Below are 113972 nucleotides of genomic sequence, written 5' to 3'. Positions count from 1 at the left end.
GATACTCGAGAAGTAACCGAACATTTCCGACAATGAGCCCTTCGGATCGAGATCTACAACGAGAACGCGGAACCCTTGAAGTGCAAGGCCCTGAACCAGATAGAACGCTGTAGTGGTTCTTGCGGGGCCGGCGGCTACTGAGATGATCTGTAGTTTCTCACCCTCGCGCCTCCGCGGGCAAAACTTCAAAGCCTCTTTCGGACGGGCCGAAGCGAGATAAGCACGAAGTTCGTTGATCTGTCGAAGCGTATAGGAGCGTCGCCCTGCGGTCCCTAGCTCCGGTGTTGGCCCCAGACCATCAATTGACAGCTGGCGCAGATAGCTGTCCGACACACTGAGAATCTTAGCGACCTCTCCCAACGAGAAAGAGCGCAAGGTCATATGGTCTGGAAAAGGATAATTGATACCTGCGCCGCGCGCGCGTACGCTCTCCCAGAGTTCTTTGCCATGACGCGGAATGCGCTCCGACGTTATCTCCTTAGGATTCACAGGTTGTGGCATAACGGGCATCGCGACGGTTTTTCTCCTGAATGTCGAGTTTATTCCGCCACGGTTTAAACTCACTTCAGTCAACGGTCAACAAGATTGCCGCCGGCGGCGCTGTCACATTGTTTGAAGCGTGGACGCGCGGAAGCCCACAGCTGTTTTCAGGCAATCTGCAACGCCGCGGCCTTCCATTCTGCCATGGCATTGAGGCGGTGAGTTCGGATCTGCGTGGCGGACCTGTTTGAGCGGGAGGGGACAAAGAGATCGCGTATGGCGGAGAAGACGGAGACGAAATGCTGAAGGGAGCCAATGCTGCGGAAGCCTTGCCGAATTCGCTCCCGCTTTCGAAACGGCAGGTGAGAGTTCTCCGCCCGGCACCGTAAACTTAACGCTGTGAAAACAAGATCTGGGAGTGAGGCTTTGGTTCATTCGGCGTGAAGGCGGGCGATTTGGCGCCATGCTTGCATGGCAGTTGCTCGCAGTTCTCGATGGTGGGTGGATGGAATATCGTGGCGGGGAACGTTAAAGAGGTTGGCGATCGGGTCGTGGACGGAAACGAAACGCTGAAGATGTCGCGCTGACTTGAAGCGCTTCATGATCCTCTCCCGCCGTCGGACGGGTTGATGAGAGTTCTCCGCCCGATTGTTCAGGCCCTTGTGCGAGCGATGCTCGACGCCTGGCATGATCTCCCGCTTCGCCGCACCGTAGGATCGAAGCTTGTCGGTGATCACTACACGCGGCGAACGGCCTTGCCCTTTCAGAAGCTTTCGCATCAAGCGCTTTGCCGCCTTGGCATTGCGACGGCTTTGCACCAACACGTCGAGAACAAACCCGTCCTGATCAACGGCGCGCCAAAGCCAGTGTTTCTTTCCACCGATGGTGATGACAACCTCATCGAGATGCCATTTGTCGCCGAGCTTGCCGGCCGATCGCTTCCGGATATCATTGGCAAAGTCTGCCAAATTTCTCAGCCCAAAGTCGCACGGTCTGGTGAGAGACGATGACGCCACGAGCTGCCAGCATATCCTCGACCATCCGCAGGCTGAGCGGAAACCGGAAATAGAGCCAAACGGCATGGGCAATCACCTGCGCCGGAAATCGGTGGCGACGATAAAGAGGATCACGGGAAAATCTGGTCATGCCGCCAGATCCCACATTTTGATCGATGCCCGGTTAACGTTACGGTGCCGGAAAAGGTGCTTCGAGAAATCGATGCTGACAAAGCCGAAGTGCAGGCAACCAAGGGCCAGAGGATAATTTGACGATCGTGCCGCATATCGAAAGGTCACGCCGTAAGCGGGGATGGCTGTGCCTTGGCGACCAGCCGTCGCGCTCAACCTATATTTATGCGCCAAGATCGGACTGGGCGCGCACTGCGGGTGATGTATCCCGCGGACAATTCAGTGACACGGCCCTGGTCAGACCGCCCAGTTGGCTTCAGCAGATTGCCAGAGTTGATTTCAGCGGCCGGCCTATAGGCCACCACCGGCAACCTTGCGCGGCCGGCCTCCCTTGCGGCCGTTCTCCCGAGCCGCCGCCGCCTTGGCGCGCGAACGGGCTTGGCCGCCGGCCGTACCGAGCTGCGCGGCCATCCAGCGCTTTGAGCCAAACACACCTTGCAGCAGCGCCGGCACATACACATCAGCATCGAGCTTCGGCCAGTGCAGGCCAAGGCCGGCCGGGCTGATCTCGACCTCGGCAAGGTCGGCCGGCGAGGCATCAGCCAAACCTTCTGCTAGGCGCGGCGGGAAAGCGATCTGCACGCCGGTATTCAGGTTGACGACGATGCGGGCCGAGCGGCGATCGTAGCGCGCGGACACGGCAAAGCCGTTCTCCCGCAGCGCGGCCATCCGCTTTTCGGCTTGGTGAAACTCTTGCTCAGTAACGGCCATGAATTGTTCTCCATTCCGCACATAAGGTTGCCAGTGCGCCGGCCAGGTCATCCGCGATCCGGCTTAGCGCGGCCTGGTTGAATCCGAAGCTCTCCCGCAGCGCCGGCGGTCCATCGGGGCAATGCAGGATGAACACCGCTTCGCCGGCCGCTCCCTTGATGTGGACGTGCGCGGGTCGATGATCGTTCGGGTAGATGACCACGCGCAAGCCATCGAGGCGTAAAACGGTTGGCATGGGTGATCTATACCAAAACCCAAGCGCTTAGGAAAGTCGAAATTGTCGCAAAAATCAGTCGCGGAAGTTTGAATTTGCGACCGACTTTTGTGACAGAAATTCCCCTGAAAAATCAGGGCCGGTGATTTTGTCGCGACAGCTTTTGGCTTTTGGCCCAAAAAGCTAACCCGCCGACGCAGACCACAATAGCCACACCACATGCCATGTAGAGGCTTGCCTCTGAGGCTCCCGGCGCGATTGTCGGCAGGAGATATATCGCAAGCCCGAATCCGCTTGTGAGCAGGGTCGTAAATGCCTGCACACGGCCAATCATGCTCTAATCCACAGCGGTCAAAAGGTGGGGCGTTGGCCGCCGCTCGCGATACGCGCCGCTATCCCTGGTCCTGCCTTTTGCCGCGATCGCCAAGGCGATAGCCGCGATATGAACGCAGCAGTAAATCGTCTGCCATGCATGTCACAGCGCTCGCTTCGGTCAAGAAGCCCATGGCAGTGTTGGCACCAATGTGGGTGAGCTGCGCAGTGGCGACGGCCGTTGACACCGGCGGGCCTCGCCGACGATAAGGAAATTTAGTCATCCCCAAACTGCTCCTGCAAGGTGGCGAGCGCCGATAAAGCTTCTTCGAGCTTCGGCGATATGGACGCGGTGCGAGCAGATGCCGCCATTACATCGAAGTCGTCTCGTTGGGTACGCTCGGTAGCGGCCAGCAGGTCACGAATATTGCAGGTCTCGTCTTGCGGGGCGTTGGGCTCATCGCCGAGCGCCAAAACCTTTCGGGATTGCTTAACAGGGATCTTTTTCGCGACGATCGGTGGCGCCGGACGGAAAGCAGGCTCGGCCGGAGACTTAACGCTGCCGCGAGCGTATTCCTTCTCCGGTGCAGGTTCAGGCCGTGGTGCCGTCTTTCTGCCGTTGCGTTGGAGCTGCGGAGGCTGAGCCTCGTCTTCGGCCGCCTCCAGGCTCGGCGCCGGGCTAAGGAAATGGTGCTGGAGCGCGGCATCGTGGTCTCCTACGAGACGATCCGTCGTTGGGGCAGGTAGTTCGGCCCAGACTATGCCCGCCGGCTTCGCCGTAAGAGATCCTCTCGCCATGACGTCTGGCACCTGGACGAAGTCGTAATCTCCATCGCCGGCAAGAAGCACTGGCTATAGCGCGCTGTCGATCAGAACGGCTATGTCCTCGACGAGATTGTCCAGAACCGCCGCGCAACACCAAGGCGGCCAAGCGATTGTTGACGCGCTTGTTGAAGAAGAAGCAGGGCCGCGCGCCGAAGCGCATGATCACCATGGGCCGCAAGGCGGCAGGTGATGCCGGAAGTCGAGCACTGGTCGCACAAAGGATTGAACAACCCCGCTGAGAATTCCCATGTGCCGTTGCGAAAACGGGAGCGAACGATGCAGGGCTTCCGATCACCGGAAACCCTTCAGCGCTTCGTCTCGATCTTCTCCGCCTGCGCTACCTCTTCGTTCCACCTCGCTCAAGACATTCCGCGTTTCAGATCCATCTTCACCGTCTGAACGCAATGGCGGAGTGGAAGGCCGTGACTGCGCTCTGCTAACAGCAGCGCACACCGCTTCAGCGCGTTCATACGCAGACAACGTGACAGCGTCAGCCGGTGTCCGGCTACTCCCCCCGATTATCCCCGATTTAAATCAAATCCGTCTGTGGATATTGACGATTGCGCGACCCTCACCTCGTAGACGGCTAATGCGGGCGGCTACTGAGAGGGACATATGACAAGCGATTTTTCCGCCGCCCGAGTTCATTTAGATCGAGCGTATCACTACCTTCGTGGCGATGACCCGATGAGCCGAAGGGGGCGCGAAGCCTTGGACCTGTTAATTGAGGCGGTTGCCGTCGAAGAGTTCAAGCAGCCACGCCAAAACGCGGAGGTGCTAATGTTTCCGATTGGGCGCCGCTTCTGAGGCGATCTCCATGGCCGCCACTCTGAACCATGGTGAGCAAATCCTCCCAGAACGCAAAGAAGCCCGCCCCCGGCATGAGCCGAGACGGGCAATAGAAATGGGAGTCCCAAAGCGCGCGTCCACGAAAGCGCCGGCAGGTGCAATTCTGCAGAATGTCCATCTTGGCGCAACGTCATGTTCGCCGAACTGAGAAATTGACCGATGCCGTGAAAAAACTCGATTGCGATCCCTGTCTCCTTGTGATCCCTGTCTCCTTGTCTGGAGGCGCAACGGCTTGTCTGGAGGCGCAACGGCTTGTCTGGAGGCGCAACGGCGGTCGTTGGTGCTGGCACCGTTGGCGTGGTCAGCCGCACCAGGCGTCGCAGGCGTGATGGCGGCCATAAGGAACTCGTCACAAGCTCCGCTCAGGCCGCGTAATCTCCTGCGTTCGAAGCGGAGCGCGGTCTTCAGGTGTACGAAGAGCATCTCGACTTTTTTTTGCGTTCGTTGCGCGACCGTACGAACTCGGGCGTATCCGCTTTGACGGGCGTCTCGCGTGCCTCTTCGTCGACGCAGCGCAGCACATCGCGCACCGGCGTCTTTGGATAGCAGCGGCGCTTGAGTTCACAACTCTGGCAGTCTCGTTTGCTGGCCGGTATTTCCGGGTTTCCACCGCTGACATTGCCTGTGCGCGGGACCGCGAAGTTGCGACGATACTGCCTTGCCGGCGGGATGAACTTGTTCTGGACCGCATCGAAGATGAAGTCCGCGCGGCTGTAAGGTTTCACGCTGGCTCTTGTCCCACACCGGAATGTGCGGCGCGATGTTCTGATCGACGAGCCATCCGAGGAACTTGCCGGTGCCGTATCCGCGCGGCGCTCTTCCCCGAAAAAGCACACTGGGCGAACTGCCGTTCTGGCCCTTCCCCGCCGGCCACACCAGGCAGGCGCCGCGGGCCGAGATTGTTTGAGCCGGTGGGGACGAGCGATTGGCAACAAATGCAGAATGAGCGTTCTCCTCACGTAAAGGGGGCCGCGCTTCCGCGCCGATTCCAAGGTCTTTTTGCTCTTCGCCCGTCCCCTCTTCCGTCTTGACTAGTGCCAGCCGACGGCCTATTTCACTGTCCGCTAGCACTCGTCACTGGTGAGTGCTAACAACCGCGCTCCGGCAACGGAGAACCGTTCAACATCCGAACCAGGGACATCCAAAAAATGGCAAAGTCGAATTTCCGGCCGCTGCATGACCGCGTGGTCGTTCGCCGGGTCGAATCCGAAGCGAAGACCGCCGGCGGGATCATCATCCCGGATACGGCGAAGGAAAAGCCGCAGGAAGGCGAGATCATCGCCGTTGGCTCCGGCGCCCGCGACGAAGCCGGCAAGCTCGTCCCGCTGGACGTCAAGGCGGGCGACCGCATCCTGTTCGGCAAGTGGTCGGGCACCGAAGTCAAGCTCGATGGCGAAGACCTTCTGATCATGAAGGAATCCGACATCATGGGCATAATCAGCTGACACGCCGCCGCCTTTCATCCGCACCATCCAATCTGAATTCGGGCGAAATGAAACCCAGGAGTAAAAAATGGCCAAAGACGTAAAATTCTCCCGTGATGCCCGCGAGCGCATGCTTCACGGCATCAACATCCTGGCCGACGCGGTGAAGGTCACGCTCGGTCCCAAGGGCCGTAACGTCGTTATCGACAAGTCGTTCGGCGCCCCGCGCATCACCAAGGACGGCGTCACCGTCGCCAAGGAAATTGAACTTTCCGACAAGTTCGAGAACATGGGCGCGCAGATGATCCGCGAAGTCGCGTCCAAGACCAACGACATCGCCGGCGACGGCACCACGACCGCGACCGTTCTGGCGCAGTCGATCGTCCACGAAGGCCACAAGGCGGTTGCCGCTGGCATGAACCCGATGGACCTGAAGCGCGGCATCGATCTGGCCGTGACCGAAGTCGTCGCTCACCTCGTCAAGAACGCCAAGAAGATCAAGACCTCGGAAGAAGTCGCCCAGGTCGGCACGATCGCCGGCAATGGCGATGCTTCGGTCGGCAAGATGATCGCGGAAGCGATGCAGAAGGTCGGCAACGAAGGCGTCATCACGGTTGAAGAAGCCAAGACCGCCGAGACCGAACTCGAAGTCGTCGAAGGCATGCAGTTCGACCGCGGGTACCAGTCGCCCTACTTCGTCACCAACGCCGACAAGATGGTTGCCGAGCTCGAGGACGTCTACATCCTCCTGCACGAGAAGAAGCTCTCCAACCTCCAGGCCATGCTGCCGGTTCTCGAAGCCGTCGTGCAGACCTCGAAACCGCTGCTCATCATCTCGGAAGACGTCGAAGGCGAAGCGCTGGCGACTTTGGTCGTCAACAAGCTGCGTGGCGGCCTGAAGATCGCCGCCGTCAAGGCGCCGGGCTTCGGTGATCGCCGCAAGGCCATGCTGGAAGACATCGCCATCCTCACCGGTGGCCAGGTCATTTCGGAAGACCTCGGCATCAAGCTCGAGAACGTCGGCCTCAACATGCTCGGCCGCGCCAAGAAGGTGTCGATCTCCAAGGAGAACACCACCATCGTCGACGGCGCCGGCAAGAAGGCCGAGATCCAGGGCCGCGTTGCCCAGATCAAGCAGCAGATCGAGGAGACCACCTCGGACTACGACAAGGAGAAGCTGCAGGAACGTCTGGCGAAGCTCGCCGGCGGCGTTGCGGTGATCCGCGTCGGCGGTGCGACCGAGATCGAAGTCAAGGAAAAGAAGGACCGCGTCGATGACGCCCTCAACGCGACCCGCGCGGCCGTGGAAGAAGGCATCGTTGCTGGCGGCGGCGTCGCCCTGCTGCGCGCTTCGCTGGCCATCACCGTCACCGGCGCCAATGCCGATCAGACGGCCGGCATCGCCATCGTCCGTCGCGCCCTGCAGGCTCCGGCCCGCCAGATCGCTGCCAACGCCGGTGCCGAAGCTTCGATCGTCGCCGGCAAGATCCTCGACAACAAGGATGCAACCTTCGGCTACAACGCCCAGACCGGCGAATATGGCGACATGATCACCATGGGCATCGTCGACCCAATGAAGGTTGTGCGCACCGCTCTCCAGGACGCGGCCTCGGTCGCCGGCCTGCTCGTCACCACCGAAGCCATGATTGCCGAAGCTCCGAAGAAGGAGTCGGCTGGCGGCGGCATGCCGGGTGGTATGCCCGGCGGTGGCATGGGCGGCATGGGCGGTATGGATTTCTAATCCAGCCATTGCCTCGCATTCACGGAAAGGGCGGCAGCAGTGCCGCCCTTTTTCTTTCGGCGAACCTTTTTGCCCACAGGGGGCCGGCGTCCTCTAGAATGCGGAGGGGCAGGCCCGATCACGGGCATCATACGGCGGCACTTTCATGGCGGACACCAATGACTGAATTCATTCTGTTCGCCATAGGCGGCTTTCTTGCCCAAGCGGTGGACGGCGCGCTCGGCATGGCCTACGGCGCGGTCTCGTCGACGGTGCTGCTTTCGTTCGGCGTTCCGCCACCACGCTATCACGCCTGATCTGCGAGCATGGCGATCAGCCACAACTACAAGCCCATGCTCGACGAGACGGGATCACTTCTCCCCGATATCTCGTACTCAATGCGCTCGGGGCGGCGGACGGCATGTCGGTCGGCATCATCGCGTGCATGCTGGCGCTGGAATCGAGCGCGGTGATACCTCTGGTCGGATGGAACAGGCTGGCCTGGTCATCCGCCAGCTCGGCTCCGCGACGAACGCCAGGTGCAGTCCGCCTTTCCGTCGCCGGCCGGGCGCTGCTTGGCCCAGTGCAACTCGGCTTGGCGACACGCTGATCGAGCTCTCGCGAATGAGCCTTGCTGAGATCAAAGCCTCACCCGGCAGATCCTGGTGTTGCGCGACGCGTGCCGGTCGCAACTCCTTTGCGTGCTCTTTTACTGCCAAATCGATCGCCTGGTTCAGAGGCACCGCCTTGGAGAACAGGAAGCCCTGAGCAGTTCTGCAGCCAAGCTTGAGCAGAGTTTGCCGATCTGCCTCTGTTTCGACGCCCTCGGCCATGACGTCGATCCCGAGCGTCCTGCCAAGATCGATGACCGTTTTGACAAGCAGCCGGTCCTCTCGGGACTTGGCCAAGCCGCGAATGAAGCCTTGGTCTATTTTCACCTTGCGTATCCGGCTGTCCTTGAGCGATGCCAAGGTGGAAAAGCCGGTGCCGAAGTCATCGAGCGCGATGGAAATGCCGGCATGTGAAAGCCGTCCGAGCTTTTCATCCACTCTGTCCGGGTCCACCGGGGATTCTTCAGTAATCTCGATTTCGAACATCGTTGCAGGGAGACGCTGGACGCCGAGGCGCGGGCGGAGGCGTTGCGCCGGCTCGCCCTCGTGATCGCGCGCATGCTGACAGTGAGGGAGGCCGGTCATGACTGAACACAGCAAAATCGCCGCCGGTCACCAGGCCCGGCTGGCTGTCGTCTACCTGCGCCAGTCGAGCGTGCCGCTCGGTCGATTCACGGTTGTTCTCCACCTGTGAGGCTCGCGCGCCCGACCGGAGAGCGCGTATTAGCTGGGTTGGCCGGACGAGCGTGTCTTGGTCATCGACGAGGACCTTGGCCTGTCCGGCTCCGGCAGCGTCATGCGCGCCGGCTTTGCGCGGCTGACCAGCGAGGTGGCGCTGGCCCGGGTCGGCATCGTGCTTGGCCTGGAGGTTTCGCGGCTGGCGCGCAACAATGCCGACTGGCACCGGCTGATCGAGTTGGCCGGGCTGACCGATACGCTGATTGGCGATGCCGACGGGATCTACCACCCGGCTCTGTTCAACGATAGGCTTTTGCTCGGGTTGAAAGGCGCCATGAGCGAGGCCGAATTGCACGTCCTGCGCGCCCGCCTCAATGGCGGCATCCGCAACAAGGCAGCGCGCGGTGAATTGCGCCGCGGCCTACCGATCGGCTTCGTCTGGGGCGAGGCGGACGGCGAGATCCTGATCCATCCCGACGAGGCCGTCGCCCATGCCATCCGCACCGTCTTTGCCCGCTTTGCCGAGCTCGGCTCGGCGCGCCGCGTGTGGCTGTGGTTCCGCGAGCAAGCGATGAAGTTCCCGCTGTGGCTTAATGCACGCACCGAGCTGCGCTGGGGCGAGGCCAGCTACCACGCGATTCACAGCGTGCTTGCCAATCCAGTCTATGCCGGCGCCTATGTCTATGGCAAGTATCGCCGAGAGACGGTGCTCGACGAAACCGGCGCGCGGTGCAAGCGGATACGCAAGCTGCCGATGGAAGACTGGCAAGTGCTGATCAAGGACCACCACCAGGGCTATATCGATTGGCCCACCTTCGAGGCCAATCGAGAGCGCATGGCGGCCAACACCCAACCCCGGACGCACGCCAAGGCGCAGGAACAGGCCGGTGGCGCCGCCAGAGAGGGTGGCGCCCTGCTGCAGGGCATTGCCCGCTGCGGCCACTGCGGGCGACGGCTGCACACCCATTATCGCGGCCGCACCGTGACGCCGGGCTACCATTGTCCCGGCAAGGTGGTCGTCGAGGGCAGAGGCGTCCATTGCCTCAATGTTGGCGGCGGGCAGATCGATGAAGCCGTGGTGGCGGCCTTCCTGGAGGCGCTGGAGCCGGTGCGCCTGACCGCCACGCTCGAAGCGGCCGAGCGGCTGGAGAACGATCGCGACGCAGCACTCAAGCAATGGCGGCTCGACGTGGAGCGCGCCGCCTTCGCCGTCAACCGCGCCGAGCGCCGCTATTGCGCCGTCGATCCCGACAATCGCCTGGTCGCCCGCAGGCTCGAGCAGGAGTGGGAGGAGGCGTTGCGCGCACTGGAGGCGGCAAAGGCGGAACTGGCGCGGCGCGAGGAGCAGCGTCCGCGCGTCCTGTCGGCCACGGAGCGGGAAAAGCTGCTTGCCCTCGGGGCCGATCTGGCGAGCGTTTGGTACGCGCCCACCACCACGCCGCGTGACCGCAAGGAATTGCTGCGCACGCTCCTCGATGAGGTCACCCTCCATGTCGATCGCGACGAGGCAGCGGCGCTTCTCGTCCTGCGCTGGAAGGGCGACGCTACGAGTCGCCTCACCGTCGCCTTGCCGCGCTCGCGGCCGGCGACGGTTCGTACCGACGAGGACACGCTGGCGCTGCTGCGGCGGCTGGCACCGCATTATCCCGACGCGGTCATTGCCGGCGTCCTCAACCGCCAGGGCCGCCGAACGGCGTACGGCCACCGGTTTGACGCCAACCGCGTCGGCTATCTGCGTAAGCACTGGAAGATTCCCGCCTGCAAGGCCAAGCCACCAGCCGCCGACGGCGACATCGTCACCGTCCGTCAGGCCGCTGCCGCGCTCGGCGTGGCGCCATCGACGCTTCACCGCCATGTCAACGACGGCCTCATCCCGGGCGAACAGGTGACACCCGGTGCGCCATGGCGCATTCGCCTGACCGCCGAACTCAAGGCCCGCTTCCTGGCCACGCCTGGCGAAGGCTTTGAGCCCATCCGCGACGCCATGGAGAACCTCGGCCTGTCGCGCCAGGTCGTGTTGCAGCGAGTAAAACGCGGCGAACTCGAAGCCGTCCATGTCGTGCGTGGACAGAGAAAAGGCCTATGGATCAAGACGATAGACCAAAATCCCAGCCTCTTCGAACAGATACCGTGAACCAGGGGGTATTATGACAATGGATCCAAAGTGTCGTCAATGTCGAGCACGATCCGCTTCGGCACCTGCCGGAACGAGGCGCAATAGAGATCGACCATCGCCCGCCCCATCGCAACCAGCTCCCGCACGCCGGGCAGGTTCTCCAGCCGGCACAGCGTCGATTGCGACGCCAGATCCCGACCCGACGGCAGCGCATCCTGGGCCATCTTGAAGACCGGATCGCGGCGCAGCCGGTTGGCGTCGTTGCCGTCCTCGTAGCCGGCGGCGATCATCTTCATGCGAAAGCCGATCATGTCCGCCAGGCTGTGGACGACCTGGTCCGGGCAGCGCGGATCGTCGATGCAACGCGCCAGACGCTCGGCCACCCGCAACCGCTTTTCCACCTCGGCCAAAGCCAGTCTCCGGGAAATGGTTCGGATCGGCTTAAGAAACCAAATCCTAAGTCATTTCAACGGCTTGCGCCACATCCGCCAACCCGCCGCGAATTTTTCAGGCTAGCTTGCTCCCAGGCTTCTTCGCAGCGCAAGCCTATGCAAGCCCACTGAAGGACGGGTTAACTAATAAGCGTGGTAACTTGTGCGGCGCTCGTATGCCTCCTCTTAGCATTGCCGGCTGATCATTGAGGTCTTGCCCGCGCCGCGCGTGATCCGCATCATTCCGAGCATTCGCAACGACACATGGACGCAGCATTGCTAACGGCAGGAGTCGAGACTGTCTGTGATTTCATCGCCTAAGCATGGCCGAAATGCCATGGCGGACAAAGGGAAGATATTGGGCAAAGCGAAGCCCCGCATGTCTTGCAAGCCGTGCCGCCGGGTGCTCGCCTGAGTAGAGTCCGACGAGGATGTTCGTAGCATGATAGAGCGGTGCCGCCGACCGGCGCAGGCAGCTTTCGTATCTGTGGAGCATGTCGGGATCGGCAATGTCGCGCCGGTCGCGACATACTGTCAGGATTCTATGGGCGAGTTGCTTCTGGCCACTGAGGGCGATGTTAAAGCCATGCGCGGTCACCGGGTGCATGCCAATGGCGGCGTCGCCGATGAGTGCGGCGCTCGGTGCCCAGAACTTGTGCGCCCACGTCGTGACCAGCGGATAGCTATGGCGGGTGCTTGCCAAGGTCATTTCTCCGAGGCGCCCTCGACACCGGTTCGTCAATTCCGTCAGGAACAAATCGTCGTCTAGAGCAAGCAGTCTATCGGCCTCGTTTAACGGCAAAGTGAGTAGCAGCGACGACACGCCTTCCATGAGCGGCAACATCGCTATCGTCTGATGGTGATCGAACCATTCGACTGCGATCTGCTGATGGACGCGCTCGTGCCTTACCCGGCAAATCAGCATGGCCTTGCCGAGCCGATTGATATCGGCGCCGATGCCGAGCAGGTCGCGCGTGGCGGAAAAACGCGAGTCCGCTGCAACGAGAAGCCGAGCGGTCAATTGCCTGCCATCGGAGAGCATTATGACTGCTCCTTTGTGGCTGTTTCTTGCACCGACGACCGAGTGGCCGCATATCAGCCGGGCATGATCCTGCAACCGGATGATCTTGAACAGGGCATCGCGGATGCGACAATTTGGGACCAGAAACCCGAGTGGTTCCCCAGATCCCCTGGGAGGATCGAAACACAGCGCGAAAGGGCTCGATCCGTTGAGCACGCGCGCGCCTTGCAGTGGTGATTTGTGCGAAGCGGGGATGGCATCCCAGGCGCCGAGCTCGCGAAGGATTCTAATCGAGGCGTAGGTCAGCGCGATCTCGCGACCGTCGAAAGCTGGACTCGCCAGCCGTTCCAAGGACTGCTGTTCAACAACTGCCACCTTCAGATCGCTCTGCCCCAGCGACGCGGCGAAGGAAAGACCGACCGGCCCGCCTCCGACGATAACGATGTCGAAACTCTCGTCGGAGCCGGCCATCAGGGTGCCGCCATCGCGTCGGCTATCTGCGTGAGATGCCGGTGGAGTTGAGCCGCAAACTGTGGACGGATTGCGCGGGGTTCCAGTGCCCGCCGCGTCGCCTCAAGCCACTGTGCATGAACGTCCGCATAAATCGGCAACGAAGGATGCAGTCTTATCAAACACGGACGCAGCTGATCGCACCAGTCTTTGGGGCCGCCCAGCCAGCGCCATGCCCCCCTGTTGGCAGGGCCGGTCTCAATCCGGTCGTGGCACTCGAAAACCAGGGCACGGATCGCTGGGCCGCGCCCGAGATGAGGGAAAATGCTATCCGAGACGTTTCTTGGCTGCATCTTGTCGGCATTCTTGAGTTGATAAGAGGGCTATCCATGCGGCGACAGCGCCGAATTCAGCTTTCCAGCAGCCACACTTGCATCGAGCCTTTCGCCCGATTGTTCCAAAGAAAGTATGGCAGGGCGATTAGCCTGCAGTCGGAAACGACGGGCGGCGCATTCCTGTACAGGCTGTCTCCCCAGCCTTGGTCTACGACGCGCTTCGCGGGGGCGGTGAGCGTGACCACGCCATCGAAGAGGTCGGCCCGTTCCTCCGTTTCGATCCAGGCGTCTCGCGGCAATTTGAGCTGCTGCACTCGCCCCCCGGGGTTGTCTACGTGTTCGACGCAATAGACCAACGGTCCGCGCTTGAGCGCCACCCGGCCTATGTCCTGACTGACCTTGGGATGAGCATAGATGCGCTCGGGAGGCATCGGCAGCTCGAGGGTGATCGTGTCTCCGGCATTCCATAGCCGCGAGATCGAAAGATAGCCGTTGCTGGTGCATGCCTCCACGTCAATGGGATGTCCCTCGACCGAGGCTTCGGCTTCGTGCGCCCATCCAGGAATGCGAAGCTTCACGGCGAACTCGGCCGGAGCGTCAGGGCTGACCTCGATCCTGATCGAGCCGAACCATGGATAGGCGCTGGTTTCCCGCAGGAACACATTTCCCGTAGCAAGCCGGATGTTCGTCGAAATGCCGCCATAGAGATGGAAGGCGATTGCGTCTTCGCTGGCCGACACGAAATAGCCTCCGACCGAAGCGATGAGACGCGACGAATTCATCGCGCAGCATGGGCATGTGTGCCAGGCCCATCGGCTGTGTCGCCCATCGCTGTCCAGCGGATTGGAGTAAAAATAGTGCTCGCCATCGCGCGACAGGCCGGTCAGCGCGCCGTTGAACAACGCCTGTTCCATTACGTCGGCATAGCGGCCGTCGAGATCGAGATGCAGCATCCGATGCGCCCAGAAGATCAGCGCTACCGAGGCGCAGGTCTCCGCATAGGCCGTATCGTTCGGCAGGTCGTGGTCTTCAGTAAAGCCTTCATTCGCGGCAGCGGAACCCAAGCCGGAGGTGATGTAGATCTTCGAGGTCATGACGTCGGCCCAGAGCTCCTCGCATGCTTTCTTGAGGCCGTCGTCGTTCAGTTCCGCCGCGAGGTCGGCCATTGCGGAAAACATGTACATCGCCCGAACGGCATGGCCGACCACCTTGGTCTGCTCGCGCACTGGCCTGTGCGATTGGTTGTACTCATACCTCTTCGCCCAGAACTCACTAGGGTTCTCCCCGCGCGCGACCGCTTCCTGATCGAAGTAGTGTGGCTGGCGGCCGCGCTCGTTGATGAAATAGGCCGCGAGTTCGAGATGCTTTCTCGCTCCCGTCAAGCGATAGAGCTTAACGAGGGCAAGCTCGATCTCCTGATGGCCGCAATAGCCGTGCTTCTGGCCGGGGTTCGGGCCGAACGTCTTGCGCACATGGTCGACATAGCGCTCAAGGATGTCAAGGAGCCGGCACCGGCCCGTCGCGAGGAAGTAGGCGATGCCGCCCTCGAGCAGATGTCCCAGATTGTAGAGTTCGTGATAGTCGCGCAGGTTGGTCCAGCGCTTGTCCGGCTCGCGCAGCAGGTGCCAGCAGTTCAGATAACCGTCGCCAGCCTGTGCATTTTCGAGATCGTCGACGATCTTTTCGATCCTGGCCTCGATGTCGGCGTCGGGCCTGTGTGACAGCGCATAGGATGCCGCCTCGATCCACTTGCCGGCGTCGGAATCCCATAACACCTGCACGAAATTGTGCTGGTTGGGCGCGGAGCTCAGCGGCGGCGGGTTCGGCAGTGTCAGGGACTGCAGGATACCGTGCTTGCCAAGCTGGACGTGCTGGGTGGGGATGGTCCGCGTCAGCACAGTCTCAAGCCGCTCGCGCCAGAATTGCCCCTCCAGCGCGACATCGACGAACTGAACCGGCTCGAACTCGTTCATTGGAACGCATCCGTTCCTGCAATGAAGTGCATTGGCGTGCTCACGGCTTCGACGATGCCCGCACGGCCAGTGAACACGGCCGACGCCTGACGCAAGCGCTCGGCGATCATCTCCAGCACGCTGTCACCAGCGTCGCGTCCGACCGCGTTCAGGTTCTCATCGAGGCTGGCCAACCGCGGCCGCGTCGCAAGCACCATCACGTCCCAGTTGTTAAATCCGACGATGGCCACGTCGACAGGTGCTGCCAGGCCAATCTCGCGCAGCGTGTCGCACGCGCCGCCGGCGATCTGATCGTTGCCGCAGAAGATCGCGTTCGGCGTTTGCGGTCCCGAGAACAATCTGGCCGCCGTGTCGCGCCCCAACGCCTCGGCTGACTTTTGGCTTTGGCCGTTCTTCGTGTCGGTCTTGATCCAGACCGGTCGCCGAGGTGTTGGGCGGCGCGATCCATTGAAGCAGTCGACCACTATCATGAAAAGACCCAAAAACCGCCAAAACGCTGATGGTGACGACTAAACTGTCCGTTAGACATGCGTTCTCCCTTGAAAGGCTAGCCGACGAAACCACGCCGATGAGGAGATAACCTTGATCTGGATCAGCCAGACACGACAAATCCGGGCGACGCAGTCCTTCGAGCGACAGGGCTTTTCACAAATCTACGTCAAGCGCGGCTTAGCTAAGCTAGCTGTGGAGCCTCAGCATTTTGTTCCCGAACAAGCCGTCTCGGCTGACGACCGGCATCCGCACAGTCGTCGGCACAGCGATCTGGGTCAGCGTTCCGGCTTGTCGTCCCGGTCGATGAGGATGCGCTCGGCGGCCCCGTGAAGATCCTCATATTGACCACTCCTCAAGGCCCACAGAAAGCCGGACAGCCCCAGCGCGCCAAGGAACAGAGCTGCTGGTATGAGGTAGACGAGCGTCGTCATGACGGCTGCACCGACGCGCGAATGCCCGAACGCGTTGCCGAGGGAGCCCCCGTCACCTCGGCGAGCACAAAACCCTGCAGGCGCAATGCATTTCCGATGACAAGCAGCGACGAAGCAGACATCGCGATTGCCGCGATCAGCGGCGTGACGTGCCCCAGAATGGCGATCGGCACAGCAATGGTGTTGTAGACGATCGCGATGGCGATGTTCTGACGGATCAGCCGGCCGGCCTTCCGTGAGACGTCCAGGGCAAGGGGTACGGCCAAAAGGCTTTCGCGCAGGAACACGAAGTCCGCGGCGTTGCGGCCAATATCTGCAGCGGTGGCCGGCGCGATCGAGACATGTGCTGCCCCCAGCGCAGGCGTGTCGTTCAGGCCGTCGCCAACCATTAGAACCTTGCGGCCAGCTCTCGCCAGGGTCTCGATGCGTTCGACCTTGCCGGATGGCAGCAGGCACGGAACGAAGTCGCCGACACCCAGCATTTTTGCAACTTCACCGCAGGCGCCTGCGGTATCGCCCGACAGCATCTCCATGGACACCCGGGCATCGTTCAACTGCACAATGGCTGCCCTTGCGTCGGCACGCAGTGCGTCCTCGAAAACGAAGGACGCGACAATGATCCCGTCTTTCGTCAGGACCGTTCCGCCATAGCCATGCTTTCCTTCGCCACCGGTCCGGGCCTTCCATCCAGCCCATCCGCGTCGGCCCAGCCGCCAGATGCTCCCATCGACAGTGGCTTCGATCCCGAATCCTGGATGCTCGCTGACAGCATCGAATTTGTCCTGCCCGCCGGAAGCGGCAAAGCCGGCTATGGCCTTTGAAAATGGGTGACGCGAGTGCGCGGCCATGTCTGCCGCCATTGCCAGCATGGCCGGATCGATCGAGGCCGCATTGACGAGACGGGGCTGACCGAGCGTAAGTGTTCCGGTCTTGTCGAATACAGCCGTGTCGATGGTTGCCAGGCGCTCCATGGCCGAGCCGTCCTTGACCATGATGCCGTTCTCGAACAGGCGCCGCGCGGCGACCACCTGCACGATCGGCACGGCGAGGCCGAGCGCACACGGGCATGTGATGATGAGGACGGCGATGGCGATCGTCATCGCCCTGTGCCAGTCGCCAGTCGCCGCCATCCAGCCCGCGAACGTTACGAAGGCGGCAAGGTGAACCACTGGCGCATAAAGCGCTGAAACGCGGTCGGCAATCCGGCGATAATGCGCGCGACCGCCCTCGGCGGCTTCCATCAGCCGAACCATTTCTTCCAGGAAGGAATCTTTTGCGGCGGCTGTCGCGTGGACGGTCAGCGGGCCGGTGAGATTGAGAATGCCGGCCTGTACCGCCTCCCCTGACGCCACGGTTCTGGGAGTGCTCTCACCGGAAACCAGCGAACAGTCGAGATCCGAAGATCCCCGAATGATCTTGCCGTCGACGGGAATCCTTTCGCCGGCAGCGATCAGCAGCTGCATGCCAGGTTCGATCTCGCCAACCGGCAGATAGTCGCGCGCGCCATCGCCGCGCAGCACCATGGCGCCACGCGCCGCCAGCTGCGACAGGCCCTTCACGGCGCTTCGGGCTCGTTCGCGCATCACATGATCCAGCGTGCGGCCGATCAACAGGAAGAACAGCAAGGATACCGACGCGTCGAAATAGGCGTGGTCGCCATGGTTGATGGTCTCGTAAAGGCTCATGGCATAGGCGAGCGACACCCCGACCGCGATGGGCACATCCATGTTCATGCGGCCGTGGCGTAGCGCATTCCACCCCGAACGGAAGAAGATGCCGCCGGCGAAGGCAAGTGCGGGAATGGCGATTAGTGCCGAGACCCAGTGGAACAGATCGCGGGTCGCGCCTTCGGCGCCCGACCAGACCGACACCGAAAGCAGCATGATGTTGCCGGCCGCAAAGCCGGCAACCGCGACGGCGCGGATCAGCTCCGACAGCGTCTTGTCCTTGCCGTAAGCCTCGGGTTCGAACAGGTGTGCGTCATAGCCCAGCCGTCCAAGTGTGGCGACGAATGGCGGAACCTCGTCGCCGCGCCACCGGACCGAAACCCGTTTCGTCGACAGGTTGACGCGGGCGCCCTCGACCCGGTCCAGCTTTCCAAGCGCCGTTTCGATCGCCCGGATGCAGGCTGCACAATGAACCGCCGGTATTGAAAGATCGGTCTGATACAGGTCGCCGCCCAGCGAACGGCTCGCCAGTTTGACTTCTTGGCTCGACGGCAAAACGGATGCGGCGCCAGCGACATCCAGCGCCATTTTGGCGCCCGGTGCACAGCAGCTCATTGCAACGCACCTTGGGAAATGATGATACGGTGAACTTCCCGATAGGGCTCCGCGAGACCGGCGTCGGCATCGACTTCGACGATCCAGACGCCGTCCCTGGGCGTGTGGTGCGCGGCAAATTCCTGATCCGTTGCGAGAGTTAAAATGATGGACTTGTCCTCGGCCTCATAGGCAGGATGACGGAACAGGACGCTGACGCCGTCCAATGGGACCAGCTTGCCGGCGGCGTCGCTGAGGCTGTAACGGACTTCGCCCGACGCGATCGTCAGTTTGCCAGTCCAGCCGAGCGCGGCCTGCGCGCGCCCTTCCTCGGCCCTCCTGTTGAATTGCTGGCTGGCCACATAGGTGTTTTCGACGACGAGGCCGGTCCAACTCGTGTTGGCGAGTGTCGCCATGGTCAGATTGACGCCGATGACCACAGCGAAAAAGGCGAGAATGGTGACCAACATATGCCCGCCGGTGAATTCGCGGGATTTCTGCGGATTGGCGCTCATCTGACGATCTCCGGTGCGTTGAAAGTGGCCGTGTATTCGTCCGACTCGAAGCTCGCCTTGTCTTCGACCCGGAATTTGAATGTTTGCGCTTGGCCCTTGATCTGTTCCGCCGGCTGGCGAACGAAAACCTTCAGCATCTTCAGCCGGTCGGGTTCGACCGGAATGGCAAAGGAGCGATCCGCAGGCAGGTCGTCGATCCCGACGACGCTCATCTCGGCCTCCGGCAGGCCCTGCATGGTGACGACGATCGTCCTGGGCTCGGGGATCATGTTGAGCAGCTTGACGGTGTAGCCATTGCGGATCGAACCGTCGGACAACACGACGAACTGCGGATTGCGGTCGTGCAGAACGTTGACCTCGAGCCGGTCGCGCGTCAGAAGCGAATAGAACAGGGTGAGACCGACCGCCGACCACGCACCCATGTAGACGAACGTGCGCGGCCTGAAGATCTTGCGAATGTGGAAATGGGCCAACCTGTCGGCGAAAGCGCCGTCGGCAGTGCGCACCAGCGAAGGCTTCACCGCGCTGGAGCCGCCCCCGGTCGCCACCGCCATGTTGGCGTTGTAGTCGGACAGCGTCGCATAGGAGATCAGCCCGCGCTCCTTGCCGAGCTTGTCCATGACGCTGTCGCAGGCGTCGATACAGAGCGCGCAAGTGATGCATTCGAGTTGCTGGCCGTCGCGAATGTCGATCCCCATCGGGCAGACCGCGACACAGGTGTGGCAATCGACGCAGTCTCCGACCAGCTGCCCAGTGGCCTGAACCTTCTTGGCGTGACGCGAACGAGGTTCGCCGCGCCAATCATTGTAGGTCACCGTGAGAGAATTCTCGTCGAGCATGGCCGCCTGAATGCGCGGCCACGGGCACATATAGGTGCAGACCTGCTCGCGCATCAGTCCACCGAATGTGTAGGTAGTCGCCGTCAGCACGGCGATGGTGATGTAGCCGACGGGTGCGGCGGTGCCGGTGAAGACTTCGCCCATCAGCTTTGGCGCGTCGGCGAAATAGAAGATCCAGGCGCCCCCTGTCGCCGCCCCTATGACCAGCCATGTGGCGTGTTTCGATACGCGCAGCATACGCTTGCGCGCTGTCCAGGGTCCGGCGTCGAGTTTCATGCGCGCGTTGCGATCTCCTTCGATCGCGCGCTCGACGACCAGAAACAGGTCGACCCATACGGTCTGCGGGCAGGTATAGCCGCACCAGGCCCGACCAACTGTGGAGGTGACCAGGAAAAGGCCAATGCCGGCCATGACCAGCAGGCCAGCCACGTAGTAGAATTCCTGCGGCCATATTTCGATGAAGAAGAAGTAGAAGCGGCGGTTGGCAAGATCGACCAGCACGGCCTGATCAGGCGCGAACGGCCCTCGATCCCATCGCAGCCAGGGCGTCAAGTAGTAAATGCCCAGCGTGATTGCCATCACCAGCCACTTGAAGCGGCGAAAGCTGCCTGAAGCGCGCTTCGGGAATACCTTCTTGTGCGGGGCATAAAGCGGCTGACGGGCCTTGGCGGAGTTGACCGATTCGGCTTCGAGCCGTTCAATTTGCATGTTTTCAAGCACGAGAAGCTCCAGTCCAGGCGACGATTTCGCGGCGGAAGCCCGACCGATCGGTTCTGGCTGATGGCCACGTTGAGCACGCTTTGCCGCATGGCGAATTGCACCGCGTTGATGCAAGTCATTCGCCGGATGCCGGAATGGTGTCGAGGCCCGGCGCAAGCCGAGCCCCGTCGCTTGGCGGGGAGGGCCGAGAATAGGCTTCCGTTCCTATTCTCCGCCGCCAAGCGAATGGACATAGACTGCGAGTTCTTTGACCTTGGTCTCGCCGAGACGCCCGATCCAGGCCGGCATGACGCCGTGCTTCGGCGCGCGGACCTGCGCAGCAATAGCCGTCTCGCCCGGTCCATAGAGCCAGATGGCGTCGGTCAGGTCGGGCGCGCCAAGTTCCCTGTTGCCCTTTGCTGTGTCGCCATGACAGGCGACGCAATTTTCCGCGAAAACCTTGGCGCCGGGCTCGATCAGACTTGCGTCCCGGACCAAGTCGGACAGGCTGGCAACGTAGGCGCTGACCTGTGCGATCTGGTCCGCCGTGATGATGTCGCCAAAAGCCGGCATTTCCGACAGTCGCGTATCCGGGTCTGACGCGAAGCGGATGCCGTGGGTGACCGTCTGCTGGATCTGCTCAGCGCTGCCGCCCCACAGCCAATCGTCGTCGTTGAGGTTTGGAAAACCTTTGGAGCCTTGCGCGCCGGAGCCATGGCACTGCACGCAATTGACCCTGAATGCCGCACCGCCGGCAGCCACGGCGAACTCGCGCAATGCGTCGTCGGCAGCAATCTCCGAGGCGGTTTTCGATTCCACCGCTGCGACATATTTGGCCTTGGCGGCTTCGGCGGCCGCCAGTTCATTCTTGACGTGGTTGCGGCTCGAATAGCCGAGCACACCTCTGGTCGCGGAAGTAAGCATTGGCCATGCGGGATAGGCGATGGTGTAGCCGATCGCCCAGACAATGGTGATGTAAAATGTCGTGACCCACCAGCGCGGAAGTGGGTTGTTGAGCTCCCGGATGCCATCCCACTCATGGCCGGTCGTTGAGATGCCCGAGACCTCGTCGATGTGCTCGCTGCTCATGATCAATCGTCCTTGAGAGGAATTCGAGCGGCTTCGTCAGCTTGCCTGCGGCCGCCAGGGCGAAGCGCGAAGGCAACGCATCCGACGAAGAAGAGCGCCATGGCAAGGAGGCCCCAGCTGTCGGCGATTTCCCGCATCAAATTGTAGTCCACGATCACACTCCTCAGCGGTAGCCGGCGGCTTCGTCGTAGGTCTTGAAATCGACCAATGTGCCAAGCATCTGGAGGTAAGCGACCAAGGCATCCATTTCGGTGACCTGATGCGGATTGCCGTCGAAGTCGCCGACCTTGGCTTTTGGATAGCGCGCCTCGAGGCCCGAACTATCGGCGTTCGGGTCGGCCTGTGCCATCAGATCGGCGTTGGCGTGCGCGATCATGTCGTCGGTGTAGGGGACGCCGACGCGCGCGTTGGCAACCAGATGGGTCGAGAAGTCCTTCACGTCGATCGGCGCGTCTTTGAGGAACGCGTAGTTCGGCATGATCGATTCCGGCACCACCGAGCGCGGATCGGCAAGATGCTGTACGTGCCATTCGTTGGAGTAGCGGTCGCCAACCCGGGCGAGGTCCGGTCCGGTGCGCTTCGATCCCCACTGGAAAGGGTGATCGTAGATCGACTCGGCCGCCAGGCTGTAGTGCCCATAGCGCTCGACCTCGTCGCGGAACGGTCTGATCATCTGGCTGTGGCAGAGGTAGCAGCCCTCGCGCACATAGATATTTCGTCCAGCAAGTTCGAGCGGCGAATAGGGCCGCATGCCTTCGACCTTCTCGATCGTATTGTCGAGATAGAAGAGCGGCGCGATCTCGACGATGCCGCCGACCGTCACCACCAGAAGGGAGCCAACGAGAAGAAGCGTGGCGTTCTTCTCGATGATGGCGTGTTTGTCCATCAAGCCCATTTTCTGGCTCCTGATCGCGCACGCTGGAGGGCGGGGATGGAGCCCGACATCGGATCCTCCTCGCGTTGGTAGCCAAAGATGGTCATGGCGATGTTCCAGGCCATGATAAGGGCGCCGGACAGATACATCGCGCCGCCGATGGCACGCATGATGTAGTAGGGATGCATGGCAGCGACGGTTTCGGCGAAGGAGTAGATCAGGAAGCCCTGCTCGTCGTATTCGCGCCACATCAGGCCTTGCATGACGCCGGAGACCCACATCACCGCCGCGTAAAGGACGATTCCGAGCGTCGCCAGCCAGAAGTGCCAGTTGACCAGCCGCAGTGAATAGAGCCGCTCGCGGTTCCACAGCTTCGGCACCATGAAATAGATCGCGCCGAACGAGATCATGCCAACCCAGCCAAGCGCGCCGGAGTGGACGTGCCCGATCGTCCAGTCGGTATAGTGCGACAGCGAGTTGACCGTCTTGATCGCCATCATCGGGCCTTCGAAGGTCGACATGCCATAGAAGGCGATGGCCATCACCATCATGCGGATGATCGGATCCGTACGCAGCTTGTCCCAGGCGCCGGACAGCGTCATCAGGCCGTTGATCATGCCGCCCCAGGAGGGCATCCAGAGCATGATCGAAAACACCATGCCAAGCGTCTGCGCCCAGTCGGGCAGAGCGGTGTAGTGCAGGTGATGCGGACCAGCCCAGATATAGAGGAAGATCAGCGCCCAGAAGTGGATGATCGACAGGCGGTAGGAATAAACTGGGCGGTTCGCCTGCTTGGGCACGAAATAATACATCATGCCGAGAAAGCCGGCGGTCAGAAAGAAGCCGACGGCATTGTGGCCGTACCACCACTGCGTCAGGGCGTCCTGTACGCCGGAGAAGGCGGAATAGCTTTTTGAGCCAACGAACGAGACGGGCATCGACAGATTGTTGATCACATGCAGCATCGCGATGGTCACGATGAACGACAGATAGAACCAGTTGGCGACGTAGATATGCGGTTCCTTGCGCTTCAGGATCGTGCCGAGGAACAGGATGAGATAGGCGACCCAGACGATGGTCAGCCACAGGTCCACATACCATTCGGGTTCGGCATACTCGCGGCCCTCGGTGATTCCGAGCAGGTAGCCTGTCGCAGCCATGACGATGAAAAGCTGGTAACCCCAGAACACGAACCAGGCGAGATCGCCGCCAAACAGCCGGGCGCGGCAGGTGCGCTGCACGACATACAGGGATGTGCAAAGCAGTGCATTGCCCCCGAAAGCAAAAACGACGCCCGACGTATGCAGCGGCCGCAAGCGACCGAAATTGAACCAGGGTTCGATGTTGAGATCCGGATAGGCGAGCTGCAGCGCGATGACCACACCGACCAGCATGCCAACGACCCCCCAGATCACCGTTGCGACAGCCCCGTAGCGTATCGGCCCATCCATGTAATCGGCGGGGTGGATCGGAACTGCTGGCTTGAACTCCGTGTTGCGCAACAGGATCGCAGTGAAGCCAGCCACGGCGAAGAATAAAACCCACATATGCTGGCGAAAAGGTTCGTCTACGCCGAAGCCGGCAGCCACCAGGGCCGCAAAAGCAAACAGGCTTAGAAGGACGATCTCAGTGCCGAATTTCATCGCAAGTACCGATCTCCAATTCCGGCGGACCCAACTCCGCAGTGCATTGATTGCGCAGCCGCCGCCTGCTCGCCCTGATCCATGTCAGATCGTAGGATTTTGCTTCGGGCAGCATCGAGTTCGGTGCGATCAGAAGGTGGCGATTGAACGAGGAAACGCAGCACGGGCCGCCCCGCTCATGGACAAGTCCGGCGTCTGCGGGCCGGCCGGCGTGGAGGCGATTCCGTGTGATGTGATGAAGCGCGCGCAGGGAAAACTGCAGCTCTGCAATGCTTAGGAAAATATCGCTGATGCGCTGCCCAGCGTCGATCGCCTGAAGTGCCTCGGCACGGCCCACGCAATCCTCCCATTTTTGCGCAAGCGTTCATCAATATGAAGAAACGATCGTCTTTCCCGCCTACGAGGCCGCTGTCGTTGGCGGCGATGCCAGCCTCGCTTCTACCCGGCGGTTGCGCGCCGAACACGTCGAAGACGAGTGCTTTGCTGGTGAGGTGACTGAATTCTGCTAGCGATCGGCCATGGCGAGACGGTGGAGAATGCGGAAGCCGTCGGTTTCATTCTGCGCGGCTTTCTTCGAAGGCTTGCGGCGACACACATCCCTTTCGAACGCGAACAAATCCTGCTGCGGGTCGGAGTAGGCGACGGCCCCGCGCGCTTAGGTCTCATCTAAAGGGCGCTTGCGCCTCGGCCGCCGCAGCGCTGCTCCAGCCGGCTGACGCTGTCCACCGTGACATGGCGATTGTTCTCGATCCGGATCACGCCGTCCATTCTCAGTCTGGTCAGCTGGCGGCTCACAGTCTCGTTTGTAAGTCCAAGGAAATCAGAGATCTCGGCACGCGTCAGCGGCAGATCGAAGCACGCCGACCTGGCCGCCGGGCCAACACTGGAATCGATATTCCGGGCGATCATGAGGAGAAAGCTCGCCACCTTCTCCGGTGCGGTCTTGCGCCCCAGAGTCACCATCCATTCGCGTGCCTCGTCGAGTTCGTTCAGCGTCTGCTTGAGCAGGCGATGCTCAAGTTCCGGTGATTCCTTCATCATCCGTTCGATGGCCGCCCTCGGAAACGAGCACAGCGAGACAGCGGTTGCCGCTTCCGCATTGATCGCGCTTTTCACCTTGAAGGGCCGTCCCAGAAAATCTGGTGCGAACTGGAGGCCGACGATTTGCTGGCGGCCGTCCGAAAGGCTCTTCGTCAGCTTCACCACGCCTGAAAGCACGTTTGAATAGCTGTCGACGGCCTCGGCGTCGCCGATCAGTTCGGCCCCCGGCTCGATCTTGTGCCGCGACGAAGTCTTGGCGAGCCGCGCCAAATCGTCTGGATCGAGCGCACCGCAGACGCCGCGGTGCCGTACCTCGCAGGGTAGGCAAAGAACGGGAATGCCGGAACTATGAATATCTTGCCGTACTGTCATTCCATCGCTCTACCGATCCCAAGTGCGAGCAGGATAGCAATCGACGGTAGAAAAATCGTTGCGGCAGTTTGTCCGTGCTGGAGGTTGACCGAAATCAGGGCTTTGGCTGTTCGACGCGTCCAGAGTTCCGGCGACTCAAACACGGTGGACCAAGACATGCGACCGGAATTAACTGCCAGACTTGGCGAGAACGTCCCCCGCTACACCAGTTACCCGACCGCGCCGCATTTCCATCCAGGCGTCGATGCGGCGGTCCAGAAAGGCTGGTTGGAGGCCCTCGAAGGCGGTGACGAGATATCACTTTACCTGCATATTCCCTATTGTGACAGGCTCTGCTGGTTCTGTGCGTGCCATACCAAGCAGACGCGCCACTATGAGCCGGTGACCGCTTATCTGCGCTCGCTACGCGCGGAGATCGCGACGGTTGCCGCCCTTATCAGCGGGAAGGTCTTCGTCCGCGCAATCCACTTCGGCGGCGGCTCGCCGACAATGCTGAAGCCTGAGGATATGGTGGCTCTAGGCGCGTTCATGCGGGACAGCTTCGATTTTGTTCCGAATACGAAAATCAGCATCGAGATCGATCCGAACGATATGGACGAGGCACGCCTTGATGCACTTGCCGAAATTGGCATGACGCGGGCGAGCCTCGGCGTGCAGGATTTCGATCCGAAAGTGCAAAAGGCGATCAACCGCGAACAAAGCTTTTTGCAGACCAAGGCAGTCGTCGACGGAGTTCGTTCCCGTGGCGTCGAGTCCGTCAATCTGGATCTGCTCTACGGCCTGCCGCATCAAACCAGGGAGAGCCTGTGTTCTACCGTCGCGCAGGCGCTCACCCTGGAACCGGACAGGATGGCGCTGTTCGGCTACGCTCACGTGCCCTGGTTCAAGAAACATCAGACGATGATCGACGAGGCATGGCTCCCCGGTCCCACGGAGCGGTTCGCGCAATCGCAACTCGCCGCGCGGGCGATTTTGGACAAGGGATATGAAGCAATAGGCCTCGACCATTTCGCCAAGCCGGGCGATGCGCTGGCGGTGGCGGCCTGCACAGGGGCCCTGCATCGCAACTTCCAAGGCTACACAGAGGATCGCTGCGAGACGCTGATCGGTGTCGGTCCCTCGTCCATCAGCCGGTTTCGCCAGGGCTACCTGCAGAACAATCCTTCGACCGCTGAGTACGGACGTATGGTCGCCAATGGCGGGCTGGCCGCCGTCCGCGGCATCGCCTTTTCCGACGACGATCGCGTCCGTGGCTGGATCATCGAGCGGCTGATGTGCGATTTCGCCTTCTCGGCGATCGACCTGGTGGAGAGCTTCGGGGAAGCCGGCCAAAAGCTCCTTTTTCAGGCAAGCTCAATCGCTCTTCAGGATCCTGCTCGACTGCTTGAACTGCAAGGCGAAAGTTTCGTCGTGCTGGCGGAAAGCCGTCCCTTCGTGAGGAGCGTTGCGGCGAAGTTCGACAAATATTTTGAAAGTGGAACGGCCAGGCACTCGGTGGCAGTCTGAGCACCGCAGAGGACCGGTCACGGTTTTCAGTCGATCGTGAACCGATGCGCTACGCTTTGACCATTCATCGGCTACAGTCGCATTGCGGACCAGATACGAAGGTCTTGGGCCATAGGCGTCAGGTCGTGCCATCCGGCGCCGTCCACCCCTCGGCCCGTGCGAGGAGCCGGATCGGGGCATTCTCGGCGCTTCGGTGGATTCCGACGGCTCGCGCTATGGGCTGATCCAGATTCCCGCCGGAGGAAGCAACACACCATTCCACGGCAATCTTGACCTCTACCAAACCCGCATGACGATCGCCGACGGCCGCGAAGTGTTCGCCAAGGCCGTGGAGATGATGACTGCCTGCTCGCAGGACGCGCTCGCCGCGGCCGGGATGCGGTCGCGGGATATCGATCGGTTCGTTCCGCACCAGGCTAACGCCCGAATTTTCGATGCCGTCGGGAGGAACCTCGGCATTGCCGATCACGCGATCGTCAAGACGATCGCCGAATACGGCAACTCTTCCGCCGCGACGATCCCTCTCTCGCTGTCGCTGGCCCACCAGACGGAGCCGTTTCGGCAGGGCGAGAAAATTCTTCTGGCGGCAGCAGGCGCGGGTCTGAGCGGCGGTGCGCTCGTCGTTGGAATCTAGCGGCGGCAACCGGCTGCGTAGAGTTGACCTTGTATGATGGGAAGGGCGCAGGCATTCGAGCGTAGACAGCGAGAATCGCTAAGCTTAGAGAACCCCAGGGTCGGGTGGCTCGAGACATAAGATATGGGAGGCGTCAATGGTCAGCCTAAGCCGGGCTCAGCTCTATGATTTGGTCTGGGCCAAGCCGATGACACAGATCGCCCGTGAACTCGGAGTTCGCGATCAGCATATCGCGCGGGCTTGCGATGTCTACAACATTGCACGGCCGCGAAACGGTCACTGGCAAAAGATCGAGCACGGCAAAGCAGTCCAAACGAAAGGGCTTAGCACCGACAGGTTCGGGGCAGATGAGATTGTCGTCATCGGCCAAGCTCCCGGTGAACACCTGCCGGAGTCAAAGCTGCTGGGGGTACCCCACGCAGATCAACTTGGCGGATCGACAGACGCACGCTCAAGCTGATGTGCCAACTTAAGGCTCAGCTCCAGCCTCTTCGCCGTCAATTGAGGGCAGGCTTATGATGACAGGTAACAAGCGACTGATGAAGGCGAGCGATATCCCCGCCTTCGTTGTGACGCTGATCAAGGCTGGCTGCGATATCTGTGCTGTCGGCGATACTCGCTATGTGCTTGGCGACGTCGAAGAAACGCTGGCGGCGTACGATGAGCTGGAGTGCATAGGCGAAGCGTTTGAAGACCGCGATTCTTTGATACGAAAGAGCGTTGCCTAGCTGCGTTCCATCGGTCGGTACCTTGATCCCGGTTCGCCGCCGACGCATTGGTCCGAAAACGAAAAATGGCACAGTAGGGAACACGGGGTTGGGTTCATCCTCGGGACAAAACCGCGCCTGCCCCGCCAACGCGCGGACCGATCGACAACAGCGGTGACGGCGCTTTCCAGCTTGTCCCATCATGGCGAATTGGACATGCAGCCAGTGAGCCGGCCGTGTTAACTTCGCCGTGTTGCCGGGATCGAGTCAGAGATGCCGGAATGCGGCCGATTACCGGGCAAGTTCCGCATGCGTCTCACGGCGGCGCGGCCCACCGAACGGTTCCCGGGGTCATGTAGACACCGCGCCACGCGCCGCGCCGCTGGCGCGCAGGTATAGTCCTCGGGCTGGCCGCATGGAGGCGCATATCCGCCCCGGTCGGGTCGATGTAGCTTCTCCAGTCGACGACCACCTCAGCCGCGTCGTCCGCAAGCAAAAATGTCAGGTTCATCACGACCGGCCATCTGGGCACGTGGAGGTTTTTCCAAGCAATCAGGCGCTTACTGTGCGCTGAGCGCGCTGGCACGGCTTTTGCACTCTTGATGGTGACTGCACGCAATGGGGCAAGACGAGCAATGCTTTCTCCCCTGAACCCGTGTGCCGTCTCTCTGAGCGGGAACAAGCTCGCGCAGAAAGCAAGCTTTGGAGAGCAACATTGGTGGCATTACAGATCGAGTCCCCGGCTCCTTCGATTAAAGTCGAGAACTGGCTGCGTGGCGAGCCCCTCACGAGCTTTCAGCCCGGCAAAGTGTACATCGTCGAATTTTGGGCAACGTGGTGCGGACCATGTGTGGACGGGATGCCCCATCTGATGCAGCTGCAGGAGAAATACAGGGAGAGCGGAGTTGAGATCGTCGGAGTCGCGGCTTCTGAAGACGCTCCAACGGCCGATGAGGCCCGAAGCAAGTTGGACGCTTGGTTGACTGAAAAGTTCTCGAATCTGAACTATCGGATCGCGTTCGACTCCACGGGCGAAATGGACAAGCTTTGGATGGAGCCCAGCTTTTCTGTCGCGATTCCGACCATGTTCGTGGTCGACCGAGACGGCCACATCGCCTTTATCGGTCATCCGATGGAACTCGATGAGGTCTTGCCGAAGGTGCTTAACGGCAGCTGGCGCGCCAGCGATCAAGCAAAATCGGCCGATACGGACCGGATCGCGGAAGGCGAAACCATAGCGCGCGAACAAGCGCTGAAGAAGCCGATCAATGATAGATTTTGGGCGGCGGTGGAGAAACAGGAGTGGAAGACGGCGCTCTCGGCGATCGAAGAGGGCATCGCCTTGTTGCCGGACAAGCTCGGTTTCCGCCGGTCTCATGTGAATCTGTTGCTTCACAAAATGCGCGACATTCAGGCCGGCTTGCCCGTCATGCGCCAATTCGTTCGCGACGCGATTAACAGAAACTCCGAGAATTGGATGATTGCGGCGCTAGACGAACTCTTCTTTCCGAACTTTGACTATTCGCACTTTCCGTCTGCTGAACGCTTGGCGATGGGAAAACAGCTGTCCGAACACATTCTGGCACTGAATCCCCCAGAAAGCGACCAATGTAAGCTCCTGCCTTATCCGGTGGCAGCTCTGTACTATCACGAGAGCGGCAACAAAGATCGGGCGATCGAGCTGATCGAGCTGGCACTGAATTCGCTGGGCAGTCCGGAGCTTATCGGGGACGGAGATAAACAGCGCGAAATATCGCATTTGCTGCAGTTCCTGGCCAACTTCAAGGGTGAGAAGGTTTGTTACGGCGCTCTATGTGCGGCTCCAAACAATGGCCGATTCGACCGCTGGTATACCGTTTGCGGCTGACCGTCAGGTTTATGTGAGGGACAGAATTGGCCGGGCGGACAGCTTTTTGATGCGAACGGTGCAAACCCGCGCCCGGCTTGCGAGATCGCCTGGCCCGATCTTTTGGGCCTATGTCAGAGGGACGGCGGCCCGCTACGGTACGCGCCTTCGGCTAGGCAGGCTATGAGCTGAGCTACGTGTTTGTCCGCTTCGAACCGATCGCCAGTCTGGAGCAGGTGCCTCTCGACACCTCCACCACACTGAGGCTTCATGCCGGTAGCGAATGCGATCTTGGCGGCATGGCCATCAACGCACAAGGGATGGCTTGGCTGGCGGCATGCCTTTGGCGATGTGGTGCCGCGCCCACGCATGCCTTCGCCGGCGGTCCAACGGGGAAGGCCTGTCGCACAATCGATACAGGACTTCGATGCCCGAACACCGGCGCCATCCTCAACAACTCCATAGATGAGGTGTCGGGCTCACAGCTTGGCAGCTTGGTCCAGGCAATTCCGGCCGCCGTCATCCCAATGAGGTGACCTCGACCAGAGCCTCGGCCTTGAATGGCATGATGGAGGTGTATGGGATGGCGGCAACGTCATTTTTGTCAATCCGAACGGGCTTCTTGCGACCGCTGCGGCTTTATCAACACGCCAAGGGCCACGCTGTCGACAGGCGGCGCGAGCTTGGCGCCGACGGCGTCCACGTCAACCGATCCTTCTGACAATGGGGACTTATACGATCACCCAGGGGGCGAAAGCCCATGACGATCATCGTCGCGCCGGCCGCGATCTGAAGCACACGTCCGGCGCGCTTCGTGCCTATCCCTTTGGCGAGGCTTTCGGTGAAAGACGCCGATGGCGGGACGGGAAGACCAAGGCCGGCTGAATAGATCCCGAGATGTGCGATCGTGTTCGGCCAGGTTGAGGAAAGCGCGCTAAATGCGGGACTGCCACGCTACCGATAGAACGGCGTGGTCCGCCGACTACCGCGTTGCCGGCCACGTAACAGATTTGGCCCGGCGCGAGAGGCAGCACGCATGGCCAGAGAACGCGCATTGCACCGGCCGCCACCACTTTCAAAATGCCGAAGTTGGTGATCCGGCAGGGTTATAACGCTTCGTTTTTTCCCGCTCTTTGGCGATTAAGCGTTTCAGCGTGGGAATCTCGGGCACCTTTGCAATCACTTCGTCGCCGAGCACCAACGCCGGCGTGCCGGTGATGTACAGCTTGGTGGCGAGCGCGCGATTGCGCTCGAGGGCGTTTGGGATGGCCGGATCATCCATGTCCCGCTTGAGCTGCTCAACATCGAGGCCCACCTGTTGTGCGATAGTCAGGATGGAGAATTCGCTGAGCCGGCCGGGAGCAGCCATAAGGGCGTGATGGAACGGCTCATATTTTCCCTGTTTGCGGGAGGCGAGCGCCGCCACTGCGGCGACTTTTGAGCCCGGTCCCTTGCCCGGATACTCTTTGTAGACAACCTTCAGATTGGGATCGTCCTTGAGGGCTTGCTGGATGATAAGGTCTGCCGTCCGGCAGTGCGGGCAGTTGTAGTCCAAAAACACCACCAGAGGGACGTCGCCATTCGGGTTGCCAGCAGTTGGCGCAGCGGGGTCGTTGAGGAGTGCGTCGCGCTGCTCCGGAATGAGCTTCCGCCAATCCGCGGCAAGCCGACGATGGTCTTCGAGCTGGCGCAGGTAGTCTGTGGCAACTGGATGATATCGCGCCGCCAGCCCAGAAAGAAGCAGGGCTAGGACTAAAAGAGCGACAAGGCTGGCTCTTTGTTCAGGCATGGCTCAGGCTCCAATCAACAGTGAACGGCGGGGCAGCAACGGCTGGCTTTGACGTGAAGGGGCCATCGCTTTAGTGTCTTGCCCCGCTGTTCCCGGACTACGGGAGGTTAAGGGTGCTCGTGCTATCCGAAGGGGTGCAAGCTGGCGGTTGCGGTATGACGGCTGCGCCCAATCAGCCGAACCATCCGTGAGCGGCGCGGTGTGCGCGCGAACCGCCCAGCCGTATCGCCGTTCGCCGAGCGGCTTCAGGCGGCCGAGTGCGATGGCTGAGCGTGACTGCAGCACAAACCTGCACGTAAAGCTGCGGATAAGAGGGCTTGCGAGGCGCGGGACTCGCGCTGCGGTTTGCGGGATCACAATATTCAACATACTACTTGTCTCCTGACCGGATCGAGGTGGGTTCCTCCCTCCCGGGCATCTCCCGTCGCTGCGCTCCGGTCGAACGTTGCACCACCAGGGTCGTCGCAAGCTCCGTGCCAATTGCGACAGCGCCGAGAAACGAGCAGGTTTCCGGAATTGATAAGGGCCTCTCGAGCCGTGCTTGTGCGGATTCCAGCACGCGCTGCTGGCGAATCCGTGCACACGCAACTTAACCTACGTCGGAAGCAGCCGCGTTGCAGGAACGGGGGCGGAATCCCCGCCGCCCTGCCCAGTCCGCTCATTCAGCGGTTGGCGGCGCAAACTGCGACTGGACCTTGGCCCACTGATCGGCCGTGCGGAAGCCGCCGTGATTGGAGTAGCATTCGACCGGGAATTTCATCCAGCGCGGCAGCCAGGTCTCGAGTTTCTGGCGACCGTTCTCGCCCGACAGGAAGTCGCGGACGATTCTGCGTCTAGTGTCGCGTCGCGGTGATTATGACTCTTTGAGAGATGGCGTGGGATAGGATTTTGCCATCTTCGCTCGGGCCTGCTGTGTGGAGAACATCCAGCGGATGCGGGCGCCACTTTCGGTGCGGCGGCGTTCCCAGGTCCGGATCTCTGTTTCAAGGAGGTCGCGGCTAGCGATGCGGCGATCAAGACATTGGCGGCGCATAACGCCGATTTCGATCTCGACGATGTTGAGCCAACTGGCGTGCCTGGGTGTGTAGTGGAACTCCAGGCGTCGCAAGATCCGACGCGCCTCGACTGCTGGAAAGGTCTGATAGACAGCGGAGGCCGTGTGGGTTGATAGGTTATCCATCACGACGCGGACCTTGTCGGCGCCGGGATAGTCCACGTCGACCAGGTCGCGCATGCAGACGGCGAAGTCCTCGTTTGCGCGCCGGTCGGTGACCTTGACCCTGCGCCACGACCGGTTGGCGTCGACCATGACAAAGAGGTTGGCCGTGCCGTTACGCTTGTACTCGGAGTCGTAGCGGTATCGCTTTCCGGGTTTCGGCACGATGGGCACGCGCACCTCGCCGATGAGCTGGATCGGACTTTCATCGAAGCAGACCACCGGTCGCTTGGGATCATGCGGCTCGGCATAGAGATCGAGGAGATCCTCCATGCGGGCGATGTACTCCCCATCGATATTGGCGATGCACCACATCTTCTGTTGCCAGGGCTTCAGATCGTTGTCGTTCAACCGCCGGCGGACGGTGTCGCGTGAGACGCTCGGGTGTTCCATCACTTCGACCAGGGCGTTGGCCAGAAGCTTCAAAGTCCACCGGGCGCATCCCTGCGGCGGATCAGAACAGGCCAGCGCCACCAGTTGCACCTCCTGCTTGCCGCTTAGTTTGCGAGCCGCCCCCGGACGCGGCCCTTCACTGAGGGCGGCCTCCAGGCTGATCTCCACAAAGCGCTTCTTGGTGCGGTAGATGGTCGAGTCGCTGGTCTGCACCGAGATGGCGATGGCCTCGTCGGCGACCCCGGCGTCGGCGGCCAGCAGGATCTGCATCCGCTTGAGCCGCCGCACCGGCAGTTTACCCCCGCTCACCAAAGCACGCAGCTCGTCTCGTTCGGATTGGCTGAGTTCGACCCGATATCGTATGTTCATTCCCAAAGCCCTTCTTGGTGGAAGAGCCGTAGGTGAATCTACAATGAATCTGGAGGGTTCTGTGTGGTCGCGGGCGCGATTGGGCGGGCACGCATGGGTCGCGACTACATTGAAGCCTGATTGAACTGAACCGCGGGATGGCGGGCGGGGCTATGGGGATTTAGGGGTCGACAGTGTGTCCGAGGCGCCGGAGCGGGCTCGCCGATCGCTCTGGGGCAGTCGCCCGTCGTCGCGATGCAGGACCATCTGCGACGCGAGAGACGGCGCCATTGGGTCGTTGACGCTGAGGTGCAGCGTTGCTGGCGATAGCCAGGCTGCGACTTTGACTAGCGGCGCGCAAAGGCCCGGCGGCGACTGTAGCAGACGCCGGGATGGACGGTGCGAGCGTGTCGGTGCGCGGCGTGTCATGAGGTGTCTGGCCAGGTCTGGGCCTTGCGCGGGATCGGGCCGAGCGAGGCCATGGCGCCGCCGCAGCCCGGACAGATGTCCAGGGAGCGCCCTGTGAGACAGCGGTAACGCTGGCGATAGTCGGCGGTCGGGTCCGGCGTCGGCGGCGTGGGCGCCGCCAGAAGAAGACGGCACTGGGCGAGCTTGGCGACGCGGTGGCCGTTGGCGAAGAGGCCGTAGTGGCGGATGCGATGGAATCCGTCTGGAAGAGCGTGCAGCAGGAAGCGCCGGATGAACTCGTCGGCGCTTAAGGTCATGAGCTTGTGCTTGGACTTGTCGTGGTGGCGATAGTCCTTCCAGCGGAAGCTGACCTTTCCCTGGTCCAGGCTCACGAGGCGGCTGTTGGCGATGGCGACGCGATGGGTGTAGCGGCCCAGATAGGCGAGGACCTGTTCGGGACCGCCGAACGGGGGCTTGGCGTAGACGACCCATTCGATCCGCTTCAGTCCAGCCAGTTGGGCGCAGAAAGTGGCAGGGTCGGCCAGGCTGGCGAGATCGCTGAAGAAGCGAAGCTGGCCGGCGTCGAAGGCGTCCTGCAGGTGCTCCAGGAATAGCCGCCTGAACAGGCGCGACAGAACCCGCACGGGCAGGAAAAATCCCGGCCGGCAGGCGATCCATCGCCGGTCCCCGGCCGTCGCCGGGGCAGGCTCGAGCGACAGGCCGCCGCCCGGCACGACGCAGTGGACATGCGGATGATGGTGGAGATTTTGACCCCAAGTATGAAGCACGGCGACCACGCCGATCTCGGCGCCCAGATGCCTGGGATCGGCCGCCGCCGCCCTCAAGGCTTCGGATGCGGCCTTGAACAGGATCGCATAGACCGCCGCCTTGTTCTGGAAGGCGATCTCAGCGATCTGGGCCGGGACGGTGAAGACCACGTGGAAGTATGGGACCGGCAGCAGCTCAGCCTGCCGCTCGGCCAGCCACTGGGCGCGGGCTAGGCCCTGGCACTTAGGGCAGTGGCGGTTGCGGCAGGAGTTATAGGCTTGCCGCACGAGGCCGCAGTCGGTGCAGTGTTCGGCGTGACCACCCAGGGCCGCGGTCCGGCACGCCTCCACCGCGGCCATGACCCGGCGCTCGACACGCCCGAGATGGCCGGCATGGTCGCGGCGATAATCATCCCCGTGACGGTGGAATACATCCGCCACTTCCAGATCCGGGCGCATGGCGCGCGGCTCAGCCGGGCGGCGTGATCTCCATGTGGAGTTGGTCAAAAGGACTGGCGGTCCGGCCGATCACTGCCGTTGAGACCTGGGCGTACAGTGTCGTCGTCGCCAGGCTGCGATGGCCCAGCAGCACCTGAATGATCCTTATGTCCGTGCCGGCTTCCAAAAGGTGGGTGGCGAAGCTGTGACGAAGGGTGTGCACCGTCACCCGCTTCTCAACGCCCAGGAACTCGCAGGCTGCTCGACAGGCGATCCCCAAGGTCTGCGGGTGGATCGGGCCGCGGCCATCGCGCCGGGGAAACAGCCATCGCCCCGGCTTGGTCAACCGCCAATAGACGCGCAAAATCTCCAGCAGCTGCGGCGACAGCATCACATAGCGGTCCTTGCCGCCCTTGCCCTGCTCGATGCGAATGACCATCCGGCTGCTATCGATGTCGCTCACCCGCAGACACGCCGCCTCCGCGGCGCGTAAGCCCGCCGCATAGGTGGTCATCAGAGCGACCCGGTTCCTCGTCCCCTTCACGGCCTGCAGAAAGCCGACCACCTCATCGGCGCTCAGCACGACCGGCAACTTGCGCGGCGTCCGGGCGTAAGCGATCCGCTCAGGCAGATCAGATCGACCCAGCGTCACGCCGTAGAAGAAACGCAAGGCGCAAACGGTCTGGTTCAACGCGCCCCACGAGACCCTTCGGCCCACCAAGTGGGCCTGATAGGCGCGCACCTCTTCGTATCCCAATTGATCGGGTGATCGTCCAAAAAATCGACTGAACTTCGCCACGTGATGCACGTAGGATCGCTGGGTCTCCGGTGACAAATTGCGGATCGTCAGATCTTCAATCATCCGCTGACGCAGAGGGCTTATCTGGGCCATCTGGGGTTCTCCTGTCTGGAAGGTTGGCTCGACACCAAATCTTCTCAGACAGGGGCCTCCTCAGGCCAGACCCGCGCGTCAGCTACCGCGGCAGCGGTTTAGTTGTGTGCCCAGCATGTTCAACCGCTTGGGGGTGAGAGTCCCTTAGCCAACCTGATGGAGGTGAAGGCTTAGCAAAGCGCAAGGGCATTACCGCGAGGTGGTGTCTGAAGGAAGCGTGGAGCAAAACCGCGACCTGACGAACAGAAACCGGATATGAGGCATCCCTGGCTGGACGAGCGGGCAACGTGTCGCGAAGTCCATATCCATCAAGGGGCAGGGCTGTAGATCCGGCAGGTGCGCGGGGAAGGCGATTGAACTTACCTGGGGAGGCCTGCGTCATGTTCCGACTTCGGAACTGAGGGAACCGCAAGGTGACCTGACCGTGATGCAGGAGTCAGCAGAGGGCATAGTAGGTGATGCTGTCGGTAAGGCTAGTGAGGCACTCCAAGGCCGAAAGGCGGAGCAAATGGATAGGCCGAGCCGGAAACGATGATCGAAGGCCCGAACGACTGGAAGTGGCAAGTAGGACTGGCAACTCATGAGTGGAAAGCGGCAGAAGACCCAGTGTTCACTGGCCCTGGCACCGAGGGATCGGGGTGAAGCCCCTGTCAACGGTTACCAAGGGGCCGAACCACTCGTGGCGAAGTCGGCACCCGAAAGCCCGGTTTGGACAGAACAGCTAATGGAGACGGTATGTAGCCGAGAGAATCTGGAAACAGCGTGGAAACGCGTTCGAAGCAACAAGGGTAGCCCAGGCGTGGATGGGATGACCATCGACGATGCCAAGGGCTACCTGCGTGAGCACTGGCCAAGCATCCGGTCTCGATTGCTTGAGGGAACCTATCAGCCGCAGCCGGTCAAGCGGGTCGAAATCCCCAAGCCGGACGGCGGGGTCAGAAAACTCGGCGTACCTTGCGTCGTCGACAGACTGATCCAGCAAGCCATGCTGCAGGTCCTCCAAGAGCAGTGGGACCCGACGTTCTCGGAGCACAGCTACGGCTTCCGCCCGGGACGCTCCGCCCATCAGGCAGTAGCCCAAGCGCAATGCTACATTGCCGAGGGTTACAGCTACGTGGTTGACCTCGACCTCGAAAGATTTTTCGACCGGGTTAATCACGATAGCCTGATGGCGCGCGTTGCCGCCAGGGTGTCCGATAAGCGTGCGCTCAAACTCATCCGTGCATTCCTCAATGCGGGGGTGATGGAGGACGGCCTGGTCCGTCCGGTGGACGAGGGGACCCCGCAAGGCGGCCCGCTCTCGCCCCTCCTAAGCAACCTCCTGCTCGACGATCTCGACAAGGAACTGACCCAACGTGGCCACCGTTTTTGCCGCTACGCCGACGACTGCAACATCTATGTTCGCAGCCGCCGCGCTGGCGAACGGGTCATGGCTTCCGTCAGCCGGTTCCTGACCAAGAAGCTGCGGCTGAAGGTCAACGAGGAAAAGAGCGCTGTGGCGCGACCGGAGGTGCGGAAGTTCCTGGGGTTCAGCATCTCGAATGACGGGAGCGAGCGGCGCATCGCGCCGAAGGCCCTCGACAAATTCAAGACGCTGATCCGGGACATGACACGCAGGACACGGGGGATCAGTCTGCCGCAGTTGATCAAAGAGCTGAAGCCATACCTCATCGGATGGCGCGGTTACTTCGGCTTCTGCCAGACCCCACGGGTGCTTACGAACTTGGAAGCGTGGATCCGCCGAAGACTACGCATGTATCTCTGGCGGCAATGGGGGAACGGGCACAACCGCTTCAAGGAACTGCGCCATCGTGGCGTCCCAAAGTTCAGTGCTGCGGCTGCCGCCGGTTCGCCGACGGAATTCTGGCGCATGTCAGGACACCCGGCGGTCCAACAGGCCCTGCGCAACCATTACTTCGAGTCTCTCGGCCTCCCTCGACTCCATGTCTCTGCCCAAGCTTAATCCGATCGAACCGCCGTGGTACGGACCCGTATGCCCGGTGGTGTGGGAGGGGTGGCGTCGCGAGGCGTCCCCCTATCCCGATCAATCAATTGCTTGACCGAAAGACGCCGGCGCCGACAGTACGGTTCACCGCCAAACAAGGCCAGTACCTCGCCTTCATCTGGGCCTATTCGCAGATCAATCGCCGCGCTCCGGCGGAGGCGGACTTCCAGCGCTACTTCAGGGTCACCGCACCGTCAGTCCATCAGATGCTCAAGACCCTCAACCAACTCGGCTTGATCGACAAGCAGCCCGGTGTCGCTCGCAGCATCCAGTTGCTCGTCCCGCCACAGGACCTGCCCATTCTCGGCGTAGACTAACCCGTCACAATCACTGCGACGGTACACTAGACCTTCTCGGCGAAATTGCCGTCCGCGCGACCGCTCGACTGCAACGTTGGCCAGCATGCGTCGGCAAGTTCCTTGTCGCGCAGGAGATCGAAGAAGGCATCGTCCGGCTGCCACAACGCGCCCATGCCGACATTCAGATGGTTACCGACCGCCTGGACCACGGCGCATCCGGCCTCCAGCGTCTCGCCATGACGATGGTGAGCGCGCGCACCACATCGTCGTCGGAGAGCTCCAAAGGCGGGCGAAGATAGGCGCCGTGTCATAGTCCCGCCATTGCCGCCGACCTCGCGCCCTCCTTATCCGGCGCCCCCGAACAAGGCCAAACCTCGCGCCGTTTTTCGCCTCGAGCTCCCGGGTCAAGTTTGAACGTCTCGTTCACGACGATCTGGCGTGCGGCGACTTTAACGGCGTGGGGCCTAGCATCGGATGCGTCAGACGACGTCATGCGGCGTGTCGCACGCGCTCTCATGGTCTTGGCCCTTCGGGACCGTGCCGATGGCCATGCCTTCTGGCGGCGCGAAGCGCGTGATCCCGTGTCCAAAGGCTGACAGCGGCAGACAAAATGTCAGGTTCACTACAACCGACATCTGGGCACTGTGGAGGTTCTCAAGGCAAATGGCGCTTACTGGGCGCTGCGGTGTTGGCACGGCCTTTGCAAATTAAGAGGTGGCAACACGGATCGAGGGTGACTGCACGCAAATCCGCAAGAGAAGCGATGCGTTCCTCCCCTGAACCCGTGTGCCCCCTCTAAGAGGGAAACAAGAGCATAAAGTCGCGCAAGCCTTAGCAGCAGCGTTGGGGAGCAACATGGAATTGCAGATGAACTGCACGGCACCTTCAATCAGTCGACAACTGGCTACGTGGCGAGCCCCTCACGAACTTCCTGCCGAGCGAAGTGCCCAATGTCGAATTTTGGGCAACGTGGTGCACACATTGTGTGGACGCAATGCCCCATCTGATGAAGCTGCAGGAGAAATACAGCGGAATCGAGATCGTTGGAGTCGCCGCGTGAAGACGCTCCAACGCCCGTTGAGGCCCAGACCAAGTTGGACGCGTGGTTGACCGAAAAGTGCTCGAATCTGAACTATCGGATCGCGTTCGACCACACAGGCGAAATGAACAAGCTTTAGAGGGAACCCAGCTTTTCTGTCGGGATTCCGGCCTCGTTCGTGGTCAGACCGAGACGGCCACATCGCCTTTATCGGTCATCCGATGCAACTCGATGAGGTTTTGCCGAAAGTGCTTAACGGCAACTGGCGCACCAGCGCTTAAGCGAAAGCCGCCGACACGGAGCGGATCGCCAGAAACGAACCCATAACGCGCAAGCAAAGCGTTGAAGAAGGCGATCGATGATGAATTTTTGGACGGCGGTGAAGACAGAGGATTGGAAGACGGCGCTCTCGGAAATCAAGAGGGCGTCGCCTTGTTGCCGGACAACGAAGCCAAAGCTCCGAAGTTTTGGACCGGAAGGAAATCAAAGCAGAATTGCGCTCTCTCTGCCAGAAAGCAGGAAGAGAATGAGCCCGGAAGCATACGCCATTGGTTAGGTTGGCGTAGTAATTTGTTGCACGATTTTGTGTCGTCTTTTGATCGATATATAGACGACAGAAGAAAGAGAAAGAACAAATAAATATGAGCGGGGAAGGTAAAAAGAAACGAGGTTTATCTGGCGCTTCAAATGCGCAGAATATTGCATTCCGCTATGGTGGTCGCCCTTCAAATTTGAGCTTGGCGATAGGGTCTATGAAACGGGCCGCTTACACGTGCGAACCTTGATGAAGCGCATGGGCATAGAGGCGCTTTATTGCACCAACTCATCCGCGTCTGGGTGGTTCGCTGTTCCTTAACGCTATGATCCTGGGGCAAATGCTGCCAGGATTTAATCCAAGCGAACGTATGTTGAACGCTGCGGACGCTTGTATTGAGATGTGCCCCGTTCTTGGTGCGCCTTTCCTGTGAAAAAAGCGGAGAAACCGCATCCTTCTGCCGGCCCTTGGTCGCCAGCGTCAGATGGCGCACGCTCTCGGCGTCGATCTCGTCGCGGCGGTAGGCATTGTGGCACAGTGCGGCCTGCCTTGAGCAGCCGGGCTCACAAGCGGGATCCGCTTGGGGTCGCCAGCAGTGACGGAGCTGGCTCGGCAAAATTGAACAGGGGGTTAAGTGGAATTTCTGCCTGAGCTGAGCCAGAGTGGCTCACGAACAGGAGCTGAAATGCCGAAACGAATTCGCCGTAACCATGCTGCTGGTTTTAAAGCAAAAGTGGCGCTTGCGGCCCTGAAAGGGGAAAAGACGCTATCGGAATTGGCGCAGCAATACGATGTGCATCCCAATCAGATCGCGGATTGGAAGAAACAGCTTCTTGAGGGAGCCGCGAGCGTGTTTCACGGTGGGGAGAAAGCGGCACCAGCGGTCGATGTGAAGGTTCTTCATGCCAAGATCGGCGAATTGACGCTAGCCAATGATTTTTTAGGCTCGGCGCTCGACAAGGCCGGGCTGTTGGCGAGCGTAAAACGATGATTGATCGCGACCATGACTTGCCGATTACAAAGCAGGCTGCCGAATTGGGGATCAGCCGGGGCAGCGTCTCGCCTCGGCCCGTGTCAGCCGCCGATCTGAAGCTGATGCGCCGGATCGACGAATTGCACATGGATTATCCGTTCGCCGGCAGCCGGCTGATGCAAAAACTCCTGAAGCAAACCGCGCACCAGCAAGCCCGGGGATGGGCACAAAATCTATCCCTATTTGTTGCGCAAACTGCCGGTCACCCGGCCCAATCAGGTCTGGGCGACAGACCTGACCTATATCCCGATGGCACGTGGGTTTTGTTATTTGGTCGCCATCGTCGACTGGTTTACGCGCAAGGTTCTGTCCTGGCGGCTCTCCATCACGATGGACACGGCGTTCTGCATTGAAGCACTCGAGGAGGCGCTCGCCCGATATGGCAAGCCGGAAATCTTCAACTCCGACCAGGGCAGCCAGTTCACCAGCATCGAGTTCACCAAGATCCTGCTCGATCAGAAAATCCAGATCAGCATGGATGGTAAGCGCGCCTGGCGCGACAACGTCTTCGTCGAGCACCTATGGCGAACCGTCAAATACAACGAGGTCTATCTCCATGCCTATGAAAGCGTCAGCCAGGCACGTGCTTCCATCGGTAAATTCCTGACTTTTTATAACCAGAGACGACCTCATTCGAGCCTTGACGACAGAACGCCCGATGAGGCCTACTTCATCCCAATGACGCTTCCCGAAGCGGCTTAAACACAGGTAGGATTCCACTTATAAATCGGGAAATCCTGTTCAAACACACCGAGCCAGCTCTGTCGCCCGCGCAAGGAAATGATATCACGATAGGAAAGAAGGCGAAATAGCGGCGGCGCGAGAAACGCGCCGGACCTCACTCCGTGCTTGTGCGGATTTCAGCACACGCCGCTGGCGCGTGACCTTATCGAGAGAAGGGCTGAGTGTCGGGGATTGGAGGTCACTCTGAGCGTTACACCGCAGTCTGGCAGCGGCCAAACGATTGCCGCTGCGACCCCATATAGTCCGGCGCGCCACAAATGACGGAAGTCGACTGGCCGCGTTGCGACAATAGTTGCGTTCCTGGCGCGCGAACGCTGGGCTGCCGCCGCACCGCTCGGATCAGCTGCGCCGGATGCGAGCCGTCGACGCCAGCTCTGCGGATTTCGAAAAGAAACAACGGGTCGATCCCTCAAGCGACCGTCGGCTGACTTGAGTCCAAGCGCGGTGCCACGTTGGACCGCGATCTCGAAGGTCAATTGCTTGACCGCGTCAGCCAAGCGGGCGCCCAATATCGTGGATGGAGTTCGCGGCGGATCGTTCGAAAGCGGTTGCGTCTAACCACGCTGCCCCAGTGCCGCGCTCAAGCCTGAACAGGCTGGCATTATGTGTTTCATCTTTCCTCGCCCTTGGCTGATTGGAGTGGGTCAGCTCACGAAGGTCATAAGTTCCGGGTCGGATGGGAAATCGGTCAGGCAAGGCTGAACACGCCCGAAAATACCGGCAGCTTATGACGCTCGATCAGGGCGTGGAAACGAGCGTGAGCGTCAAGCAGTTCGTCCAGATCGAAACAGAAGGAGATAGCCAGTTGCTTTGTCACGAACGGAGTGAACACAGTTGGCGCGGGCACGACGGAAAGCTCGGCAAGAGCTTTTAGTCCAGCGATCGTACTGTCGGATGGTTCTATTCCGGTCAGGAGGCAACTGCCGGCACGGAAGGGACCGAAAACGTCGACCGCATCAGCGAAAATAGGCAAATAGTCGCTGAAGACATACGTGCCTTTAAAGCCGCGGATGTATTTTCGTCGCACCTCGGCGCCGACTATCTCGACACCAGTATTAAACCGTGTGACGCCTGCTTCCCGAAGTTGAGTAAGATATTCTATCCGTCGTACTCGGTCGTTCCTGACGCTCGGAGGAACCACCTGGGATAAATAAATGTCGTGTGCGTAGCCTGCGTCACGCAGTCGTCGTGCGAGTGCCGCGTGCCGTTCGAGTTCTTGTGCTTCGTCCTTGATGCTCCCTGTGCAGAGCCAGACAATGTCATACAGACTGTTGAAGTTATGACCGTTACGCTCAATATAGGAGAGGCACTCTTGGAAGTTGGATTGGTAGTCTGTGCTACCCCCGCCGCGTATGGCCATTACCTCCCATTCGTTCTCCTTAAAGCAATAATCACAAGAATAGCAGCAATAAACATGATGATCAAAAACGAAGCTGCGAGCGCCATTTTTGCGTGTTATGCCGAAATTGTACATACCGGTCGGCGCTCTGTCTGGATCAATAAATTGACGGCAGGGTACGTGCTCGGTCACACCATTGATTGTCGCGATCAACGCCTCGCCGTCGAACATGAAGGGCGAATCGGAGTTCACTCTCGCGGTGATTTTCTTTCGGAATACTCCGTTGGACAATTCAATCTCGATGCGGGGGATCACTTGCCCCAAGATCGGTAACCGGATTTCTGTCGTGAGAAGCTGGACCCCATCGCGAAGTACGCCGAGGCGCATAACCTCCTCAATGCGAAGGTTATGCCTGTTTTCCAGCGCAATGCCAAATCGGGTCAATCGCTTGCTTTGAACACTCATGGTCCTCTCCCAATCCATCTTATCGACCAAAGACGCGCGGCACCGCCCTCCCCTGAAAAATGGATCTGCAGATCCCTGAGTTCGATAATCAACGAGGACAAAACAGTTGATTTGCGGAGCTTTCCCTGGGGTCGGGAACCGGTGCTTCGGTCGATCGGCTAAATCTCGCCCATTCGCGCAGGACGCCGCAAGAACTGTGCCAACTGCAGGAGGCGCCGGGATCGCGATACGAGATACTGTTTAATGGTAGCGTCGCGCCAACCTTTGAGTGGGCGCAGGGGTTGTCGGTCGTGGACCTGCATGCGGTGATGGACATGGAGTTCTCGCGCCAGGTTGCCAACGGTCTTGTGATTTGTGCCGTAGCGTTGGCCCGCGTCCTCAGGCCGTCTTGACCATGATGTATTGCTCGATGGATCACCTCTGTCGTCGTGATGCTCCCATGCACAATCTGGCCCATCGCGCTCCCTGAATTCGGACCACAAGGATGCCCCATCAAAGTCGGATCAAACGCGGCTGGCCACGCTCTTGGTGCCGGTACCATAAGTCCGCAAGTACCCCGACAACGCCGTCAATGGGGGCCGACCCTGCTAACCGAAGATCCGCAGACGCAGTTCCAGTGCGAAAGACGCAGGCTAGACGGCCCTCTTGTTGCCCCACAGCAGAACGTGCAGCTGCGGCAGCACGCGGGCTTCGAACCACCTGTCGCCGGTTACCTTTTCAACCAGCCACTCCATGCGTTTCATTATTCCGTCCAGATCGACAGACGCGTCTTCGTTGCCAGGACGGGGCGGCGTGTGATTGCCGGGTTGCAGGTAAACCGGAAGGCGCGGAAATCGCTCCGCGGCGCCTTTCGCGTAGGCGTAGTCGCTCTCGTCGAAAACAACGAGCTTGAGCACGATCTGCGGCTTCTCCTGCGCCGCATCGACGCACGCCTCGAGAGTGGCCCAATCGGTCCTCATTTCGCTTGAAGGCGGCTTAGGGCTGAGGACCAGCACGTCGAGGTCGGCAAACCAGTCCCTGACCACCGAACCTTGGGTCTCGAGCGCAAAACGGTAACCTTCACCATGGCCTCGCTCGATGAGCGCACGAAACGGCTGAATGGCCGGATTTCCGCCTGATAGCGACACCATTACTGGCCGGCCGCCGGAAAGCGTAACGACGGTTTGCCATACCGCGTCGATTGGCATCATCTCCCATTCATGGCGGTATTGATTGTCCACCGCATGGAGACTGTCGCACCAGGAACAGCGATAGTCACACCCGCCGGTTCTGATGAAGACCGTCGGCAAACCGATGAGCACGCCCTCGCCTTGGATCGTCGGCCCGAAAATCTCGCTCACGCGGATTGCGGGATGCGGATCGGTCATGGCCGGTATTCCGCCCAGGTTTTCGGCGTTTCGCTCACCCGCACGGCCGAGGTTTCGGGCAGGAGTGCCTTGCACCATAGATAAAAATGTCTGGCCAGGGATTCCGCGGTGACTCGCTCATGTCCGAGCACGTCGTTGAGATGTCGATGATCGAAGCTCTCGTCGATATAGCGTTTGAATGGCGCCAAATCGTGATAGTCGCGCACGAAACCGTTGTCGTTCAGTCCATTCGCTGAAAGCTCCACTTCGACGATGTAGTTATGCCCGTGCAGGCGCGCGCATTGGTGATCGGGCGGCAACGAGGTGAGCTGATGCGAGGCCGAGAAGTGGAATTCCTTGGTGATGCGAAACATTATGCGATCCTCCTTCGCAGCGCATCGAGCCAGAAGTCGGAGTCCTCGTAGTCGGTGGGGTCCAGGTGCCCAGAGAGATGAAACGCCTCGCGCCGCTCGACGCAGGTCCCGCACCTCCCGCAGTGACGCTCGGCGCCCTTGTAGCAGGACCAGGTCTGCGCAAATGGCGTGCCGTATGTTGCTCCATCCCTAACGATGTCTGCCTTCGTGAGATTCACATAGGGCGCATAAAGGCGAACCTTCGCGTAGCCGTCGAGCGCGCGGTCTTGCATCATCTGGAAAGCGTCGATGAAGGCCGGACGGCAGTCGGGATAAATGAAATGATCCCCACCGTGCACGGCAGTCGCCACCGCTTCGACCTTGTGCGCGGCGGCGAGACCGAAGGCGGTGGCCAACATGATGGCGTTCCGGTTCGGCACCACCGTGACCTTCATCGTGTCTTCGGCGTAGTGCCCATCCGGCACATCCACACCGTCGGTCAGCGCGGAGCCGGAAAGGCCGCGGCCGATTTGGCGGATGTCGATGCTGCGATGCGGTACGTTCAGTCGTTCAGCGCAAAGGGCGGCGAATCCCAATTCCTTCTGGTGCCGTTGGCCGTAATCGAAAGATAGGAGGCCGGCGAGCTCGTACTCCGCTGCCACCTTGTGAGCAAGAGTAACGGAGTCCAATCCGCCGGAGCAGACGACTAGAGTTTTCATCGTTGGGTCCTTGTTTTAACCGGGTAGGCTGCGACCGGAGATTTCTCTGCGCTCCCAGTACTTCAGGAAATCCATTTTGTGAAGTGAACGGGGGACAAGTTTCATGCTCGGACGTGCCGCTGTGTGCAAGGCGCGCTCAAGGCGGTGAGCCTGCAGGGAACACGGAAACGGACGCTTCAGTGGATGTTCAAAGGCGTACCAGAATATGCTCTGAAGGAGGTACGACTCTTCGGAAACAGGGTTCTCGACGCTTCGATCAAGCGCCCGGCGGTGCCGAGCTCCGAGGGACGCCGCGCGAGGGTTTCATGTACAAGACGGCCCGAGGATGGGCTTGCCGCAAAGAACGGATTTACCAGGTGGCATTTTTTCGCAGCCGCGCCGAAATGCAGATGTCTGGAATGATCGACATCAATTGTCGCGGCAACTTGGCTGGCCGGCTCTTCGGGTTCCGTAGATCCCGCGCATTCCGCTTCAGGATCGGTTCGAACCGGAGCACGCCCTCGGTCAGTGGCCGACCGGCAAACCCAAACTAAATGATCGGTCGTGAGCCGACATCTGTGAACAAGCCGTGTGCGTCGATTGCAATGACCCCTGTGTTACGTGCAGTTACCTTATGGCAGTGGATGAACTGGATTTGATGGTTTTCCAGATGGCGGTCGAAAGCGTCCGCTCTCTCTCCTTAAGCTTCGCGGAAAAGGCCGCGGAGATAGCCACCAGGAGCCGCGGTATCCTGCTTTTCGACGTGCGCGTCGACGGTGACGCGGAGGTCCAGCGGGTCGCAGCCATCCGATATCAGGGCGACCACACCGGTGTGCTGGCGTTGGACAGACAGGGCCTTGTTACCCACCATTGCATCGTCAATGGTACTTTCTCACATTTCATTGCGCCATTGGAAAACTGGAACAGCATGCCTTTGTCGATGCAGGCCAAGATCGATGCCAACGGCCATGCCAGTCTCTTCCTAGGCGCCTTGCGAAATGCCGGACATATGCTGGGCAGCTAGCATTTGGCTAGAACCATCTGTGGATTTTTGCATGCGGCATCGTTGCCGGCACTGCAGGCATGATTGTCGTGCTCGAAAACGGCTCCGGCGGCCTATTTGCAAAGTCGAATGTCCCGATTCCGAAGCCAAGGACGACACCGACCACAGCGAAGAATAGTAACAACAGGGGCGACGCAAGCTGCCCTGCCCTTTTCAAGCAGGGAGGTGCTTCCGGTGCTCTCACCGACACGAGATCGCAAATGGCACGTGGGTGAGCGCCAGAACTGGCGGCACCCCATGGTGATCGGCTCTCCTCGCTGGAGGAAGCGCCTCGGGCGCCAGGCAGAGGCGGAAGCGACGGTCGAACACTGGCTGGCAGCTCGGGATCTGATCGAGGCGTAAGTCGGACAAGGAAACGTTGTGTCCTATGTCGACGTTCCTTAGAAGCGCACCGGCAGCCTGGGCGGGGGGCTTGGGGTTTAGACTGCCGGCGCACGCCACTCATGAAGAGCGGCCCCTTTTCGCGGTTCCGACACCCATAGTCAACCCGGCAGTGTCTGGGTGCGAGAGCGGCCCACCAAGTTGGGCAGGATCGGCCGACACGGCCGACATCTCGCCGCTCTGACAAGAGCACAGCGGGCATCGCTCCTTGTGATGTGTAATTTGCGACTGATAGTCGAACGTCAAGAGCGCCCGGGTCCTGGAAACGAAGAACGGGGAGACGCGAATGCCTTCTGGCGTCGGCCAACCTGATGCTCCAGCCAGTATCGCGTTGCCGACCAGCATGAGTTCGCCGTTGGCAAACCTTCGTCACGAGCCGATGCTCTCGTGCACATGTCGCAGCACTCCGGGCGGCGATATCGCCTAAGACAGTATGAAGAAGCGTTCCAACTTCATATTCGGCGAACCCTTGTGCAATTCCTGACTCGGACAGTTGGACGAGAATTCTCTTGGCGGTACTGCGCCACTCATTTGCAGATTATGCGACATCACGCGGCGTCCGATATGTCCGACTCTGCCTCAAGAATTCCCACAGGTATGGACAGCGATCTCGCTATCCGATCCCGATAGCCCTTGTTGAACCTCAGACCCGACTCGATGTTTTGGATTTCCTCAGCGGCAAGCCCGCACGCCACTGCGAGGTCCTCGATCGAATATCCAAGGTGCTCACGATAAGCGCGGATGATGTGGGTCCCCTGCGACATAGCCGTCAAGACTGGCTCGGGACTGCGCGAATCCTTCATAGACACCTCCAAGAAGATAAGGAGCGCCTGATAAATCGGGAGATTTCCTCCCGGACCTGGCGCGCACCCAGCAAATCAAAAAAAATGGACGTCGATTCGGCCGGACCGGCGTCATCCATAAAATGGGCCACCTGAAATGGACAGCCAGGTCGGAATATGGCGACTCACCTGCTTCTGATCAAGTTTCAAGAACCTGCCTGCCCTGAGATGGCCCGATCAACTGTACCGCATTCGTCCTGCGATTCCACGCGACTCATCCTCGCCGATGGCATTCTTGAACAGCAACTCGAACTCCCCCTGCCTCCGCCTCCAGCACCGTCCACCCAGCCTAGCGGACGCTGATACCTTCGACCAATGTCCGCCGCCGATGCAGCGAAAAACGCGCTATGTTTGAACCACACATCGATTAGCGCTGTTAACCAAATTTTTTAAGCCGCCGATGCTTATTAGCAGACTGAAAGGATGGGGCGGCCGAGGATACAGCCGAAAGGGCCGCGGGCTTCTATGCTGACGTCGTAACCGGGGCAGATTACCGGGCGGTGGGGGTTTGCAGGCGCGTGCGTTCGTGATTGATCGGGATAGGGGGACGCCTCGCGACGCCACCCCTCCCACACCACCGGGCATACGGGTCCGTACCACGGCGGTTCGATCGGATTAAGCTTGGGCAGAGACATGGAGTCGAGGGAGGCCGAGAGACTCGAAGTAATGGTTGCGCAGGGCCTGTTGGACCGCCGGGTGTCCTGACATGCGCCAGAATTCCGTCGGCGAACCGGCGGCAGCCGCAGCACTGAACTTTGGGACGCCACGATGGCGCAGTTCCTTGAAGCGGTTGTGCCCGTTCCCCCATTGCCGCCAGAGATACATGCGTAGTCTTCGGCGGATCCACGCTTCCAAGTTCGTAAGCACCCGTGGGGTCTGGCAGAAGCCGAAGTAACCGCGCCATCCGATGAGGTATGGCTTCAGCTCTTTGATCAACTGCGGCAGACTGATCCCCCGTGTCCTGCGTGTCATGTCCCGGATCAGCGTCTTGAATTTGTCGAGGGCCTTCGGCGCGATGCGCCGCTCGCTCCCGTCATTCGAGATGCTGAACCCCAGGAACTTCCGCACCTCCGGTCGCGCCACAGCGCTCTTTTCCTCGTTGACCTTCAGCCGCAGCTTCTTGGTCAGGAACCGGCTGACGGAAGCCATGACCCGTTCGCCAGCGCGGCGGCTGCGAACATAGATGTTGCAGTCGTCGGCGTAGCGGCAAAAACGGTGGCCACGTTGGGTCAGTTCCTTGTCGAGATCGTCGAGCAGGAGGTTGCTTAGGAGGGGCGAGAGCGGGCCGCCTTGCGGGGTCCCCTCGTCCACCGGACGGACCAGGCCGTCCTCCATCACCCCCGCATTGAGGAATGCACGGATGAGTTTGAGCGCACGCTTATCGGACACCCTGGCGGCAACGCGCGCCATCAGGCTATCGTGATTAACCCGGTCGAAAAATCTTTCGAGGTCGAGGTCAACCACGTAGCTGTAACCCTCGGCAATGTAGCATTGCGCTTGGGCTACTGCCTGATGGGCGGAGCGTCCCGGGCGGAAGCCGTAGCTGTGCTCCGAGAACGTCGGGTCCCACTGCTCTTGGAGGACCTGCAGCATGGCTTGCTGGATCAGTCTGTCGACGACGCAAGGTACGCCGAGTTTTCTGACCCCGCCGTCCGGCTTGGGGATTTCGACCCGCTTGACCGGCTGCGGCTGATAGGTTCCCTCAAGCAATCGAGACCGGATGCTTGGCCAGTGCTCACGCAGGTAGCCCTTGGCATCGTCGATGGTCATCCCATCCACGCCTGGGCTACCCTTGTTGCTTCGAACGCGTTTCCACGCTGTTTCCAGATTCTCTCGGCTACATACCGTCTCCATTAGCTGTTCTGTCCAAACCGGGCTTTCGGGTGCCGACTTCGCCACGAGTGGTTCGGCCCCTTGGTAACCGTTGACAGGGGCTTCACCCCGATCCCTCGGTGCCAGGGCCAGTGAACACTGGGTCTTCTGCCGCTTTCCACTCATGAGTTGCCAGTCCTACTTGCCACTTCCAGTCGTTCGGGCCTTCGATCATCGTTTCCGGCTCGGCCTATCCATTTGCTCCGCCTTTCGGCCTTGGAGTGCCTCACTAGCCTTACCGACAGCATCACCTACTATGCCCTCTGCTGACTCCTGCATCACGGTCAGGTCACCTTGCGGTTCCCTCAGTTCCGAAGTCGGAACATGACGCAGGCCTCCCCAGGTAAGTTCAATCGCCTTCCCCGCGCACCTGCCGGATCTACAGCCCTGCCCCTTGATGGATATGGACTTCGCGACACGTTGCCCGCTCGTCCAGCCAGGGATGCCTCATATCCGGTTTCTGTTCGTCAGGTCGCGGTTTTGCTCCACGCTTCCTTCAGACACCACCTCGCGGTAATGCCCTTGCGCTTTGCTAAGCCTTCACCTCCATCAGGTTGGCTAAGGGACTCTCACCCCCAAGCGGTTGAACATGCTGGGCACACAACTAAACCGCTGCCGCGGTAGCTGACGCGCGGGTCTGGCCTGAGGAGGCCCCTGTCTGAGAAGATTTGGTGTCGAGCCAACCTTCCAGACAGGAGAACCCCAGATGGCCCAGATAAGCCCTCTGCGTCAGCGGATGATTGAAGATCTGACGATCCGCAATTTGTCACCGGAGACCCAGCGATCCTACGTGCATCACGTGGCGAAGTTCAGTCGATTTTTTGGACGATCACCCGATCAATTGGGATACGAAGAGGTGCGCGCCTATCAGGCCCACTTGGTGGGCCGAAGGGTCTCGTGGGGCGCGTTGAACCAGACCGTTTGCGCCTTGCGTTTCTTCTACGGCGTGACGCTGGGTCGATCTGATCTGCCTGAGCGGATCGCTTACGCCCGGACGCCGCGCAAGTTGCCGGTCGTGCTGAGCGCCGATGAGGTGGTCGGCTTTCTGCAGGCCGTGAAGGGGACGAGGAACCGGGTCGCTCTGATGACCACCTATGCGGCGGGCTTACGCGCCGCGGAGGCGGCGTGTCTGCGGGTGAGCGACATCGATAGCAGCCGGATGGTCATTCGCATCGAGCAGGGCAAGGGCGGCAAGGACCGCTATGTGATGCTGTCGCCGCAGCTGCTGGAGATTTTGCGCGTCTATTGGCGGTTGACCAAGCCGGGGCGATGGCTGTTTCCCCGGCGCGATGGCCGCGGCCCGATCCACCCGCAGACCTTGGGGATCGCCTGTCGAGCAGCCTGCGAGTTCCTGGGCGTTGAGAAGCGGGTGACGGTGCACACCCTTCGTCACAGCTTCGCCACCCACCTTTTGGAAGCCGGCACGGACATAAGGATCATTCAGGTGCTGCTGGGCCATCGCAGCCTGGCGACGACGACACTGTACGCCCAGGTCTCAACGGCAGTGATCGGCCGGACCGCCAGTCCTTTTGACCAACTCCACATGGAGATCACGCCGCCCGGCTGAGCCGCGCGCCATGCGCCCGGATCTGGAAGTGGCGGATGTATTCCACCGTCACGGGGATGATTATCGCCGCGACCATGCCGGCCATCTCGGGCGTGTCGAGCGCCGGGTCATGGCCGCGGTGGAGGCGTGCCGGACCGCGGCCCTGGGTGGTCACGCCGAACACTGCACCGACTGCGGCCTCGTGCGGCAAGCCTATAACTCCTGCCGCAACCGCCACTGCCCTAAGTGCCAGGGCCTAGCCCGCGCCCAGTGGCTGGCCGAGCGGCAGGCTGAGCTGCTGCCGGTCCCATACTTCCACGTGGTCTTCACCGTCCCGGCCCAGATCGCTGAGATCGCCTTCCAGAACAAGGCGGCGGTCTATGCGATCCTGTTCAAGGCCGCATCCGAAGCCTTGAGGGCGGCGGCGGCCGATCCCAGGCATCTGGGCGCCGAGATCGGCGTGGTCGCCGTGCTTCATACTTGGGGTCAAAATCTCCACCATCATCCGCATGTCCACTGCGTCGTGCCGGGCGGCGGCCTGTCGCTCGAGCCTGCCCCGGCGACGGCCGGGGACCGGCGATGGATCGCCTGCCGGCCGGGATTTTTCCTGCCCGTGCGGGTTCTGTCGCGCCTGTTCAGGCGGCTATTCCTGGAGCACCTGCAGGACGCCTTCGACGCCGGCCAGCTTCGCTTCTTCAGCGATCTCGCCAGCCTGGCCGACCCTGCCACTTTCTGCGCCCAACTGGCTGGACTGAAGCGGATCGAATGGGTCGTCTACGCCAAGCCCCCGTTCGGCGGTCCCGAACAGGTCCTCGCCTATCTGGGCCGCTACACCCATCGCGTCGCCATCGCCAACAGCCGCCTCGTGAGCCTGGACCAGGGAAAGGTCAGCTTCCGCTGGAAGGACTATCGCCACCACGACAAGTCCAAGCACAAGCTCATGACCTTAAGCGCCGACGAGTTCATCCGGCGCTTCCTGCTGCACGCTCTTCCAGACGGATTCCATCGCATCCGCCACTACGGCCTCTTCGCCAACGGCCACCGCGTCGCCAAGCTCGCCCAGTGCCGTCTTCTTCTGGCGGCGCCCACGCCGCCGACGCCGGACCCGACCGCCGACTATCGCCAGCGTTACCGCTGTCTCACAGGGCGCTCCCTGGACATCTGTCCGGGCTGCGGCGGCGCCATGGCCTCGCTCGGCCCGATCCCGCGCAAGGCCCAGACCTGGCCAGACACCTCATGACACGCCGCGCACCGACACGCTCGCACCGTCCATCCCGGCGTCTGCTACAGTCGCCGCCGGGCCTTTGCGCGCCGCTAGTCAAAGTCGCAGCCTGGCTATCGCCAGCAACGCTGCACCTCAGCGTCAACGACCCAATGGCGCCGTCTCTCGCGTCGCAGATGGTCCTGCATCGCGACGACGGGCGACTGCCCCAGAGCGATCGGCGAGCCCGCTCCGGCGCCTCGGACACACTGTCGACCCCTAAATCCCCATAGCCCCGCCCGCCATCCCGCGGTTCAGTTCAATCAGGCTTCAATGTAGTCGCGACCCATGCGTGCCCGCCCAATCGCGCCCGCGACCACACAGAACCCTCCAGATTCACCCTTTGCGTGACGCGGCCTTTATCAACCAAAGACAGCTGCGGCTGATTTGATGATGATGCCGCCATGCGGGCTTCGGCGCATCTGACGACCCGTGGCGGTGCGAAAAACATTCGTCAATTGCAGCGCAGGCGGCACGCGCGACCACAAGGTTCGCACGCTCTCCCGGCCATGCCGGGTTTTGCGAATGACGTTTCCTGTGACGACGCGCTGCGACCATCGGAAGCCGATCTCGTGGAAATACAGGTCGGCATGCTGCGGGCTGATATGATGAAAAACGCCGGCGATGGTACGGCGGACGCGGGAGTTGAAGCCCTCCACCGAATTGACGTGGACGGCGTCGCGCACATACTCACCGCTGGAATGCTTCACTGTCTCATGCTTGGCAAAGCTCTACCAATGGCCATGAATGCCTTCCACTCGTCGCTCATCAAATGAGCTCCCAATTCGATCTGCGCTTCAATGACGCGTTCGCTTGCTCGCGCCGAGAGACTGGTCACGACCGCGGCACGCGCGTCACCGGCCAGAGTGCCAGGCATGACGTCACTCGGGCGCCGCACCATTGCCATGACTGGCGTTTTGTCCGTATTCGCCTGGCCTTTCCGGCCGCGGCCCGGAGGCGGGTCGTCGGGATTCTTTCTGGGCCTTCCACCGAGATGGAAATGGTCGATCTCCACCGTGCCGGCGAGCATGTTCTCCCGCCACCATGAGACGCAGTGCATGTCCCATCCGCCAGGCCGTTGGCTGGCTCACCCCGAGCGCCTCGGCCAGGCGCACCGACGACAAACCCTTGTCGGATTGCAGTAACAGCCACATTGCCTTCAGCCAAACACGCAAGGGAAGCTTCGTGGAGTGCAGAGGCGTGTGTGTCGTCACCGTGAACTGGAACCGGCAATCGCCGCTGGAACATTGATAAAGACCCGGTCGGGCGCGACGCTTGCCGGTATCGCGACCGCCAAGCGCAATCGAGCGTTTGTATCCGCAGGCGGGGCAGATCCGGCCATCCGGCCACACCATGCTTTCCAGCAACCGACGGCAATGCTGCTCATCCCGGAAGGCCGCGATCATTTCTTCAACAGTCCGAATGTTGGAAAGCGCTGCAAGTATTTCAGGCATTCTCACCTCCTTAGACCAGCCCGAAGAATCGCATGAAAGGCCATAGGTCACAAGGATATTGCGGTCTTTGGTTGATAAGGGCCGTGACGCTACCACCGACTGATTCGCTTGAAGGCTTGTCGCTTGCGGAACTCCGCGGGCTGGTTTCTGCGCTGATCGGCGAAGTGCGCGGTCTTCAAGGCCGGGTCGAGAGCCTTGAGATCGAGAACCAGGCGCTACGCGCCGAGAACCAGACCCTGAAGGATGAGATCGCCCGGCTGAAGGACCTGCCGCCGCGTCCCCCGGTCAAGCCGACCAAGCCATCGGGCATGGAGAAGGCGACGCAGCCGACATCTGGCAAGGGCAAGCGCCGCCGGCGCGGCGCCAAGCGCGACGGCGGTCGCGTGAGCCGCGAGGTGACGGTTGCGGTGAGCGCTCCTGCGGGCTCTCGCTTCAAGGGGTATGAGACGATCCTGGTGCGCGATCTGGCGTTGTCGGCCGAGGTGGTGCGCTATCGCCGCGAGCGCTGGGTGACACCGACCGGCGAAACGATGGTGGCGCCCTTGCCGGCGGGGATCATCGGCGGCTGGGGCGCGAACCTGCGCCGCTTCATTCTGGCCTGTCACATTCAAGGCCAGGTGACGACGGAGCGGTTGACGGCGTTGTTGACCGGGATCGGGGTCGACATTTCGAAGCGCCAGGTGGTGCGGCTGATTTCGGAGGGCCTGGAGGCCTTCGCGGCGGAGGACCGTGACGTGCTGCGCGCCGGGCTGGCTACGGCGCCCTGGATCACCGTCGATGATACGTCGGCGCGCCACGCCCACCAGGACGGCTACACCACCCAGATCGGCGATCGCCGCTTCACCGCGTTCCGCACCGGGCGATCGAAGTCACGGGAGGCGTTCCTGGCGACGCTGCGTGCCGGGCACAGCGATTACTTCATCAATGAAGAGGCCCTGGCCTATATGCGCGGCCGCAACCTCGCCGGTCCGGTGATCGCGCGGCTGGCGGCTGCGCCGCACAAGGCATTTGCCGACAGCGCCGCATGGCAGGCGCATCTGGCCGCACTCGGCCTCGACCAGCTCGCGGTTGAGCCCAACCCAGTCAGGATCGCCACCGAAGGGGCGATGTGGGGAGCGATCCGCCACCACGGCTTTCTCGCCGATACCGTCGTCGTATCCGATGATGCCGGCCAGTTCCGCATCGGCGACCATGCTCTGTGCTGGGTCCACGCCGAGCGGCTCGTCCACAAATTGATACCCGTGACCCCGGATCAACGTCAGGCCGTCGACATCATGCGCCAGTTGATCTGGTGGTTCTATCGCGACCTCAAGAGCTACCAGCGTGCTCCTTGTCCGCGCCACGCGGCGGCCCTGCGCGCCCGCTTCGAGCGCCTGTTCAAACGACGAACCGGCTACGTCATGCTCGACCGGCTTCTTGCCAGGCTGCATCGCCGCAAGCATGAACTCCTGCGCGTTCTCGATCGTCCCGAGATCCCACTCCACACCAATGGTTCGGAAAACGACATCCGCACCTTCGTCACCAAGCGCAAGATCTCCGGCGGAACCGTCAGTGAGGCAGGCAAGAACGCCCGCGACGTCCTGCTCGGCCTGATGAAGACCTACATCAAGCTCGACGTCTCATTCTTCCGCTATCTCGGCGACCGCCTCGGCATACCAACACAAGAGTCGATTCCGCCGCTCCCGGATCTCGTTAGGCAAGCCGCTCAAGCCTGACTGCCCGGTAATCTGCCCCGGTTACGGGACTAGCGTGAAGTCGCCGCGGTTCCCGGCATGTATCACGTCAAATCCACCAGTTGAAAAATATACAAAAATATATTTTCAAATATATTTTTGTATATATCTCCAATTCTTGGTAGCTAAATATCAATGTCATAACGTCTTTGACATAAAATAAGCAGATATATTATTAAATATACCCTGCTCCTCTTGTCTTAGACACCATATGAGGTATCTACAGACCCAGGCCTTCCACTCAACTTCACATTCAAAGGAACATCGTCATGCCTGAACCCGAACGCACTGAAGCCGAACGCACTGAAGCCGAACGCTTTGTGTGGCAGAAACTTCGTCGCCATTTCAACACCGATGATTTGACGGCTCTCGTGAGCTCACGCTGGAAGTTTAACGCACATCTCCTGCCGGATCTTCAATCCCTTATTGAGGACCTAATCGCACCTCGGTCCCCTGAGCTCTTGGGCTTCCACCAAATGTACGAGTTTTTGCCGATGAAGCTGTCAGACTTGACCACTTCCGAGGGAGAACACGTCGTGCGGCTGGCGCCCGTGCAGCGTCAGGACATCGACATTGGCGAAGATGAGCCATATCCTTCGATTAACAACGGTATTTGGCTGATAACGATCGACGACGGCACGCCTGCAGCAATCATGCTGTCGAAGTTGCTTACCTGCCATGGGCCAATGGTCCAGGTCGAAATAGGTCATATGCCTAATGAGCTGGGTCATGCCTTCGCTAAGCACTTTCTGCGCACAATTGAGGCCCAGGGCAAGAGCTCCAGATATTATCGCAACAAGGCTGTATCTTTTGAGTCCAGTGGAGGGTTTGGGGGCACGCAGGAAACAATGCGGGTGCACAAGCTTCCTGCTGTAAGCCGGAACGACGTAGTGCTTTCCAAGGCGACTATGGCCCAGCTCGATACGCACATCTTCGATTTTGTTAAATGCCGGGAGGAGTTGAAGCGCCTCGGCCAATCGGGGCGCAAGGGTATTCTTCTCCACGGACATCCTGGCACCGGCAAGACCCATGTCGTCCACTATATTGCTGCCAACCTGCCCGAGCACACCACAGTTCTGGTCACGGCTGAGCAGATGCTGGATATGGAGGAATACTTCGCGCTGGCTCGCGTCCTGCAGCCATGCATCATGGTGATTGAGGATGTGGATCTGGTTGGCCGTTCGCGCGAAGATATTTCTGGTCAAATGGCAGAAACCCGCCTGAACCGTCTGTTGAACGAGTTGGATGGACTTGGCGTAGATTCAGACATCCTCATCATCATGACCACGAATCGGCTGAACTCCCTCGAGGGGGCGCTCGCCTCGCGCTCGGGCCGCGTAGATGTGGCCCTCGAGATTCCTCTCCCTGATGACGGTTGCCGCGAGCGGTTGATCGAGCAGTACGGTCATGCGCTGAACTTCCAGGGCGAAGCTTTGGCCGAAGCCGTAGCCCGTTCAAGGGGCGGCAGCGCGGCTTATGTCAAGGAGATGGTGCGCCGTCTCACGCAACGAAGCGTTGCGCGAGGCGGCAGCCTCAGTGTCTCACGCGAGGATGTGAAGGTGGTCTTCGCCGACGCTGAAGCAGTACTCAACCCCCTCAAGAGGGATGAGGAAACGGTAAGGAGACACATCGTCGAGGAAGACGATGAAGACGATTGCGATTGCTGACGCTTGCAAGGCGTCCAACGCGTTATGCTGGCACCTTCCTTGCCGGTATGAGAAGCCGAGGAAGCGGGCGCGTTTCGGCGCTCTGCTTCCACGCGATGTTCCGCCACATCTCAGTATCCGCCCGGTTCGCCTCCAACGCAGTGCGGAATTTCGTCTGCATGATCGCATGCCGGAGCTGGAGAAGGAGATTTCAATTGAAGATGCATAAGAGGACCTCTGAGGGCACCGTAACGTTAACCGGGCATCGATCAAAATGTGGGATGGCGGCATGACCAGATTTTCCCGTGATCCTCTTTATCGTCGCCACCGATTTCCGGCGCAGGTGATTGCCCATGCCGTTTGGCTCTATTTCCGGTTTCCGCTCGGCCTGCGGATGGTCGAGGATATGCTGGCAGCTCGTGGCGTCATCGTCTCTCACCAGACCGTGCGACTTTGGGCTGAGAAATTTGGCAGACACTTTGCCAATGATATCCGGAAGCGATCGGCCGGCAAGCTCGGCGACAAATGGCATCTCGATGAGGTTGTCATCACCATCGGTGGAAAGAAACACTGGCTTTGGCGCGCCGTTGATCAGGACGGGTTTGTTCTCGACGTGTTGGTGCAAAGCCGTCGCAATGCCAAGGCGGCAAAGCGCTTGATGCGAAAGCTTCTGAAAGGGCAAGGCCGTTCGCCGCGTGTGATGATCACCGACAAGCTTCGATCCTACGGTGCGGCGAAGCGGGAGATCATGCCAGGCGTCGAGCATCGCTCGCACAAGGGCCTGAACAATCGGGCGGAGAACTCTCATCAACCCGTCCGACGGCGGGAGAGGGTCATGAAGCGCTTCAAGTCAGCGCGACATCTTCAGCGTTTCGTTTCCGTCCACGACCCGATCGCCAACCTCTTTAACGTTCCCCGCCACGATATTCCATCCACCCACCATCGAGAACTGCGAGCAACTGCCATGCAAGCATGGCGCCAAATCGCCCGCCTTCACGCCGAATGAACCAAAGCCTCACTCCCAGATCTTGTTTTCACAGCGTTAAGTTTACGGTGCCGACTGTTCCTGCGGTTCGTCGCAAAACGCGCGGAAAAGAAGGTGGCGGTGATCACGCTGGCCGATCTGACTGCCGGTGAGGTGGCTGCCTTCCTCGCTCACACCGAGCACGATCGCGGCAGCACGATCGGCACGCGCAACTGCAGGCTTGCCGCGATCCGCAGCTTCTTCAACTTCGTCGCGACCAAGGATCCCGCATCGATCGCTCAGTGCGTGGAAATCCTTCACATTCCGGTCAAGCGGGCGCCGATATCAGAACCCTGTTATCTGGACCCGGCGGAGGTGGCAGCGATCCTTGCCCAGCCAGACCGCTCCACGCTCGAAGGCATGCGTGATCACGCGCTGCTCTCGTTCCTCTACAACAGCGGGGCACGGATACAGGAGGCTCTCGAGCTGTGTCCCAAGGCGATCCGGTTCGATAGCCCAAGTTGCGTTCGCCTTACCGGCAAGGGCCGCAAGGAACGGATCTGCCCACTCTGGCCGGAAACCGTGCTGTTGCTAAAAAGGCTGCTGGAGCGACAGCCGCGTACATCGGACCAGCGGCTGTTCGTCAATCGGTATGGCGCGCCGCTCAGCGCATCCGGCGTTCGGTTCAAGCTTGCGGCCTATGTGAAGGCGGCGGCCGAAACCTCGCCAACGTTACGGATTAAGCATGTGACGCCCCACAGCTTCCGGCACGCCACCGCTGTCCACCTCGTCTCGGCGGGCGTCGACATTACCGTCATCCGCAGTTGGCTTGGTCATGTGAGCCTCGACACCACCAATCACTACGCCAGGGCCAATCTGGAAACGAAGCGAAAGGCGCTGGAACAGGTCAGCGTTCCGGAACCGGCACGGCATCCCCCGTCATGGAAGCGGGATACGAGCTTGCTCGCCTGGCTCGACACGCTCTGAAATAATGCGAAGGACCGTCGATCAGAAACAGCATCAATCCCGGATCCGGCCGATGTTCCTTCACATTACGGCCACCTTGCGATTAAGCGGTATCCTGCAAGTGGATGGCTACTCGGCCTATACCAACCTGGTCAAGGCACGGGCCAAAGCCGGCAGCAATGAAACAATCCGGCTCGCCGGGTGCTGGGCTCACCTGCGGCGCAAATTCTACGACCTGCACATCAGCGGGGTCTCGCAGGCCGCGACGGTAACGATCATCGCCATGACCGAATTGTGGAAGCTCGAGGACGAGGTTCGCGGCAAGGATGCCGGAAGCCGCGCCGCGCTGCGTCAGGAAAAGTCCGTGGCCATTGTCGCGAGCCTCTTCGATCTATGGGAAGCGGAACTGGGCAAGGTCTCCGGAAAATCCAAGACCGCCGAGGCGATCCGCTACGCGCTCACCCGGCGGGAGGCGCTGGAACGCTTTCTGATGGACGGTCGCATCGAAATCGACTCCAATATCGTCGAGCGTGCAATCAGGGCCCAGACAATCACGCGAAAGAATAGTCTATTCGCCGGCAGCCAAGGCGGTGGACGAACCTGGGCGACGGTAGCCACCTTGCTGCAAACCTGCAAAATGAACAGCGTCGATCCGCTCGACTGGCTCTCGCAGACCTTGACCCGCATCGCTCAAGGCTGGCCGGCATCCGAGATCGAAATGCTCATGCCTTGGAACTTTAGGCCTGACGTTATCGGCTGACCGCTTACGATTGAAATGGATTGCGCGCAGATACATTGTGCGTCCTTATTCCACGCATCGTCTTACGTGCTCGGCGCCAGACATGACTGCGCTCAAAACGTCAGCTTGAAGCCGGCGGACACGGTGAAGGCATAGAACTCCATGCCAGCGCCATCCTTGAAGATCGCACTTTTGGCGCCCCACATTGTGGTATCGCCTTTCTGGCGGAAGTACTTATCGAAATTGCCGGCTAGGAAGAGGCTGGCGCGTTCGGTCATTTGAAAATCGGCCTTGGCGCCGACCGAGATAAAGGGGATGACACCGAAGGCATCTTCAAACAGCCGAGGCTTGCCCGTCCAGTGATGGTCAATATCGTTTGCGTCGATGGTAAGGCCGCCGCGGAGCAGACCCGAGAGCGTCAAATTGCCGAATTTCGTGATCGATTCCGCACCAAGGAAAACGCCCGGATAGCGCTGTTCGTAACTGATGCCAAGTTCGCCGTCCTGGAACTTGCCGCGAGTGTCGCGGAAGCGTATCTCACTATGGACGAACGAACCGCCATAGGCGCTCCACATCACGTTGGTGTACTTGAAGCCGCCATGCAGGTTGATGGCCGTGGCATCGTTGATCACGACGTCTCGGCCTACTGCCATGTCTAGGCTGATGTAGCGGTCAAGGTGAGTGTCGGGGTGGATCGACTGATGCCACCAATCGGCAGCAGCAAAGCTCGGTGCAACCCAATCATCGTCATCAACGGAATATGGTGCAACCCAATCATAGTCTACCATGTGGCTGTTGCCAGAGAAGCCTACCAGGGCGTTGGCTGAAAAGGTCCAGCGGTTCATGACGTCAGCCTTGAAGCCGGCCGTCAGAACCGGCGCGTTGGTTTGCCAGATCAATTTGCTGATACGATTGCCCCCGTCGTAGACAAGCTCGTTGGCCTTGAGCCACGTGTAGCCAATGCCACCAAGAAACACGGCGCTCTTGTCGGGCGCTGAATAGATGGTCGAATGCGCCGCCATGGTGATGGTCGACCACGTGCAGAACGTGCCGAAAGCAAGAATTGCAAATGATGATATGCAGCGATTCATGGGGCAGCCTCCTCGGGATAGCCGTTGGTGATCTTCCGTTGAACGCCGGCGGCTCTCAGCGCCCGTTCGCAGGCGTTGTTTGTCGCGTCGACCATTCCTGGGCATTGGTGCAAAGACGTTGGACTCCGATGCGATGTCCAGGACGGCTTTGGTCATTGCCCTTTGTCTGGTGCGCTGCCTTGATCTGGATCAGTTTTAGGGCGAACGGCGTGGTTAAATTTCGGCTCGCAACCCGTTGTGGAAGTTCGCCCGCCCTCGGTCGACTCACCCCCTAAGCAGGCCGTGGCTGGGAATTGTATTGGCGTCGTCGATATCGGCAGCGGCGCGAATGACCACGCCACCCAGCTCGATCTCCACCGACGCAGATGCTGTCGGCGTGACTTCGACAAAGCCGAGCCGTATCCAGCTGCGGCCTGACCGCAGCGCTCTTGATCGCCTCGCGCCGCCAGCCGAACAGCTGCGAGCTCGCCAGTTCAGCCTGGCGCGCGATCGCCGACACGTTCGCACCCGGCTTCAGAGACTCTTCAACCAGCCGTGCCTTCGCTCCGCCGACCAGCGCCGCCGCGGGCGCTGCGGACTTGCGTCCAGCCGGTTCGCAACCGCCTCAAGGACATGGAAGCTTCTATCATCAGGCATAGGCGCAGACATAGAAATTGACACTGCAAGCTCCTCAGCTCCTTCAGTGTCATCATCTCTCGCCCATCATCTCATGTCGCGCCAGATGGGGTGAGCTTCACGCTTACGCTTCTTCAGAAGTCGCGTCAGCAGGCGCTTGGCGGCCTTGCTGTTGCGACGCGTCTGGACAATCTCGTCGAGCACATATCCGTCCTGATCAACCGCTCTCCACAACCAGCACTTCTGACCGTTGATGCGCACCGCGACTTCATCCAGATGCCAGACATCGTCTTTCGTCGGCGACTTGCGGCGTATGCGGCGCGCATAATCAGGGCCGTGCTTTCGGCACCATCGGCGGATGGTCTCGTAGGAAACGACGATCCCGCGATCGAGCAGCATTTCCTCGACATCGCGCAGGCTCAGATTGAAGCGGAAGTAGAGCCAGACAGCACGGGCCACGATTTCGATCGGATAGCGGTGGTTCTTGTAGGTCGGTGCACTCACGGTCATGGGCGCGCTGCTACCTCAATTTCCTTACCCCTCAATCAATGTGACACCACCGAGCACCCTCCTCCCCTCGCGGGATATATGGGTCAGAGACACTTGCACAGCGATTTGCAAGATAGTTTACTGACTCAATGAATCTGAAGAGGAGTGACCCATGGGGAACCAGCAATCAACTTTTGCTTCGTGCACCTATCGCGGCGTCGACGGCTGCGACCTGGGCCAGACCGCGACGCTGGGAAAGCAGGCGTTGCCTTGTGGCGTTGCCGCCATGGCATGGCTCGTAACCGCCACCTTGAAAAAATGGCTTGTCTGCTTGCCGGTCCGGAAAGACGAGGGCGTTGTGCAACCAGCAAAATGGCCGACGTCGCCGGCGAGAGGCTGAAAGCAGGCGTAGCCGTCACCCTCCCCGATGATCTCGATCGTCGCATCCCCCTCTACGCCCAGATCGAGCGTCAGGCTCGCAAAACCCATCGCGGCATTTGGGCCAGCACCTTCCAGATGCCTTGGCTTCACCGGAAATTCTCACCTGTAAACCCATGACCCCCGAGCACGATATGCGTTCTTTTCGTCACATCCTCCACCTCGTCGCATCCGCGGCCTTGCTCGCCGGTTGCGCCGAGCGAGTGCCGGATGCTTCACATTCGGCTGGCCCCGTTTCGGCTACGGACTCCTATTGGAAGCCTGATCGGGTCAGTCGCAGCCGGCAAGAATATGCGCCAGACTGGGGGCGCTTCCCGCCGGTCATTACCCGGCCAGCCGGCTACCCAACCGAAGCTCAGGCGAATAACGCCTTGCGCCGCTCGCATTGGAGCTCCGTGCCTGTGCGTACGCTCATCACCAAGGAAGGCATCAAGACGATCTCCGTCCCCGCGGAAGCCCCGGACACGATCGCTGCAGGCGTTCGCGTCTTTGCCTGCCGGCCAGGGGCGCTCAACGGCTATACTGGCCGCGTGCAACTTTACGACGGCCCCGTCGTCGCCTGCGGTTCCGACCTCCTGTCTGCCGATGGTCGCGTGCTCGCCCGAGTACCCCTCAATTTCTATTACTGGCAGAAGGCTTGGCGCGTCCAAGACCCGAGGCCGTCCTACAAGTCTGTCCCGTGGGCTTACCAGGAACCCTCGCCGCCCAAGAGCAAGGGCTGGTTCGGCGACCGCTACTAAGCGGCGGCCGTCGCACTGCCGCGTGTCGGCTGGCCAGATGCGCACAGAAGCCGACGGCCAAACCAACGGCGCCGGCGTCGGAAAGATTGTCCGCGGGCATATGAGAGGTACGCTGCGAGCGGCTTTTACGACGCTCCGGATGTGTCGTCACGCAGCGTGCCAATTCACCACCGCGTCTCTTCGTGCAAATCCCAGTTCGAAGATTGCGACGACCGTCTTCGGCGACTTCGAGCGTATTGCATGTGGTCGCGCCAGCAGTCATGGCGACCTTCACGCATGGAGGCCGCATCGCTCACCTCCGGCCGAATCCCTATGCGAGACCGATCCTGTCGTTCGGCCAAAGCGTTTCGCAAGGCTTTAGTTCAATCTCTTTCCTGGCGAAATCAGTGTCAGTGCATGGCATTGCTGACGGTCGCCCACGAAGATCAAACTGCGGATATCGTGCATTCAGAATTCCGGGGGATAGAGCGGCAGGCCGCACAGCCCCCAACATGGTAGCTACTTCGCGGTCGAAGTCATCTGGTTAGGCTCTGCTCTTCTGCTGGGGACTCGTTTCGTACGAACACGTCCAGCACTTGCGCGATATCGACCCCTGACGGCGATCCGTTGCGCACCATACCCCTACCGCCGAGCGCATGGTTCCAATGACGCAGCATGCCGCGACGAGCGCTGCCACGGCATCGCCGTCGGTCTCGGTCAATAGCTGCTCCGCCAGCGCCCTCGCTCCTCGCGGAATTTGATCGACATCTTCACCACCAAGCGACCACTGACGATTTTCTTCCGTCACGGCGACACCTCCCGTACTGTTCGATTTGACCATTGGCGGCCGAGCTGGCGGAGCGGATCTCCGATTGCCACCGTCAGCACATGAGACAGCCCGATCGCGACCGCGATCGAGAGCGTTGCCGTCGCCGGAGCGTCCAGGAATTGGCCAAGCGACCAGTTGAACAGCGCCAGCACCGGCAGATGGATCAGATAGAGGGCATAGGAGATGCCTCCCAAGCGGCGCAGCATCCGCCCCGGCCAGTTCACAGAACCAATCCGCAAGGTCGCCCTTGTCACGAGCCACCCGCACATCAGCGCCAGTGCGGCAGTCGCCACGCCATGCGTCGCCGGCGGCAAGATCGCCAACATGAAGGCCGCGATCGACATCCACAACGCCGCTTCCATGTTGCCGATCACCCGCAGGTGTTCCGCCAGACGGGGCCATGCGCTTGTGCCCATGGTTGCTCCGATCGCCAGCCCGACCGCGACTGCATCGATACGAAACGTCCAAAGCGTCCCGCCCCATGGCCGCAGCGTGAACGTCCCGACCACGAGAACGAGTCCGGCCAGCGCGACGAGCGCCCGCCGCGGTAGCAAGAACACCAGGAGCGGAGCCAGTAGATAAAACTGCATCTCGGCGGCGATCGACCAGAATGGCCCAAACGCAAAGGCGTTCCCGCATCCTGTGGCGCCCCCGAAACAGGGCGCCCAATGCGCATTTGAGATGCAGGCGAATGCCGCCTTCGCGTCTGCAGGCTCAACGCCGCTTCCCGGGATGATCAACCCGATCGAGAGGATGGCGCCGACGCACCAGGCCAGCGGCACGATCCGCATAGCACGCCTGACATAGAAGGCGGAGGCCGCCTCGAGCGCACCGCGCTCGAGGCGCAGGCTTCGCAATGAGCGTTCCACCACCAGGCCGGAAATCACAAAGAACAGGTCGACCCCGACGCTCCATGCCGGCGCAAACAGCAGAGCGGCGGCCGTCCCGCCTTCTCCGAAGACCGGCCCGACATGCGACAGCACCACCAGCCCGATCGCCAGGCCTCGCAATTCATCCAGCCCCGATAGGCGAGCTTCTTGTCCCATCTAAATATCACGCTCGACAATTACTGATACATTGATTTAATCATAGGGCACAGAAGCGAGGCAAGGAATGCACGAACGCCTGACATTTCTCGCAGTCGCGGCTGCCCTTACATTGGCGCCTCACGCTTCGGCTCAGTCGCTCACGCATGATCCGAACGCCTGGCGCGCCGTCGCCTATGCCGATCTCGAGCTCCCGAACTCGGAAGCGGTGCCCTACGCCTCCCTATGGGCCGACCGACTGAAGAAGAACAACGACGCCTACGTGGCCAAAGGCGATACGCGCTTTGCGGTCGCCAACGCGCCGGCTTCCGAGAGTCACATCGTCGTTCGCAGCCCGACCAAAACCGTCGTCCTCTCGGTCCTGCACACGCTCACCGGCTGCTCGCCGATCCGCACCGATCCTGTCGGCAATGCCACGCTGAAACGATGTCCCATGCGCTTGGCGATCTACCAAAACGGCCGATCCACGGTCGCTGACGCTGGCTCCGGCTGTTTCATCGAATATGGCGCGCAACCGAATAACGTCCGCCCCAACCTCGCTCGGAATGGCGCGATGGGTGCATATGATGTTCAGGCCAAAAGCATTCGCGCCGGCATCGTATTCCAAGGTGAAATCGCCCAGGAATGCCAATTCCGGGTCCCTGTCCCGCAACCCTAAAGGAAGCAGCCCACGCCGTTGTGTTTCGGCAACCTCGATATCCCCAAGGAGCGCAATCATGATCGACATGGAGAACCTGACGTTATTCAGGACACCAGCCTGCCACCGGCCATCGCCAACGGATCAATGCTTCCCTGACGGCGCGCGATGCGCGGCCTTGACCGCGGCTCCTGCCGGCGGCCACGGCGGGATGATGTTCAGGAGATCTGCCATGGCCAGCCCGACAATCTTCGCGACTCTAGCCGTCTTGATCTCGCCGGCAATCGCGCAAGCGCTTGATCCGCTCAAGGCTCCGCAGGGATCATATGTAGCGTCCACGCACACATGTGCCGATCTCGACCGAGGCGTCGGCGCTCTCGAACTTGCCGAGTTCGACGGCGACGCAATCACCGTCGGCGCGAACACCTGCAAGATAGCAGGCACCCGTCATGCAGACGATGCCTTCCAAGCCTCATGTACCGAACGTGGCAGCAGCTCCCCGGTCATCACGCCGATGAAGATTACGCGCCCATCCAGCGACGCGCTCTCCATCAATGGCGCCAACTATAATTTCTGCCCGGGGAAGTAAGATGCTGCGTCCCGTCCCAATACTCCTCTCCGCGCTCCTGGTCGTTGGACAAGCGCCTGCTACGCAAGCGAATTCCTTCGATCAGGATGCAAGTTCTTGCGACCTCCATGACAAAACAACCTTGCGTTCCCTTTGTACGAACGGAGCGGGTCTGCCGAGCTATCCGTCCACGCAAGAGATGATGGAGCGCAGCCCGAACATCGCCAATATGATTGTAGACGCCGCCAACAAGTACGGCGTTGATCCCAAGCTCGCACTTGCCGTATCCGCTCACGAAGGCGCGATGTCGGCATGTGCCGGCTCCTTCAGTGGCGTTCTTGGGCCGATGCAGCTTACGGGGGCGACCGGCCGGGCCTACGGAATGGATCGGGGCATCTTGTCCGAAAACATTGAAGGCGGCGTAATGACGCTTCGCGATGCCGTCAAATCGTGCGGCGGCACGTCAAGTATTCGCTGCCTCGCCGATCGTTACAACGGCAGCACTGAAAGCCAGCGCCGTAACTGGACGAACGACGTAAACCGCCGCTATGCCGCCCTCAATTCGGCCGGCCAATCCATTCCTCAGGGATGCGGCGCGCAAGCGGTCTGCCAAATGGGACCAGGCGACTTTCCAACGCCCAATGGTGGTGACACAAAACTCGCTTCATCCGCTCCCGGTCCCGCCGGCAGCGACATCAACGTTGCCCTTGGTCAGGTGTGACCCCGCCTTCCCGTTGAGGGCCATGCCGTCGGCCGCCGCCTTCAATGGGAGAGATTTCGCGACGAGAGCTTTCCAAATCCCCGTTTCAGATGGCTCGCCAGCTCCTGGCGCACATCATCAGGCCATTGCTCCATCACAACGCAGTTCACTTCGGCCGCAACCAGCGACCAGTACAGCAGATCCGCGTATCGTCCTTCGAACAGAGCCGCCACGATGAACTGTCCGATCACCAACGTGATCGTCTCGGGCTTGCCTTTCTTCCGCAGAAATTCCGAAACCTCTTCCACCCATGGTTTCGGGTGGCAATCGACGAACGCCGCCGCTTCCCTATAGAGCGCATCGTCTCCTGCGACTTGCCAGATATTCGCCTGCATCGTGAACCCTTCAGCAAAATGATGCCATTGCATCGACGCTGGCGGATTTTCTGCTGCGAGTCAAAGAAATATAAAATATCATTTCTGCCTATCGTAGCAAATTAATCTACGCTGATTGTTTAGCAGCTTCTACTATTCTTGTGTGCTACTGGCTTGTCCTGCGTCCCTTTTTGGCCGGAGGCAGCCGCTTCTTCTCGGAGGTTGCCCCAGCGGGGCTGGCTGCCTCTTTCAAAGAAGGTACACCACTGAACTCCGTCATCGAGCGCTTCACAGCACGCGTGGCCTCGATATGCCGCGCAATCTCGTTGAAGTTGAAGCCGAACGTCTCGATGTCACGCTTGACGCTGTCGTCGTCACCAGTCCGACCAATGAGCGCCCACACCGGAACCTTCAGGTGCCGTGCCAGCCGCTCCAGGGTGACGAATGTCGGGTTCCCCTTCCCCGTCCGCAACTGGTAGAGCGTGCCGCGCGATAGCCCCGTAGCGTCGGCAAAACTCGCATAGTCCGGGTACTCGTTCTCGATTTGGCGAAGTCGCAGCGCGAGTAGGATCGAAAGCCAACCATCGCTGTCTTCTGTCTTGTTTTTAAATATCGGCACAGCTGCCCCCTGCTTATCGGTCGGAATATGACGGCCATTTTTTGCAGAATGTCTAGTGCTCAGGGCTTGTAGCCGAAACGACAACTCATTGCCCTATTAAAGTGTCTCGGCATCCTCCCCATACTCCCGCAAAGTGACGGCGTACAGCTTTTGACCCGTCAAATCGTTCCAGATGCGCGATAGCATTTGACGATCTGCATGCCCTGTTGAAAATGAATAATTAAATGAATCCGGTTTGGATGTCCTGGGTCCAATGCATTTCTCGTGTGCCACCTCATCCGGAGGGACAACCCTGATCTGTGCCCTTGCGGCAGGCAGGCCCTGCAATCGTTGCCCGATACCACTTCGAATGACCTGGTTCAGGTCGGTCAGAAGCGAGACCTCGACGCCGGTGGTTCTGGCGATTACACTCAAGACGGGGCCGCAGGGCTTGGCCCCGGAACCAATCTCTATCCCTGTTCGAGATGGAACGGCGCCGGGTAATACTCTGAAGCCGATACCGCCAAAAACGGCACCATGCCCCCAGCCGTCGAAAAACGCTTGATCCATGAGGGGCCATCCTATCTCCAATGATCATTATAATGACGATCACTCTGTGATATTATAATGATCAACATCGAAATAGGAGGCTCTCTGTCATGTTCATGAGGTTCGCGTTCGCAATTTTCGCCGGCGGCGTGCTCGCTTTCTTCGCCCTGCCCGATCAGGAAGCCAGCCTTCGCATGCTCAGCTTTTCCACTGCTTTCTTGATCCTGTCCCTCGCCGCCGTCTGTGTCATCGAGTTTCGAACCCGCAGTATCGAACGTTATCGTCTTCGGTCGTCGTTACAACCGTCGCGCTGTGATGACGATCTTCCTTTGCATGACGCTGCAAAGGTTGAGCGCTCCGCCTGGTCAACGTCGGGCGTCAACCCCAAGGATTCGAAACTGGCCTGGCAGTACCGCGTCAACGATCAGCGCCCTGGCCGCTTCAAACTCTAACAGGCTCTCCGTGCCAGGATCTGCTCAATCACGCACACTTCCGTCAGGTCTGCGATCTCCTGATACGGTAGCCCCAAATGATGAGGCTTGCGCAAGGCAGCGTCCCGAATTCCCAAAAGGCGCAGACCGAGACGCCCAGGAACGCCGCCAATGTGCCGATCGTCTGAAGGTCGGGTTGCGCGCCCGCGCGCAGTCATAAGGGGTTCCTGCGCAGACACCACCATGCTGCGGTTCGCGCGCAAATGGTTCTCCTACGACCGAGACTGAACCCGGGCTGCTGGAAGCTCTGGAAGAGTTGGTGCAGTCGGCGATCCGCGGCGATCCTGAGGCAGCGCTGCGGTGGGTCAGCAGGAGCCAGCGCCACCTCGCCGGCGCGCTGGCTGAACGCGGTTTCACCGCCAGCCAGAAGCTGGTCGGTCGGTTGCTGCGCCGGCTTGGCTTCAGCCTTCAGGGCAACAGGAAGACGCGAGAAGGTGCTTGGCATCCTGACCGCGATCGGCAGTTTGAACACATCAACAACAAGATCAAACAGTTCCAGAATGGCGGACAACCCGCCATCTCCGTCGATACCAAGAAGAAGGAGTTGGTCGGCGACTTCAAGAACGGCGGGCGCGAGCTACGGCCCAGGGGCAATCCCGAGCCCGTGCGCGTTCACGACTTCAAGATACCCGAACTCGGCAAGGTTGCGCCCTATGGCGTCTACGACATCGCGGCCAACGCGGGCTGGGTCAATGTTGGGATCGATCATGACACCGGAGCCTTCGCCGTCGAGAGCATCCGGCGCTGGTGGCATGCCTTGGGCAAGACCCGCTATCTCAGCGCGACCAGCCTCCTCATCACCGCCGATTGCGGTGGCAGCAATGGCGCGCGCGTGCGCTTGTGGAAGCGCGAACTTCAGACCTTCGCCAACGAAACCGGATTGGCCATTTCTGTCGCCCACCACCCACCCGGTACGAGCAAGTGGAACCGTATCGAGCATCGCCTCTTTGCCTTCATCACGCAGAACTGGCGCGGCAAGCCGCTGATCAGCCACGAGGTCATCGTCCAACTGATCGGAGCGACGACGACGGACAAAGGCCTCGATGTGCAATGCTGCCTCGACGAAAACGCGTATCCCAAAGCGATCAAGGTCTCCGACGCCGAAATGGCCGCCATCAACCTTGCCCGCGACGACTTTCACGCCGAGTGGAACTATACGATCTCACCACTGCCATGCACATCGATTGACCATGGATCTTCGGCTCCCAGCGCAAACCGCGCGCTCTAGCAGGCTGTTGAAGAAGGATCACGTTTGGCCTTGAGGATAGCCTCGTCGCCGTTCTGATAGGCGAAGGTGATGTCGATCGAGCCGTCGTCGAGCAATTCTGCGGAGCCGTCGCCGGTAACTTCGTCCATCTCATCGAAGCCGGCCCATGTGAAGAAGACCATTGACGGCCCGTACCCGAGATCGAGGCCGGCTAGCAGGGCGCCAAAGGCGATCTCACCGTGGTTGTCGGCCCCAATGGTGACCGTGGCGGGTCCGCCGAGGTCGAGATAGCCGCGATCCCACAGGTCAGCTTCGATGATCCGCCAGCGGCCGATCAGTTGACAGCCCGCGGGCGCGGTCATGTCGGCACCGCCAGCAGCTTCGGCAACCGCACGAGATTGTAGGCGGCGGCGTTGAAGGTGAAGGCCCATCCGACGCGGTCGCGGCCACGCAACTTCGTCTTCGCCTGTCCGGCGACCGTCTTGATCCACCCGAACGCCTCTTCAATGCGCTTGCGAATACGCTGACTGACAGCATAGCCGCCATGCCGCGTCGTGCGCCCGTCGATCGCCGAACTCCGGCCGCTGGTGTTCTGCGCCACATGCGGCGTCACCTTCATCGAACGCAGCTCATTGATGAAGTCTTGCGCGTCATAGGCCTTGTCGGCACCGAGTGTGATCGCCTGTGGCCGCTCCGCTCGCGGTTCGATCATGTGCAGTGCGGCCACCCGCTCAGCATGCCCGTCGGCAAACGTCAGGCAGGCGTCGACCAGAAGGCCATGGCGGTTCTCCATCAGCCCATGCCCCATGAAGCAGAGCTTCGCCTCCTTGCCCCGCCCTTTGCGATAGAGCCGGGCATCCGGATCGGTGGTCGAGGCATGTGTGTCGTTGGATCGCTTGTGGCCATGGAAGTCCGCTTCCGCGTTTCGCCCGCCCCCTTCAGCCGGCGGCTCGCCATGACCACCGCTTGGGCCGTCCTTCGGTTTGACGCTCTTCATCGATGCCCACGCCTCGATCAGTGTGCCGTCGACCGAGAAGTGATCCGTCGACAGAAGCTTCTTCACCTTGGGTTGCGCCAGCACCGCCGCCAGGAACTTTGCAGCGATGTCGCCCTCCAGCAGCCGGTCACGGTTCTTGGAGAACACCGAATGATCCCAGGCCGCATCGTCGACGCCAATCCCGACGAACCAGCGGAACAGAAGGTCGTATTCCAGCCGCTCCATCAACAGCCGCTCCGAGCGGATCGAGTAGAACGCCTGCAGCAGCATCGCACGCAGCAGCTTCTCCGGTGGGATCGACGGCCGCCCAATCGGCGAGTACAGCGCCGCAAACTCCCGCTCCAACGCCGAAAGCGCCTCATTCACAATCGCCCGAATACGGCGCAACGGATGATCGCGCCGCACCCGAGCCTCGAGGTCCACATAGCTGAACAGTTCGCCCGTCTGTCCGTCACCGCCCCGCACGATTCACTCCCACCTCTTCGTGGTCAGAGTGAATCACGAACCTGAGACTGTCGCGAGCCCTTTTTCAACAGCCTGCTAGGGTTCTCCTCAGCCCATGGACCTCAAAGACAGCAATCGCCATCTTACAATCAAGAGCACAAGATGATCGATGATCCTGAGAAAACCGATCTCCTCATCTCCAAGCTGAAGGATTTGTTACCGATCGACGCAGCCATCACCAAAGATCTTCAGCGTAGCCTCGCAGCAAAATCGCCCGAGATCCCAATTCCCGCAAGGTGTCAGGTGGTCGACGTGCTGAATCTCGGCGACGAGGGCGGCGTTGCCTGTTGCCTCGACATCGGCGGTGACGACGCGGCGGCTGTCCATATCGTCTCCATCACCCACCTCCTCTTCGATCGCCGCTTTCCGCTGTTCCGCGACATCGATACCTACCAACGCCGGCGCATCAAAAAACTCAAGCGGCAGCGCGGCCGCGGATTCTGACGCCATCAATCGCGGCGCGTCGATCCAAATTCCTCCCGCTTACCGGTCATCACATGAAGCGTTTGTTCCGCGCCGAGCCCTTAGTCCTGGCCCTTGAAACGCCCCGGCTATTTCGCCGGTAATGTTCAACGCGCTATTAAATCATTCTATTGATTCGATAGCGGCTTGGCGGCATTATCAGGCCCATGACAAAGGTGTCGTGGCCAAGCGCTGCGCAGGTATATCACGCTTTAGGAGGGTTCCCGGCGCGCGGGAGCTACTTGTGCCGTTGCCCAGTACCAAGTCACGGGCAAGGGAAAGGCGACCGCCATCCCTCCCTCTCTGTTCGTGACGGGGATTATCGTCTTATGCTCTACTGCTTTGCAGGCTGCGATCCCGTCGACATCGAGACCGCCATTGCGGACCTGGATTTGTCGAATCGCGCGGCCGAGCCTCTGCGTCGTGTTCGTCCGGCGGCGGCCAAAACCACGGCAGCGGACGCGCGCGCGCTCTGGTCGAGAGCGATTGCGCTCGCCGGGACGCACGGCGAAGCTTATCTTGCCTCTCGCCGTCTGCCGGCGACGTTGCCAACTTTGCGCTATCTGCCGGATTATCGGTTGGGAAAGAACCGCTTTCCCGCGCTGGTGGCTGCTCTGCAGGCCCCAGACCGTTCGATCTGTTCGGTGCAGCTCACCCTCTTGCACCCGACACGGCCAGAAAAGGCGGCGCTAGACGAGCCGCGCCGCATCATCGGCCCGAGCCGGGGCTTTGCCTTGCGGCTCGCCCCAGCGGCCGACGTCCTTGGTATTGCCGAAGGCTATGAGACCGGCCATGCCGTAATGCTGCGATACGGCCTGCCCGTCTGGTGCTCACTGGGAGCACCACGTTTGCCATTTCTTCAGCTGCCCGAATGCGTACAGCGGATCGTCGTTTTCGCCGATCCGGACAAGCCCGGCCTCAGCGCGGCCGAACGCGTTCGCGAAGCCAACCCTGAGCGCCAGGTCCTCATTCACAGACCGCCCGACGACCGGGATTTCGCGAAGCTGTGGGAGGACGATCCGACGCCCGAGACCCTACCTTGGATCTTCTGCTGCGCGAAACACTCGGCGCAGACACCTGAACCTGTCGGCGGGCCAGCTTGCCATAAACTTTGATCACAAATTTGGCACCACTTGTTCTGGCGAAGGGTGCCTTCGAGCATCGAGAACCTGCACCAGGTGCGCGCCTATCTCTACTCGACACCCATGCCTTGGCTTCAGAAGACCGGGCCGAAGTCTTCCGTCAGAGGATACTGTCGACCACTCGGTGAACTGCTCTAATGAGACCTGTGCGCGGGTGTCTAGACTGGCGTGTTGATGTGTGATTCTCTCAATCAGTACAATGGATTGGGGGATGCGATGTCACGTCGGCACATTGGTCAGGAAAAGTTTGGTTTTGTCGTTGATCGCGGCCAGCATTCGTCTTTGGATGCGCTTGCCAGACTGATTGACTGGGTGCCGATCGATCAGGCCCTTTGTGTGATTTCCTGCTCTTCGAAGGGCGAGCCTGCCTGGCCGCCAGAGGCGTTGTTCAAGGCGATGCTGCTGTCGATCTGGTACGACTTGTCCGACGTCAAGCTTGCCGAGGCGTTGGACGACAGAGGATCGTTCCGACGGTTCTGCGGGTTTTCGGCTCAAGAGCAGACACCTGAGCGAACGGCTTTCGTGCGTTTTCGAAAGGCTCTTGTGGCCCATGGTCTGGACAAGACGCTGTTCGACGAGATCACCGGCCAGCTCAAGGCCAAAGCGATTCAGGTGAAGACCGGCACGCTTGTCGATGCGACGATCATCGCCTCGGCCAGCGAGGATGACGAAGAGGGCCATTGGGTCAAGCATAAGGGCCGACCAGCGGTTCATGGCTTCAAGGCCCATGTCGGTGCCGACGCCGATACAGCTCTGGTCGAGGAGATCGCCGTCACACCCGCCAACATCAACGACGGCAAGGCCGGTCCCGATGCTCTGCCTGACAATCCCGGCCAGGTGTTTGCCGATAGCGCCTATCGCGGCAATCATTTCGGCGACGCGGTGCGTGCCAAGGGTGGAACGCCACGCATCGTCGCCACCGGCATGTGGGGACGGGACGAAGCCGAAACACTGGCACGCCTTGAGGCCTGGAACCAACCGATCCATCGCATTCGTGGCCGGATCGAGAAAATCTTTGGCACGTGGAAACGAAGCTACGGCCTTCGCCGGATGCGATGGCGAGGGCTTGCAAAGGCAGGCGTTCAAATTCGCCTCACTGCCATCGCCTACAATATGAAACGCAGTTTGAAGGTCATCGCTATGGCTGGATAGCGGGCAAAAACACCACTGACGCTCACACGAGAGCGTCAGAAGACACAGCCGACGACGTCGGCGCTGATATCTTTGGACCCTTTACCCCGGAAGCGGAAAAGATCAAACAAAATCAACGCTAAATGCTTCCTGCGCACAGGTCTCATAACCTGCCTCGCTGCAAAGTCGCTCAACGAGAACTCACAAACGCCAAAAGCGGAGGAACGGAATTTTACAAGCCGCCACAAATACGCAATTCTCTTTCTCTATAGATTTTATATACATAACTATCCTGTCCCCTTGTCGCGGCTGCGGCCCGCATTTTCAAGGAGAGGGACAGGACCAAATGACCAGACCTGCAATCGTGGGATTTTCCGGCAGCTTCAGTTCTCCCTCCCGCACCCGCGCTTTGGTCGAAGAGATCGTGAGGCGAACGGCGCGCCAATATGAGAGAAGCTTCGAGGTCATCGATATTGGCCAGTTCCTGCCTTCGCTGGGCGCCGCGCACCGCCTCTCCGATCTGGATACGAAGGCAAGGAGACTCGTTGACCATCTCCTGCAAGCCGAAGCCCTGGTCGTCGCAAGCCCGGTCTACAAAGGCAGTTATGCTGGCCTCTTCGAGCATTTCATCGATCTGCTGGAGCCGACCGCTTTCATCGACAAGCCGGTACTTCTGGCCGCGACCGGCGGCGGAGACCGACACGCGTTGATCGTCGAGCATCAGCTGCGGCCGCTCTTCGGGTTCTTCGAGGCGCGAACGCTGGCGACAGGGATCTATGCTTCCGAACGCGACTTCGTCGACCAAACCTCCATCTCCCCGACACTGGCCGATCGGCTTGGTCGTGCGATCGGGCAATTCGCGGCCTATCTGGCGTCGCGAACTCGAGACCAGTTGGTTTCGGATTCCGACGTGCCTCAGGCGGACATTGCTATCGCCCGCGGCCAGTGGCGCGCTTCGAACCGGGTTTCTAACGCAAATCTGGGCTGAAGCGCCTCCTCCAGCGCTGTCTGGATCTTCGAGAAATCGTCAGCCGCCGACAAACACTCAATCTACCTGGAGACTACCCATGACCAAGCCTGCTTTCATTGATGCAACCATTCCGGAAGCCGATGTTGCTCCACTCACAGCACGCGTCGGCGCAGAGATTAGCAACGTTCGTCTATCCGGTGATCTACCCCATGCTGTTGTGGTGGCGATCAACCAGCTTCATCGCTACTGCCTCCACCACCTATGAGGAGCCCTATACGCTGGCGCGCAAATTCGCCTCGCTCGACCTGCTGTCGAATGGCCGGGCCGGCTGGAATGTCGTGACGTCGGCCGGCGACGAGACCGCCCAAAACTTCAACCGCGATGTCCAGCCCAACCATGCCGACCGCTATGCCCGCGCCCACGAGCATGTCGAGACGGTCAAGGCGCTGTGGGACAGCTGGGAGGACGACGCCTTCATCCGCGACAAGAAGTCGGGGCGCTTTTACGACAAGGACAAGCTGCACGACATCGACCACAAGGGCGAGCATTTCAGCGTCAAGGGTCCGCTCAACGTGCCGCGCCCGGTGCAGGGCCACCCGGTGGTGGTGCAGGCCGGACAGTCCGAGGACGGGCGCGGGCTCGCCGCACACTCGGCCGAGGTCATCTTCACCGCCCATCAGAAGCTGGAGACGGCGCAGGAATTCTATCGCGACATCAAGGCGCGCGTGGCTGCTGTCGTCCGCGATCCCAAACAGGTGCTGATCATGCCAGGCGTCGCACCCTTCGTCGGCCGCACCGAAGAGGAGGCCCGCGAAAAATACCAGCAGCTCAACAATTTGATCCTGCCGGAGGATGGAGTCGCACTGCTCAACGGGCTGGCCGGCCAGACGCTCGACATCAGGGGTTATCCGCTCGACGGACCACTGCCGCCGAGCAAGGAAACCGAAGGCATGAAGAGCCGCCAGGCGCTGATCCGCCAGATTGCCGACGAGCACAACTTCACCATCCGAGAGCTCTACCAGTGGGTGGCGACGGCACGCGGCCATTACACCGCCATCGGCAGTGCGGTACAGGTCGCCGATCAGCTTGAAGAATGGTTTACCAAAGAAGCCGCCGACGGTTTCAACATCCTGCCGCCCTGGCTCCCCGGCGCGCTCGACGACTTCGTCGACCTGGTCATCCCCGAGTTGCAGCGCCGCGGCCTGTTCCGCACCGCTTACGAAGGCAGGACGCTGCGCGAGAACCTTGGTCTCAGGCGGCCGGAAAACCCATGGACCGCCGCACGCTCGACCGCACTGGCCGCCGAGTAAATCCTCCGACGAGAAGGGCAAGACGATGACTTTGCAGCACATCGAACGGCCGGTCACTATCGGCACGCACAACAGCGGAACCGGCATCAGTGCGGATCTTCTGCGCCTCGGCGGTCGGGCGACGGCCCGGTTCCTGTCACGCTACGGCGTCCTCGTTGGGTTCCTGGCGCTCTGGCAGGTGGCGAGCAGCGTCGGGTGGGTCAATGCGGCGGTGCTGCCGCCGGTCGACATGATCGTTGCCGCCCTGTGGAAAGGGCTCGCCGGCGGCGTCTTGCTCGGCGATATCGCCATCAGCCTGCAGCGCGCCGGCATTGCCTTCGCAGCGGCAGTCGCAGTCGCCATTCCGCTTGGCCTGTTCATGGGCCAGGTGCGCGCTGTCGAAACCGCGCTCGACCCGATCCTGCAGCTGTTCCGGCAGACCTCGGCGCTGGCGCTCTACCCGGTGTTCATCCTGCTGCTGGGGCTGGGCGAAACCTCCAAGATCTTCGTCATCTTCTGGGCGACTTTATTTCCGCTGCTGCTCAACACCACCAGCGGCGTCAAGGAGGTCGATCCAAAGCTGCTCGAAATGGCGCGCGTCTATGGCGCGACGCGGCTCACCGTGTTCCGCCGCGTCGTGCTGCCCGGTGCCATTCCCTCGATCTTCGTCGGCTTGAGGCTGAGCGCCACCACCGCGCTCTTGCTGCTGATCGCGTCTGAAATGATCGGCGCCCACAAGGGCATCGGCTTCCAGGTGATGAACGCACAGTACAATTTCCAGATCCCGCTGATGTTCGCGGCGATCGTCATCCTCGCCGGCCTCGGCCTGATCGCCAACCAGGCGCTGGTCGTCCTGCAGCGGCGACTGTGCCGCTGGAGCAATCCCGTCAACTGAGCAGTCCCCTCCTCTCATCTTAGGAAAGACCGGATCATGAAAATCACTCGCCGTTCCCTGCTTGCCAGCGCACCGCTTGCCGCCGGCATCATCGCCGCCGGCCTGCCTCGCTTCGCCTTTGCCGAGGCCGCACCCGTCAAGTTCCGCTACCTCGCCAGCCGTGGGGGCATTGCCCCGCATGAGCTGGCCTACGAGCTCGGCTATTTCAAGGACCTCGGCATCGAGGTGGAGAATGTCGGCTATGCCGCCGGCGGCCCGGAATCGCTGTTTGCGCTTTCCTCCGGCAGCGTCGACCTCGGTTCGGCGGCCACCGCTGCCGTGATCAATTCGATCTCGGGCGGCAACGACTTCGTCGCCGCCTATCCGAGCAACGGCATTAACAAGGACGTCAAAAGCGTCTTCTACGTGCTGGAAGACAGCCCGATCAAATCGATCGCCGACATCGCCGGCAAGACCATCTCGGTCAACACGCTCGGCGCCCATCTCGACTATACGGTGCGCGAGGCGCTGCACAGCGTCGGCCTGCCGCCGGATGCCGCCAACCTTGTCGTCGTGCCCGGGCCGCAGCTCGAACAGACCTTGCGCTCGCGCCAGGTCGATATTGCGGGGCTGGGCTATTGGCAGGCGACATTCGCCGGCGCCCTGGTCGACCACGGCGGGGTGCGCGGCGTGTTCAACGACACCGATGTGCTGGGCGAAATCGCCGGCGGTTCCGTCGTGCTGCGGCGTGACTTCATCGCCGCCAACCCAGACGCCGCGCGCAACTTCGTCGAACAGTTGGCGCGTGCTTCGGACTGGTCGCGACACAATCCGGACGAAGCCCGCAAGGTGCTCGCCGACATCCTCAACAAACGCGGCGAGAACGGCGACCTGGCCCGTTACTGGACTGGATTCGGCCTGCGTGAAAAGGCCCAGGCAACAGACCGCGACATCGACTTCTGGGTAAGCATCCTCGAGCGGGACGGCCGCCTGGCCAAGGGCAAGCTGAAAGCCGCTGACATCCTTTACCGCCCGGGCGAAACCAAGACCAATTGAGCAGAGAACCGAGCGCGATGGGCACAACAACAAGGGGCGGCGAGGTCACTATACGCGACCTCGCCAAATCCTTCATCCTCGGCGGGCGCCAGCTCCCCGTGCTGAGGGCACTCAACCTCGATATCCGCTCCGGTGAATGCCTGGTCATTGTCGGTGCCAGCGGCTCCGGCAAGACCACGCTGCTGCGCATCCTTGCCGGGCTCGAGGCCGCCGACAGCGGCGGCGTCGCCATCGACGGCAAGCCGGTGCATGGCGTCGGCGCCGAGCGCGCGGTGATCTTCCAGGAACCGCGCCTGCTGCCCTGGTTGACCGTGCTCGGCAACGTCGCCTTCGGCCTCGAAGTGCGCGGCGTGGCCAAGGCGGACGCCGAGGAAAGGGCGCGCTTCTACATCGCGCTCGTCGGCCTCGCCGAGTTCGCCGATGCCTGGCCCAGGCAGCTTTCCGGCGGCATGGCGCAGCGCGTCGGCATCGCCCGGGCGCTGACCGTGCAACCCGAGATCCTGCTGCTCGACGAACCACTGGGCGCACTCGACGCCATGACCAAGATCGGCATGCAGGAGGAACTGGCGCGCATCTGGAGCGAGGAGAACGTCACCATTGTCATGGTCACCCATGATCTGGAAGAGGCGATCTATCTTGCCGACAGGGTGCTGATCCTGCCCAGGGAGAAAGGCGGCGCGGCGCGGCTTATCGACGTCGACCTGCCCCGCCCACGCGAGCGCAGCGAAAGCCGCTTCGTGCGCTACCGTGAAGAGTTGCTACGCGAGTTCGGCCTGCACTAACGGAAGCGAACGGATCGGCACGACGCATGAAACGGCAATACCGCAACGCTTTGAGCCATATGCGATAGCTCTGGAGTAGTTGGGGACAGAAAGCCCCTCCCCTTACGCGCCAAACAGCCGCCGGTCCCAGTAGACGGGCTGATGGAGACTCGTGTGGATCCTAGAAAACTCCGGATGCGCTGGATTGATCAGCACATTGCTATCGAGACGCGCCACGACGCTCGGCACCAGCAGGATGACACTGCGCCGTTCTAAACACCAGGTCTCGCCAAATCCCTTGCTTACCGTCGCCGGCATCGTGTCCCAGCCGGGCAGTGACGGCTGCGAAAAAACCTCGTAGCTCAGTCCGCGCGGAATTGTGATTTCGATGTAGTGCTGGTTGGGCGGCAGTCGGCCACTGCCATGCACCAGCTTTTCCAGGAGGGCCGTCGAATAGTGCTCGCTGGTGTAGATGATAGGACTTCCGGGCGTGTTCCATCGCCCTGGTGCGACTGTCGAGCCTGTCGCGTCGAAGATCGGGTAGGTGCCGGCCGGATCGCCGACGCGAAAGGACAATAGGGTGCGATCGAGAGTCTGCGCCGTCACGCAGCACTGCCGTACTTCAGACCTCCGAGGATATCGACCACCATTTCGGCGCCGAACTCGCTGAGGATGACGATATCGATCGGTCGCTTGTCCTCAATCATCGGATGCGGCCGAAACAAGAAATCGCGTGCTTCCACTTCGTTCTGCCAGACATCGACAGCAAGCCCCCAGACGCGCGCCACACGGGCCAATCGTGTGCCCTCATCCGACGACAGGCGATGCGCCGTCTTGCGCCGCTCGTAGGTTGCTTTGGGGATCAGCCGATATTTGAACTGAGCATCTCCCGGGGCAACGAGATGGGCAACGCGCTCGACCACCCCAATGGGAAGTCCACTCTCGATCCGGGAGATCAGTCCGAATGGCGACCGCGCCGCCACCTCCTTAGCAGGCAGCCCCAATACGTCGGCTACATTTCCGAACGCCAGCATTCCACTCTCCATTTCATGTGAGGCACAATATAGCCTCACATGATGCGCGTTGCAAGCGTCTGCCTTCGCCATAGCTCCAGCCCGCGATGGCCGGCACTATCTTGTCACGGGCTGGCGGTTAGCGCGTACCGATCCGATCACCCTACGATCCTTGCTGTCACGCGTTAGCCTTTGGCGCCCGCCAGCAGCATCAGTCCCACCGACACCTCCCCTGCGTAGCCTTCGAATAGCGCAGAGGCGGCGAGTGCGAACCGCCTTGGTCGCGAATAATTGACACCAGGAAAAACGCGTTTCCGCCAGCGCTGAACAAGGAAGCCCGGAAGAAAGAATGGCCGGGCTCGGATACGGCCCGGCCAAAAGAAGGTTAAAGCCTTCAGGGAGGAACACCGTCCGGTGGAATGGGAGGAAACCATCGAACGATTTTACCTGTTTGATCCTATTTCAACGCCTTGGCGACGAATGGGATTCCAAAAAATATTTAAAACGGCACAAATTCTTGCGCCGCAGTAACAGAACCTCACAAGCGCGCGGTTCCGGTCTGGAAAGGTCACCATAGTGGCGTAGCTTCGTCGGATCATCCGGCACGAGCCCCGTGATCGCGTGCTCTTCATGCACGCCATCGATGAAACAGTCTATGTCGAGGATCGGATTGTCATCATGCCACACCATCCCGGCGGATCACGCCGCGGACGGCTACATCGCCGCCACAGCCGCTGCTTGCGGTTCTATGGTCGCCCACCTGAAACATCAGTTCATTCGAGCCTGCTGGGTTAACCACTGTCAATCCATGGGAAGCATCGTTGAACCCAATGGGTTGAACGAAACATCGGTTCAATGATTTAATCATAAGGCGAACAATCTTAAGTCGGATGGCACCTTATGAGTGACTTTGCTATTCTGGGTCGCACGGTTGGCCCACAGCATCCGGAAATTCAAACGCTCTTGCGTCAGGCGCGGGACCAGCAGGCCCGGGTCTTGTGTTTGTGTCGCCATCCCGGAGTGCCGATGTACATTGCCGCCGTCAGCGAGGAATTGATCGTCAAGCGCATGCCGAACACCGGCAAGGACCATGCGGTAGACTGTGATCGCTATGAACTGCCCCTTGCCCTGTCGGGAAAGGCGGAGGTCCTGGGTCAAGCGATCATTGAAGATCCTGCATCGGAGGCGGCGCGGCTGAAGCTGGCCTTTGCACTGACACAAGGCAAGGCGCGACAGGGATCATCCGGCGAGGGGACTTCGCACCACACCGTGAAAGCCGATCCAAAGAAGCTCACGCTGCGAGGCTTGCTCGACTATCTCTGGGAAGAGGCGGAGCTGACAATAATGGCGCCTGGCTTTGTGGGAAAAAGAAATTGGGGGTTGGTCCGGAAATTTCTTTGGGGCGCGGCCGATGCAAAGTCGAGCCAGAAGTTCCAGTTGCGCGAGCTGCTGTTTATGCCGGCAATGTACTCGCCTGAACACAAGGATCGCCTGGCTGCGGACCGGGAGCGGGCTTTCGCGGCGGCAGCTAAGGCGAAGCACAAGAAGATCGTGATCGGAATTGTGAAATCGCTGGATCCCGCCCGGTTTGGTGGCAAGCTGTCGATCAAACATATGCCCGACGCACCGCTCTTCCTGGATGAGAAAATGTTCAATGCAGTGCCGAAGCGCTTTGCAGCTGAATTAGACCTGTGGCGACTGCACGAAAATTCGCACCTGATCACCATCGCAACGGTCATGCAGATGCCGTCCGGCATTCTGTCGATCGACGAAATCGGCTTTATGAACGTGACGGAAAATTGGATTCCGTTTCAGCACAACGACGAAAAGGAATTGATCGAGGTCCTGACTGGGGAGCATCGGCGGTTTGTGAAAACGTTGCGCTACAACGTGCTGCCAGCGGTGCCGATGGCGTTCGGTCTTCTGACCGACGTTGACCAACAGGGAACCGCGCTTTTTGTCGTACCGCACGATGCCAAGGAGGCGGTACGGGCGGAATTCGACCATCTGATTTCAAGCTGCGAGCTCGAGACCTGGCGCTGGGACGCAAGCGGCCCCAGACCGGCGCTACCGGGCAAACAGGAGCGGCTTTCGGCTCCGCCCGGCAGGCAGGCTTTGGAATATTGACCGAACAACTGAAAAGCCGAAGCGCGGGCGACGGCTGGCGCACGCAGAGGGCAGGCTGAGCCTAGGGGCTTGCGCCTGGCGCCGGTGTTTACGCTAAAAGCGACCGTTGATCGGGGCCGTGACCAGGGGGTGCGAAAAGGAGAAAGCGATGCTGAAGAAATTCGACATGGATCCGGGAACGGGCATTGTCATCGCAACAGTCCTCATTTTGGTGCTGTCCGGCGCCCGGCTTTTGAACCAGTGGGACAGTCTATCGTTTTGGCGAGAGCCGGGGCTGATCGCGGCTATTGTTCTCGGATTGATTTCGGCGATTGCGCTTGCCGTCGCGTTCGTGGTCCGGCGATGGCCTCAGCAGAATGTACAGTATGATCCAACGCGCCGGGGACCGGTTATCGATTTGCAGGCGGATTCGAAGACTGACCAGCCTGGTTAGATGCGTTTCGGATATCGCGGAGGATGATGGCATTCGGATCGGGCACGTCGGCAAACTGCCACAGGCCAAGGTGCTGCTTTTTAGCGACCTCCTGCGCGACGATATAGGGAGCATGGACCGGAGCGCCGTTCGGAGTGACGGCCGCGAACGCCCAGCCGGAGCGGCGGCGGCACGGCCGCCAACACGTGCTGCCCCTCGACGGACAGCGCATGCCCGGTGCCGCGCACGACCGACACGGTTGAAAACGTCTCGCCCATGCTTTCGCAAATCCAAAGGGACGCGAACAGCGCCCCCGTCACAATGACGACCGACGAACTGATGTCGGCCGTCAAGCAATATCAGGCTCAATAGGAGAAAGCGCTATGCGTGGAATTCTGTTAACAGCGGCACTCTTGCTTGGCTTTGGCGGCATCGCCTTTGCGCAGGTGCCTACGATCGACGAGGCTAATCTGGAACAGGCTCGGCAGATTGCATCGGCCACGAGCGAGATCCTCAGCACCGACCGCAACATCATGAACTATACGCAAAAGACGCTCCAGGCCGTCTCCGGCGACCGGTCGGGCGAGGCCGGCCAGCTCGCGCAGATGGCCTTGGGCAATGGCGGCTTCGCCATGGGGGACGCGCCGTCGCTTGGTAGCGTGATCTCGGGCGGCTCGTTGTCGTTCGCCGGCCTCGGCAATGGATCGCAGGGCATCGTTTCGAACATGATCAACGGCTTGCAGCTGGTGAAAACCATTTCGGGCCTGATCAATGGTCAGACGACGCAGATGGATAAGAACTACAGCGCCCTGGTGAACGTCGCGGCCACGGTCACCGGACTGGTCGACTCCTCGCAAAACGGGGTGAAGACCCGTTCCAGCGCTTTTCAGTCGGGCGCTCAGCGGATCGGCACCGCACAGGACATCAAGGGCTCGATCGATCAGAACAGCCAGATCATGGTGCAAACGGGTCTGACCGTGAACGAGCTGATCGGCGCGGTGAACACGGCTACGGCTGCCGCCAATCAGGAAAACATCGATCGTATGAACCTGATCACGCAGGCCTCGCGGGGGCTCGAATACAAGTCCGGCCAATGACCCTGCGCTTTCTTCTATTAGCGGCCGCCACCATTGGCGCTGTCGCAACCTCGGGATGCAGCCACAAGCCACTCAAGGCTCCGTGCTCTCGTGAGGAGGGACCGATGCAGCCACTGGCGTTCGCGGCGCTCGACCCAAAAACAGAAGCGGCGAAGCCATTCGAGTGCGGCCCGATGAAGGCACTCAATAGCGATCCATCTCTGTTTCCAGGCGGGATGGCGAAAAAATGAACTTCAATATCACGACGCTTCTGCAACAGGTCGACCAATTCGGCAATAACTACGTATCGCAAGCCTACCAGAACCTCGCGTCCGCCTTGACCGGCGGCGGACAGGTGGGTGTCGCCGGCCTGATGCTGACGTTGTACGTCATATTTTGGGCCATCAGCATCTGGCAGGGAACCTCGACCGGATCGGGAAAAGAGATGGTCTGGCGCCTGTTCCGCGCCTTCGTCATCTACGCTCTGGCGACGAGCTGGGGGGACTTTCAAACATATGCCTATTCATTCGCGAATGAGACACCTTCCGCGATCGGGAACAGCCTTCTCACGAGCGTGTCGGCCAATGTGACTGGGACTTCGGCCGGGCTGAACTCCGTCAACTCCGTGCAGACGGCCCTGCAAAACATCTGGGATTCGCTCGCCAACTCCACCTCTGCCTTTATCAAGAGCCTTGGGGTGTTGAACTTCGGCGGCTATGTGCTGGCGGCGATCATCCTTGTCGTCGGCGCGCTGCTCATCGGTTATGCGATCTTCCTCATCATCCTGTCGAAGATCTTTCTTTGGCTTTTGCTGGCGCTCGCCCCAGTGTTCATCATTCTTATGCTGTTCGGCTACACGACCCGGTTCTTCGCTGGCTGGATAACCGCGATCGTTCAGTACATGTGTGTGCAGATTCTGGTCTACGCCTTCTGCGCATTCTTCGTCTCGATCACCCAGACCTATTTTGACGCGGTCAACCGGTCGAACGGCGCTGCGACAACGACCTTGACCGAAGCCGCGCCGCTGATCCTGATCTGCCTTGTTGGCGTGCTGCTGCTGTCGCAAATCACCAACGTTGCCGCCTCTCTCGCGGGCGGAATTGGTATTGGAACGCCTTCGTTTGGGCGCTTCTACGGCGGCGCCTTCGCAGCGATGGGCCAAGCCGGTCAGCGCAGGCTGATGGGACGCTTGGGCTGGAGCACCCGGCAGGAACGCCTGGCGGGTCGCGAGCGGGCACGCGTGAGCCTCGCACAGAGAAGGTATGAGAATTCAGCGGAATATGCACGGCTTTCCCGAAAGCTGACGGATCCCGCATAGGTTTGGGGCACCAATGAGCGATGTGAAGGAAAACGCTGGGCGACCGGCGAAGGAAACCGAGTCTCCCTTGCCGTACTACGTGGATGCGGCAATCTGGGAAAAAGATATCGCGCGGCGCAATCGCTGGTCGCGATCTCTGGCGTGGTGTGTGGCAAGCGTCGCCTCGGTCATTGCCGTTGCAGCGGTGGGCGCGCTGATCCTTGCGCTGCCGCTTAAGACTTATGAGCCCTACATGGTGGTGGTCGACAAATCCACCGGGTTTGTCGAGGTCAAGCGGCCGCTGGCCGACGGTCCTTTGCAGCAGGACGAGTCGATGGGGATGTTCGATATCGTCCGTTATGTGAAGGCTCGCGAGACCTACGATCCGAAGGCGCTGAAGGACAACTTCGATCTCGCGCAATTGCTGAGCGCCGGCGATGCCTCGAGGGAGCTCGTCGAGCTTTTCAGCCCGGCAAACAAGGTGACGAACCCCGTCGTGCTGTACGGGCGAAACACCGTCGTGGCTGTGACCGTGAAGTCGGTGACGTTTCCCAACCAGAGGACCGCCCTGGTCCGGTTCATGACGGAGGAAAAGAGCCAGGCGAACACCGTGCAGCGGCATTGGGTGTCATTGATCCGGTTCCGCTACACCGGCGTGCCGGCCAAAAACGAGATCCGCTTTCAAAATCCGCTCGGCTTCCAGGTGCTCGAATATCGGCGCGATCAGGAGACGGCGCCGGCACCCACCGCGGAGACACCGCAATGAAGGTCGCCGCCATCCTGATGGCAATCGGGCTCGGCGTTTGCGCGGTTCAGCCGGCCCTTGCCGAACAGACCCCTCGGGCGGGATCTCGTGACAGTCGCATTCGCTTCGTCTGGTATCAGAAGGACGATGTGGTGTCGGTGCCGGCCAGCTATGGCGCCTCGACCATGATCGAATTCGGCGATGACGAGAAAATCGAAACCCTCGGCGCTGGCGACGTCCCGGCCTGGAGCATCGAGCCCAACAAGAAGGGCAATGTGCTGTTTGTGAAGCCGATCGAGAAGAATGCGGGCGGAAATCTCAACGTCCTGACGAACAAGCGCAGCTATGTGTTCTTCCTCAACGGCGAGTTTCGGCCGGTTGCGCAACAAGTCTATGCGATCAAGTTCCGCTATCCCGAAGAGGTGTCGGACGCGGCGCTGATGGACGAGGCCCGGGCCCGGGCGGCACAGCCGAACCGGCAGGGTTTCAAGGCCGAAAACGCCAACTCGTCCTATGCCTACAAGGGGTCGTCGGCAAATAAGCCGCTCGTGATCTACGACGACGGCGTGAAGACCTGGTTCCGCTTCGATCCGGCAAGGGAAGTGCCGGCGATCTATGTCGTCGACAGCGAGCGCAATGAGACCCTTGTGAATTATCGCCGCGAGGGCGCGTACATCGTCGTCGACAAGGTCAATTACCAATGGACGCTGCGCAACGGCAACGAAGCAACCTGCGTCTTCAATCTGAGACTGAACAATGTGAACGAACCGACCGGGCTTGAACCTTACGAGCCGCAGCGTGTCGGCGGTGGGACTGTTCGGAAAGTGAGGGGGCCTGATGCCATCTCCCAATGAGTACAGAATGCTCGCCGAGGAAGGCACGGCGGTCGCCCCGCCAAAATTCGGGGCGAGCACATTCTTCAAGATCGTGGTGCCGCTGGGTGCGGTGGTCTTCGCCGGCTGGATGATCTATGCGGCGACGCGTGCGCCAGACAAGCCGCTGTTGACGGCGTCGGATGGCGAGGAGTTTCACACCACACAGTTTCCCGCACCTGGGCTCGATACGCCGCGTCCCCAGCTTGACAACGGGACCCTGAAAATCCCGACGGCTCCCGAGGAGCCGCCGGCTGCGCCGGCGCAGCCGCCGTCGACGATAGAGGCTCCGCCTCCCCCTCCGCCAGCCTTGCAACCGCCTGCAGCTCCACCACAGGTGCAGGATGATTCCGAGGCCCGTCGTCTGGCTGAGGAAGAACGGCGCAGGCAAGAAGAAGAGGAGCGGCGCAAATGGGAGCGCCTGCGCGCCAAGCAACTCGTCGTCGATAGCGGCGATGCGCCTGGCAGTGCGTCAGCACTGGGCGGCAATGGTACGGATGCAGCGGCGGCCGGAAACGCAGGCGAGGGCGAGGAGGACCCCAATCGGCGTTTTTTGGCAAGGGCGAGCCAGAGCGGAGCGGATACATCGAAGGCCACGATGAACCCGCGCACGGACGCTCTGGTCGCCCAAGGGACGATGATCAAGGGCGTACTCGAGACCGCGATCCAGAGCGATCTTGCCGGTATGGTTCGGGCCGTCGTGTCGGAGGATGTGTGGTCGTTCGACGGTCGCAGGGTTTTGATCCCCGCTGGCTCCCGCCTTATCGGTGAATATCGCAGTGGCCTCGCAACCGGCCAAACGCGGGTGTTCATAGTGTGGACACGCCTGCTTCGATCGGACGGCATGTCGGTGCAGCTCGGTTCGACGGGCACCGACGAGCTCGGTCGCAGCGGCATGCCGGGCGAGGTCGACAACCATTATTTCGAGCGCTTCGGCTCGGCGATCCTTTTAAGTGTCGTGGGCGGTGCGACACAATTCATCGCCAACCTTGGCAACGACCAGAATGGGTCAAACACCAACCAGACCTCCACGGACCCGCAGACCGGACAGACGGTGACAATCCAGACGCAGCCCAATCAATACCTGCAGAGCGCCCGCCAGATCGGCGCGCAACAGGTCTCACAAAGCCTCAACCGCATTGCCGAAGAGGCGCTTCGAAATTCGATCAATATCGCGCCCACGATCCATGTCGATCAGGGGTCGCGCATCATGGTGTTCGTCCGCCGGGACCTCGATTTTTCGGAGTTCTATCCGGACCCGGTACGCGAGGCGTTGACGGAGATACGACGTGAGCGGGCAGCAAAGAACCGTCTTTCTAAATAAGGCGCTGGAGCCGGTGCGGCGCTGGCTCGACGACGATCGCGTGGTCGAAATCTGTGCAAACGGGCCTGGACTTGTGTGGGTCGAAATTGTTGGCTCGACACATATGGAGCCCTTCGACGTCCCCGAGCTCGACCGCGCCGCGATCACTTACCTCATGGAACGTATAGCGGCATCATCCTCGCAATCGATCAGCGAGGAAAATCCCTTGCTTTCGGCCGCCCTCCCCGGCGGCGAACGCTTCCAGGGCGTGCTTGCGCCGGCGACGCCGACAGGAGGCGCCTTCGCGATCCGCAAGCAGGTCGTGAAGGATATGCGCCTTGATGATTACCGGAAGCGGGGGTCGTTCGATACGATCTCCGTCCAGGATCCCGGCGAATTGAGCGAGACCGACAGCGCCCTTTGCGAATATCTCGACGCCGGCAAGATCGAGGATTTCCTCCGCCTGGCCGTGCGGGAACGGTACTCGATCTTGCTTTCAGGAGGCACATCGTCGGGCAAAACGACGTTTCTGAACGCGATTTTGCACGAGGTGCCTTCGGATGAGCGGATCCTCACCATTGAGGATACGCGAGAGGTTAAACCACACCAGCCCAACTATCTGCCCCTCGTCGCATCAAAGGGCGACCAGGGCCTGGCGCACGTGACCGTTGAAACGCTGCTGCAAGCCGCCATACGGTTGCGGCCGGATCGAATCTTCCTGGGCGAGATCCGGGGAGCGGAAGCCTATTCGTTCTTGCGCGCCGTCAACACAGGTCATCCCGGATCGATCACGACGATCCATGCGGACAGCCCGACCGGTGCGTTTGAGCAGCTAGCATTGATGGTCATGCAGGCTGGGCTCGGGCTGAGCAAGGCAGAGATCATCGATTACGTGCGGTCGGTCCTGCCGATTGTGATCCAACAAACGCGCCGGGGCGGCTGGCGCGGAACTTCGGCGATCTGGTTCAACCGCATGACCGAATGGAGAGCCGCCAGAAAGGTTCCCCAGAATGTCTCGCGTATTCGCTTATAGGCTTCTCCTCGGCCTCATCGGCCTCGCCGCCTTCCTTGCCCTTTGGAGCCTGGCCTACGAGCTGGTGGCGACATGGCGGTGGAATCCCGCCCTCCCCTCTGAAGGCGCCTCGCGCTGGGGGCTTCTAAAGTACCAGAACGCGCAACGCAGCCTAAGCGGCCTGTTCGTTGCCTGGCAGCATTTCAGTCAGCGCCTGGCCTATCATCCCACGCAGAGCGAGACGATCATCCGGGGCGCGATCGCGGTCGCGGTTGTCGTGGCGATCGGCGTCGGCCTGATCTTTGCAAGCCTGATCAACCGCAAGCCAAAGCGCTACGGCGATGCGCGGTTCGGCACGATCATGGACGCCGAAAGGAAAAACCTGCTGGCAAAGCAAGGCTTGATCCTCGGCAAGATGGGTGGCGCGACGATCCGCTCGGACGAGCCCGCGCACGTCCTGGTGGTCGGGCCGACCCGATCCGGCAAGGGCGTCAGCTTTGTCATTCCGAACGGTTATATGTGGCGAGGATCCTCGGTGTGGTTCGATCCGAAGCGGGAGAACTTCGAGGCGTTCGGTGCACACCGGCAGGCTCTCGGCGACAAGGTCTTTTTCTTTTCGCCCGGCGAGCAGGATTCGCATCGCTATAATCCGCTGGATTTCATCCGGCGCGATGCGCGCATGCCGACGGACTGCGCGGTGGTCTCCTCCTTCATCATCCCCGAGGCGACAGGAAGTTCCGAGATCTGGGCGCGCGCCGGCCGGCAGCTGCTTTCGGCCATGATAGGCTATGTGCTGACGTCACCACGCTATGAGGGGCAGCGTCATTTGCGCGCCGTCGCGATGCTTCTTTCGACCGGCGTGGATTTTCTCAGGGTGCTGACGAATATCCGCAATGACGAGGAAAAATATCTGCCTTCGTGGGTCGTGCACGGGCTCAACCAGTTCATTGCGCTGGAAAAGGAAACGCGAAACTCGGCCTACTTCAACCTGACGGCGGCTCTCAACCCCTGGACCAATGATCTCGTTGCAGCCGCTACGGCGTCGACCGATTTCGATATCTCGAAGTTTCGCAAGGACCCGACGGCTCTCTTCATCGGCTGCTCGGTGGCGCAGCTCGACGTGTTCCGGCCCATCATCAAACTCCTGGTTCAGCAAATCCATGATGTGCTGATGGCTTCCTCGCCAGGCCCGGACGAGCCATATCAGGTCCTGGTGATGATCGACGAGTTTCGCCAGCTCGGCAAAATGGAGTCTATCGTTTCCAAGCTGGCGATCAACGCGGGCTATGGCTTTCGCATGGTCCTGATCCTGCAGGATCTAGCCCAGCTTGACGAAGTCTATGGAAAAGCGACGCGGCAGACCACGGTGACCGCGTGTCAGGTGAAGCTTTTCATCCGCATGAACGACGTGGAGACCTCGGAACATGTCTCTGTAATGCTGGGACCGACCACGATCGAGGTGCCCACAGCGATCATCAGGGCTGGTCAAGGTATATTTGGGGCCCGAGACAAGAGTTTAAGTTATCAGGAAAGGCCGTTCCGGACGGCGGCGGAGCTTCGGCAAATGCCGGCGAAGCAGGCCGTGGTTCTGGGCTCGAGCCCCCCTGGTTTCATGGTGCGCAAGATCACCTATTATAAGGACGCTCCCTATAAGGCGACCTATCAGGAATTTCGGCACCGGCGCTTGAAGGTTCCGCCTCTCTCACGATGGCAGGATCTTCCGCTGCGCTCCATGGCGGAGGTCGAAGCGGCGGCTAACAACGCGCCGGCGGCACCTTTCGAGTTGGGGGAACCCGATACCGTCGAAGCACCGGTTTCAGGCGATACAGCCTATGCCGATGCGGTGCCGCCTGCGACTGGTGCGGCGGCTGAAAGGGTTGATCCCGTCGCGTTAAAGCCGAAAGTAAAGAGCGACAGCGCGGACGCACCAAAGGCGCTGCCAAGCTCAGGCCGTCCAACGGGCGGTGAGGCTGAAGCAAAGAGCGAGGTCGCCGCTGAAGTTCCGGAGTTGAAGCCGAAGCGGACCGATCAGACGGCTGATGATGCGCCGCGGCCGCTTCCCACCCTTGGCCGGCGATCGGCGCCGGCAGCATCAAAGACGTCCGACCCGAGTGCGTCTGAAGGCAAGGCGAGTGTCTTGCAATTCCAAGTCCGGCCGGGAAACAAGTCCATGTCGATCGCCGCGCTGCTCGCATCGCTCGATCAGGACGTGGAGGCCGGCGCTCTTTCCCTGTCACCGTCAGTGGATAGCGGAGATGTCGACGGGGTACCGTCAGCCGCTCTTGATGCGCTGCAGGATCAAATTAGACGTCACGGCGATCGCTAGGACGTGAATTCAGTTGAATACAAATTAGCGATTTGTGTCTTCAGTGCCTATGTCGAGTGTGAGAACAAGACGAAGCGTCCCTAATCCGATGGCGGGCGCATCGAACCGTTTCGTTGCGCCTCCCGGTTCTGGGTGGGGACGTGAGCTGATTGCTGGTCCGTAAAATGCGATTGATTTTCACTCTACCCAACCTGTATCAAAACCGATACAGTGCACCCCGATGAAGGTGATTGAATGGCTTGGAAGCAGCAGAGCGAATGTTCGAGCGTTTCCTGACGATGCGCGGATAGAGGCCGGCTGGCAGCTCGAACTTGTCCAGCGCGGCGACGATCCCGACGACTGGAAGCCTATGCAGATCGTGGGGGCCGGCGTCAGGGAAATCAGAGTCCGGGAGGCATCGGGAGCGTTCCGCGTCATCTATCTGGCAACGCTGGAGGACCGCGTTTTGGTGCTTCATGCGTTCCAGAAGAAGACACAGGCCACATCCAAAAAAGACCTCGATCTGGCGGCTCAACGGCTAAAACGATGGAAGGCAGAACGATGAACGTAGAAATCTATGAGAACGTCTGGGACGCCCTGGCGGACACCGAACAGGAGGCAGCAAACCTTAAAGCGCGCTCGGCGCTGCTCTACGAAATCCGTAAGGCAGTCCAGCGTTGGGGCATTCCCCAGGAGGAAGCCGCCAAGCGGCTCGGCCTGACGCGCCCTCGTATCAATGATCTGCTGCGCGGTAAGCTCGCCAAGTTCTCGCTTGACGCGCTCGTCAACATCGCCGCCTCCGCTCACTTGGATATAGAAATCCGGGTGAAGGAGGTTGCATAATCACGAGGTGTCTAATCCTCGCCTTTCCTCGGAGTACATCCGCGTTTGGACGCGAGCGTGGGCCGAACGGAGCCGCTGCCAGAGCCCGGCTTAGGGAACAACGAGCCTAAACGGTGCTGCATGGCGAGGTGACTATTGCTTTTGCGGCTTATGTGAATCCGGTTCCTTGCCATTCACGGGTGAGGTGTTGATGCTTTTCGATTGCAGGCGCTGCAGCTCTTCGAGACGTTCGCCCTTGACCGTGTTTGGATCGAGCCGTTCGGACGGATTCTGCGCCAATGCGCGAGCGGCCTCGCTTGCAGCCTGCGCCTCGCGAGCTTCCTTCGCCGCGATGCTTTCGGCATTGCGAACCATTTCGCGGTCTTGTGCAACCTGCTCAAGCGATGTCGGATCGATTGAGCCGGCATGTTCATCACGAAGTTGTTGCTCGATGGCACGATTGCGGATTTCGTTCGCGCGCTGTGCCTCTAGGTGCTCCGTAGCCTCGATCTCACGTGCACGATTTGTGAGCTGCACGACCGCTGGTTCATGTTGAGCAGGACCATATTCTTGTCGCGCCTTTTCCCAAGTATAATCTTTAACATGTTCAGCAAAGGGCTCATCTTCCGCGTTTCTTTTCGAATAAAATTCATCATCTGAGCGTTGCACGGATCTTGCGAACGCCGCTACATCAACATCCGTCCATTCCGACGGATCTTTGGTCCTATACTGTTGATCTTCCATCTCCCATGCTCTTGCGATAAGCGCTTCACTTCGTGATCCGGCGATCTGATGCGCTTCTTCATGCGAAATGTGCGTCACACCGCGTTCCTGCATAGATTTGAGATCTGTTCGGATCGCCAGTAGTTCCATTGTCGGCGCTGCGCGTCGCAAGAACTCGGCCTTTGTCTGGCCGTTCATCATGGCGGCGGTCTTGTTAACGGTCTCGTTGATCTCCTTTAGGTTTTCCCGCATTTGATCCGCGGTGGCATCTGAACTCATTCGAATACCCTTTCCATCCCGAATAGCCGTCACAATAGTACCCGACCTGACGGCTTGCGTCATCCGATCATTGAATTGACTCGCCATCGCGTTGTTTGGTTGAGCTGCAGCGACAGATTGCCAGTCCTGAAGGCCCGCTTGCGTGGCTTTCAGCTGGCGAGCCGAAACCGGTATTTTTATTGGGTTGGCCTTGGCATGGTTGATCCGCTGGCGGGCCTTCTGAATGACGTGCGGGTTCGCCCGTGCATAGGCGCGATCCCGCGCTTCCCTGCCCTGCCGTGGCTTGTCGGCCGCCGAGACAATCGCCTTGTCGCGCGGACCATAGCTTTGTGATGACGCTCGATAGGCCGCGGAAGTCGCGACGATTTTCATGCCCTGCGCTTGTGCATGCTGGGCATAGAGCGCGCGCCATTCGCGAAGCTGGGCCGGACCTGGTCGCAATCGCTGACCATCCTCACCCTTCACCGCGACGATGGCATGGACATGAATATGGCCGCCCTCCTCGGCCATGTCGGCATGCATCCCAAAGGCGAATTTGTGATTGGGGAACTGTTCATGCAGGAACCCACGTGCGGCCCTCACCAGGGCTTGTCCGTCCTCACCTGCCTTGGCCGACAGGATCATATGCATGGTGTCGCGAGGCTTGTAGGAATTCAGCGTCTTGTCCCAGGACTGCGCGGTCTGCCGGACCGCCTCCTCAGACGCGATCGTGACGCCGTCAGCGCCGATCGCCGCTCCGTCATGGGTAAGGCGCGAGAGCTGGAACACGACACCGGCTTTGCCGTGGCTGGGTTCCCCAATTGGCTTCACCGAAACGGCAACCTCCCTGACCCCAAGCGCCTCGGAGATCCGCGTGGCGATCATGACCCGGGTGGGGGCCGAGAACTGGCGATCCTGCTGTCGCCGATCGGAAAGGTGAAACCGATGCTTCACCTTGTCGTCCCCGTTCTCACCCCGCACGACGCTGTGTCCGGCCATGGTCGCGACGACGCGCGCGACGCTCGATCCGTCCTGCAGTGTGTCGATACGATAGGCGAAACCGTGGCCGGCGAAACCTGCCTGAACTGCCTGTGAAAGGCGCTCGGCATTCTCCTGCCCTGCCAGCGAAAGCCGAAACGTCGCAACATCCTCGCTCTCCCGCCGCATGTCGAAACCCTTGCCCCACTGTTTCATTTCCTCGGCAACGACTTCCTGCGTTGCCAGGATACGCGCGTCATGCGTCTCGAGCGCGACGCCCTCCTTCTGGATATATTGACCGATGGCGGCTGCCCTTGTGACGCCATGCCCGTAGGAAATCACCTTCAGAACGGCCGGCTGATACCCGGCCGCCAGCTTGTCGGCAGCGGCCCTCGGTGCAGGTCCGCCGGCGAGCTTCCGCCGCTTCGTTGGCGGGGCGAGGTTTAGTCGCCCGGCTTTACCGCGCGGCGGCTCCAGCTCCCCGGGAGACGAGCGCGGCACGGCCGGTTCAGGCGGCTGGCTTGCCCCGAAACCGCCCTCCCCCTTCCGGCTGCGAATCGTCTTGAGCAACCAATCATCGTCATTTCCAGCAAAGGACAACATGGCCCGATGCCGGCGCTTGCGGTTCTCGTCTTCAAAAGCCGCGCTCGCGCGAATTCGATCGGCTATGGCCTGTATGGAAGACTGGTCGAGGTTCACGCGCCCTCACCATCCAGCAGATGCGCCGCCTTCCGAAGTTTCAGGCCATGCGCGATCGTCATCGCCGTCAATTCGGCGTCGACAGCTTTCACCCTCTCATCCAGCGCTTCCCATATCGGCAACGCCGCCTCCATGGGGGCAGCGTGGCCGGAATGAATGGCATGGAGAAGCTGGCTGAGGTTTCGGCCGACCATCCGGAGTTGCGAGGCCAACGCCGCGACAGTGCGTGAATTCTCAGCTGACAGAGCGGGACCGACATCCAGGCTGGCCCGGATAATGCGCCGCAACGTCTCCGCTCGGTCAAGCTGGAACACCTTGCAGGCCTCATCCAGGAGCGCGCCTGCCTCCGGCCCGATATCGATCCGGGAACGCTTTCGAGTGTCCTTGTGGGCGGCGCTGGTGTCCAAAATTCCTCGCTATGGCGGATGGGCCTCACGTCGAAGACGGTCCAGGTCGAAGCGAAGCGACGACCTGCTCAGCCAATTTGGACCCAAATTGCGTATCTTGTCAATTCACCATACAACATTATACTGATCCGATGACTCGCTAGTCCAGAACCAATTATGCATCACGGAACATTGCACCGATGCGCAAATTTATATTATCACGTAGACACTTATGTGCCTTGGCACTTTGTTGCATCGGCGCATAGGCATAATGCAAGAAAGTCACTTTGGCGCCAAATCGCCTATGTGCCTTGACGCCAAAGTCGAACGCGAACATTGGGAAAAAACAATGCCGGAACAACGCGCGGTGCAAATCACAGTGGCCTCTCCCAAAGGCGGGGTCGGCAAGACCATGACCACCATCCTGCTCGCTGGCGAATTCGCCGCCGCCGGTCATCGGGTGACGGTGCTCGACACCGATCCGCAACTGTCCGCGGTGGAGTGGAGCAAAAACAGTCGCCGCGCCGGGTACGCTCTTTCAAACATCGACGTCATTCCCATCGGCTCGACCGACGAACTGATCGATCGCCTGGCGCAATCCGACGCCGAGGACCTGCTGCTGGTGGATGTCCAGGGCACGGCCGTGGCCGCACTCGGCCCGGCCGTCGCCAACGCCGACTTCGTGCTGATTCCGACGAAAGCGCACGTCTTCGATGTCAAGCAATGCCTCGGTCTGATCCGGCACATCCGCTCGCTTGGAGGGCGCCACCGCAAAATTCCTTACGCGGTGATGCTCAACATGGTTTCGGGGATCGAGCACAACACGATGGCCTTCCGCACAGCGATCCAGTTGTTGCGGCAGGCTGATGCCAGCGTGCTTGAGACCTTTTTGTCGCAGCGGCCGACCTTCGCCTCAATCGCAACCGCCGGGACGCTTTACGAAGTCCAGCCTGTGAACAAGGCCGTGCAGGATGCTCGCGACCAGACGAATGCCCTGACCGCCGAGATCATCAGCAAACTGAACGGAGCCACCCCCCAATGAACGAGAAAAACGATCGGACCGCAAACCAGCTGCCGCTGCCCGCCTTGAAACCACGTGCCCGTTCGGATGATCCGTTCTCACGCAACATGGCTGCCATAGTGGAGTCCAGCATCAGCGAAACGGACAGCCTCGAGCAGCAGACGAGAACCCAGTCTGCCGGAGCGGCGAAAGCGAAGCTCGAAAGGCCAAAGGCAGACGGCGGAACAGCCCGGCTGCACACACGCATTCCGGTCTCGCAGATGATCGAGCTGCAGGTCCATTGCGCGCGCAATAGAACAACCATGCAGGAGGTGGTGCAGGGCCTGATAACGGAATTCCTTGCTCGGCAGCGAAAGTAGCCAGACGCGCCAATCAGCGTCGATTTTCGTTACGACCGACCGCCCATGACTCGGGCCCAACGAGGATTGGCTACATCTCTCCGGGGAAGGCCATCAAAGACGCTGCTGAACGACTAGCGTTCGGTTCCATCCATCACGAGAGTGAATCGATCCGCGTCCGCTGATTCAAACCATTCATTGGACGCGCGCGTCCGGCTGCGCGATTCTGTCCGCAATGATCGCGCAGCTCTATCGCCTCTGGATCGAACGCCGCGACGCGGATCGGAACATGGCGCGCTTCTATGCGCTGTCGATCGAGGAGACCCTGTTCGGCCAGACCTGCCTGGTCCGCCGTTGGGGCCGGATCGGAACCACCGGCCGCACGGTACAGCACTCCTTCGATACCGAGGGCGAAGCCGTCGAGCTTTTCCTCGAGCTTCTGCGCGCCAAGCGGATGCGCGGCTATCAGCCGCGATCCGCCTACCCGACACGCAGAAGCGATCCCGTCTGGTTGACAGGGTAGCCGCTGGGGCGACGGGAGCCAGGCGAAGTCGTTCGTGTCCTCGCTCTGGTTGGAGCTGTCGCGCTTGGGTCAAGCGGGGAATTCGACGGCGCCGACAACGATTTCGGAGCTGTAGCGCTCGATGCCGCGTTGTCCGTCCACTGGTGTAGTGGATGCGCCCAAGACCGCGACCGTCATGCCCTTGCGTGCTTCTGCCAAGTTTCGGCGAGGCTGTTGAAGCACTTGATGCGGTGCCATTGGGTGACCCTGCTCGGTCTAGCCGTTTTCGCCTTGACCACCTTGCCGTCGACCCGGCGCGGGCGCGATGTCGCCCGCGCCGGGTCGATGTCGCCAGTCGGAAGTCAGTGATCTTGACGCTGCTGCCGCATGGTCGCAGTTTCGGGGCCTTCGCCGATGTTGCACCGCCCGCGCCAGCGCAGTAAAAAACAGGGCACCCTGCCCCTGTGGCTTAACGCTTTGCTTTGCGCCAACCGGCGGCCACCGCTTCTTCCGCGCTGCAGAACCACCGCTCTCCCTTGTTGGTCGTTATGACCGTGCGATCGTAATACTCTTGGCCGGGCATGTGATAGATGTGCTCACCGCGGGCGTTGATGTTGCCCTTGATATTGCAGGCACTGGGCGAAGCTGCGAGCAGGGGAGCGATCGTCGATGGCTGTTCGCTGTCAGCGCGATGCTCGGCACGCCAATCCCAAGGCGCTTCAAACGTTCCTGCCCAGATGCCAACCCTTGCCGCCTTGGCCTTCTCCTGTAGCATGGCGTAGGCACCTTGGCTGTATTTCGGCCAATCAAGAGCTTGGCCGTTCTCGACCATCCAGGCGGCGACGCTGACCCCATCGGCCCGGCTACAATTGCCAACATAGCGGCCGTACCGATCCCATGACACAAACATGCACTGGATCGGTCGGGAGGCGGCGAGAAAGGCATCGAGAGCGGCGGCGGACTTGGCGCCACATTGATACTGGAAGCCGTTGGCGGCGTCGCACTGCTGTGCTGACTCCGGTGCATCGATACCATTGAAGCGAATGCGCTGGCCATGGATCTCGATCGTGTCGCCGTCGATCACAGATGCGATCCCAGCAATTGCTGCCGGCCTCGGCTTGATTAAGTTCTGCAGATTGATTTCCGGCAGCGATCCGCTGTTATGCATGACAAACTGCGTCACCAGAGCGAAAGCCGCAGCCATGGTCACGAAGACCAGCCGCATCGGCACGCTGGCCCGGCGCCGTACGAGCGAGCGTCCTGCGCCAGTACGCTTGCGCCACGGGCTCGACCGATCATTATAGCGGGATTTATCCAAGCCCCTTCTCCCCGGCGCAAGAATGCGCCCAGAATACACGGAAAGTCCACAATCTTATCGGAACCGCTCCACGGCTCGCCCGTTTTTAAATCAAGCGTTATTCGACCATGCTTCCAATCGATGTCACCAAAGGTGAGATTGGCGACCTCGCTCGCCCTGAGACCCAGCCGAGCCAAGAGCAGCAAGACGGCGCGATCACGTTACCGGTCTTCGCCATCACAAGCGGCAAGGAGCCGGTCGATATCGCTTTGCCCAAGGAAGCGCGGTGTCGGTGCCATTTGCCAGCTTGCAAAGCTCGGAACCGCATATTCCCGGCCAGCGGGGCATCGCCCGATCGCCACAAGGTATTTGAGGTAGGCGCGCGATGCGACAGTGATACCCTGAGCCCGAGCGCGGCCATGCGGTTTCGCGCGGTCGAGCACGAAGCCACGGATCGCGGTCGCCGTATAAACCTTTGGATCAGTGCCGAGCGACAACAGAAGGTCGATTAAGATTGGCTGATAGGTATCGAGCGTGGAATCCTTGATACCACGCTGCTCCTTCATCCAGAACCGGAACGCGGCAAGTGCTGGCCTGGTCTCCTCCAGCGACGTGTGCAGCTCTGCAGGCAGAATGTTTTCTCGCGCAAATAAGAGACGAACAGCGCGGCCGCACCCTGCGGAGCGCGCGCGCTTTTGCTGCCCTGGAACACCGACGCCGATGCAGAGAAGCCAACCGCGAGCGCGCCAATGTCGAAAACGGTCGCTCGTACCCAGTCACCCCATAGTGCCAGTAGACGCACCACCTCGACGATCGTTGCGGGGGAATAATTCTGCTGAGAAAGCCACTCCTTGAACCTGTCAACATGTGGCTGTAGCCAGTTGATCCGAACATCGACACTGCGGCGATGTCTATACTTTCGCTTTGTCACGCTGATTTCCTCGATTTGCTTGTTGACGCCGGGGAAGTCCGGCGCGTAGCAACAAATCGGAGGTTTCAAAGCCATTCCAGCGTCGGCGGGCAGCTTTTCCAGCATCACCCCTGGGTTTGCTAAAAGAGGCACGCGCAGCGTGTCTTGTGCATCGGGAGACGGCGGCTGCGACGACGGGTGTGGTGATGCACCCGCGGCGGCGCTGATCATGCTGATGAGGAGACATCGATCATTCACGTCGTTCTCTGCTGACGGCGCGAAAGTCCCCCATACGGCCTCTCTTTTGGGCTGGTCTGGCGCCGGTCCGGCCTTGGCCTGCAACGGCTCCGCCGACCTTCTTCCCCTGACCGCAAGCGGTCATTCCTCGCGAGCCAACAAGCTCGGCTGCCGCCGTCCTTCGGTAACGCTGCGGTCCTGCGGATGCATTCCGTCCAATCCGTCGCCTGTCGACCGCCATCGAGGCCGCATCGGGCGGCTTCGAACAACCTCAGGAGATACGACAATGGCTCAGATCGGCACCTTCACCCGCGACGAAACCGGCGCATACGCAGGCACCATCAAGACCCTAACCCTCAACGTCAAGGCCACCATCAAGCCCTGCGACCGCGACAACGACCGCGCACCCGACTTCCGCGTCACAGCAACGGGCGTCGAGTTCGGAGCAGGCTGGAGCCGGACCGCCCGGGAAACGGGCGCCGAATACCTCTCGCTCAAGCTCGACGATCCGTGCTTCACGGCCCCGGTCTACGCATCCCTCGTCCAGGGTGACAAGGGCGAGCACAAGCTCATCTGGTCACGCTGACCAGCACCACGGCGCTCCGCTCAAAGCGGGGCGCTATCACTCAATCACGTAGCCCAGCGCACGATAACCCACTCGTCGCTTTGCGGCCATCCGGGCCAGCACAGGAACGGTGCTATCGACGTAATCGACGACCAAGACGTCTTTCTTATCATCATGCTGGCGATGCAGACGGCCGACATACTGCGCCAGAGTTCCCTTCCAGGCGATCGGCATGGTCAGGAACAATGTGTCGAGCCGGGCGTCATCGAACCCTTCCCCGATATAGCGGCCTATCGCAAGTATCAGGCGCTCATCATCGTCTGCGACATTCAACGCCGTGTTGGCTTGCTTGCGATCCTTCGCCGACATGCCACCGCGCAGCACCACGAGGTTTTTTACAAACGGCGAGAACCTCTGCTGGAGATAATCGAGGTGATCCTTCCGCTCCGTTAGCAGGATGGGCGAACGTCTGGCCTCGAGGGATTTCAACACGTCATCGAATATCAGGTCATTTCGGCCTTGGTCCTGCGCAAGGGCCGCATAGATCGCTGGCATTGACGAGCGCTCGGCCGAGACGAGTGACGCTGGCAACTCAAACTTCGTCGAACGGTCGCGGGCACGGTGGCGAATACCACGCTCGGCAGCTTGAACTCTCGCATCGACCCGATGGCGAACGGGGCCGCATTGCATGAAGATGATCGGATGATGGCCGTCCTTTCGGGCGACCGTCGCTGATAGGCCAACCACGTATCGCGCCTTGGACCTGCGAGCGACGAGTTCAAAACTTGAAGCGGACAGATGGTGGCACTCATCGACAATCAGATGACCGTAATTGCCGACAATGTCATCGACCTCGCCATTCCGAACCAAACTTTGGATCAGCGCCACGTCGATGATCCCTGTTGGCTTCCTTTTCCCGCCACCGATGATGCCGATCTGCTTTGGTTCGATGCTCAGGAAGGAACTCAGACGCTCTACCCATTGGGTGAGAAGCTCCCTGCGGTGAACAAGAACCAGCGTGTTGCGGCTGCGATGTGCTATGAGTGCAGCTGCGACAACTGTCTTGCCGAATGCGGTCGTGGCGGCGAGCACGCCGTTATCGTTGGCGACAAGAGCATCAAAGGCCCGCGATTGTGACCGTCGCAGTTCCCCTTGGAACGAGACGCCGGTGGGTAGAGCCTCTCCATCTTCGCGGAGATCCTCCAAAATGGCGATCGCGCCATGGCCCCTGATCAGCTCTACAGTTTCGTCGAAGCAGCCTCGTGGCAGCGCGACATGGCGTGGATGAAGCTCGGCACAGGAGATAATCCGCGGCTTGCCGAATGTCGGCAGTCGCATTGCTTGCGCGCGATAGAATTCCGGATTTTGGAACGCTGCCAGACGCACGAACTGTGCGATCAGCGCCGGCGGAAGTTCCGTCCTATCGAGGTAGACCTGATCTGCGACTACGACCTTGATGCTTTGCGGGATAGCAGCTTCTATTCGCCGTGGCTCGCTACGACGTGACGGCAACATCTTCCACGGCTCGTCGGCATGTTCGTCATCAACCGGCATCCGGACCCCCAAGACCCGCCCCGCCAATTCAGCTTCGTCGGCGATCCTGAAGACTTCGTCTGCCGATAGCCTGCTCAACGACGACAGGTACGCCCACTGATCATCGTAAGGTCGCAAGTCGCCATCGACAAAAACGCTGTTGCCATTTTCTCGAGCCTTCCTTTGTAAGGGAAGCGCGATCAAATTACCGAAGCCGCCAAGTGGCATCGTGTCCTGATTGGGAAAGAAACGGTCATACGATGTGAAGCCGATCTCGGGACGGTTCTCCATCGTCTCTGTTATCAGCGCGGCACCAAGTTGTCGGGCGATCTTCGCGGGAACGGGCTCGGAGAAGAATATCCAGACATGGCCTCCGTTTCCCGGCCTCGAGCGTTCGAGGGCTGCGGCAATACCTTTTGCACGACATGTTGCCAGCAAAGCTCTGGTATCATCCGCCCAGCTTTCCTTGTCGAAGTCAGCAGCAAGGAACCAGCATGTTTCGTCTTGCAGCAATGGATATACGCCGGCAACAAAGTCGCTTGAGCGAGCATCGCCGCCACGGAGGTGCTTTTCGATGATATCTTCGGAATATGGGATGAAAGCCTGATGCGGGCAGTCCCCGCATTTCACCTTTGGCTTGCCGCAGATTCCTTTCGCCCACTCGTTGGAACAGGAAGGCGAATAGCCGGTGCGTCCATCCTTTCTATTTTCCCATCGTACCGGAAAAACATCGGCGCGCCCGGCAAACAGCTGCCGGAACAACTCCACCTTTTCCATCGACGGTGAGCTGTTGGTAATAGGTGCATCGGCGAAGGCTGGCTTCTCCACGTCGGCTTGGCTATCGGAAATTAGCTGTTGCTCAAACGCTTCCAGTTCACGCTCAAGCGCCATCCGCTCATCATTCAGATCGGCCAACCGCCGTCGAATGCGCGCGATGTTATCCCAGGGAACACTCTTTTCCGCCAACTTTGTAGCTTTCGCCTAGATGATCATGCGGATTAGCATAGGCCAAAGACGCTCGCACTTTAAGACCGACACCATCCATCTCACTAGCCCGAAGGCTCCGAGATTATGCGGAGCAGAATCCGCCGCAACCGCCGGCAAATCCAGACTTCAGCGACCATAACTCCGCATAATCCCGCTCTCTGCATAATCGACGCTACCCGAGTAGACGCGGAAGTGAGGGCCTTTGTCGGAAGGGTTCTCGACGCGGATCAGCTTGGCCTTGACGTTGAGGTTGAGGGTTTTGATCGTGTCGGTGAAACCGTTGCCGGTGGAGGTGAAGGTGCCGATGGTAGCCATTTGTTTCATTCCTTTGTTGGTCGGGCCGCGCCCATCGCGACCTCGATGACGGTCGGTGGAACGGAGGCGATCGACCCGCACCCACCGGGGTCCCCGTTGCGCGTGCGCAATGGGGTGGTCCTTAGGGCTGGAACGAAGTGGAAGGCGGCCGGGAGCGACTTTCTTGGATCGCGAGGAATGGCGGCGCAGCCGGCAGGGGAAGAAAGTCGCGCAGGCCGTTGCCGGGACAAGATCGAGAGCCCGCGCTGCGGGATCGGCCTTCGGTCAGACCAGTCACATCGAGGACGCAGATGGACGTGCTTTCGGAAACGGGAATGAAGATGGCGTTCCGTCACCGGCGTCATCGCCATGAGACGGCGCCTTGTTCGATCGACCGTCCGTCCCAACGACGGGCAGTCTGCGGATCTGCCCAGACCTAGCAGGCAGGGTCGTGTTCACATCGCGCCAACGCCGACACCAGAACCGAGACGTCGTGGCAGGGTGGCAATGTGAGCGGCTCGACGTCACTCGTCAGGCCGACCGGGTAATGGCATGGGGTCCGGAAGTGGCCCGTCGAAAATCCTGGAAAGAGCAGTGGATCAGATATTTGGGCGTCCAGTGCTTGGGGTCTCTGTTCGGCGCGTTTTCACAATAACTTGGGCGGGCGATGAACGGCGCGGGAGCGGCAGGAAGAAGGCCTCGCTGAAGCAGCCGATCTGTGGCTCGGGCTCCGGGCGGAGGTTATCAAAGGCGACGGATAGGCGCGGGATATTGTGCAACCAGATCGTCGACGGTCAGCAATGTAATGCCCTCGACGATCGACTGAGCAATCAGGATCCGATCGAAGGGGTCCTTGTGGATGGGGGGAAGCCCCTCCACGGCTATGGCATGCTCGCTTGTGATTGGCAGCTCATAATAGCCGTTGTCGATCAGGGCCCTGCGCAAAAGACGCGCATCGACCGTGAAATCAGCGCGGCCCAGACCCCGTTTGATCGCAATCTCCCAGAGACTTGCAGCGCTGAACGTCAGGTCGTTGTCGGCATTCTCGATCTCAGCGAGGGCGGCAGGCGGGAGCTTGTCGGGCTCGCCCGCCGCCCAGAGCAGAAGATGGGTATCGAGCAGAAGTTTCATGCGTCGCCGCCAAACAGCTTCTCGATTTCCTCACCGGCCATGCGATCAAAATCGTCCGGAACGGAAAACTGCCCGGCCATAAACCCGACGCGACGCATTTCGCCGGCCGCAGGAGCGTCTATCGCGACGACCTTCACCATCGGCTTGCCGGATTTGGCGATGATGAAAGATTCGCCCTTGGCCGCCTTGTCTATAAGGCGTGACAGATGCGTCTTGGCCTCGTGGATATTGACGGTGCGCATTGCTGGCTCCATGACTTAGTCCATGCAACTTAGTCTATGCGTGCCTGACGTTCAAGTGCACCTGCCGAAGAAGGCTGAAGGCCCCGCCTTGCGGCGGAGCCCTCGCGCGAGATCCTCAGTCCCGGTTGGGGCGAGACCAGATCAGCTGCAGGCCTTCCTCGCCTTCCACCTCGATCAGGGTGGCGTAGATCGGAGCGGGGAAGCTCGGGTCGTCCAGCTTGACCGAGAGGTAGTCGCGGCCCTCGTTGGAGACCTTCTGCCAGGCGGCTCCGAGATCGACGCTACCCGAGTAGACGCGGAAGTGAGGGCCTTTGTCGGAAGGGTTCTCGACGCGGATCAGCTTGGCCTTGACGTTGAGGTTGAGGGTCTTGATGGCTCCGGAAAATCCGGAGTTGCCGTTTGAGGTGAAAGTGCCGATGGTAGCCATTTGTCGTCTCCTTGAGTTTCTCGGGCCGCGACCACCGCGACCTCGATGGCGGTCGACAGACCGGAGGCGATCGGCCCGCACCCGAAGGGCCGGAACGACAGTGAAGGGCAGCCAGGGCGAGGCTTTCTTGTTCCGCGAGGAATGATGGCGAAGCCAGCAGGGGAAGAAAGTCACGACCGGCTGTTGCAGGTTGAGAACGAGGCGAAGCGAAGCGAAGACGGCCTTCGGTCAGACCAGCCACATCGAGGACGCAGGTGGTGCGGCCTTCCATGAAACCCCGGCCAAGGACGACAGGCGAAGCCTATCGGCATGATCGCCGCAACCGCAGCCACGTTGGAGCGCCATCAAGCCCGGCCGTCCCCGTCACGCGTCATTGCAGAACGACGGCCCCGTGGCCGGAAAGACGCACCAGTCTCCTCATATCGGTCGAACGACGACGGGGCCGAGAGGCGAATCTCCAGGAGCCCGGTAATCCGCTGCTTCAAGCAGGAACGGCCGCATAGCAGTCGTCGATAGCCATCTTGGATTGGACGCCGGTACGGGCCGGCTGATCAGGCTTCGGCTCCGGGTTACCGCCCGAACAGGCGTCCGCCGCAAGGCGGGGCCTTCAGCCTGCTGTGCAGTGCCGGTGTAGCCAACGACGCTTGCCAGGCTGGACGATCACACGGCGCACATCCCTTCACATTAACAAATCGAGCTGGCCTGTGCCGTCGACAAACCGACTTCGCCAAGGGGAACGCCGGATCGGTGCAGAAAGACCTCGCCGCCGATACCGCGCAGGCCGGTGCGAGTTGCCCGGTCAACGTCGACAGCATCGGGGACATGCCTCGGCGTCATTGTCACGCATGGATCGCCAGAGGCTGTTGGCGTAGATGGGGCAGCCGATGCAGGCGCTTTTGGGCGGATTCCGAGCCATTGAGTGGCGACCGGATGCTGCAGCGAGCGCCAGCGCGTGAGGCTAACCGGCGCGGGATCGTTTCGATCCGCCGGCTGTGGTCGTGCACTGCCAGCGGGTCATGCCGATCAAGACATTGGCGCGCCGGTCGACGGTGCGGGTAGAAGCGGGAATCGATGCCCAACGCTTGCCCTCAGCGGCGTAGAGGCGATTTTCGCGCAGATTGCCGTCCGAGACGAACCGGCAAGGGGCAGCTCATTCGGCGACATAGCCAGCGCAAATGCTCGTCGACGGCGACCGGTTCCCAGCGAGCATCGGCGAATATAGCGCAATCCAAAGGCCCGAAATGACCATGTGCCGCCATCAGGGCGAGCGTGGTCGATTGCACACCTGCGCCCCAGACTCAGGACACGAAGGCGGATCAGGGAGGGCTCGGCGCCCTCCCCTTGCAAGAGCGGAGCGCGTAACATCAGGCCGCCCTCCCCAATTCTTCCGCCTGCGGCTGGAATTCGTGGAGATAATTGACCGCGCGTTGCGCGTGGGCGGCTGCCTGAAAGATCGCCCGCTTGTCGCTGCCCAGCAGGCTGGCCCAGCCCTGAATATAGGCGGCATGATCGGGCCTCGGCTCGAGCTCGGGGACGATATCGAGGTCCGCGCAGAGCATCGCAGCACCAAGCTCCACGAGCAATTCTTCGCGCGCGCGATCCGTGCGATCCTCGTGGTAGCGGCTGAGGTCCCTGTTCAGCCGCTGAGGAGCCGATGTCCAATGCAGAGTCTCGTGGGCTCTCGTAGCGACAAATGAAGCCATGTCCCGGAAGAATCCCGGTGACGGCAACTGCACATGGTCGGAAGAGGGAGAATAATAGGCCTTGTCTCCGCCATATCGCACAACCGCTCCGGTGTTGTCGAAAAAACGGTCGGCGTGCTCGATGCGCTGGACAGGATCGGCAGCAGGCTCTGGCGCCGCATGATAGTGCGGCGGCAGACCTTCAATCTGGTCGGCGCAAAACACCGTGTAGGCTTTCAGGAACGGAATGCCCCGTTCGACTTCTTCGCCATGAGCATCGGTTTCGGTCCTGGTGAAGCGGCTGGCAAAAACCACCATGGAGCCGGTCTCCCCCTTTCGGACATGACCCCCCAGTTCGACGCTCTGCTTGAAGGTTATCCACGTCGGAGAGACGAAGCCTTTCGAAGCGGCCTCCGACCACAGAAGCAAGGTATTGATGCCCTGATACGGAAGGCCATTGTGGCGTAGCGGGCGCGTGATGCGACCTTTCGCATTGCCCACGCTCCACGGCCTCACCCATGGGCGCACACCCTTTTCCAGGTCCGCGACGATGCGATCGGTGATTTTCGCGTAGATGTCGACGCGGGGCTTGCTGCTCTTCCTGTCCATTTCAAACCTCCATCCGCGGCCGCGCCAATCGCGGCCGTCACGAGGTCCGCACGCGCAGGACCGCAGGTCCGCGAACCCGCAGAGGATCGATGGGGAAGCTGAGAATCATCGCTTGCGGGCCGCAACGTCAGTGGAGGACGGCGCAGCCGTTTCGCGGCACGAGGACCGGAGCAGGACCATCATTCGTGACGGCCGCGATTGGCGCGGTCTGGGCGACAGGCCTATTTCCATCTTTGGCACACGCAAAGAGGCCGGTGCCCCCAAGGGACACCAGCCTCCGTGTGAGAGGATAGAGCGGAGCCGAAGCTCCCCCCATTGTGGGTTTAGCCAAGGGCCGCCATCTGGAGATCGGCTGCCTGACGATTGACGGTCTGGCCGGGGTTCTCGGTCTGGCGTTCGTAGGGCTTCCAGCTTTCACCAACGACGTGCTCGTAGGCGGCGACGGCGCCCTCGGCGGCCATGCGCAGGGCATGTGCCTGAAGGCCCATTTCGGCGGCGAATTCGCGCTTGCGCTGGGCCTTGCTGTCGAAGCCGACCGGACCGTCAATGTCCTCGTCGCGGGTGTCATTGGCGAGCTTGGCCGTGGCATCCTTCGCCTCGGTGACGGCCTTCGAGTAGAACTGGCCTGCTCCATAGGCCGAACCGACATGGGAGCCGACGATCCTTTGCAGGTGGATCTGCATGGCCTTTTCGGAAAGACCCTCTGAGAGCGTATCGGCGCTTTCGATCAGACTGCGCTCATGGAATTCACGGATGCCGTCGCTGTCGAGGATGGAGAGCCCGAAGCTTTCGGAAATGAGGGTGGCCTGGTGGCCATCCGGGCAGCAGAGCCGGACCATTTCGAGGGTTGTGCTCTTGCGGAGCTGGACGACGCGGGCCTTGGCTTTGGTGGAGCGGGTTGAACTGGACATGATGCGATCCTTTCTAGCGATGCCCTTCAGGTGTTTCGGCCCTTGCCGGTCTTCCCTGCGGGTGCGGTCAAAAGGAACCGGCGGAAGCTGGACGCTTCAGGGTCCGGAGCCTGCCAGGCGAGCGAGGTTGGCTTGCGGACAAGCGGGGCCAGTCCTTCACTGGCCTTGCGCGGGACGCGGGCCAGCCTTGCCGAGATCGGCGGGTTACGGCCGCTCCGCGGCGCGATAGCGGCCTTGAAGCGGACAGCCGCCGGTTCAGACCGCAGCAAACCCGCCGGGAAGACCGGCAAGGGATGAATTCTGACATCGGCATGCGGGAGGAAATGCACCGTTCAATTCCCGCCGCCACACGATCCGCCTGCCCGCTAGGCTGCGCGAGGGGCGACAGTGGTTTGAACGCCGGCTCCTGCTGGTATAGATGAGCTGCGCCGGTCCGCCGCTGCGGATCAGATCTTTGGCCTGCTCCCAGGTCGGACTGACAGCGCACTGCATTCAATCCCGAGGCGAGGGCAGCGATGACAGATCAGAACGACGACTACGTCTATGACGACGCGACAGGGGAATGGCGACCAGCGTCGGAGATGGCTGCCATTGCAGCTTCTGCCGGAAGCATCGAAGTGCGCGATGCCGCCGGCAACGTGCTCGCCGACGGCGACTCCGTCGTCCTCGTCAAGGACCCCAAGGTCAAGGGTGCCGGCCAGACCCTGAAGCAGGGCACGGTGATCAAGTCGATCCGCCTCACCGACAATCCCGAAGAAATCGACTGTCGGCATGATGCGATCAAGGGGCTGGTGTTGCGAACGGAGTTCGTCCGCAAGCGCTGACCAGGTCGCGGTATCAGGCGCGCATCAGGTCCGGTGGCAGTATGGCACGACGCGCCTCGATTGCAGCATCCTGCCTTGCAAGCTTGCGGGAGAGAGCGTCGATCTCGTGCTGCCTCTCCAGTGTGATCGCTGCAAGGTTGGCCCGATATCGTTCGAGAAACATCGCCTGCTCCAGGCCCCTCCCGCGTCGATAGCCGGCACATGAGGTCTGAGCCGCGGAATGATCGCCGTCATCCGCCTCATGATCTGCCGGTCGATCATATCGAGTTGGCACTGTGTCTGGCGCCGAGCCTCCTCCATGCGAAAGAGCTCTGCGCGGCGATCGGGGATAGACATTATGTGTCCCTCCCCTGCCAATCCGTGAAGCTCGATGACCCGCCATAGACACGGTGGCGTGCAACATCGATGACGAATCCAAAGCGGCCGACATGGTATTCGTCGGTCGCAACGAGAAAGCGACGTTCCTCCGTGCCCGGTCCGCGCTTGCCGCCAGGGGTCGCGATAACCTCGGTGAACCCGGCCTGGTGCCTGGAACGGATCGCCGACACCACGACCCAGTCATCGGTATGCTTCTCGAAAAATGCCCGCTCGTCCTTTTTCGCAGATTGGCCGGGTTCGAGCACCCTCCCGTGGATCGCCTCCCAGGCATCCGGGTACCAGTCGCGGATCGACTTTTCCGCACCAGCTTTCTCGAAGTCCGTGAAGAGCCGCGGGAAGGCTTGGGCGACGGCCGCCCAATGACAGTCCTCCTCATACCAGCCGCTATTGGCACGGAGCATGTCATGGACTTTGCGATTTCGCTCCGCCGACAGATGGAACCCGCCATGGCCTGCCGTTGAGTGAGCCACGACGCCCTCGGCATAGACGGTCGCTCCCTGCGACGTTCCCCATGGCGTGTGGGCACGGGAGTGGATCTCGCGACGTCCGAGAGCAGCGCGCTGCTGCTGGTGAAGGGCGTTCTCGTCGACATGCGCGCGAAACGCCGCCTCGTCGGCAAGCTCTCCAGAATGACCGTAGAAATCGCTGCGCGTCCATTCGGCCATGGGCCGGCGGATACGCCAGCCCGTGGCAACATAGTGCCGGCCATCGCGGGCTGGAGCCATGGCGAAGGCGTGCTGACCGACAAGGGCAACGCAAAGCCCATCGGCGCTTCTGCCAAAAGAAACTCCCGGAAAACCGGGGGTTTCGACGACATGGGTTTCAGAAGTTCGCGCAGTCATGCTGCCGTCCTCCCCTCTACAGCATCCACCGCTACGGTCTCGGCCGTGACTTGCTGCAACACCGCGTTCGGATAGCCGTGGCGAGTAAGCCATTCCTCGGCGGCCGTGCGATTGGCGGCAAGTTGGACAAGCTCCGCATCGTCGCCGGCGCGGTCGAGAACGAGAACCGTGCCGATGGCGGGTCGCTCCTTGACCGAAAACTTCAGGTCGCTGTTCACCGAAAACGTCTGGTGGACGCGCAGCACAATGGTTCCCTGACTGCCATAGTCAGCCTTGTGCAGGGTGATCGAGGCGGGCAGCGTTGTACTGCCGACGCGGGCTTCGGCCTGCTTGCGGATCAGCCGGCCGCCGCTGTTCCGGTTCTCCCAGGCGGCGAGCTTCTTGCGATGCCGCTCTGGCGGGCGTGGTGTTCCGTCGGAATAATTCACCAGCGAACCGAGTGGAACGAGGTCATAGATCAATTGAGCCGACATGATGGTCTCCGTGTTGCTCATGGTGAAAACAAAACCGCCGCCGATTAGGTCACCGGCGGCGGGAATGCGAATGGAAGGAAGAAGGCGCGCGCTGCTATTCGGCGGCCACCTTGTAAGCCTCGATCTGTCCGTCAGTGAGGTCCTCGTCCTGCGGAGCGGGGTCCTCGCCGACGTAGTCGTGCGCGGGCTCGACAACCGCATCGCCGTCGAGCTCGTCCTGGTCCTCCGGCGTGCCGTTGTCCTCAGGCTGTTCCCTGGCCTCGTTCTTCTTCAGCCAGGAGGTGAGCTTTTCCGGAGTGGGCGCAAACAGCGCCGACGGGTGGACGAAGCGGCCTTCCTTGAAGTGCTCGACCAGGGCCGCACGGGTATCCTTGACCTTCTGACGGGGCAGGACGGATGTATCCGCGCAGGCGGCTTCCAATGCCGGCCGCGACAGGCATGACAGGAAATCCTCCGTCCCCATGTTGGCCAGGAAGTTGTCGGCGGCGATGACGTCGCCGGCGACACGGGCGACAATGCCGCTGTCCGAGCGATTCTCCCTGCAGGACAGAACGTCGATCAGCAAGGACCGCACGGCAATGCGCAGCGTTTCCATGTCGAACTCGATCTTGCCGTCCTGGTCGAACAGGCGCGCGGCATGTTCGCCAAGGCCTGCGGCCCCGTAATAGGAGATGTCGCGGGCACCGGATGCCACCGTCACATTCTGGCCGGCGAAAGCGAGAACGAGCAGGGCCATCAGCGTGTCGTCCCCGATCGGTGCGCGCGACAGCGCCTCGTGCAGCGCGTCGGTGCGCAGGTCGCCGATCATCTCCATGCCTTTGCGCGTAACGTCCGGACGCGGCTTTGCCGTAACGACGATATCATCGCCATCGGCCTCAACATCAGCGCCATTCTTGCCCTTGGGCTTTTTGGCCGCCGGCATGCGGTACACGACCGATTGCACCTTGCCGTCGCGGTCGAGATACATGGCGGTGTGATCGGACTTCGACGGCTTACCGTACACACGCTCGGCCTTGGGCGGCAGCTTCGGCTCGCCCCACTGACCGGCTTCCACGATCACGCCACGCTTGGACACAGTGTTTGCCATCCACTCCTGCTGCGCGCCAAGGAAGGCCTCGACATCCGTGGTATAGCGGCTGTCCTCGTCGGCCGGAGCGAACAGATCCTCGACCCAGGCAATGCCGTAGGCCTGAGCGAGATCGTCCCCGAAGCTGGCGTCGCGCGCGCACATGCGACGCTTCGTCAGGCCCTGCGCCACGCTCCACCACGACACCTGCGGATCGGCCTTGGACGGCTTGTGCTTCTTCCAGACCTCCTTCTGCTCATCAAGCGAAGCCGACGCGATGGTGCGCAACTCCTTCTCGTTGGGCATGTCGCCCTTGGCCATCTGGTCCAACATGGCCGGCAGAACGTTGGCGAGCAGGCGCAGCTTCCTGATCTGGCGGACGGGAAGCGCCAAAGCGACGGCGATCGCTTCCTCGGTCCAGCCGAGCGCGATCAGTCGCTCAATCGCGCGCCATTGGTCGACGGGACTGAGCGATTCATGAGCGAGCGTTTCCGCTAGCGACCGCATTGCGCCACCATCCTCGGCGCGATCGATCACCAGCACGGCGATCTCTTCCAGACCGGCGGCAATCGCCTGCCGCACACGACGATGGCCGGCATCGATGACGTAGCTGTTGCCGCCATCCGTCTGCAGCGCGACGACAGGCGGCTGCACGATGCCGACGGCGCGGATGGTGGCCAGCAGCAGCGCGTCGGCCTGCGGACTGGACTTCGAGCGTCGCGCCTTGTCAGGGTTATCCTTCAGCGCACGCGGATCGACAAACTTCAGTTCCATGGAGATGCTCCTTCAAGGGGTTTGCGGACACCGCCGTTCGCTGTGTCCTTCCTCGTCTTCTTCCCGAAGACATCCCCCGGCCCGCGGAGCGGACGGGCCGGTGCAACCGCGGCCGAGCATCCCTGCCCGGCTGGCCGAGCGGGGCTCTTAGGCCCTGCGCAGGACGACGCGGCCGGGATCGCGAGCGGCGCGGTTGAGCGTCAGCGGCGCCGGCCCGCCCGATCTGCGAGCGGGCTTTATTCTTCCTCCGTTTTCCTTTCCTCATCCCTGCGACGTAGACCGGGGTATGGAGATAAGCGGAAAGTTTAGCACGGCAAACTGGAGGTTAACGTCTTTGAACCTACGGACGCCGCAAGGAGCCCTCTAGCGGCTCGAAGCTGTCGCGCTGTGATCATGAGGTCACCCATTCATGGTCAGAAGGCAGCTACGAACTCGTGCAGGACAAACGTTCCGGAAAGACGTCGACCGGCGAACTCCGAACCATCTGATGGAGGCTACCAGGCA

At 60.7% G+C, this 113972-nt stretch carries 103 protein-coding genes and 14 pseudogenes (1 of these 117 only partly in view); 56 read left to right on the top strand and 61 right to left on the bottom strand.

Annotation, left to right across the window (positions count from 1 at the left end; translation table 11 throughout):
- From DBIPINDM_RS03735 to DBIPINDM_RS03715, 4 genes and pseudogenes are all read right to left on the bottom strand, one after another.
- Nucleotides 1-501: pseudogene (locus DBIPINDM_RS03735) on the bottom strand (AAA family ATPase); its annotated part reaches 51 nt to the left of the window's first position; the annotation flags it as partial.
- A gap of 410 nt (nt 502-911) precedes the next feature.
- A pseudogene (locus DBIPINDM_RS03725) lies at nt 912-1626 on the bottom strand (IS6 family transposase).
- 332 nt (nt 1627-1958) lie between these two features.
- Complete coding sequence (locus DBIPINDM_RS03720) at nt 1959-2378, bottom strand: DUF2442 domain-containing protein (protein ID WP_258580803.1); 420 nt, start codon at nt 2376-2378, stop codon at nt 1959-1961.
- Nucleotides 2365-2613 (bottom strand): DUF4160 domain-containing protein, encoded by a 249-nt coding sequence (locus tag DBIPINDM_RS03715; protein ID WP_258580802.1) that lies wholly within the window; start codon nt 2611-2613, stop codon nt 2365-2367. Before DBIPINDM_RS03715 ends, DBIPINDM_RS03720 begins: the two co-directional genes overlap by 14 nt.
- A 915-nt stretch (nt 2614-3528) precedes the next feature.
- On the opposite strand from DBIPINDM_RS03715, the pseudogene DBIPINDM_RS03710 reads away from it, so the two are divergent.
- Both DBIPINDM_RS03710 and DBIPINDM_RS03705 read left to right on the top strand, forming a co-directional pair.
- Nucleotides 3529-4169: pseudogene (locus DBIPINDM_RS03710) on the top strand (IS6 family transposase).
- Nucleotides 4170-4344: 175 nt separating this feature from the next.
- Nucleotides 4345-4536 (top strand): hypothetical protein, encoded by a 192-nt coding sequence (locus DBIPINDM_RS03705; protein ID WP_258580801.1) that lies wholly within the window; start codon nt 4345-4347, stop codon nt 4534-4536.
- Nucleotides 4537-4982: 446 nt separating this feature from the next.
- On the opposite strand, the gene DBIPINDM_RS03700 is transcribed toward DBIPINDM_RS03705, so the two are convergent.
- On the bottom strand, nt 4983-5303 hold the full coding sequence (locus tag DBIPINDM_RS03700) for a hypothetical protein (protein WP_258580800.1): 321 nt from the start codon (nt 5301-5303) through the stop codon (nt 4983-4985).
- 423 nt (nt 5304-5726) lie between these two features.
- On the opposite strand from DBIPINDM_RS03700, the gene groES reads away from it, so the two are divergent.
- From groES to DBIPINDM_RS03685, 3 genes and pseudogenes are all read left to right on the top strand, one after another.
- Complete coding sequence (gene groES / locus DBIPINDM_RS03695; protein WP_258580799.1) at nt 5727-6023, top strand: co-chaperone GroES; 297 nt, start codon at nt 5727-5729, stop codon at nt 6021-6023.
- Between the two features lie 67 nt (nt 6024-6090).
- A complete protein-coding gene (gene groL / locus DBIPINDM_RS03690) occupies nt 6091-7743 on the top strand; it encodes a chaperonin GroEL (RefSeq protein ID WP_258580798.1) in 1653 nt (550 codons plus the stop codon).
- Nucleotides 7744-7901: 158 nt separating this feature from the next.
- Nucleotides 7902-8036: pseudogene (locus DBIPINDM_RS03685) on the top strand (sulfite exporter TauE/SafE family protein); the annotation flags it as partial.
- Between the two features lie 120 nt (nt 8037-8156).
- On the opposite strand, the gene DBIPINDM_RS03680 reads toward DBIPINDM_RS03685, so the two are convergent.
- Entirely contained in the window at nt 8157-8819 is a 663-nt protein-coding gene (locus DBIPINDM_RS03680) for an EAL domain-containing protein (protein ID WP_258580797.1), read from the bottom strand.
- Nucleotides 8820-9084: 265 nt separating this feature from the next.
- Here DBIPINDM_RS03680 and DBIPINDM_RS03675 point away from each other — a divergent pair, with 265 nt between their 5' ends.
- Nucleotides 9085-11145 (top strand): recombinase family protein, encoded by a 2061-nt coding sequence (locus DBIPINDM_RS03675; protein ID WP_258580796.1) that lies wholly within the window; start codon nt 9085-9087, stop codon nt 11143-11145.
- Between the two features lie 23 nt (nt 11146-11168).
- On the opposite strand, the pseudogene DBIPINDM_RS03670 reads toward DBIPINDM_RS03675, so the two are convergent.
- From DBIPINDM_RS03670 to DBIPINDM_RS03605, 15 genes and pseudogenes are all read right to left on the bottom strand, one after another.
- Nucleotides 11169-11543: pseudogene (locus DBIPINDM_RS03670) on the bottom strand (transposase); the annotation flags it as partial.
- Between the two features lie 325 nt (nt 11544-11868).
- Nucleotides 11869-13050 carry a 5-demethoxyubiquinol-8 5-hydroxylase UbiM gene (gene ubiM / locus DBIPINDM_RS03665; protein ID WP_258580795.1) on the bottom strand — a complete coding sequence of 394 codons (1182 nt, stop codon included), beginning with the start codon at nt 13048-13050 and terminating at the stop codon, nt 11869-11871.
- A complete protein-coding gene (locus DBIPINDM_RS43570; protein ID WP_413776952.1) occupies nt 13050-13382 on the bottom strand; it encodes a hypothetical protein in 333 nt (110 codons plus the stop codon). Before DBIPINDM_RS43570 ends, ubiM begins: the two co-directional genes overlap by 1 nt.
- A 56-nt stretch (nt 13383-13438) precedes the next feature.
- Nucleotides 13439-15337, bottom strand: a complete 1899-nt coding sequence (locus tag DBIPINDM_RS03660; RefSeq protein WP_258580794.1) for a glycoside hydrolase family 127 protein — start codon at nt 15335-15337, stop codon at nt 13439-13441.
- Entirely contained in the window at nt 15334-15807 is a 474-nt protein-coding gene (locus tag DBIPINDM_RS03655; protein ID WP_258580793.1) for a substrate-binding domain-containing protein, read from the bottom strand. Before DBIPINDM_RS03655 ends, DBIPINDM_RS03660 begins: the two co-directional genes overlap by 4 nt.
- Before the next feature lie 297 nt (nt 15808-16104).
- A complete protein-coding gene (gene ccoS, locus DBIPINDM_RS03650) occupies nt 16105-16260 on the bottom strand; it encodes a cbb3-type cytochrome oxidase assembly protein CcoS (RefSeq protein WP_095496053.1) in 156 nt (51 codons plus the stop codon).
- On the bottom strand, nt 16257-18542 hold the full coding sequence (locus DBIPINDM_RS03645) for a heavy metal translocating P-type ATPase (RefSeq protein ID WP_258580792.1): 2286 nt from the start codon (nt 18540-18542) through the stop codon (nt 16257-16259). Before DBIPINDM_RS03645 ends, ccoS begins: the two co-directional genes overlap by 4 nt.
- Nucleotides 18539-19036: a FixH family protein gene (locus DBIPINDM_RS03640; RefSeq protein WP_258580791.1), complete on the bottom strand. Its 498-nt coding sequence runs from the start codon at nt 19034-19036 to the stop codon at nt 18539-18541. Before DBIPINDM_RS03640 ends, DBIPINDM_RS03645 begins: the two co-directional genes overlap by 4 nt.
- The gene (ccoG, locus tag DBIPINDM_RS03635; RefSeq protein WP_416361696.1) at nt 19033-20583 is read right to left on the bottom strand and encodes a cytochrome c oxidase accessory protein CcoG; all 1551 of its coding nucleotides are present in this window, start codon (nt 20581-20583) and stop codon (nt 19033-19035) included. Before ccoG ends, DBIPINDM_RS03640 begins: the two co-directional genes overlap by 4 nt.
- Before the next feature lie 216 nt (nt 20584-20799).
- Nucleotides 20800-21663, bottom strand: a complete 864-nt coding sequence (gene ccoP, locus DBIPINDM_RS03630; RefSeq protein WP_258580789.1) for a cytochrome-c oxidase, cbb3-type subunit III — start codon at nt 21661-21663, stop codon at nt 20800-20802.
- A 2-nt stretch (nt 21664-21665) separates the two neighbouring features.
- A complete protein-coding gene (locus tag DBIPINDM_RS03625) occupies nt 21666-21815 on the bottom strand; it encodes a cbb3-type cytochrome c oxidase subunit 3 (RefSeq protein WP_258580788.1) in 150 nt (49 codons plus the stop codon).
- Nucleotides 21816-21826: 11 nt separating this feature from the next.
- Nucleotides 21827-22558 carry a cytochrome-c oxidase, cbb3-type subunit II gene (ccoO, locus tag DBIPINDM_RS03620; protein WP_258580787.1) on the bottom strand — a complete coding sequence of 244 codons (732 nt, stop codon included), beginning with the start codon at nt 22556-22558 and terminating at the stop codon, nt 21827-21829.
- On the bottom strand, nt 22549-24180 hold the full coding sequence (ccoN, locus tag DBIPINDM_RS03615) for a cytochrome-c oxidase, cbb3-type subunit I (protein ID WP_258580786.1): 1632 nt from the start codon (nt 24178-24180) through the stop codon (nt 22549-22551). The genes ccoO and ccoN overlap by 10 nt, the downstream gene beginning before the upstream one ends.
- Nucleotides 24164-24517 (bottom strand): hypothetical protein, encoded by a 354-nt coding sequence (locus DBIPINDM_RS03610; RefSeq protein ID WP_258580785.1) that lies wholly within the window; start codon nt 24515-24517, stop codon nt 24164-24166. Before DBIPINDM_RS03610 ends, ccoN begins: the two co-directional genes overlap by 17 nt.
- A gap of 329 nt (nt 24518-24846) precedes the next feature.
- Nucleotides 24847-25593: a Crp/Fnr family transcriptional regulator gene (locus DBIPINDM_RS03605; protein WP_258580784.1), complete on the bottom strand. Its 747-nt coding sequence runs from the start codon at nt 25591-25593 to the stop codon at nt 24847-24849.
- Nucleotides 25594-25749: 156 nt separating this feature from the next.
- Here DBIPINDM_RS03605 and hemN point away from each other — a divergent pair, with 156 nt between their 5' ends.
- The 5 genes and pseudogenes from hemN to DBIPINDM_RS03580 all read left to right on the top strand — a co-directional run bounded on the left by hemN (nt 25750) and on the right by DBIPINDM_RS03580 (nt 30307).
- Nucleotides 25750-27099: an oxygen-independent coproporphyrinogen III oxidase gene (gene hemN, locus DBIPINDM_RS03600; RefSeq protein WP_258581216.1), complete on the top strand. Its 1350-nt coding sequence runs from the start codon at nt 25750-25752 to the stop codon at nt 27097-27099.
- 148 nt (nt 27100-27247) lie between these two features.
- Nucleotides 27248-27733, top strand: a pseudogene (locus DBIPINDM_RS03595) (3-oxoacyl-[acyl-carrier-protein] synthase III C-terminal domain-containing protein); the annotation flags it as partial.
- A gap of 136 nt (nt 27734-27869) precedes the next feature.
- The gene (locus tag DBIPINDM_RS03590; protein WP_258580783.1) at nt 27870-28193 is read left to right on the top strand and encodes a hypothetical protein; all 324 of its coding nucleotides are present in this window, start codon (nt 27870-27872) and stop codon (nt 28191-28193) included.
- A gap of 55 nt (nt 28194-28248) precedes the next feature.
- Nucleotides 28249-28461 (top strand): hypothetical protein, encoded by a 213-nt coding sequence (locus DBIPINDM_RS03585; RefSeq protein WP_258580782.1) that lies wholly within the window; start codon nt 28249-28251, stop codon nt 28459-28461.
- Nucleotides 28462-29158: 697 nt separating this feature from the next.
- Nucleotides 29159-30307, top strand: a complete 1149-nt coding sequence (locus DBIPINDM_RS03580) for a TlpA disulfide reductase family protein (protein WP_258580781.1) — start codon at nt 29159-29161, stop codon at nt 30305-30307.
- Nucleotides 30308-31361: 1054 nt separating this feature from the next.
- On the opposite strand, the gene DBIPINDM_RS03575 is transcribed toward DBIPINDM_RS03580, so the two are convergent.
- From DBIPINDM_RS03575 to DBIPINDM_RS03555, 4 genes are all read right to left on the bottom strand, one after another.
- Nucleotides 31362-32075 (bottom strand): DsbA family protein, encoded by a 714-nt coding sequence (locus tag DBIPINDM_RS03575; protein WP_258580780.1) that lies wholly within the window; start codon nt 32073-32075, stop codon nt 31362-31364.
- A gap of 853 nt (nt 32076-32928) precedes the next feature.
- Nucleotides 32929-34053: an IS630 family transposase gene (locus DBIPINDM_RS03565; RefSeq protein ID WP_258580779.1), complete on the bottom strand. Its 1125-nt coding sequence runs from the start codon at nt 34051-34053 to the stop codon at nt 32929-32931.
- A 404-nt stretch (nt 34054-34457) separates the two neighbouring features.
- On the bottom strand, nt 34458-35666 hold the full coding sequence (locus tag DBIPINDM_RS03560; protein WP_258580705.1) for an IS91 family transposase: 1209 nt from the start codon (nt 35664-35666) through the stop codon (nt 34458-34460).
- 10 nt (nt 35667-35676) lie between these two features.
- Entirely contained in the window at nt 35677-36537 is an 861-nt protein-coding gene (locus DBIPINDM_RS03555) for a site-specific integrase (protein WP_258580706.1), read from the bottom strand.
- 580 nt (nt 36538-37117) lie between these two features.
- On the opposite strand from DBIPINDM_RS03555, the gene ltrA (DBIPINDM_RS03550) reads away from it, so the two are divergent.
- Complete coding sequence (gene ltrA, locus DBIPINDM_RS03550) at nt 37118-38500, top strand: group II intron reverse transcriptase/maturase (RefSeq protein WP_318036874.1); 1383 nt, start codon at nt 37118-37120, stop codon at nt 38498-38500.
- A gap of 80 nt (nt 38501-38580) precedes the next feature.
- Nucleotides 38581-38859, top strand: a complete 279-nt coding sequence (locus DBIPINDM_RS03545; protein ID WP_258581105.1) for a LexA family protein — start codon at nt 38581-38583, stop codon at nt 38857-38859.
- A gap of 26 nt (nt 38860-38885) precedes the next feature.
- On the opposite strand, the gene DBIPINDM_RS03540 is transcribed toward DBIPINDM_RS03545, so the two are convergent.
- Nucleotides 38886-39050 (bottom strand): hypothetical protein, encoded by a 165-nt coding sequence (locus tag DBIPINDM_RS03540; protein ID WP_258580778.1) that lies wholly within the window; start codon nt 39048-39050, stop codon nt 38886-38888.
- 785 nt (nt 39051-39835) lie between these two features.
- Here DBIPINDM_RS03540 and DBIPINDM_RS03535 point away from each other — a divergent pair.
- The 3 genes and pseudogenes from DBIPINDM_RS03535 to DBIPINDM_RS03525 all read left to right on the top strand — a co-directional run bounded on the left by DBIPINDM_RS03535 (nt 39836) and on the right by DBIPINDM_RS03525 (nt 42150).
- A complete protein-coding gene (locus DBIPINDM_RS03535; protein ID WP_258581215.1) occupies nt 39836-39901 on the top strand; it encodes a hypothetical protein in 66 nt (21 codons plus the stop codon).
- 321 nt (nt 39902-40222) lie between these two features.
- Nucleotides 40223-40519 carry a hypothetical protein gene (locus DBIPINDM_RS03530; protein ID WP_258580777.1) on the top strand — a complete coding sequence of 99 codons (297 nt, stop codon included), beginning with the start codon at nt 40223-40225 and terminating at the stop codon, nt 40517-40519.
- Between the two features lie 581 nt (nt 40520-41100).
- Nucleotides 41101-42150: pseudogene (locus tag DBIPINDM_RS03525) on the top strand (IS3 family transposase).
- A gap of 730 nt (nt 42151-42880) precedes the next feature.
- Here the strand turns inward: DBIPINDM_RS03525 and DBIPINDM_RS03520 are convergent.
- From DBIPINDM_RS03520 to queC, 4 genes are all read right to left on the bottom strand, one after another.
- Nucleotides 42881-43996: a hypothetical protein gene (locus tag DBIPINDM_RS03520; RefSeq protein ID WP_258580776.1), complete on the bottom strand. Its 1116-nt coding sequence runs from the start codon at nt 43994-43996 to the stop codon at nt 42881-42883.
- Nucleotides 43997-44628: 632 nt separating this feature from the next.
- Entirely contained in the window at nt 44629-45363 is a 735-nt protein-coding gene (gene queE, locus DBIPINDM_RS03515) for a 7-carboxy-7-deazaguanine synthase QueE (protein ID WP_258580775.1), read from the bottom strand.
- Nucleotides 45360-45716 carry a 6-carboxytetrahydropterin synthase QueD gene (gene queD, locus DBIPINDM_RS03510; protein WP_258580774.1) on the bottom strand — a complete coding sequence of 119 codons (357 nt, stop codon included), beginning with the start codon at nt 45714-45716 and terminating at the stop codon, nt 45360-45362. Before queD ends, queE begins: the two co-directional genes overlap by 4 nt.
- Nucleotides 45716-46414 (bottom strand): 7-cyano-7-deazaguanine synthase QueC, encoded by a 699-nt coding sequence (queC, locus tag DBIPINDM_RS03505; protein WP_258580773.1) that lies wholly within the window; start codon nt 46412-46414, stop codon nt 45716-45718. The genes queD and queC overlap by 1 nt, the downstream gene beginning before the upstream one ends.
- 613 nt (nt 46415-47027) lie before the next feature.
- On the opposite strand from queC, the gene DBIPINDM_RS03500 reads away from it, so the two are divergent.
- Nucleotides 47028-47417, top strand: a complete 390-nt coding sequence (locus DBIPINDM_RS03500) for a hypothetical protein (protein ID WP_258580772.1) — start codon at nt 47028-47030, stop codon at nt 47415-47417.
- A gap of 968 nt (nt 47418-48385) precedes the next feature.
- On the opposite strand, the gene DBIPINDM_RS03495 is transcribed toward DBIPINDM_RS03500, so the two are convergent.
- The gene (locus DBIPINDM_RS03495; protein ID WP_258581214.1) at nt 48386-48601 is read right to left on the bottom strand and encodes a helix-turn-helix domain-containing protein; all 216 of its coding nucleotides are present in this window, start codon (nt 48599-48601) and stop codon (nt 48386-48388) included.
- 693 nt (nt 48602-49294) lie between these two features.
- Nucleotides 49295-50677: a group II intron reverse transcriptase/maturase gene (gene ltrA, locus DBIPINDM_RS03490; protein ID WP_318036874.1), complete on the bottom strand. Its 1383-nt coding sequence runs from the start codon at nt 50675-50677 to the stop codon at nt 49295-49297.
- A 580-nt stretch (nt 50678-51257) separates the two neighbouring features.
- On the opposite strand from ltrA (DBIPINDM_RS03490), the gene DBIPINDM_RS03485 reads away from it, so the two are divergent.
- Nucleotides 51258-52118 carry a site-specific integrase gene (locus DBIPINDM_RS03485; RefSeq protein ID WP_258580706.1) on the top strand — a complete coding sequence of 287 codons (861 nt, stop codon included), beginning with the start codon at nt 51258-51260 and terminating at the stop codon, nt 52116-52118.
- Between the two features lie 10 nt (nt 52119-52128).
- Nucleotides 52129-53337: an IS91 family transposase gene (locus tag DBIPINDM_RS03480; protein ID WP_258580705.1), complete on the top strand. Its 1209-nt coding sequence runs from the start codon at nt 52129-52131 to the stop codon at nt 53335-53337.
- 383 nt (nt 53338-53720) lie between these two features.
- Here the strand turns inward: DBIPINDM_RS03480 and DBIPINDM_RS03475 are convergent.
- Nucleotides 53721-54812: pseudogene (locus DBIPINDM_RS03475) on the bottom strand (IS1595 family transposase).
- 83 nt (nt 54813-54895) lie between these two features.
- Here DBIPINDM_RS03475 and DBIPINDM_RS03470 point away from each other — a divergent pair.
- From DBIPINDM_RS03470 to tnpC, 5 genes and pseudogenes are all read left to right on the top strand, one after another.
- Nucleotides 54896-56527, top strand: coding sequence for an IS66 family transposase (locus DBIPINDM_RS03470; RefSeq protein ID WP_416361680.1), 1632 nt, complete (start codon nt 54896-54898; stop codon nt 56525-56527).
- Between the two features lie 287 nt (nt 56528-56814).
- On the top strand, nt 56815-58212 hold the full coding sequence (locus DBIPINDM_RS03465; protein ID WP_258580771.1) for an AAA family ATPase: 1398 nt from the start codon (nt 56815-56817) through the stop codon (nt 58210-58212).
- 268 nt (nt 58213-58480) lie between these two features.
- Entirely contained in the window at nt 58481-59197 is a 717-nt protein-coding gene (locus tag DBIPINDM_RS03460; RefSeq protein ID WP_258580770.1) for an IS6 family transposase, read from the top strand.
- Between the two features lie 51 nt (nt 59198-59248).
- A pseudogene (locus DBIPINDM_RS03455) lies at nt 59249-60142 on the top strand (tyrosine-type recombinase/integrase); the annotation flags it as partial.
- An 88-nt stretch (nt 60143-60230) separates the two neighbouring features.
- Nucleotides 60231-60881: pseudogene (gene tnpC / locus DBIPINDM_RS03450) on the top strand (IS66 family transposase); the annotation flags it as partial.
- A gap of 92 nt (nt 60882-60973) precedes the next feature.
- Here the strand turns inward: tnpC and DBIPINDM_RS03445 are convergent.
- The 3 genes from DBIPINDM_RS03445 to DBIPINDM_RS03440 all read right to left on the bottom strand — a co-directional run bounded on the left by DBIPINDM_RS03445 (nt 60974) and on the right by DBIPINDM_RS03440 (nt 63076).
- Nucleotides 60974-61951, bottom strand: a complete 978-nt coding sequence (locus DBIPINDM_RS03445) for an omptin family outer membrane protease (protein ID WP_258580769.1) — start codon at nt 61949-61951, stop codon at nt 60974-60976.
- A 271-nt stretch (nt 61952-62222) separates the two neighbouring features.
- Entirely contained in the window at nt 62223-62450 is a 228-nt protein-coding gene (locus tag DBIPINDM_RS43565) for a hypothetical protein (protein ID WP_416361679.1), read from the bottom strand.
- Between the two features lie 203 nt (nt 62451-62653).
- Nucleotides 62654-63076 (bottom strand): IS6 family transposase, encoded by a 423-nt coding sequence (locus DBIPINDM_RS03440; protein ID WP_416361678.1) that lies wholly within the window; start codon nt 63074-63076, stop codon nt 62654-62656.
- Between the two features lie 351 nt (nt 63077-63427).
- Here DBIPINDM_RS03440 and DBIPINDM_RS03435 point away from each other — a divergent pair, with 351 nt between their 5' ends.
- Both DBIPINDM_RS03435 and DBIPINDM_RS03430 read left to right on the top strand, forming a co-directional pair.
- A complete protein-coding gene (locus tag DBIPINDM_RS03435; protein ID WP_258580768.1) occupies nt 63428-63613 on the top strand; it encodes a hypothetical protein in 186 nt (61 codons plus the stop codon).
- Nucleotides 63614-63894: 281 nt separating this feature from the next.
- Nucleotides 63895-64233 (top strand): hypothetical protein, encoded by a 339-nt coding sequence (locus tag DBIPINDM_RS03430; RefSeq protein WP_258580767.1) that lies wholly within the window; start codon nt 63895-63897, stop codon nt 64231-64233.
- A gap of 783 nt (nt 64234-65016) precedes the next feature.
- Here the strand turns inward: DBIPINDM_RS03430 and DBIPINDM_RS03425 are convergent.
- Nucleotides 65017-66051 (bottom strand): acyltransferase family protein, encoded by a 1035-nt coding sequence (locus tag DBIPINDM_RS03425; RefSeq protein ID WP_258580766.1) that lies wholly within the window; start codon nt 66049-66051, stop codon nt 65017-65019.
- Nucleotides 66052-66154: 103 nt separating this feature from the next.
- On the opposite strand from DBIPINDM_RS03425, the gene DBIPINDM_RS03420 reads away from it, so the two are divergent.
- From DBIPINDM_RS03420 to DBIPINDM_RS03410, 3 genes are read left to right on the top strand one after another with little or no spacing between them, the layout of a single operon-like run.
- Nucleotides 66155-66745, top strand: a complete 591-nt coding sequence (locus tag DBIPINDM_RS03420; protein ID WP_258580765.1) for a hypothetical protein — start codon at nt 66155-66157, stop codon at nt 66743-66745.
- Nucleotides 66746-66803: 58 nt separating this feature from the next.
- Entirely contained in the window at nt 66804-67313 is a 510-nt protein-coding gene (locus DBIPINDM_RS03415; protein ID WP_258580764.1) for a hypothetical protein, read from the top strand.
- 1 nt (nt 67314) lies between these two features.
- The gene (locus DBIPINDM_RS03410; RefSeq protein WP_258580763.1) at nt 67315-68013 is read left to right on the top strand and encodes a transglycosylase SLT domain-containing protein; all 699 of its coding nucleotides are present in this window, start codon (nt 67315-67317) and stop codon (nt 68011-68013) included.
- 41 nt (nt 68014-68054) lie between these two features.
- On the opposite strand, the gene DBIPINDM_RS03405 is transcribed toward DBIPINDM_RS03410, so the two are convergent.
- From DBIPINDM_RS03405 to DBIPINDM_RS03395, 3 genes are all read right to left on the bottom strand, one after another.
- On the bottom strand, nt 68055-68387 hold the full coding sequence (locus DBIPINDM_RS03405; protein ID WP_258580762.1) for a hypothetical protein: 333 nt from the start codon (nt 68385-68387) through the stop codon (nt 68055-68057).
- A 145-nt stretch (nt 68388-68532) separates the two neighbouring features.
- Nucleotides 68533-68985 (bottom strand): helix-turn-helix domain-containing protein, encoded by a 453-nt coding sequence (locus DBIPINDM_RS03400; protein ID WP_258580761.1) that lies wholly within the window; start codon nt 68983-68985, stop codon nt 68533-68535.
- 96 nt (nt 68986-69081) lie between these two features.
- Nucleotides 69082-69534, bottom strand: coding sequence for a hypothetical protein (locus DBIPINDM_RS03395; protein WP_258580760.1), 453 nt, complete (start codon nt 69532-69534; stop codon nt 69082-69084).
- 89 nt (nt 69535-69623) lie between these two features.
- On the opposite strand from DBIPINDM_RS03395, the gene DBIPINDM_RS03390 reads away from it, so the two are divergent.
- Both DBIPINDM_RS03390 and DBIPINDM_RS03385 read left to right on the top strand, forming a co-directional pair.
- Nucleotides 69624-69965: a hypothetical protein gene (locus tag DBIPINDM_RS03390; protein ID WP_258580759.1), complete on the top strand. Its 342-nt coding sequence runs from the start codon at nt 69624-69626 to the stop codon at nt 69963-69965.
- Nucleotides 69966-70221: 256 nt separating this feature from the next.
- Nucleotides 70222-71232: pseudogene (locus tag DBIPINDM_RS03385) on the top strand (ISAzo13 family transposase); the annotation flags it as partial.
- Here DBIPINDM_RS03385 and DBIPINDM_RS03380 read toward each other — a convergent pair.
- On the bottom strand, nt 71229-71573 hold the full coding sequence (locus tag DBIPINDM_RS03380) for a hypothetical protein (RefSeq protein ID WP_258580592.1): 345 nt from the start codon (nt 71571-71573) through the stop codon (nt 71229-71231). The pseudogene DBIPINDM_RS03385 and the gene DBIPINDM_RS03380 overlap by 4 nt on opposite strands.
- Nucleotides 71570-72673 carry an IS5 family transposase gene (locus tag DBIPINDM_RS03375; protein ID WP_258580758.1) on the bottom strand — a complete coding sequence of 368 codons (1104 nt, stop codon included), beginning with the start codon at nt 72671-72673 and terminating at the stop codon, nt 71570-71572. The genes DBIPINDM_RS03380 and DBIPINDM_RS03375 overlap by 4 nt, the downstream gene beginning before the upstream one ends.
- Before the next feature lie 141 nt (nt 72674-72814).
- Between DBIPINDM_RS03375 and DBIPINDM_RS03370 the strand changes: the two genes are divergently transcribed.
- The 8 genes and pseudogenes from DBIPINDM_RS03370 (at nt 72815) to DBIPINDM_RS03335 (ending at nt 80418) form a co-directional block, all read left to right on the top strand.
- Entirely contained in the window at nt 72815-73156 is a 342-nt protein-coding gene (locus tag DBIPINDM_RS03370; RefSeq protein WP_258580757.1) for a hypothetical protein, read from the top strand.
- Nucleotides 73157-73503: 347 nt separating this feature from the next.
- On the top strand, nt 73504-74289 hold the full coding sequence (locus tag DBIPINDM_RS03365) for a toprim domain-containing protein (protein WP_258580756.1): 786 nt from the start codon (nt 73504-73506) through the stop codon (nt 74287-74289).
- Nucleotides 74290-74532: 243 nt separating this feature from the next.
- Nucleotides 74533-75468: an IS5 family transposase gene (locus tag DBIPINDM_RS03360; RefSeq protein WP_258580699.1), complete on the top strand. Its 936-nt coding sequence runs from the start codon at nt 74533-74535 to the stop codon at nt 75466-75468.
- Between the two features lie 325 nt (nt 75469-75793).
- Nucleotides 75794-76435: an FMN reductase gene (gene msuE / locus DBIPINDM_RS03355; RefSeq protein ID WP_258580755.1), complete on the top strand. Its 642-nt coding sequence runs from the start codon at nt 75794-75796 to the stop codon at nt 76433-76435.
- 218 nt (nt 76436-76653) lie between these two features.
- Nucleotides 76654-77727 (top strand): annotated as a pseudogene (locus DBIPINDM_RS03350) (LLM class flavin-dependent oxidoreductase); the annotation flags it as partial.
- Nucleotides 77728-77752: 25 nt separating this feature from the next.
- Complete coding sequence (locus DBIPINDM_RS03345) at nt 77753-78601, top strand: ABC transporter permease (RefSeq protein WP_258580754.1); 849 nt, start codon at nt 77753-77755, stop codon at nt 78599-78601.
- A 36-nt stretch (nt 78602-78637) separates the two neighbouring features.
- The gene (locus DBIPINDM_RS03340; RefSeq protein WP_258580753.1) at nt 78638-79636 is read left to right on the top strand and encodes an ABC transporter substrate-binding protein; all 999 of its coding nucleotides are present in this window, start codon (nt 78638-78640) and stop codon (nt 79634-79636) included.
- A gap of 17 nt (nt 79637-79653) precedes the next feature.
- Nucleotides 79654-80418 carry an ABC transporter ATP-binding protein gene (locus DBIPINDM_RS03335; RefSeq protein WP_258580752.1) on the top strand — a complete coding sequence of 255 codons (765 nt, stop codon included), beginning with the start codon at nt 79654-79656 and terminating at the stop codon, nt 80416-80418.
- Between the two features lie 102 nt (nt 80419-80520).
- On the opposite strand, the gene DBIPINDM_RS03330 is transcribed toward DBIPINDM_RS03335, so the two are convergent.
- Both DBIPINDM_RS03330 and DBIPINDM_RS03325 read right to left on the bottom strand, forming a co-directional pair.
- Complete coding sequence (locus DBIPINDM_RS03330; protein ID WP_258580751.1) at nt 80521-81003, bottom strand: RES family NAD+ phosphorylase; 483 nt, start codon at nt 81001-81003, stop codon at nt 80521-80523.
- A complete protein-coding gene (locus DBIPINDM_RS03325) occupies nt 81000-81431 on the bottom strand; it encodes a DUF2384 domain-containing protein (RefSeq protein ID WP_258580749.1) in 432 nt (143 codons plus the stop codon). Before DBIPINDM_RS03325 ends, DBIPINDM_RS03330 begins: the two co-directional genes overlap by 4 nt.
- An 879-nt stretch (nt 81432-82310) precedes the next feature.
- On the opposite strand from DBIPINDM_RS03325, the gene DBIPINDM_RS03320 reads away from it, so the two are divergent.
- The 12 genes from DBIPINDM_RS03320 (at nt 82311) to DBIPINDM_RS03260 (ending at nt 93402) form a co-directional block, all read left to right on the top strand.
- Nucleotides 82311-83537 carry a DUF1173 domain-containing protein gene (locus DBIPINDM_RS03320; RefSeq protein ID WP_258580747.1) on the top strand — a complete coding sequence of 409 codons (1227 nt, stop codon included), beginning with the start codon at nt 82311-82313 and terminating at the stop codon, nt 83535-83537.
- A gap of 148 nt (nt 83538-83685) precedes the next feature.
- Nucleotides 83686-83970 (top strand): hypothetical protein, encoded by a 285-nt coding sequence (locus tag DBIPINDM_RS03315; protein WP_156394383.1) that lies wholly within the window; start codon nt 83686-83688, stop codon nt 83968-83970.
- Nucleotides 83971-84362: 392 nt separating this feature from the next.
- Nucleotides 84363-85046, top strand: a complete 684-nt coding sequence (locus DBIPINDM_RS03305) for a type IV secretion system protein (RefSeq protein ID WP_258580746.1) — start codon at nt 84363-84365, stop codon at nt 85044-85046.
- Between the two features lie 104 nt (nt 85047-85150).
- Entirely contained in the window at nt 85151-85276 is a 126-nt protein-coding gene (locus DBIPINDM_RS03300; protein WP_258580745.1) for a hypothetical protein, read from the top strand.
- On the top strand, nt 85273-86343 hold the full coding sequence (locus DBIPINDM_RS03295) for a type IV secretion system protein (protein ID WP_258580744.1): 1071 nt from the start codon (nt 85273-85275) through the stop codon (nt 86341-86343). The genes DBIPINDM_RS03300 and DBIPINDM_RS03295 overlap by 4 nt, the downstream gene beginning before the upstream one ends.
- 13 nt (nt 86344-86356) lie before the next feature.
- On the top strand, nt 86357-87088 hold the full coding sequence (locus DBIPINDM_RS03290; protein WP_258580743.1) for a virB8 family protein: 732 nt from the start codon (nt 86357-86359) through the stop codon (nt 87086-87088).
- Nucleotides 87085-87921: a P-type conjugative transfer protein VirB9 gene (gene virB9, locus DBIPINDM_RS03285; protein WP_258580742.1), complete on the top strand. Its 837-nt coding sequence runs from the start codon at nt 87085-87087 to the stop codon at nt 87919-87921. Before DBIPINDM_RS03290 ends, virB9 begins: the two co-directional genes overlap by 4 nt.
- Before the next feature lie 7 nt (nt 87922-87928).
- Complete coding sequence (gene virB10, locus DBIPINDM_RS03280; protein WP_258580741.1) at nt 87929-89263, top strand: type IV secretion system protein VirB10; 1335 nt, start codon at nt 87929-87931, stop codon at nt 89261-89263.
- A complete protein-coding gene (virB11, locus tag DBIPINDM_RS03275) occupies nt 89229-90275 on the top strand; it encodes a P-type DNA transfer ATPase VirB11 (protein ID WP_258580740.1) in 1047 nt (348 codons plus the stop codon). Before virB10 ends, virB11 begins: the two co-directional genes overlap by 35 nt.
- 64 nt (nt 90276-90339) lie before the next feature.
- Entirely contained in the window at nt 90340-92580 is a 2241-nt protein-coding gene (locus tag DBIPINDM_RS03270) for a type IV secretory system conjugative DNA transfer family protein (RefSeq protein WP_258580739.1), read from the top strand.
- Between the two features lie 220 nt (nt 92581-92800).
- A complete protein-coding gene (locus DBIPINDM_RS03265; RefSeq protein ID WP_258580738.1) occupies nt 92801-93124 on the top strand; it encodes a type II toxin-antitoxin system RelE/ParE family toxin in 324 nt (107 codons plus the stop codon).
- Nucleotides 93121-93402, top strand: a complete 282-nt coding sequence (locus DBIPINDM_RS03260) for a helix-turn-helix domain-containing protein (protein ID WP_006205593.1) — start codon at nt 93121-93123, stop codon at nt 93400-93402. The genes DBIPINDM_RS03265 and DBIPINDM_RS03260 overlap by 4 nt, the downstream gene beginning before the upstream one ends.
- A gap of 132 nt (nt 93403-93534) precedes the next feature.
- On the opposite strand, the gene DBIPINDM_RS03255 is transcribed toward DBIPINDM_RS03260, so the two are convergent.
- On the bottom strand, nt 93535-96039 hold the full coding sequence (locus DBIPINDM_RS03255; RefSeq protein ID WP_258580737.1) for a relaxase/mobilization nuclease domain-containing protein: 2505 nt from the start codon (nt 96037-96039) through the stop codon (nt 93535-93537).
- Nucleotides 96036-96446: a hypothetical protein gene (locus DBIPINDM_RS03250; protein WP_258580736.1), complete on the bottom strand. Its 411-nt coding sequence runs from the start codon at nt 96444-96446 to the stop codon at nt 96036-96038. The genes DBIPINDM_RS03255 and DBIPINDM_RS03250 overlap by 4 nt, the downstream gene beginning before the upstream one ends.
- A gap of 328 nt (nt 96447-96774) precedes the next feature.
- Between DBIPINDM_RS03250 and DBIPINDM_RS03245 the strand changes: the two genes are divergently transcribed.
- From DBIPINDM_RS03245 to DBIPINDM_RS03235, 3 genes are all read left to right on the top strand, one after another.
- Nucleotides 96775-97467: a ParA family protein gene (locus tag DBIPINDM_RS03245; RefSeq protein WP_258580735.1), complete on the top strand. Its 693-nt coding sequence runs from the start codon at nt 96775-96777 to the stop codon at nt 97465-97467.
- Nucleotides 97464-97805, top strand: coding sequence for a hypothetical protein (locus DBIPINDM_RS03240; RefSeq protein ID WP_258580734.1), 342 nt, complete (start codon nt 97464-97466; stop codon nt 97803-97805). Before DBIPINDM_RS03245 ends, DBIPINDM_RS03240 begins: the two co-directional genes overlap by 4 nt.
- 214 nt (nt 97806-98019) lie before the next feature.
- Nucleotides 98020-98307 (top strand): WGR domain-containing protein, encoded by a 288-nt coding sequence (locus DBIPINDM_RS03235; RefSeq protein WP_123170490.1) that lies wholly within the window; start codon nt 98020-98022, stop codon nt 98305-98307.
- 448 nt (nt 98308-98755) lie between these two features.
- Here DBIPINDM_RS03235 and DBIPINDM_RS03230 read toward each other — a convergent pair whose 3' ends face one another.
- From DBIPINDM_RS03230 to DBIPINDM_RS03220, 4 genes are read right to left on the bottom strand one after another with little or no spacing between them, the layout of a single operon-like run.
- Nucleotides 98756-99604, bottom strand: coding sequence for a thermonuclease family protein (locus DBIPINDM_RS03230; protein WP_258580733.1), 849 nt, complete (start codon nt 99602-99604; stop codon nt 98756-98758).
- Nucleotides 99493-99780 carry a hypothetical protein gene (locus DBIPINDM_RS43300; RefSeq protein WP_318036883.1) on the bottom strand — a complete coding sequence of 96 codons (288 nt, stop codon included), beginning with the start codon at nt 99778-99780 and terminating at the stop codon, nt 99493-99495. Before DBIPINDM_RS43300 ends, DBIPINDM_RS03230 begins: the two co-directional genes overlap by 112 nt.
- Nucleotides 99781-99804: 24 nt before the next feature.
- Nucleotides 99805-100149 (bottom strand): hypothetical protein, encoded by a 345-nt coding sequence (locus tag DBIPINDM_RS03225; RefSeq protein WP_258580732.1) that lies wholly within the window; start codon nt 100147-100149, stop codon nt 99805-99807.
- On the bottom strand, nt 100146-100724 hold the full coding sequence (locus DBIPINDM_RS03220; protein ID WP_258580731.1) for a hypothetical protein: 579 nt from the start codon (nt 100722-100724) through the stop codon (nt 100146-100148). The genes DBIPINDM_RS03225 and DBIPINDM_RS03220 overlap by 4 nt, the downstream gene beginning before the upstream one ends.
- A gap of 292 nt (nt 100725-101016) precedes the next feature.
- Between DBIPINDM_RS03220 and DBIPINDM_RS03215 the strand changes: the two genes are divergently transcribed.
- Nucleotides 101017-101316 carry a DUF736 domain-containing protein gene (locus DBIPINDM_RS03215; RefSeq protein WP_258580730.1) on the top strand — a complete coding sequence of 100 codons (300 nt, stop codon included), beginning with the start codon at nt 101017-101019 and terminating at the stop codon, nt 101314-101316.
- A 36-nt stretch (nt 101317-101352) separates the two neighbouring features.
- Here the strand turns inward: DBIPINDM_RS03215 and DBIPINDM_RS03210 are convergent, their stop codons facing one another.
- The 7 genes and pseudogenes from DBIPINDM_RS03210 to DBIPINDM_RS03175 all read right to left on the bottom strand — a co-directional run bounded on the left by DBIPINDM_RS03210 (nt 101353) and on the right by DBIPINDM_RS03175 (nt 109111).
- On the bottom strand, nt 101353-103719 hold the full coding sequence (locus DBIPINDM_RS03210) for a TOTE conflict system archaeo-eukaryotic primase domain-containing protein (protein WP_416361695.1): 2367 nt from the start codon (nt 103717-103719) through the stop codon (nt 101353-101355).
- Nucleotides 103720-103980: 261 nt separating this feature from the next.
- A pseudogene (locus tag DBIPINDM_RS03205) lies at nt 103981-104130 on the bottom strand (DUF736 family protein); the annotation flags it as partial.
- Nucleotides 104131-104853: 723 nt separating this feature from the next.
- Nucleotides 104854-105240: a type II toxin-antitoxin system VapC family toxin gene (locus DBIPINDM_RS03200; protein WP_183465714.1), complete on the bottom strand. Its 387-nt coding sequence runs from the start codon at nt 105238-105240 to the stop codon at nt 104854-104856.
- Complete coding sequence (locus DBIPINDM_RS03195; protein WP_258580728.1) at nt 105237-105482, bottom strand: type II toxin-antitoxin system Phd/YefM family antitoxin; 246 nt, start codon at nt 105480-105482, stop codon at nt 105237-105239. The genes DBIPINDM_RS03200 and DBIPINDM_RS03195 overlap by 4 nt, the downstream gene beginning before the upstream one ends.
- 115 nt (nt 105483-105597) lie before the next feature.
- On the bottom strand, nt 105598-105909 hold the full coding sequence (locus tag DBIPINDM_RS03190; RefSeq protein ID WP_027054589.1) for a DUF736 domain-containing protein: 312 nt from the start codon (nt 105907-105909) through the stop codon (nt 105598-105600).
- 1364 nt (nt 105910-107273) lie between these two features.
- The gene (locus DBIPINDM_RS03180; RefSeq protein WP_258580727.1) at nt 107274-108200 is read right to left on the bottom strand and encodes an ArdC family protein; all 927 of its coding nucleotides are present in this window, start codon (nt 108198-108200) and stop codon (nt 107274-107276) included.
- 323 nt (nt 108201-108523) lie between these two features.
- On the bottom strand, nt 108524-109111 hold the full coding sequence (locus tag DBIPINDM_RS03175; RefSeq protein ID WP_258580726.1) for a hypothetical protein: 588 nt from the start codon (nt 109109-109111) through the stop codon (nt 108524-108526).
- Nucleotides 109112-109626: 515 nt separating this feature from the next.
- Between DBIPINDM_RS03175 and DBIPINDM_RS03170 the strand changes: the two genes are divergently transcribed.
- Nucleotides 109627-109935, top strand: a complete 309-nt coding sequence (locus tag DBIPINDM_RS03170; protein ID WP_258580725.1) for an alkylphosphonate utilization protein — start codon at nt 109627-109629, stop codon at nt 109933-109935.
- Between the two features lie 13 nt (nt 109936-109948).
- Here DBIPINDM_RS03170 and DBIPINDM_RS03165 read toward each other — a convergent pair.
- The 4 genes and pseudogenes from DBIPINDM_RS03165 to DBIPINDM_RS03150 form a co-directional block, all read right to left on the bottom strand.
- Nucleotides 109949-110271: pseudogene (locus tag DBIPINDM_RS03165) on the bottom strand (hypothetical protein).
- Nucleotides 110271-111155 (bottom strand): DUF7007 domain-containing protein, encoded by an 885-nt coding sequence (locus DBIPINDM_RS03160; RefSeq protein ID WP_258580724.1) that lies wholly within the window; start codon nt 111153-111155, stop codon nt 110271-110273. Before DBIPINDM_RS03160 ends, DBIPINDM_RS03165 begins: the two are co-directional and overlap by 1 nt.
- Nucleotides 111152-111628, bottom strand: coding sequence for a hypothetical protein (locus DBIPINDM_RS03155; RefSeq protein WP_258580723.1), 477 nt, complete (start codon nt 111626-111628; stop codon nt 111152-111154). The genes DBIPINDM_RS03160 and DBIPINDM_RS03155 overlap by 4 nt, the downstream gene beginning before the upstream one ends.
- 94 nt (nt 111629-111722) lie before the next feature.
- Entirely contained in the window at nt 111723-113468 is a 1746-nt protein-coding gene (locus tag DBIPINDM_RS03150; RefSeq protein WP_258580722.1) for a ParB N-terminal domain-containing protein, read from the bottom strand.
- Nucleotides 113469-113972 lie beyond the last annotated feature (504 nt).

This window comes from Mesorhizobium sp. AR02, assembly GCF_024746835.1.
Lineage (GTDB): Bacteria > Pseudomonadota > Alphaproteobacteria > Rhizobiales > Rhizobiaceae > Mesorhizobium.
Note: the sequence above shows the minus strand (reverse complement) of the source record. Positions and strands in the feature narration are given on the sequence as shown.

What these genes read in the sequence shown, in the direction of transcription:
- DBIPINDM_RS43570 (WP_413776952.1), bottom strand. Translation starts at nt 13,382, where the DNA reads ATGCAGCCAAGAAACGTCTCGGATAGCATTTTCCCTCATCTCGGGCGC.
- hemN (WP_258581216.1), top strand. Translation starts at nt 25,750, where the DNA reads ATGCGACCGGAATTAACTGCCAGACTTGGCGAGAACGTCCCCCGCTAC.
- DBIPINDM_RS03605 (WP_258580784.1), bottom strand. Translation starts at nt 25,593, where the DNA reads ATGACAGTACGGCAAGATATTCATAGTTCCGGCATTCCCGTTCTTTGC.
- DBIPINDM_RS03365 (WP_258580756.1), top strand. Translation starts at nt 73,504, where the DNA reads ATGCTCTACTGCTTTGCAGGCTGCGATCCCGTCGACATCGAGACCGCC.
- DBIPINDM_RS03180 (WP_258580727.1), bottom strand. Translation starts at nt 108,200, where the DNA reads ATGGACAGGAAGAGCAGCAAGCCCCGCGTCGACATCTACGCGAAAATC.
- DBIPINDM_RS03520 (WP_258580776.1), bottom strand. Translation starts at nt 43,996, where the DNA reads ATGAGTGTTCAAAGCAAGCGATTGACCCGATTTGGCATTGCGCTGGAA.
- DBIPINDM_RS03175 (WP_258580726.1), bottom strand. Translation starts at nt 109,111, where the DNA reads ATGTCCAGTTCAACCCGCTCCACCAAAGCCAAGGCCCGCGTCGTCCAG.
- DBIPINDM_RS03325 (WP_258580749.1), bottom strand. Translation starts at nt 81,431, where the DNA reads ATGCTGGCGTTCGGAAATGTAGCCGACGTATTGGGGCTGCCTGCTAAG.
- ubiM (WP_258580795.1), bottom strand. Translation starts at nt 13,050, where the DNA reads ATGGCCGGCTCCGACGAGAGTTTCGACATCGTTATCGTCGGAGGCGGG.
- DBIPINDM_RS03295 (WP_258580744.1), top strand. Translation starts at nt 85,273, where the DNA reads ATGAACTTCAATATCACGACGCTTCTGCAACAGGTCGACCAATTCGGC.
- DBIPINDM_RS03660 (WP_258580794.1), bottom strand. Translation starts at nt 15,337, where the DNA reads ATGAACGAGTTCGAGCCGGTTCAGTTCGTCGATGTCGCGCTGGAGGGG.
- DBIPINDM_RS03590 (WP_258580783.1), top strand. Translation starts at nt 27,870, where the DNA reads ATGGTCAGCCTAAGCCGGGCTCAGCTCTATGATTTGGTCTGGGCCAAG.
- DBIPINDM_RS03155 (WP_258580723.1), bottom strand. Translation starts at nt 111,628, where the DNA reads ATGTCGGCTCAATTGATCTATGACCTCGTTCCACTCGGTTCGCTGGTG.
- DBIPINDM_RS03715 (WP_258580802.1), bottom strand. Translation starts at nt 2,613, where the DNA reads ATGCCAACCGTTTTACGCCTCGATGGCTTGCGCGTGGTCATCTACCCG.
- ccoN (WP_258580786.1), bottom strand. Translation starts at nt 24,180, where the DNA reads ATGAAATTCGGCACTGAGATCGTCCTTCTAAGCCTGTTTGCTTTTGCG.
- virB9 (WP_258580742.1), top strand. Translation starts at nt 87,085, where the DNA reads ATGAAGGTCGCCGCCATCCTGATGGCAATCGGGCTCGGCGTTTGCGCG.
- DBIPINDM_RS03555 (WP_258580706.1), bottom strand. Translation starts at nt 36,537, where the DNA reads ATGGCCCAGATAAGCCCTCTGCGTCAGCGGATGATTGAAGATCTGACG.
- DBIPINDM_RS03235 (WP_123170490.1), top strand. Translation starts at nt 98,020, where the DNA reads ATGATCGCGCAGCTCTATCGCCTCTGGATCGAACGCCGCGACGCGGAT.
- DBIPINDM_RS03395 (WP_258580760.1), bottom strand. Translation starts at nt 69,534, where the DNA reads ATGGATCAAGCGTTTTTCGACGGCTGGGGGCATGGTGCCGTTTTTGGC.
- ccoS (WP_095496053.1), bottom strand. Translation starts at nt 16,260, where the DNA reads ATGACGACGCTCGTCTACCTCATACCAGCAGCTCTGTTCCTTGGCGCG.
- DBIPINDM_RS03240 (WP_258580734.1), top strand. Translation starts at nt 97,464, where the DNA reads ATGAACGAGAAAAACGATCGGACCGCAAACCAGCTGCCGCTGCCCGCC.
- DBIPINDM_RS03290 (WP_258580743.1), top strand. Translation starts at nt 86,357, where the DNA reads ATGAGCGATGTGAAGGAAAACGCTGGGCGACCGGCGAAGGAAACCGAG.
- DBIPINDM_RS03360 (WP_258580699.1), top strand. Translation starts at nt 74,533, where the DNA reads ATGTCACGTCGGCACATTGGTCAGGAAAAGTTTGGTTTTGTCGTTGAT.
- virB10 (WP_258580741.1), top strand. Translation starts at nt 87,929, where the DNA reads ATGCTCGCCGAGGAAGGCACGGCGGTCGCCCCGCCAAAATTCGGGGCG.
- DBIPINDM_RS03300 (WP_258580745.1), top strand. Translation starts at nt 85,151, where the DNA reads ATGCAGCCACTGGCGTTCGCGGCGCTCGACCCAAAAACAGAAGCGGCG.
- DBIPINDM_RS03565 (WP_258580779.1), bottom strand. Translation starts at nt 34,053, where the DNA reads ATGAACATACGATATCGGGTCGAACTCAGCCAATCCGAACGAGACGAG.
- DBIPINDM_RS03225 (WP_258580732.1), bottom strand. Translation starts at nt 100,149, where the DNA reads ATGAAGGAGCAGCGTGGTATCAAGGATTCCACGCTCGATACCTATCAG.
- DBIPINDM_RS03345 (WP_258580754.1), top strand. Translation starts at nt 77,753, where the DNA reads ATGACTTTGCAGCACATCGAACGGCCGGTCACTATCGGCACGCACAAC.
- DBIPINDM_RS03260 (WP_006205593.1), top strand. Translation starts at nt 93,121, where the DNA reads ATGAACGTAGAAATCTATGAGAACGTCTGGGACGCCCTGGCGGACACC.
- DBIPINDM_RS03435 (WP_258580768.1), top strand. Translation starts at nt 63,428, where the DNA reads ATGGCCGACGTCGCCGGCGAGAGGCTGAAAGCAGGCGTAGCCGTCACC.
- DBIPINDM_RS03485 (WP_258580706.1), top strand. Translation starts at nt 51,258, where the DNA reads ATGGCCCAGATAAGCCCTCTGCGTCAGCGGATGATTGAAGATCTGACG.
- DBIPINDM_RS03190 (WP_027054589.1), bottom strand. Translation starts at nt 105,909, where the DNA reads ATGGCTACCATCGGCACTTTCACCTCAAACGGCAACTCCGGATTTTCC.
- DBIPINDM_RS03315 (WP_156394383.1), top strand. Translation starts at nt 83,686, where the DNA reads ATGCTGAAGAAATTCGACATGGATCCGGGAACGGGCATTGTCATCGCA.
- DBIPINDM_RS03500 (WP_258580772.1), top strand. Translation starts at nt 47,028, where the DNA reads ATGGCAGTGGATGAACTGGATTTGATGGTTTTCCAGATGGCGGTCGAA.
- DBIPINDM_RS03335 (WP_258580752.1), top strand. Translation starts at nt 79,654, where the DNA reads ATGGGCACAACAACAAGGGGCGGCGAGGTCACTATACGCGACCTCGCC.
- DBIPINDM_RS03495 (WP_258581214.1), bottom strand. Translation starts at nt 48,601, where the DNA reads ATGTCGCAGGGGACCCACATCATCCGCGCTTATCGTGAGCACCTTGGA.
- DBIPINDM_RS03245 (WP_258580735.1), top strand. Translation starts at nt 96,775, where the DNA reads ATGCCGGAACAACGCGCGGTGCAAATCACAGTGGCCTCTCCCAAAGGC.
- DBIPINDM_RS03195 (WP_258580728.1), bottom strand. Translation starts at nt 105,482, where the DNA reads ATGCGCACCGTCAATATCCACGAGGCCAAGACGCATCTGTCACGCCTT.
- DBIPINDM_RS03680 (WP_258580797.1), bottom strand. Translation starts at nt 8,819, where the DNA reads ATGTTCGAAATCGAGATTACTGAAGAATCCCCGGTGGACCCGGACAGA.
- DBIPINDM_RS03445 (WP_258580769.1), bottom strand. Translation starts at nt 61,951, where the DNA reads ATGAATCGCTGCATATCATCATTTGCAATTCTTGCTTTCGGCACGTTC.
- ltrA (WP_318036874.1), top strand. Translation starts at nt 37,118, where the DNA reads ATGAGTGGAAAGCGGCAGAAGACCCAGTGTTCACTGGCCCTGGCACCG.
- groL (WP_258580798.1), top strand. Translation starts at nt 6,091, where the DNA reads ATGGCCAAAGACGTAAAATTCTCCCGTGATGCCCGCGAGCGCATGCTT.
- queE (WP_258580775.1), bottom strand. Translation starts at nt 45,363, where the DNA reads ATGACCGATCCGCATCCCGCAATCCGCGTGAGCGAGATTTTCGGGCCG.
- DBIPINDM_RS03160 (WP_258580724.1), bottom strand. Translation starts at nt 111,155, where the DNA reads ATGACTGCGCGAACTTCTGAAACCCATGTCGTCGAAACCCCCGGTTTT.
- queD (WP_258580774.1), bottom strand. Translation starts at nt 45,716, where the DNA reads ATGTTTCGCATCACCAAGGAATTCCACTTCTCGGCCTCGCATCAGCTC.
- DBIPINDM_RS03210 (WP_416361695.1), bottom strand. Translation starts at nt 103,719, where the DNA reads ATGGCGCTTGAGCGTGAACTGGAAGCGTTTGAGCAACAGCTAATTTCC.
- DBIPINDM_RS03170 (WP_258580725.1), top strand. Translation starts at nt 109,627, where the DNA reads ATGACAGATCAGAACGACGACTACGTCTATGACGACGCGACAGGGGAA.
- DBIPINDM_RS03150 (WP_258580722.1), bottom strand. Translation starts at nt 113,468, where the DNA reads ATGGAACTGAAGTTTGTCGATCCGCGTGCGCTGAAGGATAACCCTGAC.
- queC (WP_258580773.1), bottom strand. Translation starts at nt 46,414, where the DNA reads ATGAAAACTCTAGTCGTCTGCTCCGGCGGATTGGACTCCGTTACTCTT.
- ccoO (WP_258580787.1), bottom strand. Translation starts at nt 22,558, where the DNA reads ATGGGCTTGATGGACAAACACGCCATCATCGAGAAGAACGCCACGCTT.
- DBIPINDM_RS03320 (WP_258580747.1), top strand. Translation starts at nt 82,311, where the DNA reads ATGAGTGACTTTGCTATTCTGGGTCGCACGGTTGGCCCACAGCATCCG.
- ccoP (WP_258580789.1), bottom strand. Translation starts at nt 21,663, where the DNA reads ATGAGCAGCGAGCACATCGACGAGGTCTCGGGCATCTCAACGACCGGC.
- DBIPINDM_RS03420 (WP_258580765.1), top strand. Translation starts at nt 66,155, where the DNA reads ATGCACGAACGCCTGACATTTCTCGCAGTCGCGGCTGCCCTTACATTG.
- DBIPINDM_RS03655 (WP_258580793.1), bottom strand. Translation starts at nt 15,807, where the DNA reads ATGATAGTGGTCGACTGCTTCAATGGATCGCGCCGCCCAACACCTCGG.
- DBIPINDM_RS03585 (WP_258580782.1), top strand. Translation starts at nt 28,249, where the DNA reads ATGATGACAGGTAACAAGCGACTGATGAAGGCGAGCGATATCCCCGCC.
- ccoG (WP_416361696.1), bottom strand. Translation starts at nt 20,583, where the DNA reads ATGCAAATTGAACGGCTCGAAGCCGAATCGGTCAACTCCGCCAAGGCC.
- DBIPINDM_RS03480 (WP_258580705.1), top strand. Translation starts at nt 52,129, where the DNA reads ATGCGCCCGGATCTGGAAGTGGCGGATGTATTCCACCGTCACGGGGAT.
- DBIPINDM_RS03645 (WP_258580792.1), bottom strand. Translation starts at nt 18,542, where the DNA reads ATGAGCTGCTGTGCACCGGGCGCCAAAATGGCGCTGGATGTCGCTGGC.
- ltrA (WP_318036874.1), bottom strand. Translation starts at nt 50,677, where the DNA reads ATGAGTGGAAAGCGGCAGAAGACCCAGTGTTCACTGGCCCTGGCACCG.
- DBIPINDM_RS03705 (WP_258580801.1), top strand. Translation starts at nt 4,345, where the DNA reads ATGACAAGCGATTTTTCCGCCGCCCGAGTTCATTTAGATCGAGCGTAT.
- DBIPINDM_RS03415 (WP_258580764.1), top strand. Translation starts at nt 66,804, where the DNA reads ATGATCGACATGGAGAACCTGACGTTATTCAGGACACCAGCCTGCCAC.
- msuE (WP_258580755.1), top strand. Translation starts at nt 75,794, where the DNA reads ATGACCAGACCTGCAATCGTGGGATTTTCCGGCAGCTTCAGTTCTCCC.
- groES (WP_258580799.1), top strand. Translation starts at nt 5,727, where the DNA reads ATGGCAAAGTCGAATTTCCGGCCGCTGCATGACCGCGTGGTCGTTCGC.
- DBIPINDM_RS03410 (WP_258580763.1), top strand. Translation starts at nt 67,315, where the DNA reads ATGCTGCGTCCCGTCCCAATACTCCTCTCCGCGCTCCTGGTCGTTGGA.
- DBIPINDM_RS03440 (WP_416361678.1), bottom strand. Translation starts at nt 63,076, where the DNA reads ATGACCGTGAGTGCACCGACCTACAAGAACCACCGCTATCCGATCGAA.
- DBIPINDM_RS03340 (WP_258580753.1), top strand. Translation starts at nt 78,638, where the DNA reads ATGAAAATCACTCGCCGTTCCCTGCTTGCCAGCGCACCGCTTGCCGCC.
- DBIPINDM_RS03560 (WP_258580705.1), bottom strand. Translation starts at nt 35,666, where the DNA reads ATGCGCCCGGATCTGGAAGTGGCGGATGTATTCCACCGTCACGGGGAT.
- DBIPINDM_RS03220 (WP_258580731.1), bottom strand. Translation starts at nt 100,724, where the DNA reads ATGATCAGCGCCGCCGCGGGTGCATCACCACACCCGTCGTCGCAGCCG.
- DBIPINDM_RS03370 (WP_258580757.1), top strand. Translation starts at nt 72,815, where the DNA reads ATGATCGATGATCCTGAGAAAACCGATCTCCTCATCTCCAAGCTGAAG.
- DBIPINDM_RS03200 (WP_183465714.1), bottom strand. Translation starts at nt 105,240, where the DNA reads ATGAAACTTCTGCTCGATACCCATCTTCTGCTCTGGGCGGCGGGCGAG.
- DBIPINDM_RS03390 (WP_258580759.1), top strand. Translation starts at nt 69,624, where the DNA reads ATGTTCATGAGGTTCGCGTTCGCAATTTTCGCCGGCGGCGTGCTCGCT.
- DBIPINDM_RS03265 (WP_258580738.1), top strand. Translation starts at nt 92,801, where the DNA reads ATGAAGGTGATTGAATGGCTTGGAAGCAGCAGAGCGAATGTTCGAGCG.
- DBIPINDM_RS03215 (WP_258580730.1), top strand. Translation starts at nt 101,017, where the DNA reads ATGGCTCAGATCGGCACCTTCACCCGCGACGAAACCGGCGCATACGCA.
- DBIPINDM_RS03720 (WP_258580803.1), bottom strand. Translation starts at nt 2,378, where the DNA reads ATGGCCGTTACTGAGCAAGAGTTTCACCAAGCCGAAAAGCGGATGGCC.
- DBIPINDM_RS03465 (WP_258580771.1), top strand. Translation starts at nt 56,815, where the DNA reads ATGCCTGAACCCGAACGCACTGAAGCCGAACGCACTGAAGCCGAACGC.
- DBIPINDM_RS03405 (WP_258580762.1), bottom strand. Translation starts at nt 68,387, where the DNA reads ATGCAGGCGAATATCTGGCAAGTCGCAGGAGACGATGCGCTCTATAGG.
- DBIPINDM_RS03460 (WP_258580770.1), top strand. Translation starts at nt 58,481, where the DNA reads ATGACCAGATTTTCCCGTGATCCTCTTTATCGTCGCCACCGATTTCCG.
- DBIPINDM_RS03380 (WP_258580592.1), bottom strand. Translation starts at nt 71,573, where the DNA reads ATGACCGCGCCCGCGGGCTGTCAACTGATCGGCCGCTGGCGGATCATC.
- DBIPINDM_RS03575 (WP_258580780.1), bottom strand. Translation starts at nt 32,075, where the DNA reads ATGCCTGAACAAAGAGCCAGCCTTGTCGCTCTTTTAGTCCTAGCCCTG.
- DBIPINDM_RS03640 (WP_258580791.1), bottom strand. Translation starts at nt 19,036, where the DNA reads ATGAGCGCCAATCCGCAGAAATCCCGCGAATTCACCGGCGGGCATATG.